The sequence below is a fragment of the Luteococcus japonicus genome (assembly GCF_003752415.1).
Lineage (GTDB): Bacteria > Actinomycetota > Actinomycetes > Propionibacteriales > Propionibacteriaceae > Luteococcus > Luteococcus japonicus.
The window spans coordinates 2,939,797-3,054,085 of the sequence record NZ_RKHG01000001.1; the positions used below are offsets into that span (position 1 = coordinate 2,939,797).

Sequence of the window (114,289 nt, forward strand, 5' to 3'; positions counted from 1 at the left end):
CGGGGTTGGTGAGGGGGCCGAGCAGGTTGAAGGGCGTGCGGATCCCGAGCTCCTTGCGGGGCGCGGCCGCGTGCCTCAGCGACGGGTGGTACAGCGGTGCGAACAGGAAGACCATGCCGGCCTGCTCCAGGACTGATGCCTGACGCGCCGGGTCCACCTCAAGGCGCACCCCGAGGGCCTCCAGGCAGTCCGCGGTGCCACACATGGAGGAGGCGGCGCGGTTGCCGTGCTTGACCACGCGCGCGCCGGCGGCCGCAGCCGTCACGGCCGCCATGGTGGAGACATTGACGGTGTTCGCGCGGTCTCCGCCAGAGCCGACGATGTCGACGGCGTCCGTGCCGAGCTCTACGGGTGTGGCGTGCGAGGTCATCGCGTCGGCCATCCCGCGCAGCTCCTCCACGGTCTCACCCTTCGCGCGCAGGGCGACGGCGAATCCGGCGATCTGGACGGGCGTGGCATTGCCGGACAGGACCTCGTCCATCGCCCAGGCAGTCTCGATGGCGCCCAGGTCTCGTCCCTCGACGAGACCGGTCAGCAGGTCGGGCCAGGTGGGGGAGACCATCAGGCGCGGGCACCGGCCAGGTGCTTGCGGGCGACCTCGGCCACGGTGCGCGGCAGACGGATCGGGTCCACCGGCAGCGGCTCGACGACATCGGCATTGGACCAGGTGGCGAGCCACGCATCGGCGGCGCGCGCCACCAGCAGCACGATCGGCGGGCAGTCGGTCATCTCGTCCTTGAGCTGACGGCTGATGCCCATGCCGCCCAGCGGAACGGCTTCGCCGTCGAGAATGAGCAGGTCGTAGCCGCCCGAGGTGGCCGCCTTGACGACCGCCGGAGCGGTCGCCGTGTCGAAGATCTCGATCTCCGGCAGGTCGCTGGCAATGCGTCGTCCCAGCGCCAGGCGGACATTGTCGCGCGTGCTGCGATCGTCGGAGTAGAGGAGCACCTTCAGCGTGCGCCCGCTGGTGTTCTCGTCGCTCATCAGGTCTTCCTGTTCCTCGGTGGTGCGCGTGATACGGCAGATTGCCTTGGCCTGCATGCTACCGCCCCGCATCGGGGCGATGGGAACCCGCCCGTCGGCGCCCCCTCCGGCACCCGCGCCCGCCTTGCGTGCCACGCATCGGGACCAATTTGTCCGTGCCTCGCCCCAGACGTGCCAAATGGTTGATTTGAGGCAATAATGCTCCCGTGGCTACTTCACCGCATGCGACCAGCGCCGTTTCCGGCAAGCCCGTGGGGGCAGTTCACCCCATCGCTCCTTCGCGCCTGCACGCGCCGAAGGGGAGGCCAGACATGGTTCCCCTGGGGACCTGGATCTGGCTCGCGAGCGAGCTGATGTTCTTCGCGGCCCTCTTCGCCGCGTACTTCATGATTCGTGAGTTCACCACCGGTCAGGCGCTGCCCGGCCAGGAGAACCTCTTCGCGGCCAACTCCGAGCACCTCGGCAAGACCTTCGCGTGGATCAACACCTCGATCCTGGTGCTGTCCTCCTTTGCCTGCCAGCTGGGCGTCCTGAAGGCCGAGCACGGTCAGGTGAAGCGCTCGAGCGGGCTGCTGAACATCGCCAAGTGGGGCATGCGTGAGTGGTACATCCTGACCTTCATCATGGGCTCGGTCTTCGTCGCCGGCCAGATCTGGGAGTACGCGACGCTGTTCAGTGAGGGCTTCTTCATCAGCACCAATGCGTACTGGTCCGCCTTCTTCCTGGCCACCGGCTTCCACGGCCTGCACGTCTTCGGAGGCCTCCTCGCCTTCCTCTTCGTCCTGGGCCGCACCTACATGGCGCGCACCTTCACGCATGAGCAGGCCGTCAGCGCGATGGTCATCTCCTACTACTGGCACTTCGTCGACGTGATCTGGATCATCCTGTTCGCCGTCATCTACGTGCTTCCCAACTGAACCCCACCCAGTCCATAGAGAGGCGATCGAAGTGCGATTCCTGTCCTCGCGACGCAGGCACCCGGCGGCCAAGCCACTGACCCTGCTGCTCGCCCTGTTCCTGATGGGCGCCGTGTACTCGGTGGTCACCCCGGCCCAGCAGTCCGTGGCCGACAGCAACACCAATCCGCAGGTCGTGCAGGGCAAGGGCCTCTACGACGTCACCTGTTCCTCCTGCCACGGTCTCAATGGTGAGGGCACCAGCCAGGCCCCGTCGCTGATCGGCGTCGGCGCCGCCGCTGTGGACTTCCAGATGGGCACCCGTCGCATGCCGATGGCCAAGCCCGCTGCCCAGGCCCCGCGCAACAGCGCACCGGAGTACTCCGAGTCCGAGATCGCCGCGATCGGTGCCTACGTCGCCTCGCTGGGCGCCGGCCCCGCCGTCCCGGACCAGAGCAAGTACTCCACCGCCGGCCTGACGGATGAGGAGATCGCTCGCGGTGGGGAGCTCTTCCGCACCAACTGTTCCGCCTGCCACGCCATTGAGGCCCGTGGTGGCGCCCTCTCCAACGGCGCCTATGCGCCGTCGCTGCAGGGCGTCAGCTCCAAGCACATCTACGAGGCCCTGCGCACCGGCCCGCAGCAGATGCCGCTGTTCAGCGAGGGCGCTTTTCCTGACAAGGACGTCCAGCAGGTCATCGGCTACCTGACGGCGCTCGAGGAGCAGCCGCAGCACGGCGGTCTGGACCTCGGCGGTCTCGGGCCGGTGGCCGAGGGCCTGTTCGGTTGGATCATCGGCATCGGCGGTCTCGTCCTGGTTGCCATGTGGCTCGCAAAGAAGGGGGCTCGCGCCCGATGAAGTCGACAGATCTCGAGACCACGGACCAGATGGACCAGGTCGAATACCACCCCATCCCAGACCCGGGGGTCGAGGAGCACGTGGAGCGGTGGACCGACGTCAACCAGCACGCCGCCAACCGCGCCGCACGCCAGGTCATCATGATGCTCGGCCTGTCGATGCTGTGCTCGCTCGCCTTCGTCGTCATCTACTTCGCGGTGGACAAGCGTGAGGTGCTGAACTTTGGCCCCTTGCACTCCAATGCGCAGACCACGCTGCTCGGCCTGACCGGCGGTCTCGCCGTGCTGCTGATCGGCTTCTCCTGCATCCACTGGGCCAAGCAGCTGATGAACGACGAAGAGGTCGTCGACGTCCGTCACCCGATCGCCTCCACTCCCGAGGACCAGGCCGAAATGGCCGAGTCCTGGCAGGCGGGTGTCAGTGACTCCGGCATCGGCCGCCGCAAGGTGATCGGTGGCATGCTCGCCGGTGCCGCCGGCCTGGTGGCCATCCCCGCCGTCGTGACGCTGGCCGACATGGGCCCGCACCCGGGCAAGGGCACCCGCGCCGCCACCATCGAGAAGACGGTGTGGGCCGAGGGCGTCAAGCTGGTCAACGACATCACCTACAAGCCGATCAAGGCCTCCGACATGGAGACCGGTCAGCTGGTCAACGCTGAGCCCGAGGTGCTGGAGCACCTGATGCACGAGGACCCGGTGGCCTACCAGCGCGCCAAGGCCAAGGCGGCCCTGATCATCGTCCGGATGGACCCCAGCTCCATCAAGGTTCCCGAGAGCCGCAAGGACTGGCAGGTCAACGGAATCCTGGCCTACTCGAAGATCTGCACCCACGTCGGTTGCCCGATCTCCCTGTGGGAGCAGAAGTCGCACCACCTGCTGTGCCCCTGCCACCAGTCGACCTTTGACCTCGGCGACTCCGGTCTGGTCGTCTTCGGTCCGGCCGCCCGCGCCCTGCCGCAGCTGCCCATCACGACCGACGCCGAGGGCTACCTCATCGCGAAGAGTGACTTCACGGTGCCGGTCGGTCCCAGCTACTTCGAGCGGGATTCCCGCAATGACTTCAAGAAGGGTGACAACTGATGGCCCGCCCCGCCGACGTTGCCGGCAACTCCGAGAACCTCGAGCCGAAGCCCGCATCGGCTAGCGCCGTCGCCGCTCCCAAGGGTGGCGCCTACACCTGGTTCGACGACCGCGTGGGCTTCGCCCGCCTGGGCAAGCACAACCTGCGCAAGGTCTTCCCGGACCACTGGAGCTTCCTGCTGGGCGAGATCGTCCTGTACTCCTTCATCGTCCTGCTGCTGACCGGCATCTTCCTCACCATCTGGTTCAAGCCGTCGATGGCCGAGGTCGAGTACCACGGGTCCTACCCGCTGATGCGCGGCATCCCGATGTCCGAGGCCTTCGCGTCCACGCTGGCGCTGAGCTTCGACATCCGGGGCGGCCTGCTGGTCCGCCAGGTGCACCACTGGGCGGCAATCCTGTTCATCGCCGGTGGCGTCGCGCACATGCTGCGCGTCTTCTTCACCGGTGCCTTCCGCAAGCCGCGTGAGATCAACTGGCTGATCGGCGTCGGCCTGATGGCCCTCAGCCTGATCGAGGGCTTCGCCGGTTACTCGCTGCCCGACGACCTGCTGTCCGGCACCGGCCTGCGCTTCGCCGACGGCCTGATCCGCTCGATCCCACTGATCGGCACCTGGGCCGAGTTCTTCATCTTCGACGGTGAGTTCCCCGGCACGGCCATCATTCCCCGCCTGTACATGGCCCACATCCTGCTGATCCCCGCGATCCTGCTGGGCCTGGTGGCCGCGCACATGAGCCTGATCGTCTACCACAAGCACACCCAGTACCCCGGACCGGGCCGCACCGAGACCAATGTCGTCGGCTTCCCGCTCTTCCCGGTGTACATGGCCAAGGCCGGCGGCTTCTTCTTCGTGGTCTTCGGTGTCTCGGTGCTGATGGGCGCCCTGATGCAGATCAACCCGGTGTGGAAGTACGGCCCCTACAACCCCGCTCAGGTCACCGCCGGCTCGCAGCCTGACTGGTACATGGGCTGGGTCGAGGGCGCCATCCGCATCATCCCGAACTGGGAGAGCCACATCGGCAGCACCACCTGGAGCTGGCAGATCTTCCTTCCCGGTGTCGGCCTGATGGGCATTCTGTTCACCGGTCTGGCGCTGTGGCCCTTCATCGAGCAGTGGATCACCGGTGACAAGTCGGAGCACCACCTGCTGGACCGCCCGCGCAATGCCCCCACCCGCACCGCCCTGGGTGTGGCCGGAATGACCTGGTACGCCATGTTCTGGCTCGGTGGCGCCAACGACATCATCGCCACGCACTTCAGCGTCAGCCTGAACGCGATCAGCTGGTTCCTGCGCTTCGCGGTCATCTTCGCCCCGGTGGTGGCATTCCTGATCACCAAGCGCATCTGCCTGTCGCTGCAGCGTCGTGACGCCGAGCGTGTGCTGCACGGCTCGGAGAGCGGCATCATCGAGCGCAGCCCCGAGGGCGCCTACTCCGAGGCGCATGTCCCGGTCGACGTCGACGAGGCCTACACCCTCACCCAGCACAAGCAGTACGACATGGTCGAGGCTGGCGACGAGGGCGTCGGCAAGTGGCGGGCACGTGGCAGCAAGTTCCTGGTGGGCGACGAGATTGCCAAGCCCACCGCGGAGGAGATCGAGGAATCGCACCACCATGGCGACGACGAGGTTCCCTCGCTGCCGGCCCACTGAGCGGTTGGCGAAGCAAGAACATGAAACATGGCGAGAGCCCCGGGAGACCGGGGCTCTCGCCATGTTCGAGTGCGGAGGATCAGGTGAGCAGCAGCCCCAACCAGAGGCCGAGCCACAGGCTGGGGCCGTAGGCGAAGGTGCTGCCCAGCGGATGCGGGTGTTGGCGTCGCCACAGGGTGGTGCCCAGCCCGACGACCGCGCCCAGTGCGGTGCCGAGGAGGAGGGCAGCCCACCAGCACGGCCATCCGGCACTGGCGGCACCGGCACCGAGCAGCGGCGCCAGACGCACGTCCCCGAAGCCGAGGCCGGCACCGGCACGCCAGACCAGCCAGAAGAAGCACGCCGCAGCCAGGGCACCCGCTAGCAGTTGCAGGCCGAAGGCTGTCGGGTCGTCGCACAGGAGGGACGTGGCTGCGCCACCCAGGAGGGTCAGTGCGCCGCAGAAGCGGGTGAGCCACAGCGGCAGGTAGGTGGTCTCGTGGTCTGTTACGACGAGGGCTGCTGTGGGTCCGGCCAGCACCAGCAGCAGGGGCAGCTGGGTGCTGGGTTGGGTGGTGCAGACCAGGCCGGCGCCGAATCCGGCGGCCCCGGTCAGGGCCAGGGTGCGTCGGCAGGCCAACCGTGCATAGGGCGGCTTGCTCCAGCCGGGTGTCGGGTCGTCCTGGGACGGGACAGGTTCGGGCAGGAGGGGGACCAGCAGGCGCAGGCTCCCCAGGGCGAGTGTGGCGGCCGCGGCGGGCGGCGCAAGAATGGCCAGCAGGTCCATGCTGCTCAGGCGGGGGTCCGGGTGGGCGCCATGCCGGGCACATGGTCCAGCTCGTCCTCCAGCGCCTGGAGGCGCAGGGAGACCAGGCGAGAGGTGTGCAGCGGGCAGTCTCGTTCGAGCGTCGCGAGGTGGGTCCGGGTGATGCCGGAGCGTCGGGCGATCTCGGCGCTGTCCAGGCCGCGGGCGCGCACCCGACGGATGCGACGGCGCACGGGTTGTGCGGCGGTCTGCTCATTCGCGAGGGACTTGAGGGCGGCCGCGCTGGTCTCCATCAGGCGCTGGGCGTCCTGCACCCGGATCCTGTCCCGGCCTGGCTGTCCATGTGTCAGGCGTCGGGCCAGGGGAGCGGGCAGGTCGAGCGCCAGTGCCAGGACTCGCCAGGGCAGCCCGGCATCGGCGAGGAGTTCGTTGAAGCGTGCGTGGAAGGGGGCTGCGGGTACCCAGCCCTGATCGATCCGTGGGTCCATGGCTACAGCCTCCACCAGAGTGGGGGCGGCCCGGAAGCGATTCGACGAACGGACAACACCCGGACAACAACCGGACAACACCCTGTGCCCGGACAGCGGAAGGGCCCGCCTGGGGCGGGCCCTTCCGGTGCGGTGCTGCGGATGTGCGGTCAGCGCTGGGCGCGGGTGAAGCCGGCCTTCTCGGCGGCCTCAACCGAGTTGAACCACACATCGGCGATGGTCCGCTCATAGCCGGCGGAGTCATCGGTGTGGAACTTCATCGAGCGCTCATTGCCCTTGATGGTGTAGTCCGACGGGGGCTCCTCGCCCACATAGGAACCCTCCCCGTAGGTGTTGAGCACCGCGAGGTCCTCGGCCACCGTCTCGGCCTGCCCCACGGGGCCACCCTCGGCGCTCATCTGCTCCTGCGGGTCGGGGTCGGAGACGACGTCGGACTGGACAGCCACATCCTGGCCCTGCTCGGTCTCGGCGCGGTCCAGCACCTCGTCGGAGCCCTGCTCCTCGACATTGACCCAGGAGCCGGCGGCCGCGTCGTCGGAGGGCTCTTCATTGCGGTAGGCGGCGCTGGGCTGGTGGGCGGTCCAGGCATCGTCCTTGCTGGCCAGGAACTGGCGCACCGCGACGGCAGCGGCGGCCATCAGGGTGCCGGCAGCCGCAACCTTTGCGACGGTGCCGCCGACGCTGCGCTTCTTCTTCTCCGGCAGGGCCAGGTCACCACGCAGGGCCGCGGCGGCGGCCTGGCTGCGCTTGCTGGCCTCACTGACCGCGGGGTGGTTCTCGGCCTGGTGGAGCAGGTCGACCAGCTGCGGCACCAGGTCCTCCTGGACCTTCTGGCGGGCCTGCTCCGCGGCGGGCTGCACCTTCTCCGCCACCGTGTCGAAGTGGGGCTGCAGCTGCTCCTTGGTCTTGTGGGCGCCGACGGCGGCCGTCGCGGCCAGCGGGGCCACCTTGGGCGCCACCTTCGTGGCCGCGGTCTGCTTGGCCTGCTCGGTCAGCCTCTCGCGGGCGACAGCAGCCTGCTCGGCGAGCGGGGCCATCTGCTTGCGAGTGCTCTCGGCCTTCTCGGACGCAGTGGCGATCAGCGGGTTCAGCGCCTCGAGCACCTGCTCCAGGATGGCGGCTCCGCGTTCGGCGGCCGTGTGAGTGGTCTCTGCGGCGGCGTCACGCACGTCATTCCTGCGGGTCACGTTTCCTCCGATGTTCGATGGTGAGCTCGTGATCGAGCACCTCTCCACGCTATCCAACCGATGTCCGTCACAACAGGCATGGGGCCATGGCTCCACCAACAGCGAACAGCATCCTGCCGTGAACGCGCTGGGAGACCGGATAGTCTCGTGGACGACGGCCCGCACGGGCCCGGCAACGAGAGGACACCCAGTGGCATCCACTGCAACGCTGCACACCAACCACGGCGACATCGTCATCGAGCTGTTCGCCGACCAGGCACCCAAGACCGTGGAGAACTTCGTCGGTCTGGCCGACGGTTCCAAGGAGTACATCGATCCGAAGACCGGCGAGAAGACCACCGGCAAGTTCTACGACGGACTGGGCTTCCACCGCGTCATCGACGGCTTCATGATCCAGGGCGGCTGCCCCCTGGGCACCGGCACCGGCGGCCCGGGCTACCAGTTCGCCGACGAGTTCCACCCGGAGCTGGTCTTCAACAAGCCCTACCTGCTGGCCATGGCCAATGCCGGACCCGGCACCAATGGCTCGCAGTTCTTCATCACCGTCGCGCCGACCCCGCACCTGAACCGTCGCCACACCATCTTCGGAGAGGTCAAGGACGCGGCCAGCCAGAAGGTCGTCGACGAGATTGCCCAGGCTCCCACCGGACGGATGGACCGCCCGGTCGAGCCCGTCGTGATCGAGTCCGTCGAGATTGCCTGATCCTCGGCCTGCACCGTGACGACGCCGCCATCCCCTCCGGGGTGGCGGCATCGTCGCGCCAGGGGCCGTCGCACTAGGATTCAGGGCATGATCACCGCCATTGTCTTCGTCAAGGCCGATGTCGCCCGCATTCCCGAGGTTGCCCAGCAGATCGCCGCACTCGACGGGGTCAGCGAGGTCTACTCCGTCACCGGAACCATCGACCTGATCGTCATGGTCCGGGTGCGCGACACCGATGCCGTTGCAGAGGTGATCGCGGACCACCTCAACAAGGTTCCCGGCGTGACCGAGACCGAGACGCACATCGCCTTCCGCACCTTCAGCTCACACGACCTGGACGCCGCCTTCTCCCTGGGTCTGTGACAGGCTGATCCCGACGTGGATCGGCCAGCTCCACTCGCCATCCACCTCCATCAGCCGCACGCCGGGCGTCTCCAGCCAGGAAGCGAGGAGTTCGCACTCCTCGATGGTGGCCGCCGGCATCCCGGGCCGCGTGGGCACCACCGTCTCGGCCAGGGCGACCGTCTCGCGGGCGATGCGCTGCGGCACCTCGCCGGGGGCGCTGTGCGCCGCCGCGGCCAGCCGACCGTACCGGATCACGTGGATCATCCACCCTCCGTCGTCTGCACGCAGGGCCGCCACGATCTGCGGGCAACGGGCCACCGAACCCAACCGCTGGCCCCGCACGGTGGCGCGGGTGTAGCCCTCCAGACGAGTGGACAGGACCGCCGCCTCCTCGAAACGCTCCTGCGTGACCAGGCGACCCATCCGCCGACCCACCCGGCCCAGCACGGGCCGCACGTCATGGGTGAGGGCCTGGCGGACCTGCTCCACCAGCTCCGGATATGCCTGGGCCGCCTCGCCCAGTTGGCAGGGTGCCGTGCACCGTGACATCTCCGCCAGGGCACAGGCCTGGGAGGGCTTGCGAGCCGAGAGGCGCTTGGTGCACTGACGGATCGGGAAGGCGTCGTAGAGCGCCAGCATGGCCTCGTCAGCGGCCTGCCGATTGCGGAAGGGACCCCAGTACTGGCAGCCGTCGTCGGCCACGGCACGCACCACCGACAGCCGAGGGAAGGCCTCCTGGGTGAGCTTGACCCACAGCAGGCGGTCCTGATTGCGGGAACGACGGTTGTAGCGCGGTGCGTGGGAGCGGATCAGCCGCAGCTCGCGGACCTCCGCCTCCAGCGGCGTGGCGCAGACGTGGGCCTCGACCCCGGTGGCCACCCGCACCATCTCCTCCATCCGGCCTCGCTTCTCGCTGGCGGTGAAGTAGGTGCGCACCCGGGTGCGGATGTTCTTGCTCTTGCCCACGTAGAGCACCTCGCGACGGGTGGTGCCGTCGTCGTGCATGTGGTCCGCGTAGAAGCAGTAGACGCCGGGTGAGGTGGGCAGGTCCTGGGCCCAGACCCGCTTGGCTCGCCGCTGTGGCGAGACACGACGGGTGAACTCCAGCAGGTCCTCCAGGCTGTCGACGCCCAGGTTGCCGATCCGCTCCAGCAGGCCATGCAGCACGTCGACCGTGGCGCGGGCATCGGACAGGGCGCGGTGGTCCGGGGTCGTGGCCGCGCGGAAGTGGGCCGCGAGCGTCCCCAGCTTGCAGTTGGGGACCTCGTCGCGCAGCAGCACCTGCCGGGCCAGGGCGACGGTGTCGACCACGGCGTTGCCCGGCCAGTCGACGTCGTGGTCCACGCACGCGCGCTTGAGGAAGCCGATGTCGAAGCCGGCATTGTGTGCCACCAGCACACTGCCGCGGCTGAACTCCAGGAAGCTCGGCAGGACCTGACCGATCCGGGGCTGGTGCAGCACCATGGAGTCCGTGATGCCGGTCAGCACTGCCACCATGGCGGGGATGTGACCGCCCGGATTCACCAGCGTCTGGAACTCGCCGAGGATCCGCCCGCCCCGGACCTTCACGGCGCCGATCTCCGTGATGGCACTGTCCGCTCCGCTGCCGGTGGTCTCCAGGTCCACGACGACGAAGGTCACCTCGGGCAGGGGAGTCCCCAGGTCCTCGAAGCTCGGCTGGCTGGCTCGATAGGCGGCGTCGGTCATGGCACCAGACGCTAGACACCTCCTCTGACAGTTTTCGCGCGAGGACCGTGGCGGGTGTGCTGAAGACTTCGCCGCCCGTTTGGTGGGGCCCTGTGCCGCGAATAGAATTCGACTGGCTGTCCCGGTGTGGGGCGGCGGCGATGGGAGACAGATGGTGGGCACCTTCAGGCGAGCAGTCGGCGCGATGGCTGTGGCGGGAGTCCTGGCCACCTCGCAGTTGACCGTTGCGCCGCGAGCCCAGGCGGATCCGGACGCCGTGGCCAAGGCCCAGGAGGCCCTGCAGAAGATCGAGGCCGAGAGTTCGGCCATCGACGCCCGCTACATCCAGCTGCAGTCCCAGCTCGACGATGCCTCCACGGCGCTGGGCGAGGCAACCAAGGACCTCGACGGCCAGCGCGCCAAGGTGGGGGAGCTGAGCAAGCACCTGGGCCAGTTCGCCATGCTGCGCTACCAGACCAGCGGTGTCGACATGACGACCACGCTGCTGACCAGCGACGACGAGGCCGACTTCCTCAACCAGCTGTCCACCATCCAGACCGTCACCGATCGCGCCAACGACCGGGTGCAGACACTCCAGCTCGCCCAGGCGGACCTGGCCGTCACCCAGCAGGAGGCCGCGCAGGCCCGCCAGCGCATTGCCAAGGACAAGGCGGAACAGGCCAAGGTCGCCGCCGAGTACCGAAAGAAGGAGGCCGAGGCGCAACAGGTCCTCGACCGCCTCACCGCGGAGGAGAAGGAGCGGCTGGCCGAACTCGAGCGCAAGCAGGAGCAGGAGCGACAGGCGAAGGCTCGGGAGGCCATCGAAGCGGCCCGCCAGGCGGAGGCCGCCAGTGCCAGTGCGAGTGCCTCAGCGCCCCCCAGCGCCTCACCGACGCCCGGTGCCTCGCCCAGCTCGTCCGAGACCCCCACGTCGGAAGCCGATGACACGGCCGCTGCGGCGGCCGGCAGCGGACGCGCCTCCGATGCGGTCTCCTTCGCCCTCGCACAGGTGGGCAAATCCTATGTGATGGGGGCCACGGGGCCGGGAGCCTATGACTGTTCCGGCCTCATGCTGCGTGCCTGGGGCAATGCGGGCGTCTCGCTGCCGCGCACCTCGCAGGCCCAGTTCGGCGCCGGGAGCTCCGTGGCCACCAGTGGCCTGCAGCCCGGTGACCTGGTCTTCTACTACTCCGGAATCAGCCACGTCGGCATGTACATCGGCAAGGGCATGATCGTGCACGCCTCGAACCCGCGCACCGGGGTGAAGGTCTCCCCGGTGGACTCGATGCCCGTGGCGGGCGCCCGGCGGGTGGGCTGATGCTCAGCATCGGGATCGACATCGGCGGCACGAAGGTGGCCGCCGGTGTGGTCGACGACGAGGGCAATGTCCTGCGGCGGCTGCAACGCCCGACGCCCTCACGCAGCCCGGAGGCCGTCGAGGACGCCATCGTCGAGGTGGTCGAGGAGCTGGCCGCCAGCCATGACGTCGGTGCCGTCGGCATCGGTGCCGCGGGCTGGGTGGACACCGACCAGGCGATAGTGCGCTTCTCGCCCCACCTGGCCTGGCGCAATGAGCCGCTCAAGGCGCGGCTGAACCAGCGCATCGACCTGCCCGTGATCGTCGACAATGACGCCAATGCCGCCGCCTGGGCCGAGTACCGCTACGGTGCCGGCCGCAATGCCAGCGTGATGGTCTGCCTCACCCTGGGCACGGGCATCGGCGGTGCCGTGGTGATCAATGGCCGGCTCTTCCGTGGCCGTTACGGCATGGCCGGGGAGTTCGGCCACATGGGCGTCGTCCCGGAAGGACATTGGTGCCCCTGCGGAAACCGCGGGTGCTGGGAGCAGTACGCGTCGGGCAATTCGCTGGTGCGCGACGCCAAGGCCCTGCTGCGGGAGAACTCGCCCCAGGTCAGGGGACTGCTGGACCGGATCGGCGGGGACATCGACGCCCTCGTGGGGCCCGACGTGACCGCCGCCGCCATGGAGGGAGACCAGATCGCCATCGAGCTGATCAGCGACGTGGGCTTCTGGCTCGGCAAGGGCATCGCCAACCTGGCCGCGGCACTGGACCCGGACCTCTTCGTGATCGGTGGCGGTGTCTCGGCCGCCGGTGACCTGTTGTTGACGCCGGCACAGCAGGCCTTCGACCGGACCCTGACCGGCCGCGGTTTCCGTCCGCCGGCCCAACTGGTGCTGGCCGAATTCCGCAATGATGCCGGGCTGGTGGGAGCGGCTGACCTGGCGCGGCATTCCATGGTCGAGCCGCCCGGTGTGGCCCGCGGATTCTGGCCTCGTCGTCGCCGCAAGGGACGCCTGCGCCGGCTCCGCGAGCTGATGGTCGAGGTCCCGCCGCGCGTCTGAGCCCGGCTCAGACCCGGGCTCCGTCGCCGTCCTCGTCGCGGTGCCTGGGAAGGTTGGCGAGCAGCAGGACCAGCCCCGCCACAAAGGCGGTCACCGCCCAAGGGCCCAGTCCCAATCGACGTACCGGCGCGCCGAAGAGCGCGGCCAGGCCGGTCACCACCCCGAAGCCGAGCAGGATGCTGCATGCCAGCCACACCCCGGTGGGGACCGGCACGGGTGGCCGGGGCGGCACGAAGGGCTCGTCCGGTTCGTCGGGCTCGGCCCGGTCCATGGCCTCGGTGAGGTTGAAGGGCTCCGGCTCACCGAACTCGGCATCCATGATGGATTTGAAGCGGGCCCTGGTGTCATCGGAGTCCTCATCGCGCGTCACGCACCCCAGCCTATGCCGAGCGTCCTGCGGGGTGTCCGGCGATGACTGGCCTAGCCTGTAGGGGTGGAAACCAGGACCCAGGACGCAGACGTGTTCCAGCCCGACGAGAATGCCCCGGCCCGGGCCGTGCTGGACCGGACCCGGCAGGCATGGGGGCGGGCCGCGCAGGCCGTGAGCGTGCTGGTCGACGGCGAGGAGCACGTGCCGGCCGACGGCGGGGTCATCGTCGCCTTCAACCATGTCGCTCCGCTGGACCGGCTCCGTTTCACACTTGCGGGGCGGCGGGTGCGTTTCCTGACCAGCTCTCCGGTGGATGCCGTGCGACGCGTCTGGGGCAGGAGCGAGGCCCGGACGGATGATCCCGAGGCGGCCCTGATCAGGCGGGCCGCGGAGCTGCTGGCGCGCGGCGAGATGGTGGGGATCTTCCTGGAAGGACGTCGATCCCCGGACGGACGGCTCTACCGGGGCCAGCCGTTGCTGGCTCGCATCGTCGCCGAGACCGGCGCCCCGGTCCTCCCGGTGGCGAGCGTCGACGAGGGTGGGGTCCTGGGACGCACCGTCGGCCCTCGGCTGGCCGTGGGGCCCGCGGTGGACCTGGGGCGTTTTCTTCCCGCCGATGACGAGTTCGCCCGCCAGTGCATCACCGACGCGGTGACCAGCGCCCTGCTGGAGCTGTCCGGACAGGTCTACATGGACGTCGACAGCTCGCAGCGACGGGCACAGCTCGGTGAGCAGCGGCGCAGCAGCCGGGAGGCGGTGCGCGCCCAGGTGCGGGCCCGCAAGGCCGAGGAACTGGCACGCACACAGCAGCGCATCGCGGACCGCCAGGCGGAGACCGCCGAACTGGCTCGGATCCAGGCCCAGGCCGCGCTGGCCGCCCACGAGCACGCACGTCGAGCCGCCGAGGCCGATGCGGTCCAGCGCCGGGTGCGGGCCACGCGGCTTCCCGCCGACGGCAGCCAGGGGCACCGGGGTCCGAAGGACCCCCTGCTGCACGACCAGCTGTGAGCCGCCCATGACCGTCTCCCACCGCGACGACACCGACCTGCTGCACCCGGTGTACTCCATCACCAACCGCTTGCGCTGGCTGCTGCTGGCGCACGCCCTGGTGGTCAACGCCCTGCGCCTCGACGAGGTGGCACATCCGCGGGCGTTGGTGGTGGTGTGTGCCATGATGCTCGCCTGGACGCCGGTGGTGGGTCACCTGCAGGCTCGGCAGGCCTCGCGCACCACTGTGGTGATGTTGGCGGACTTCTTGATCACGATGGTCCTGGTGGGTACCTCGCGCTGGGTGCTGGGGCGGCCGGCACTGGTGGACTCCTATCTGCCCGCACCGGTCTTCTGGTTGGCGGCCTCCCCGATGGTTGTGGCGGTCTGGCGTGGCAAGTGGTGGGGACTGACCTGCGCCGCCCTGATCTCGGCGGTGAAGTTCGTGCAGGAGCCGCGGCCCGACGAGCGCGTCTGGTCGGCGGTGCTCACGCTGGGTGTGTGCGCCTGGGGCCTGGGCTGCATCGTCGACACGATGCGGGACTCGATGGCGGACCGGGACGCGCACCATGCCCGTCTGGCGGCGCTGGCCGAGCGGGACCGGCTCAACCGGATCGTCCACGACGGTGCCCTGCAGGTGCTGGCGATGGTGGAGCGCGAAGGGCCAGAACTGGGCCCCAAGGGGCGGCACCTCGCGCAGGTGGCCCGCCAGCAGGAGGGCATGCTGCGGCGGCTGCTGCAGGACCGTGCGGTGGACCTGCCGGGCAAGATGCCACAGGTGAGCACCACGGACGTCGCCTCCATGCTGGAGGCCCATGCGGGGGACCGGGTGACGGTGTCGGTGATGGCCGGTGAGGCGCCGATGGAGGCCGCCCGGGCGGCGGAGCTGGATGCCGCGGTCAGTGAGGTGCTGCTCAATGTCACCAAGCATGCCGGGCCGGAAGCACAGGCGTGGATCCTGCTGGAGGATGACGGGGATGAACTGATCGTCTCCGTACGGGACAATGGCGTCGGGATGTCCCGGGACCAGGTGGAGCTGGCCTCCACCATGGGCCGGATGGGCATCCACGACTCGATCATGGGGCGGATCGGGGACATCGGTGGTGTGGCCGTGGCCCGGTCCCAGCCCGGACGGGGCGTCGAGTGGGAGTTCAGGATCCCGATGGAGGAGCGAGGATGACGTGCAGGCGTCGAGTGATGCTGGTTGACGACCACCCGATGTGGATCGACGCGCTGAGCGAGGACCTGGTGGCGGACAGCTTCGAGATCGTCGCCGTCGCCCACAATGGCGACGAGTGCCTCCGTCGCGCCCGCGCCACCCGTCCCGAGGTGATCGTGATGGACCTGCGGATTCCCGAGCCCGACGGCGCCACCTGCATCCAGGTGCTGCTGCGCGAGTTCCCGGACACCCAGGTCCTGGTGGTCTCCGCCTCCGGTGAGCGCGACGACGTGCTGCGTGCCGTCAAGGCCGGGGCCAAGGGATACCTGGTCAAGTCGGCCTCCCGCGCCGAGCTGGTGGAGGGTGTGCGCCGCACCGCGCAGGGCGATGCCGTCTTCACCCCCGGGCTGGCCGGGCTGGTGCTGGGGGAGTTCCGACGGATGGCGACCGTGGCCCAGCAACACAACGAGGCCAGCCCCCAGCTGACCTCCCGGGAGATCGACGTGCTGCGTCGCGTCGCCAAGGGGATGGCCTACCGGGAGATCGCCGACGAACTGTTCGTCAGTCACCGCACCGTGCAGAACCACGTGCAGAACGTGCTGCGCAAGCTCCAGCTGCACAACCGCGTCGAGCTGACCCTGTATGCCATCGAGCAGGGCTTCGGAGAAGACCCCGACGCGTGAACCGGCAGCCGTGGACGTCGCACGGCACCGTCGCCGGCCATGGCTAAGGTGGTGCCCATGGCCGATTCCGTCCCCACGCTGGAAGAACTGCACGCCCTCCCGAAGGTGCAGCAGCCCACCTATGACGATCCCGCCGAGGTGGAGCGCGTCACGGACCAGCTGCGTCACCTCCCTCCGCTGGTCTTCGCCGGGGAGTGTGACGAACTGCGCGAGAAACTGGCCGAGGTGGCCCAGGGACGCGCCTTCCTGCTCCAGGGCGGCGACTGCGCCGAGACCTTCGACACCGTGACGGGCGACAACGTCAAGGGCAAGCTGCGCGTGCTGCTCAGCATGGCCGTGGTGATGACCTACGCGGGGCAGGTGCCGGTGGTGAAGGTGGGCCGCATCGCCGGCCAGTACGCCAAGCCGCGCAGCAAGGACCTCGAGACCCGTGGCGGCGTCAGTCTGCCCGCCTACCGCGGCGACGCCGTCAATGGTTTCGACTTCACTCCCGAGGCCCGCCGGCACGACCCCGAGCGACTGCTGCGGATCTACAACGCCTCGTCGGCCACGCTGAACCTGGTGCGCGCCTTCGTCAAGGGCGGCTTCGCGGACCTGCGCAGCATCCACAGCTGGAATGCCGACTTCGTGCGCAATTCCAATGTGGAGAACCGCTACGAGGCGCTGGCTGACGAGATCGAGCGGGCACTGGCCTTCATGGTGACCTGCGGCGTCAGCGACCAGACCCTGTCCGAGGTGGACTTCTACGCCAGCCACGAGGCCCTGCTGCTGGACTACGAGCACGCCATGACCCGGATCGACTCGCGCTCCCAGCTGCCCTACGACACCTCGGGCCACATGGTGTGGATCGGGGAGCGCACCCGCCAGCTGGACGGTGCGCACGTGAAGCTGCTGGCCAGCGTGCAGAACCCGATCGGCATCAAGCTGGGCCCCACCAGCACTCCCGAGGACGCGATCGCGCTCGCCGACGCCCTGGACCCGGACCGGATTCCCGGCCGGATCACTTTCATCACCCGGATGGGTGCGGCCAATGTGCGGGAGAAGCTGCCGCCGCTGGTCAAGGGCATCGAAGCCTCGGGCCGCAAGGTGGTCTGGGTCTGTGATCCGATGCACGGCAACACCTTCGAGGCCGCCAACGGCTACAAGACCCGCTCCTACTCCGACGTGGTGGAGGAGCTCAACGGCTTCTTCGACGTGCACGACGAGCTGGGCACCTGGCCCGGTGGCGTGCACATCGAGCTGACCGGTGATGACGTCACCGAATGCGTCGGCGGCGCCTTCCAGCTGGGCGAGGCGGACTTGGCCAATCGCTACGAGACCACCTGCGACCCGCGGCTGAACCGCAACCAGTCCCTGGAACTGGCCTTCATGGTGGCCGAGCGCCTGAGCGATGGCCGGATCAAGCGTCCCACCCTGATCGACGAGTTCCGTCACCTCGACTTCTGAGGAAGGCTCTTCCTGTGATCGACCTGCGTTCGGACACCGTCACGAAGCCCACCGAGGCGATGCGGCGCGCCATGATGGAGGCGCCGGTGGGCGACGACGTCTACGGCGAGGACCCGACGATCGCCGAGCTGGAGGCGCGGGTCGCCAGCCTGCTGGGGCACGAGGCAGGGCTGTTCACGCCCACTGGCTCCATGGCGAACCTGCTGGGCATCTGGCTGCACGTGCCCGCCGGTGCCGAGGTCCTGTGCGATGCGCAGGCACACATCGTGCGGGCGGAGATGGGCGCGCACGCCCAACTGCACGGCATCACGACGCGCACCTGGACCACCTCCGACGGGATCGTGGACGCGGCGACGGTGGCTGAGGCCATCGCGCCGGACAACGGTCCCTTCCTGGTGCGCACCGCCGCGATCGAGATCGAGAACACCCACAACTTCGGTGGCGGGACCATCCATTCCGCCAAGACCCTGCGCGAGATCCGCTCACTGGCCCTCGACGCCGGCCTGAAGACCCACCTCGACGGGGCACGGCTGTGGAATGCCCACGTCGCCACCGGAACATCACTTGCCGACTACGGCGCCTGCTTCGATTCGGTGAGCGTCTGCCTGTCCAAGGGGCTGGGCGCCCCGGTCGGTTCCGTGCTGGTGGGATCCGCCGAGGACATGGCGCGCGCCCGGGTGCAGCGCAAGCGCCTGGGTGGCGGTTGGCGTCAGGCCGGGTTGCTGGCGGCGGCAGGACTGCATGCCCTGGACCACCACGTGGAGCGGCTGGCCGAGGACCACGCCGCGGCAAGGGCCTTCGCCGAGGCCGTGGGGCTGGCCGCGCCGGGATCGGTGGGGCCGGAGAAGGTTCCCACCAACATCGTCGTCGTGAAGACTGGGGAGCGGCCCGCGGGTGAGGTCGTGGCCGCGGCCGCCGGCCAGGGTGTCGCCCTGTCGGCCGTCGGTGCCCATCTGGTCCGGGCGGTCACCCACCTGGACGTGAGCCTCGACGACTGCCGTCGCGCCGGCCAGATGCTGGGTTCCCTGCTGGCCGACGGCTGACAAGCGCTGCGCCACCTGCGAGGCTGTGCTCCATGGATGAAAACGTGTTGCACGGCGTGGACCCCTGGCCTGGCAACCTGGCCGACGCCAGCGCCCCCACGGTCCTGGTGCTGCCGGGGGCGCGTTATCCGGCACAGCTTCCCGGGCTGGCACTGCCACTCAGGGCACTGACCCTCGACGGGTGGAATGCCCATGTGGCCCGCTGGACGGTGGGCCCCGGCATCGCCACCGAACAGGCCCAGGAACTGGTGGACGAGGCAATCGCCGCCTTCGTGGACCGGCACGGGCTGCCCGACCTGGTTCTGGCCAAGTCCGTGGGCACTCGCGCCGCCGGCTGGGCCGCCACCAATCGGATTCCAGCGGTCTGGACCACGCCCTTGCTCGATGAGCACACGTGCGTCGAGGCACTGCGAGCCGCCAGTGCTCCGGCATTGCTCGTGGCAGGCACCGAAGACCGTGCCTGGGACGCCCACACTGCAGCACACACCAAGCTCCCGGTGCACCTGATTGCCGGACCGGGCCACGGCTGGCAGTGCGACGACTGGCGTCGCGAGCTGGAGGTGCTGGCCGAACTCACGCGGGTAGTGGCCGATTTCGCCGCCCGCGTGGCTGCCCCCAGCTGACCTCGACAGCTCGGGCATGGCGAGCAAGACTGGGGCACATGCAGATCACCCAGCTTGGACACTCCGCCCTGCTCGCCGAGACCGCGCAACAGCGGGTTCTGATCGACCCCGGCGCCTTCTCCGACGCCTGGCACGGCCTGACGGACCTGGATGCAATCCTGGTCACCCACCTGCACCCGGACCACGCGGATCCCGAGCACCTGCCTGCCCTGGTGGCGGCCAATCCGCAGGCCAGAGTCCTCGTAGAGCCCGGCGTCATTGATGCCGTCGACCTCAAGGGCCGCGGCGAGGGCCTCAACGCGGACAGCTCCGTCTCCCTGGGCGGGCTGAAGGTCTCCGCCGTCGGCGGCACCCACGCCGTGATCCACCGCGACATTCCGCTGATCGGCAATGTGGGGCTGGTGCTGGAGAGCGAGGGGGAGCCGACGCTCTTCCATCCCGGCGACTCGCTGGCCACCGCCCCCGCGGGGATCGACCTCGTCGCCGTTCCCGTCATGGGGCCGTGGGCCGCGATGAAGGAGACCGTCGACTTCGTGCGCGATGTGGAGGCACCGCGAGCTTTCATGATCCACGACGGACTGGTCAATGAGCGTGGTTGGGCCCTGCTGCACGAGCAGATCAGCAACCTGGGCCCCGCGGTCATCGAGGACCACCGCGACCAGCAGCCCTGGACGGTGTGATCCTCAGATCACCCAGATGGTGACCGTCGAACCCTGCTTGGCCTTCTGGCCCTCGAGGGGAGCGGCGGCCTTCACCCTGTCCTCACGCAGCCAGTCGGGCGTGGCATGCATCACCTGGGTCTTGAAGCCGGCCGCGCTCAGTGCGGCGGTCGCCTCCGCCTCGTGCTTGCCGCCCACCTGGGGGACCGTCACCATGACCGGTCCCTTGGAGACGGTCAGCGTGATGCTGTCGCCGCGCTTGCCGTCGCCACCATTCGGCGTCTGGGAGATGACCTCGCCCTTGTCGACGTCGTCGGAGTTCTGCTCGACGACCTTGACCGTGAAGCCGGCCTCCTGCAGCTTGCTGCGTGCCCGGTCCGCCTTCTTGCCGGTCTGGTCGCCGATGGCAATCGGCTGTGGACCCTTGCTGACCACCAGGTTGATGCTGGCGCCACGACGCAACTGGGCGCCCTTGGCCTGGCTGACCGTGGCGATGATGCCCTGCGGCACGCTCTCCGAATGGTCCTCGGAGACCTGGCCGACGGCCAGTGCGGCTCCCTCGATGGCAGTGCGCGCCTGGTCCAGGTTCATCCCCACCACCGACGGCATCGCGTGGCGTTCGGGCCCGCGGGAGACCCAGGCGGTCATTGACGTGTCTTTCAGTACACGCCCACCCGCATCCGGTTCGGTGCGGATCACGACACCCTTGGGCACGGTCTCGGAGTAGCTCTGCTCCACCTCCAGTGCCAGTCCCTGCGCCTTGGCCAGCGCGACGGCCTGGGTCTGCGTCTGGTTGGCCAGCGACGGCGCGGCCTCGTAGCGGCCGCTGGTGAACCACCAGGAACCCACCCCGGCCGCGATGGTGAGCGCCAGGACGAGCAACAGCGCCAACAGCCCACGTCGACGCCGGGCCGCGCGACGACGGCGTTCGACGGCGGGGTCCACCGAGGAACCGCGCGGGACGTGCACGAGGGGGGTCCGGTCCTGCGCCGGAGCCGGAGCTGGCGGAGGCGGGGGCGTCATCGGGCTGTACGGATTGGAGCCCAGCGGTTCCGGGGGCGAGACCGGGGCCGGCGACACCGGTGCCGGCGGCAGGGTAACGGTGGGCGGGTCGTCGACGGCATTCATCGAGGCGCCCATTTGCGCGGTCAGTGCCGGATCATCGAGGATCCCGTGCCCCAGCGCCTTGCGGGCGGTGCGCACCAGCTGCAGCAGCTCACGCCCGTCGTGCGGGCGCTCGTCGGGTTCGCGCCTGGTACAGGCCAGCACCAGGGCGTCGAGATAGGGCGGGATGATCCGCCGTGAGTCCATCGAGCGCGGGTCATTGCCGGACAGCAGCGTCGACGGGGCGGGGATGTCGTTGTGCACATGGCTGTAGGCCACCTGGATGGGCGTCTCGCCCTGGTGTGGCTTCTTGCCCGTCAGCATCTCGAAGAGCACCACGCCGGCGGAGTACACGTCGGAACGGGTGTCGGCACGGCCGGTCGTGACCAGTTCCGGCGGCAGGTAGCTGACGGTGCCGATCAGCAGGCCCTGCGTCGCGGTCGCGGTCTGGGAGCTGACCGCGCGGGCGAGCCCGAAGTCACCCACCTTGATCTGGCCGCGGTCGCTGAGCAGCACGTTCTCCGGCTTCACGTCGCGGTGGACCAACCCGGCCTCGTGAGCACTGGCCAGGGCGCTGGCCATGTCCTCCATCACGTCGAGGGCACGTAGTGGCGGCAGCGGGGACTCGCGGGTGATCACGTGGCGCAGGGTGCATCCGGTGACGAATTCCATCACGATGTAGGGCCGGCCGTGGTCCGCGCCCTGGTCGAAGACGCTGACCACATGGGGATTGCTGAGGGTTGCGGCGGAGCGGGCCTCGCGGTCGAACTTGCGGGCGAACTCGGCGTCGTCGCCCAGCCCGTCGTGCATCACCTTGACCGCGACGGTGCGCGTGAGCCGGCGATCCTGGGCACGGTAGACCGTGGCCATGCCGCCACGAGCCAACTTTGACAAGATCTCGTAGCGACCATCCAGCACGCGGCCGACCAAGGGGTCGCTCATGCTCGTCGTGGTCACAACAGCTCCAAACACGGTCGGGGAAGGAAGGCCGTGTCAGCCCTTCGGGGCCGAAGGCCCGTCAGGATGAAGTGTAGGCGCCCCACAGACCAAAGCGGAGACGCGCCGCGCGCCCTATTCTGGTGGGGTGACTGCACTCATGGGACTGACCAGCCGGCTCAAGACAGCCAAGCTGCACCTGATCACCGACGTCCGCGCCAGTCAGGGCGACTTCCGGGACTTCGTCGTCGAGGTCATGCGCGGTGGCGTCGACATGCTGCAGGTGCGTGACGCCGACGCCACGCCCGAGCAGCTCAAGCACGCCCTGGAGATTGCCCAGAGCGCCGCCCTCCAGGTCAATGCCACCGTCGTGGTGGGGCATGACCTGGCCGTCGCCAAGGACTTCGAGGCCGACGTGCTGCACCTGGGCGCCGCGGACGAGCCGATCCTGGAGGCGCGTTCGGCCCTGCCCGAGCACTCCCTGGTGGGCCGTTCGGTGCACTCGGCCAGTCAACTGGCCAGTGCCCAGGCCGACTACCTCTTCGTGGGTCCCGTCTTCGGCGCCTCCCGCGACGGCATCGACTTCCCCGGGCTGGACCTGGTGCGGGAGGCCGCCCGCCAGGAGGTCGTCAGCGACCGCGATGCCACCCCATGGTTCGCCGTCGGGGGCATCACCCTGGCCAATCTGGAGCAGGTCATCGGCGCGGGTGCCGTGCGGGTGGCCGTCTCCGGTGCCGTCACGGGCTCCGATGACCCCCAGGCCATCGTCGCGCAGTTCAAGCAGGTGCTGCAGCAGACCTGGGACGACCGCCCGGAGATGGAGTCCTACACGATCGGCGCCTTCGGCAGCGGCACGGCGCATTTCAAGAACGACGGCGCGCTCTGATGAGCCACCCCTTCACCCCCGTCGACGTCCCGGAGAAGCGGGTCGTCGCGGAACTTTCGGAGGACTTGGTCGAGAGCCTCGCGCGGGTCGGCGGGGCCGTCGGGTTCGAGGGATCCGCGGGGCTCGACGAGCTGACCGATCACCTGGCCGCGCTCACGGAGCCGACGACGCTGGTGCTGGTGGGCTGGCAGCGGATGGCCTTCGCGGAGCCCGGTGCCTGGGCGGCGCTTCGTGCCGTGCTGGAACGGGCCGCGGATGCCGACGAGAACTTCGTCGTCCTGCACGGCCCGATCAGTCGCGACGGGAATGCAGCGCTCTAGTAGGCCCGACGCACGCAGGCCTCGGCCAGTGCGGCCAGGGCAGTGCGGCCCTCGTCGGTGACCCGAGCCTTCGCGAGTGCAGCCATGGCCGTCTCGAAGGCCTCGTCGATGGTCTGCTCGACGGCCTCCTTCGCGCCGCTGGCGGTGATGATCTGGCGGCCACGTTCCACCTGCTCGAGTCCCAGGCCGGCATCGCCCAGCATGGCGTCGAGCTCCGCGGCCTGGTCCGCGGGTGCTTGGGCCAGGGCGTGCGCCACCAGGACGGTGCGCTTGCCCTCTCGCAGGTCATCCCCGGCGGGCTTGCCGGTCAGCTGTTCGTCGCCGAAGATGCCCAGCAGGTCGTCACGGAACTGGAAGGCGCGCCCGATGGGGGAGGCGAAGACCGCCAGCTGGTCCATCAAATCTTGGTCCGCGCCGCCCAGCGCGGCCCCGAACTGCAGCGGGCGCTGCACCGTGTAGCGGTTGGTCTTGTACTCCACGACGCGGTTGGCCGTGACCAGCGCCTCGTCCAGGTCTGCCGTGGCGGGGGCGGACTGGGCGATCACGTCGAGGAACTGACCGCAGGTGACCTCCGTGCGCATGGCCTCGATCAGGGGTCGGCTGGGGGTCAGGCGGTCCGCGGGGATGCCGGCATTGGCGAGCATCTGCTCGCTCCACACCAGCAGCAGATCTCCCAGCAGGATGGCGCCGGCCCGGCCGAAGGCCTCGGCATTGCCGCGGCCGCCGCGCTGCCGGTGCAGTTCTTCGAACTGCATGTGGGCGGCCGGAACTCCTCGCCGGGTGTCGGAGGCGTCCATCACGTCGTCGTGCATCAGGGCGCTGACGTGCAGCAGGTCGAGGCTGGCCGCGGCCCGCACCAGGGACTCGACGTCGTCCGGTGCACCGCCGGCCGCCACGCGTCCCCAGTAGCAGAAGGCGGGGCGAATGCGCTTGCCGCCGCCGGTGAAGACGTTCGCCAAGTCCAGCGGGAGGTCGAGTTCCGGGCCGATGGCCGAGACCTCGGCGCGGCGGGCATCGAGGAAGTCCGTGATGGCCGTCTGGACGGCGTCACGGAAGTTCGTGCCGAGCGGATCGGCGGGGGCGAAGGCAGGCGTGCTGTTGACCACGATGCGAGCCTACTTGTCCGGTCGTCGGTGCACGAATGGCTAGGGTGGGAAGCATGCCCCAGGACGCCCCCACCATCGCTGACCTGCTTGCCATCGCACAGCGTCCGCTGTTCGGATTCGAGTTCCTGCCCCCTCGCGAGGAGGCGGAATACGCCCGCACCCTGTCGGCCGTGGAGCGGCTGGAACCCTTGAAGCCGGACTTCGTCTCGGTCACCTATGGGGCGGCCGGCACGAATCGTGAGCGCACTGTCGAGACGACCCGCCAGATCGCCGCGACGTCGACCATTCCCGTGATTGGCCACCTGACCTGCTCCTCACAGAGCCGGCAGCAGCTGGAGGGCGTGATCGACGCCTATGCCGAGGTGGGGGTGCGGCACGTGCTGGCGATCCGCGGAGACATGCCAGGTGGGCCCACCGTGCCGTGGGAGAAGCACCCCGAGGGACTGGCGAATGCCACGGAGCTGGTGCGGCTGGTCAAGGGGCGGGGGGACTTCTGCGTCGGCGTGGCCGCCTTCCCCGACGTGCACCCGGAGCGGCGCGATGCGGACCTGGACGCCCGGATCCTGGTGGACAAGTACGAGGCCGGCGCCGAGTTCGCCATCACGCAGTTGTTCTTCAACCCGGACGCCTATTTCGACCTGGTGCAGCGCGTGCGGATGCTGGGCTGCCCGATCCCGATCATTCCCGGCCTGCAGCCCGTCACCAGCCTGAAGCAGGTGAAGTTCTTCGAGGAACTGTCCGGCGCTCCCGTGCCGGAGCAGGTCAAGTTGCGCCTCGGTGAGGCCGACGGGGACCCGGCCCGGGTGCGGGAGATCGGCTCCCGGATTGCCAGCGAGATTGCCGTCACCCTGTTGCGCGGTGGCGCTCCCGGCCTGCAGTTCTTCACCCAGAACCGATCGCTGGCGACGCGGGAGATCTTCGCGATGCTGCTCGAACGTCGCTGGTGAGGTCAGGCTGGCTCGGTCAGTTCCTGGCGCGCGAAACGCACAGTCCGGTGGGAAGTCCGGGCGACGCCGACAGGTGTCCGTCGCTCCCGTGAGTGGAGAATCCGGTGTCATCAGGTCCGCTTCGGCGGCTGGCCGTGGCGGCCCCGGTGCTCGCGGGGAGTGTGGACCCGGTGCGACGCATGAACCCCAAACGGGCGATCCGCGCGGCAGCGCGAGTGGCCCGCGAGCCACGGGCGAGCACTGCGGCCCAAGCGGCCCTGAAGGCAGACCAGGAGGCTCGTGGTCGTGCCGCTGCCGTTGAGCGCAAGCAGGACCGGATCGATGCTGCAGCCCAACGTCGGGCCAAGCGGGTGGAACGGTCGAAAGCAAAGCACCGTGGGGATTGAATCACCGAGAAGAGTTTCGAAAATCCCTTTGAATTCATGTCGCTTCAGAGTAGAAGTGAGGTAGTCCGGGAGGCTATTTCCGAGGAGGGTGGCCTGGAGGACACGTTTCGCGCGGCGTGATGGGAAGCAGTCCCGGCCGGTAGGCCACGCACCGCCGACCAACGCATCGCACCACGGGGAGTAGTTGCTGAGCAGCACCAGCTGGCGAGGGGCGGTGAAGGTGACCGTGGCAAAACCCCGCGCCAGATCCTCCTCTCCGAGCAGACCACATGCGTCGCCCAAGCTCACCGGCCCGGCCCACGCCCACACAGGCGGCCTTCCAGCACAGGAGATCCCGCGTCGCGCCATCTCGTTCACCATGGCGCAGTAGCCGGATTCCCACCCACGTGGGACATGGGCCCAACTGCCCACCAAGGCGTCACCGGCCCCAGCTCCCGCACCCGCTCCAGCGACTGGAAGGTCTTCAACCGGATCCGGCGGCTCACAGCGCCCGGCGCCAGGCTCCCGGCTTCCCGTCGACGTCCAGGATGGTCAGGCGCTGCGTCGGGCGGGTGAGGGCGACGTAGAGCACGCGCTCGCGGCCCGGCGTCTGCTCGACGATGTCGTCGGGGCTGACCACCAGGACGCCGTCATACTCCAGGCCCTTGCTCTCCAGCGGTGTCACCACCACGCACCGTTCCAGGTTCGCGACGATCTGCTGCTGCTGCGACGCATTGCGGCGCACCTGGCGCATCAGGTTCGGCGGCACGATGATGCCGATCGTCCCGTCCACCTGCTCGGCCAATGTGGCCACCTGCTCGCCGAGCGCATCCATCAATCCGTCGCGGTCCGTCACCGCCAGCACCGGCTGGTTTCCGGTGGAGCGCACTGCCTCCGGCAGGTCGGCCTCGGGGAAGACGGGGGTGATCACCTTCGCCGCCAAGTCGAAGACCTCGGCGGGGGAGCGGTAGTTCTTCGTCAGCCGGAAGGTGCGGTGTGGCGCGGAACCGATCAGTTCCTTCATCACCTGCTCCGTCTCGGCCGGCACCGGCCACGACGACTGTGCCGGGTCACCCACCAGCGTCCACGACGCCTGCGGACCCCGTCGGCGCAGCATCCGCCACTGCATCGGCGTGATGTCCTGCGCCTCGTCCACCAGCACGTGCGCGAAGGTGTTGTGCGGCTCGTCGTCCAGGCTCTCGTCGCGCTCGTCGCGCAGGATGTCCGCCGTGGTCACCAGCTCCTGCACGGCCTCGCCGCCCTCGATGAACAGCGATTCCTCCCGCTCCTCGGAGCGTGGGGAGGGCCCGATGATGCTCACCAGCTCGTCGAGCAGGGCAATGTCGGCGACGGACCACCCAGCGGAGCGCTCGTCGTCCTCGTCGCCGCCGACGGTGGTCGCGAAGCTGTCGGCGAGCACCCGGCGCTCGCGCTCGTCGAGCAGGTCACCGGCCACCCGGCCCAGCAGCTCGGCATCCGCGCAGCGCGCCAGCACCCGCGGTGCCGACAGTTTTGGCCACCACGCGTTCATCGCCATCTGGAAGGAGGCCTGGCTGGTCACCAGCTCCTCGAACTGGTCCCGGTCGATGTCGTGCTCGTCGGCGGGGAAGCGGCTCCACAGGGAGTTCACGACGGCCTGCTCGGCCACCTCGCGGGACTTGTTGTTGCGGTGCGTGGCCAGCAGCTCGGAGCGCATCCGGCGCAGCTTGTCCGCCTTCAGCGTAAGCACCTCGCCCTTGACGCTCACCCTCACCTGCAGCGCCTCGTCGTACTCCACCATCGGGGAGGCCACCAGCCGCTTGAGCAAGGGCAGCATCCGCAGGGAGCCCTTCAGGGTCGCCGCTTCGGCACCGTCCACCCGGTCGACGGCGGTGCGCAGCACGTCGCTGGCCACCGACCCGATCGACTTCAGCGTCACGGAGTCCTCGCCCAGACTGGGCAGCACCCGCTCGATGTAGTTCATGAAGACCGTCGAGGGGCCCACCACCAGCACCCCGCCCTTCTCCAGCCGCTTGCGGTTGGAGTACAGCAGATAGGCGGCGCGGTGCAGGGCGACGACGGTCTTGCCGGTGCCCGGCCCGCCGGCAATCACGGTCATGCCCTGGTAAGGGGCGCGGATCGCCTCGTCCTGCTGCGCCTGGATCGTCGCGACGATGTCCTTCATCTGGTGCCCGCGGGCACGGCTCAGCGCCGCCATCAGCGCACCCTCGCCGATCACGGGCAGGTCGGTGTGCACCGAGTCGTCCAGCAGGTCGTCCTCGATGCCGATCACCTTGTCATTGCGGCAACGCAGCACCCGGCGACGGATCACGTCCATCGGATTGTTCGCCGTGGCCCGGTAAAAGGGCTCCGCGGCCGGTGCACGCCAGTCGATCACCAGCGGTTCGTAGTCGTCGTCACGCACGCCGATCCGGCCGATGTAGCGGTGCTCCTCCTCGCGCAGGTCGAGGCGGCCGAAGACCAGGCCCTCGTGCTCCGCGTCGAGGACTGCCAGCCGCTTGGCGGCCTGGAAGGCGAAGGCGTCACGCTCGAACAGGGCGGTGCCGTCCTCCTCGCGCATCCAGTTGCCGCGGTCGGTGACGAACTTGCTCTGCCCCTCCGCCTGCACCTGTTTGGCCGACGCGGTGGCCACCTCCAACTGGGCATGGACACGGTCGACATGGAGCTGCTCAAGGGCGATCTCGCGTTCCAGCAGGGCCTGCTGGTCGGTGGTCTCGTCGGGGTGCTGCGGCTCGGTCAAAGGGATTCCTCACTGAAGACTTGCCTCACCACTTTACGCCAGTTGCCGCGACGCGTCAGCCGCCGCTCGGGCGCGCCTGCCGGGGCAGCCGCGGCTGCTCCTTGTTCGTGGGCCGGATGTCATCGCCCGTCAGGTGTTCATGGATCTCGTAGACGGCCAGTGCGGCGCTCAACAGCTCCCCCCACGGGTCCGGGCCCGCATGGCTGGTGGACGCCGCGGCCCACGTTCCGTCTCCGCCGAGCAGGGGCCGTTGCTGCCAGGCCCGGAAGGAGTTGGGCGCGAGGCCCCAGGCCAGGTCGGGGCGTGGCTGGTTGTGGTCGTGGATGGTCTGCAGGACCCGTCCGTCAGGCAGCGGGCGGTGCCAGGTGACCACGGGCGCGCCGGCGGAGTGGTCCACCACCTCGACGATCCCGTGGGAGACCTCCGTCTCCTCGGGGGACAGGGAGAGGCCTTCCAATTCCTCGGGCATCCGGTCGGCCAGCACCTGGCGCACCGTCGGCGCCATGGCGGGGCGCCCCACGGGACGCCCCAGGAAACTCATGGCACGACGGGGCAGTGCGTCCAGGTGCACATCGGCCGGTGCCGTGCTGCCCGGCTGGATGGGGGACAGGTCCGGCAGGCCGGATCCCAGCAGGGGTTCGGGTTCGCCCGTCCGCTCGACGCCGCGCAGCCGCAGCCGGTCCGTGAGCAGGTCCACCATCCGGGAGGCGCGCACTGCGACGCCGTCGGCATCGACGAGTTGCCAGAAGCCGAAGCGGCGGTGCAGCACCAGCCGCACGGCCAGCAGGGCGGGCAGGCGGCCGGGGGCGGCTCCCGCCAGCGGTCCCTGACTACGCACGATCCGGGCCAGCCGGGGATCGCCGGACTGCTCGGCCAGTTCGTCGAGGCTGCTGTTGGCCAGCAGTGCGGCACGGGTGGCGCGGTTGAAGGTATCGGGGCCCACCGGCCTCTCCAGCCCTACTATCCGCAGCTGTTGCCACAGTTCGTCGAGACTGTCGAGCAGGGCCGTCCACCGCTGTGCGGCGGGCGTACCGAAGGCCTCGGAGATGGCATGGAACTGGGCCCCCCGCTCGGCCGGGAGGTGCAGCTCGCGCCCGTCGGCGAAGCGGTGCACCTGCGGAGGTCCTGGCACCAGCCGCAGCTGGTTGCGGGCCAGTTCCGCGTCGAGGGCGCGGCCGGACTTCTTGAACAGGTCCCGCCAGGTGGCCGGCAGGCGGAAGAGCTGCGGCAGCTCATCGGCCTCCACGCCCAGGTGGGAGTGGGCAGCCCAGTGGCCACCGTCGGGCAGGCCGTCGGAGTCCAGGACGACGTGGTGCCCGGCCTTCGCCAGCCGGGCCGCCGCTGCCATTCCGGACAGGGTGGCGCCGGTCACGAGCACGGTGGCCGGGGAGTTCGAGGACGCGGCCGTCACAGGCCCGCCCCGCCGGAGCGCAGCCGGGCCAGGTTGCGGCGCACCACACCCACTCCTCGTCGGATCTGGGCGAAGACCAGCGCGAACAGCACCAGCCCCACCAGCAGGATCACGCCGGCGGCGACGGCGGCCGGGACGGGGTGCTCCGCGGCCAGCGCCAACACGGCCACCAGCGAGACGTCATTGGCCACCGAGGCGGTCACATTGCTGACCGGTTCCGGGGAGGTGTTGATGGCCAGCCGCAGCCCGGACTTGGTGATGTGGCTGAGCAGGGCACTCACGCCGCCGACGCCGGCCAGGGTGATGGTGGTCAGCGAACCGGTGTTGCCGGCGATCAGTGCGGCGATCACGGCACCCGCGACGGGTCGCACCACGGTGGAGGCGGCATCCCAGGTGGAGTCCACCAGGGGGATCTTGTCCGCCAGCAGCTCGATGGTGGCCAGTACGGCCATCACGGCGAGCACATCGGTGCGCTGGAAGCCGAGCGGAACCTCACCGACATTCGCGAAACGGCCGAGCAGTCCCAGGACGAGCACGGTGGCCCAGGCGTTGAGGCCGGAGGCCCACCCGGTGGCGAAGGTCATGGGGAGAAGTTCCATGCCCAGAAGACTAGGACAGGTCGACGAGTGCCTCGTGTCAGAACTCCCAGCCAAGCTGGTGCACGCCGGGGATGGGGTCGGCGAGGGAGAGCTGGACGAGGCGGGTGGGCTCGAGCTGCTGTGACGCGGGGTGCTGGTCCTCGTTCTCGGCTCCCGGCCGCACGGTGTAGGTCGCGAGGCGGGGACGCCGGTCAAGGAAGTGCACGTCTATGGCCAGGTGGTCGATCGGCCTGGGCAGGACGCGGGCAAAACCGAAGTCCTCATCGTCGGCGATGTCCCAGACCACGCGGTACTCCATCTGGGCCGTCTCGCCCTGGGACACGGGGCGTGACAGCTTCAGTTCGGCGATCACCAGGCCGTTGTCCACCGTGGTCACATCGCCCAAGGAGCAGCCGGCGACTGGCTCGACGACAGGCAGGCATCGGGAGGACGCCTCCTGGCGAAGGACCAGGGGAATGCGGTGCAGGCAGGCCGTCTCGGCGCGCAACAGCTGGCGGGTCGTCTCGCTCTGGGTGGTACGCGCCAGGCTGAACTCGATGCTGTCCTGCAGGGTCTGGTTGGCGAAGTCCGGGTCCGGGTTGAAGCCAATCCGGATCAGGGCGCCGCTGATCCGCGGATTGCGGTTGGCGCCCTGCGGCAGGGCTCCGGTCAGGCCTCCGTCGGGGACGCGCAGCACCTTCTCCAGTTCCCGCAGCGCCATCAGGGAGCGGGTGCGGGTGGGCAGGGAACGGCCGGTCTGCCAGTAGCTCAGGGTGGCGATGGAGATGGGGGTTCCGCTCTCGCGCAGGTGCTGGGCGATGCGGTCCAGGGTGAGGTTTCGCTGGGCGATGGCGGCGGACAGCACGGCCGCGAAGTCCGTCGGCAGACCCGGTCCGGAGGAGTTGGGGCTGGCGGACGGCATGGATCCATCATGACTCACTCACTGGTCCTTCTGCGAGCTTGACCTTTTGTCGGAGGAGGCATCTATAGTTCTCCGTGTTCGAACGATTGTTCGATTCAAGGTCGGAGGTGTGGGATGCGCAGGTTCGACGAGCGGATCGAGGTGCGGCTGGGTCGCGTCGGTGAGCAGGAGGGGCCCAGCCAGTTCCTGTGGCGCAACCGGTTGTGGCGGGTGCTGGCGCTGCAGGAGCGCTGGATCGAGTCCGGCGCCTGGTGGGACTCCCCCCGGGCACGGGCCGTGCGCGGGGACTGGACCGCCGGATCCCCGGACGAGGGGGCCGACGCGGACCTGCTGTGCGAGCGGGAGGTCTGGCGGGTGGAGGCCGCCAATGGCCGCTCCTTCAGCCGCGGCATCTACGAACTGGTAAACAAGCCCTCCGACGGCAGCTGGCAGCTGCGCGCCGTCATGGACTGAGGGTGTGATGGATCCCTTCGTGCACCTGAGGGTGGCCTCCGGCCATTCCCTGCAGTACGGCGCCAGCCACCCCGCAGAACTCGTCGCCGCGGCCGCGGCCCAGGACATGGACACCCTTGCCCTGACCGACCGCGACGGCCTCTACGGCGCCATCCGCTTCGCCAAGGCCTGCCTGCGCACCGGCGTGGCGCCCGTCATCGGCGTGGACCTGGCCGTGCCCTTCGACGACCAGCGTCGCAGCGCCCAGGTGACGAGGATGCGCGACCCGCGGCTGCCCCGGGTCGTCGCCACCGCCACCTCCCGCGCCGGCTGGGCCCAGCTGTGCGGGCTGGTCACCGACACCCATCTGGGTGGGGACAGGGGGCGGCCCGTCGCCAGCCGGGAACTGCTCGCCTCCCATGCCTCAGGTGGGGATCTGGTGGTCACCCTCGGTGCGGACAGCCAGTACGGGCTGCACATTGCCTCCGGTCAGCCGGACCTGGCCCGCGCCGAACTGCGTCGCTGGCTGGATGTGGTGGACCCGGCCCAGCTGGTCGTCGCCGTCACCAACCACCAGGCCGGCGGTCACGGGATCGGCAGCGCCCACCAGGCCGCCGGGATGCTCGCCATCGCCGACGAGCACGGCCTGACCGGTGTGCTCACCAACCAGGTCCGGATGGTCGAACGTCGCCAGGCAGTCACCCTCGACGTGCTGGACGCCGCCCGGCGGCTCGTCCCGCTGGACGCCCGCACTGTGGACCGGCGCAATGCCGAGGCACACCTCAAGAGTGGCAAGCAGATGCTGCAGCTGGCCGAACACGTGGCCAGGCTCTCCGGGCGTGGGGAGCGAGGTGCCGAGCGACTGTTGGCCGACACCCGGATGCTGGCGCTGCGCTGCCGGCTGGACCCCCGAGGCGACCTGGGTCTGGGTGAGGTCCACCTGCCGGAATTCGAGACCCTGGGCACCACCACCGAGCAGGCCATGGCGGAACTGCGCCGCCGCTGTGAGGCCGGTGTCGCCGACCGCTATGGCGCCATGACCGAGGCCGTGCGCTCCCGGCTCGATGACGAACTCGACGTGATCGCCCGGCTGGGCTACGTCTCCTACTTCCTGACCGTCGCAGAGGTGGTGCAGCTGGTGCGCGACATGGGCATCCGCTGCGCCGCCCGCGGTTCGGGGGCCGGCAGCTTGGTCAACCACCTGCTGGGCATCTCCGGGGTGGACCCGATCCGGTACGGGCTGGTGATGGAACGCTTCCTGTCCCCGCTGCGCCAGGCGCTGCCGGACATCGACCTCGACGTCGAGTCCGCCCGTCGCACGGAGATCTACGAGAAGATCCTCGCCACCTTCGGCAGCAACCGGGTGGCCTGCGTCGCGATGCTGGAGACCTACCGGGTGCGCCACGCCGTGCGCGATGTCGCCGCCGCGCTCAGCATGCCGCCCAACGAAGCCGACGCCATCGCCAAGGCCTTCCCACACATCCGTGCCCGCGACGCCCGCAAGGCCCTGCGGGACCTGCCCGAACTGCGCGCCGCCGGCCTGGCCGAACGCCGTCTGGACCTCTTCTTCGAGCTGGTCGAGTCCCTCGACGGACTGCCCCGACACGTCGCCCTGCACCCCTGCGGGGTGATCCTGAGCGACTCGACGCTGCGCGAACGCACTCCACTGGAAACCAGCTTCAGCGGATTCCCGATGAGCCAGTTCGACAAGGACGACGTGGAGGACATCGGCCTGCTCAAGCTCGACGTGCTGGGCATCCGGATGCAGTCGTCGATGTCCCATGCCCTGACCGAGCTGGGGCGCACCACCGGCAGCGCCCCGGACATCGACGCACTGGCCCCCTTCGACGATCCGGAGGTCTACGACATGATCGGCCACGCCCAGACCCTGGGCTGCTTCCAGATCGAGTCACCCGGTCAGCGCGAACTGGTCGGCAAGTTCGGCCCCTCCACCTTCAACGACATCATCATCGACATCTCCCTCTTCCGTCCCGGGCCGGTGAAGTCGGACATGGTGATCCCCTTCCTCAATGCCCGTCAGGGATGGTCACCGCCCCGCTACCTGCATCCTGATCTTGAACCGGTGCTGGCCGAGACCGGCGGGGTGGTGGTCTTCCACGAACAGATCATCAAGATCATCTCCGTGATGACCGGCTGCAGCCTGGCCCAGGGTGACGAGGCCCGACGGGCCCTGGGCGACCCCGCGGGGCAGCTCGACGTGAAGGACTGGTTCGTGCCCCTGGCTCGTGGGCGTGGCTACTCGTCGCGGGTGGTGGAACGGGTCTGGCACGTGCTGGAGTCCTTCGCCAGTTTCGGTTTCTGCAAGGCCCACGCCGCGGCCTTCGCGCTGCCCACCTACCAGTCGGCCTGGCTGAAGCGGCACCATCCGGCCCACTTCCTGGCCGGGGTGCTGACCCATGACCCAGGGATGTACCCCAAGCGCCTGGTGCTGGAGGAGGCCCGTCGCTGCGGCATCGAGGTGCTGGGCGCGGACGTGAACCTCTCGGGTGCCACCTATCGGGTGGAGTCCCTCACGATGGCCGAGATCCCCGAGCCTGTCGAGGGGCTCCCCGACGGGCGGGGATGGGGGATCCGGATCAGCCTGGCGGACGTGAAGGGGATCAGCGAACTGGACGTGGCCCGGATCGTCGCCGCCCAGCCCTTCACCAGCCTCAGCGACTTCTGGGCCCGTGCCCAGGTCAGTGCACCCCTGGCCGAGAACCTGGTGCTGGCGGGCGCCTTCGACGGGATGTACGGCGTCGGCAGGCCCTCGTCGGTGCTGCGTCACGGCCGGTTGACCCGCCGTGACCTGTTGCTGGCCCTGGCTGACCTGGTGCGCCAGTCCCGGGTGGATGCCCGCACCGCCAGCCGCGCCCGTGGCTTGCGGCGCAGCGGCACGACGCCCGGCCATGCCGCCGACCGGATGGCCGGAGTGCAGCTGGCGCTGGACTTCACCGAGCCCGTCTCGCCGGCCGAGCTGCCCGTCTCGTCGGCCGAGCTCGTCGAGGTCCCCACCGACGTCGCGGCCACCGGCCTGCCGGAGATGGACCACGACGAGCGGCTCGCGGCCGAGCTGGAGATCCTTGGCCTGGACGTCAGCCGGCACGTGGTCGACGGCTACCGGGACCTGCTCGACGAGCTGGCCACCGTCAGCTCCACGGACCTGCTGAAGCACCGGCAGAAGGCGGACCTGCTGGTGGCGGGGGTCAAGGTGGCCACCCAGACCCCGCCGGTGCGTTCGGGCCGACGGGTGGTCTTCCTCACCCTCGACGACGCCACCGGACCAGTGGACTGCACCTTCTTCGAGGACGCCCAGGGGCCCTATGCCAGCACCGTCTTCTCCTCCTGGCTGCTGGTGGTGCGCGGCGAGCTGCGTCGCACCGGCCCGCGCGGGGTCTCGCTGCGCGCCACCGGCGCCTGGGACCTGACCGAACTGCACCAGGTCTGGCGGGAGAGGCTGGAGACCGGCGCCTCCCGACGCCAGGCTCTGGCCGCGGTGCTGGAGCTTGTGGAGCGGGTGCCTGCCCGTCCCTCCGTCCCCGAGCCAGCCACCTCCTCGTCCCCCGAGCCTGCCGAAGGGCCTGGGGAGGGGCGGACTCGCGCCGGGGGGATGGGACAGCGCCGAGTGCTGGTGCATGCCAGCGGCTTCAAGCAGTCGCCCTATGCCGACGTGAAACCCGCAGGGGTGCCCGCCAGCCAGGCGCCACGCAAGCTGTGGCACTCCTCACCAGGAAGCTCCGGACGATGAACCGGGTGATCCTGCACGTGGACATGGACGCCTTCTACGCATCGGTGGAGATGGCCCGGCGCCCGGAGCTCAGGGGTCGTCCGATGTACGTCGGGGGAGCGCATCGTGGCGTGGTGCTGAGCGCCAACTACGAGGCCCGGCGGTATGGCATCGAGGGCGGGATGAGTTCCACGCGTGCCCGGCGGCTGTGCCCACAGGCGGTGGCGGTGCCTCCGGACTTCGACGCCTACCAGGTGGTCTCGCACGGCGTCTTCGCGATCTTCGAGACCGTCACCGCGCAGGTGGAGGCGGCCAGCATCGACGAGGCCTTCCTGGACATCACCGGCGCGCTTCGCCGGCTGGGGGACCCGGTGATGATCGGGGAGCGGCTGCGCGCCCAGGTGGCCGACGAACAGCAGGTGCCCTGCTCGGTGGGGATCGGGCCCAGCAAGTTCGTCGCCAAGCTGGCCAGCAAGCAGGCCAAGCCCGACGGGCTGGTGCTGGTGCGCCCGCAGGAGGTGCTGGACTTCCTGCACCCGTTGCCGGTGGAGGCGATGTGGGGGGTGGGCCCCTCGACGGCCGGGAGGCTGCACAAGCTGGGCTTGCTGACCGTGGCGGACCTGGCGCACACCCCGCGGGCGACGCTGCAGCGCGCCTTCGGGGCCAACCAGGGCGGCCAGTTGCATGACCTGGCGTGGGGCAGGGATGCCCGACGGGTGGTGCCGGAGCAGACCGAACGCTCCATCGGGGCGCAGGAGACCTTCGCCCGGGACACCGATGACGCGGCCATGGTCCGCACCGAGATCCTGCGGCTGAGCGGCCGCGTGGCCTCCCGGATGCGTCGGGCACGGATGTTGGGCCGGGTGGTGTGCGTGGAGGTGCGTTTCGCGGACTTCTCCACCACCAGCCGCACCATCACGCTGGACAGTCTCACCGATGTCACCGACGAGGTCTTCGACGGCGCCTGGCGGGCCTTCGGCAGGTTGAAGCTGCAGCGGGCCCGGATCCGACGGGTGGGGGTCAGGGTGGAGGGCCTGGTGGAGGCGGACCAGGCCTTCCAGCAGCTGCCACTGGATGCCCCGGAGCGGGGGATGCGGGAGGTGGAACTGGTGGCCGACGAGGTGGTCAACCGCTTCGGACCGGCCGCGGTGCAGCGGGCGTCGCTGACCCGTCGCTGAACCGGGCCCCCCCGCGCCTTCCGCCGGGCCGTCGGCCGACCTACACTGGAGGGTAACCGACGGACCCGGCCGGCGGTGACGGACCAAGGAGGCAGCGATGGCTCTTTCGGAGCAGGAACAGCGCTTGCTCGAACAGTTGGAGGCCTCTCTGGCCGCCGATGACCCCACCTTGGCCCGAGCACTGCGTGGTGACGGGCCCGCCCCGCGCCTTCAGCGGCGCCATGCGGGAGTGATGCTGCTGGGGCTCGCCGTCGGGCTGGTCGGCCTGATCGGCGGCATGCAGCTGCACCCCGTGGTCAGTGTGCTGGGCTTCGTCGTGATGCTGATCTCCGCGGTCTCCCTGTCCGAACAGCTGCGCGCCGTGGGCGAGGGGAAACCCCGCGCACCGCGCGCCATGCCTCGGTCATCACGCATGCCCGGCAGCCCCTTGGACGACGAGCACCTGGACCGTGCGCGTGAGCGCTGGCGTCAGGAGGGCGGCCGCTGAGCCACCCTCAGGAGATCAGGGCCAGGGCGAGCAGGGCCACCTGGGGATCCGGGTCGCCTGTGAGCTGACGAGGCGTGCGCGGGCACGAGGGGTTGCGATCTCGACGAGCGCCTGGGCCAGCCGAGCACGTGCCGGCGCCGGAGTCGAGGGAGCGGCCAGGGCGGCGTCGACGGCATCCATGACGTCGTCGACGAGGTCGGCGGAGCCGCTCAGCCGGGCGAGGCTCTCGGCGGCCTCGACGTCGTGGTCACCATCCACCACCAGACCCAACAGCACCGGGATGGCGGCAGCGATGCCCTGCCCGGACAGGGTCATGGCCGCATGCCGCCGCACCCCCGGGTCGCTGTCGGGCAGGGCGGTGGTGAGCACCGAGCGTGGCATCCGCGGGGAACTTGCTGATGGTGAGGACGGCCCGCCGCCGCACGGTGGGATCAGCCTCTCGCGCGGCCTCGGACAGCGGCTCGATCGCGGCCGGGCCGAGGCGCGCCAGCGCCCAACCCAGGGCGCCGGCCACATGGGCGTCGGACTCTCCCACGAGCGCCCGGACCAGGGTGGCGGGGGGCAGGGCCGGTGCGGTCTGGCCCTGCCCCAGCGCGACCTGCTGGCGCTGGGCGGGTTCGCCACGGTGCAGGGTGCGTACCGAGGGGGTCACGCAGCATGTCCTGGGTGGTCCAGGGCCAGGTGCTCGGTTCGGCGATCTTGGACAGGCTGTGCAGGGCCTGGCTGCGTGCCTGCGGATTGCGTGACTCCAGCTCGGGCTTCAGGCGGGGCAGGGTCAGCTCGGCGGGCAGCTGGACCAGCGCCCAGGTGAGCATGTCGCGCACGAAGAAGTCCGGCTCGATGCCGCACCGCATGATCACGACCTTCACGAGGCTGGCCTCGGGCGGGGAACCGGCCGCCATCGCTGCCGATAGCCGGGCGGACGAGTCGCCGGCGCCCAATGCGTCGGCAAGGCTCTGGGCTCGCGGGGAGAACTGTCGTGGGCTCATGTGGCCACCTCCTGGGAAACAGGAGACACCTTGACACTGTGTCAAGGTCAAACGATCAGGACACGTAGTGCTGGTGGTCGGTCTCCTGACGCACCGCGACGTGACCGTCGGCGGTGCCGGTGAGTCGCTTCCACAGCGAGCGGGGCAGCAGCAGCGCCAGCATCCGGCCACCGGTGGTGGCGCCGGCCAGCAGCTGGTTGCGCAGCTCCCGCACGTCGTCGCCCACATTGCCCAGCTCGCCCAGCGTGCGGGCATAGCGGGAACGTTCGACCCCCATGGCGAGCCGGTCCAGCGCCTCGCCTCCCCGCTCGTCGAAGTGGGGGGACAGCGCGGCGGCATTCTCCCGCGGCGTGCCCTGCGGCCAGGGCTGCCCGAGGTCGTGCAGGGTGTCGCGCAGCTCCAGCCAGCCGCGGGTGACCCGGTCGTACGGATCGGCGGATGCGTCGAGACGACGTGAGCGGCTGAGCAGGCGGATCATCGAGGGCAGCGAGAGTAGTCCGAGCAGACCCAGGATGCCGGCACCCCACTTGATGATCTTCGTCCAGGCGGTGGGCTCGCCGGCTGGGGTGGGGTCGATGCTGCTGGCCGAGGAGCTCGGGCTGGCCGAGGCGGAGCTGGGGGACTTGCTGGGGGCCTTGGAGCTGGCACCACCCGATGCGGTGGCGGAGGGCAGCGGCTTGACGTCCTTGTTGACCAGGGACCACTCCGGGGCGGAGGCGACGCGGCTGGTGGGCTCGAAGCGGACCCAGCCGTAGTCCTTGAAGTACAGCTCCGGCCAGGCGTGCATGTTGCTGGCCTTGACCTCGTAGTGGTCGCCCTTCTTCTCGCCGGGAAGGAAACCGACCGAGACGCGTGAGGGGATGCCCTCGATGCGTGCCATCAGGGCCATCGCGGAAGCGAAGTGCACGCAGTAGCCGGTCTTGTCCTTGGTGAGGAAGTTGGTCAGCACCTCGAAGCCGTCGCCGGGCGGGGCGGTGGTGGAGTACCCGAAGTTGCGAGGGCTGGACAGGTAGGCCTGGATGGCGGCCGCCTTCAGCACCGGCGTCGACGCGCCCTTCGTGACGTCATGGGCAATGTCCATGATCGGCTTGGGGACGTCATTGGGCACTGCCGCGGTCGTCTTGGCATCGGAGGGGGTGCCGCTCTCGGCCAGGGTGAAGTTCTCGGCCTGAGGATCGTTCAGCGCCGAGGTCACCTGGTAGGTCTTGTTGCGGATCGAATCGGTGCGGTTCTCGTCCTCGGTGGACAGGATCGTCAGCGTCTGCGGGTCATAGCGCCAGCGGCCCTCGGCGGTGTGGCTCTGGGGGGCATAGGGCGCGGGCAGGTACTCGCCGGACAGGTCCTGCACGGAGATCTCCGCAGTGACCTGCTTGCCCGGGGTGGTCAGTCCGGGGGGTGCGGGCAGCGCGCCGTCCTTGAGCTGGACCGGGGACATGTGCCAGCCCTTGGCATCCATCACGGTCAGTGAGGCGGTGCGCAGGTAGAGCGGTTCGTCGGCCTTGTAGGTCAGCACGACGCGGTCCACCGGAAGGTTCAGGTTCTTCGAGAGGTCGATGGTGGGGTCCGCCATCTCCAGCGGGCCGCTGCCCCGGGGACGGGCGGACTCGATGTCCAGGTTGCCCAGCCGGGGGACGATGGCGCCCAGTCCGAGCGCCAGGACCAGGGCCGGGACACCCACCAGGGCACCCAGGCGCAGCGCGCCGGCCTTGGAGTGCGGGTTGTGGGCGGAGTCGCTGGCCAGGTTCCTGGTCCAGGCGGAGTTCTCGTTGATGCCGTCGGCCACCAGGACGACGAGGTAGCCCACGCCGAGCAGTGCGAAGACCCACCAGGAGACGTCACGGCCGATGGCCAGTGCCGGGATCAGGTAGAGCGTGAGCAGCGGGGCCAGCATCCAGGCGGTGGCCTGCAGGGTGACCACCAGGATGTCGGCGACGATGGTGACCAGTCCGATCAGCAGCACCATCAGCCAGGTGACCGCGGCGGTCGGTGTCATCGGGGCCAGCTCGACGCGGATCTGCATCACGGCTCGCGAGAGCAGTGCGGGCAGGTGGGTGATGCCGCGGTCCGCGGCGGGCTGGGCCAGCAGCCCCAGGCCAAGACCGACGGCTGTCAGGCTCACCAGCTGTGCCAGGTGCACCACCATGGCGGGCAGGCCGAAGCGTCGCAGGAGCAGGGAGAGCACCTGCAGCAGCAGGATGACCCCGGCGCCCTGGGCCAGGAAGAGCCGGTCCTGGGTCAGCGGAACCAGGCTGAACTGCCCCAGCAGCATGGCAAGGGCGACGGCCAGCGTCAGACGATCGGACGGGCGCATCATGCGCCACCTCCTCGGCGTTCGAGTTCGGCCCAGGCCTCGGCGACGGAGCTGCCACGCTTGACCTGCACGACGCGCCACTGGGCCTCGGACAGCTGGCGGACACATTCTTCGTGCTGGGCAATGACCTCGGGTTCGGCCCGCAGGCCGCGGATGGTGAAGGAGTCGACGTCCAGCACGATGGCCAGGCCGACGGTGCGGCCGCGCCGGGCGGTGGCCAGCGCCGTCACGTCATCGGGGGACAGGCGGCCCAGGACGGCCACCAGCATCTCTCCCTGGCGCTGCAGGTTGGTCTCGAGCGCGGTCTCCAGGCTGTCGATGGCGCAGGTGTCCTCGTCGGTCATCGCGAGCAGGACGGCCTCCCGGGCGGCATAGGGGTCCTCGGCGCTGGAGGTGGGCACCAGTCCTTCGGAGTCCACCATCGCCAGCCGGTATCCATTGGTGATCAGGTGGTGGGCGATGCTGGTGGCGGCCGAGACGGCCCATTCGAAGCTGGAGGTGCGGCCGGTGCCGGCGTGCGAGCTCTCGCGGGAGTCGAGCAGGATGGTCACGCTCGGGTCCCACGCCTGCTCCTCGCGGCGCACCATGATCTCGCCCTTGCGGGCCGTGGAGCGCCAGTGGATGCGACGCACGTCGTCGCCGTCGCGGTATTCGCGCACCAGCACGTCGTCCTGGCCCACCAGGCCGATCTTCTGCGGGGTGGACTCGCCCGAGGCATTGTTGCCGGCGGCGGCGCCCATCTGAGTCAGCGGCACGACCTCCGGGGTGACCAGCACCTCGTTGGAGGCGCGGAACTGGCGGTCGATCTGTGCCAGGCCGAAGGGGTCCACGGCGCGCACCAGCAGTGGGCCGACGCGGTAACGACCGCGGGCCAGACCCATCAGTGGGTAGGTGAGCTGGCGCTTCCAGTCACCGGCGAAGGTGTGGATGGTGAAGCGCGGGCGGCGTCCCAGCTCACGGGGAACGGTGTCCTCGAAGCGCAGCAGGCCAACAGGAAGGGCGCCGGCCTTGCGCAGGTCCAGCGTCGCGTCCATCCGTTCGCCCAGCGTGACGCGGGGCGGGTCGATGGTGCGTTCGCTGACCAGGTGGAGGCGGGAACGGCCGACGACGCCGATGGCGGCCACGGGCAGCAGGATGAGCAGGATGCTCACCCGTGCCAGATCGCGCTGGCCGAAGGCCATGCAGGCGATCAGCAGCACCACCCCGAGGACAAGGAATGCCTTGCCTCGGGGTGTGAGCGCTCGCCAGGACTTGGCGATCAAGAATTCACCTTCGGTCGGGGATGGCCACGGTCTCCACCGCGGCATCGATGATCTCGGCAACCGTCCGTCCGGCCAGCTGTGCCTGCACCGAGGGCAGCACGCGGTGGCCCAGTACGACGCGGGCCAGGGCCTGGACATCGTCCGGGATGGAGTAGTCGCGGCCCTGCAGGGCCGCCTGGGCGCGCACGGCCCGCAGCAGGTGCAGGCTGGCGCGCGGGGAGGCACCCAGACGCAGGTCCTTGCTGGCGCGGGTGGCGGCGACGACGCCGACGATGTAGTCCTTCACGGCCGGCGCGACGTAAACGTCCTTGACGGCGCGGATCAGGGCGACGATGGTCTCGGCGTCAGTGACGGGCTGCAGGCTCTCCAGAGGGTTGGAGCCGCCGTGCGAATCCAGCATGTCCAGCTCGGAGGCGCGCGTCGGGTAACCCATCTCGATCCGGGCCATGAAGCGGTCACGCTGGGCCTCGGGCAGGGGGTAGGTGCCCTCCATCTCGATCGGGTTCTGGGTGGCCACCACCATGAAGGGCGCGGACAGCTCGTGGGTGATGCCGTCACTGGAGACCTGGCGCTCGGCCATCGCCTCGAGCAGTGCGGACTGCGTCTTGGGGGAGGCGCGGTTGATCTCGTCGCCCACCACGATGTTGGCGAAGATGCCGCCGGGCTTGAACTCGAAGTCGTGCGTGTCCTGGTTGTAGATGCTGACGCCGGTGATGTCGCTGGGCAACAGGTCGGGCGTGAACTGCAGGCGGCGCACGCTGCAGTCGATCGAGCGGCCCAGGGCCTTGGCCAGCATCGTCTTGCCGACGCCTGGGACATCCTCGACGAGCAGGTGGCCCTCGGCCAGCAGCACCGCCAGGGCGATGTCGATCTGTTCGGTCTTGCCCTCGATGACGCTCTCGATGGCGGTGCGGACCTGGCCCATCACCTCTACCACGTCGGACAGGTTGCGGCTCTCGGCCCCATTCTGCTCCACCGGGTTCTCCTTCATGTCGGGCACTCGAGGGCGCCTTGGCGTTGCTGGCATAGGACGGCCGGTCTGATGACCAACTGCTTGGTGAATCGTACCGTGCACACCCCTTCATCCCAACGTCACCGGACGGGGGTCGGCGGACCTGAAGATGCCCCAAATGGAGCGAAAGGGGAGTGGAAGGTGTTTGAAGTGGAGGGTTGTGGAGTATTGTGGAGTCAAGTGGAGGAAATCGGCGTGATCGTGGAGTGAGCGGAGGTGGCCAGGTGTTCCTGGGTACCCATACTCCGAAGATCGACGAGAAGGGTCGTTTCTTCCTGCCGGCGAAGTTTCGCGACGAGTTGGCCGAGGGCCTGGTGATCACCAGGAGTCAGGATCGCTGTCTGGCGATCTACCCGACGGCCACCTTCGTCGAGATGACCAAGCAGGTGAGCACCGCTCCGACGACCCTGAAGCAGGTCCGTGACTTCCAGCGCATGCTGGCGGCCGGGGCCTCGGACGAGACGCCGGACAAGCAGGGGCGAGTCACCATCCCGCCCCAGCTGCGCAGCTACGCGGGTCTGGAGTCCCAGATCGTCGTGGTGGGTGCCATCAACCGGGTCGAGGTCTGGGACGTCGCCGCGTGGGAGGAATACTCCGCGCAGCAGGAATCGGTCTTCGCCGAGATGAACGAGGAGGTCTTCCCCGGCCTGTGAGGTCGGGTTGGACCAACGATGGGAAACGGATTGCGCCCTGAGGCTTCAATCCGGGGTTCCGACCCCCTGGCTCACCTTCCCCGGTGCCAGGTGGTCCTTCCCGCGGGGTGCATACCCCAGGAATCCCGGGTTGAAACCCCTGGGCGCAAACGAATGGATGGGTGGCGAGAATGGTCGGGACCGAGCTGACGGAGGAGTCCGTCGAGGCTGTGGTCGATCCTGCCCGCATCCACATCCCTGTGATGCGTGACCGGATCCTCGAACTCCTGGCTCCCGCGCTGGAGGCCCCGGGCAGCATCCACGTCGACGGCACCCTGGGCATGGGCGGCCACGCGGAATCGGTACTGCAGGCCTGCCCCACCGCCCGCGTCATCGGCATAGACCGGGACCCCAATGCCCTGGCCATCGCCACGAAGCGACTCGAGGGATTCGGAGACCGCTTCACCCCCGTCGAGGCCGTCTACGACGAGCTGCCGGAGGTCCTGGAGGAACTCGGCGTGCGACACATCGACTCCATGCTGCTGGACCTCGGCCTGTCCAGCATGCAGATCGACCGCCGCGAACGAGGCTTCGCCTATTCCGTCGACGCCCCGCTGGACATGAGGATGGACGGAAAGCAGGAGCTCACTGCGGCCGGGGTGCTCAACACCTACGAGCCGCGCGACCTGGTGCGCATCCTGCGCGTCTACGGCGAGGAGCGTTTCGCGGACCGGATCGTGCGGCGAGTCGTCGCGGCCCGCGAGGTCGAGCCCTTCACGGACTCCGCCCGGCTGGTGCAGGTGATCTGCGACGCCATCCCGATGGCCGCCCGCAAGACTGGGGGACACCCCGCCAAGCGGACCTTCCAGGCCCTTCGGATCGAGGTGAACGCGGAGCTGGAGGCGCTCGAGGGGGTGCTGCCGGCGGCGCTCGACGCGCTGACCGTCGGTGGTCGGCTGGCCGTGCTGGCCTACCACTCGTTGGAGGACCGGATGGTCAAGAACCTCTTCCGGACCGGCTCCACCGACTCCGCACCGCGCAACCTGCCCGTGGTGCCCGAGTCCATGCAGCCCGAACTGCGGCTGCTGACCCGCGGCGCGGAGAAGGCCAGCGAGGACGAGACCATTGCCAACCCACGCGCAGCCTCCGCCCGGCTGCGCGTCGCCGAACGCATCAGGAGGGCACGATGAGCGCACTGCTGGCACCGCTGGAGCAGACCAGGACGTCCGGTCCGCGCGCCGAGAGGCCGGTGCTGCGCCCCGTCGCATCCAGTCCGCTGAAGCTCTCCCGCGTCGGCTTCATCATCTTCCTCACCACCCTGCTCGGTGCCGGCATGGTGGGCATCCTGCTGCTCAACACCCACATCCAGCAGCGCGCCCAGACCGTGGCCGTCGCCCAGCGCGAGGCCGACGACCTGGGCCACCAGCAGGCGTCGCTGACCGCGAAGGTGGAACAGCTGCGTTCCTCCTCGGACCTCGCCACCCGCGCATGGGAACTGGGGCTTCGCCCCAATCCGCACCCCGTCTTCGTGAAGCTGGGCGCCGACGGCAAGCCCGGGCAGGTGATCGGTGAGCCGATGGCCGTCAACGGCTCCGAGATGCCGGACCAGAAGTACGTCGGCGCGGACACCGTGACCGCCCGGATCGCCCAGGCCAAGGCTCAGTACAGGGCCAAGGAGGCCGCAGAGAAGGCGCGCCGGATCGCGGCCGCGAAGAAGGCGGAACAGGACAGGATCGCCCGGATCAAGGCCGCCGAGGCCAAGCAGAAGGCGGATGCCGCGGCGAAGAAGAAGGCGGATGCCGCGGCGAAGCAGAAGGCCGCTGCGGCCGCCAAGGCGAAGAGCAGCACCGGAGGCCGCTGATGGCGGGCAAGCAGCCCACCCGTCGGCCCGCACCCCGAGGGTCATGGCTGGACACCTCCCGGATCCAGCTCGCAGAACCGGACAAGCGGCTGCGCTGGATGCTCCTGGCGATCCTGGTGGCCGTGACCCTGTTCATGGGACGAGCGCTGCAGCTGCAGGCCTTCGACTCCAAGGCCTATGCCGCCAAGGCGGCCCAGCAGATGACCCACACCGTTCCGCTGGTTCCCCAGCGTGGCACCATCAGCGACCGCTTCGGAACCGTGATGGCAACCACCGTCCCCGCCGTGCGGATCGTCGCCGATCCGAGCATGATCGCCCGCAATGGCGTGGACAAGCGCGTCGACCTGACCGAGAAGCAGCAGAAGACCGCCAACGCCAATGCTCCGGCGATGTCCAAGATCCTCGCCAAGCACCTGGGTGGCAAGGAGGCGGACTACCTGAAGTCGCTCACCGCCAAGGGCAAGGACGGTGAGCTGCTCAGCTGGAAGGTTGTCGCGCCGCAGGTGGAGGCCAGCGTCTGGAACGGGATCAACAAGGAACTGCGGGCCGGCGGACCCGTAGAGGGCGTCGCCAAGGGCTCGCCCTACTGGTACGGCCTGTACAAGCAGGACAATCCCAAGCGCATCTACCCGTCGGGCTCCGTGGGCGGCAACCTGATCGGCGTGGTCCGCAGCGAGGTTGATCCGGAGCCGCACGTGAAGGCCCTGACCGGGGTCGAGAAGTTCCTGGACCCCGAGCTGACCGGCACGGCCGGCCGCGAGGTCTACGAGAGCTCCGCCTATGGGCGCATCCCGCTGGGCACCGACGTGCTCACCCCGGCCGTCGACGGCAATGACTACACGCTGACCATCGATGCCACCCTCCAGCAGGCCACGGAGGCCGCCCTGGCCAAGTACACCGCCCAGGCCGCGGCCACCACCGGCACCGCCATCGTGATGAATGTCAAGACCGGGGAGGTGCTGGCCAATGCCAATGTGCCCAGCTACGACCCGAACAAGATCAGTGAGGCCGCCGCGAAGAGCGGCCTGGTCAACCGCTCCGTCGAGGCCATCTACGACCCGGGGTCGGTGCAGAAGGTGCTGACCATGGCCGCCCTGGCGGACAAGGGCCTGGTCAAGGCCGACACCCGGGTGCTGGTGCCGAGCAAGCTCGAGTCCGGCGGAGGCTACATCCGTGACTCCTATGCCCACAGTGATGTCCCGATGACGGCCCGCGGCGTGATCGCGAAGTCCTCCAACATCGGCACCGCAATGCTCTCCCGCCAGCTGGACAAGCCCAGCCTGGTGCAGTACCTCAAGGACTTCGGTCTGGGCAGCAAGACCGGGGTGGAGCTGCCCGGGGAGTCCGCCGGCATCATCCCCAAGCCGGACATGGCCGACTACTCACGGGACCAGATCGCCTTCGGCCAGGGCCTGTCCACCACCCCGATCCAGGAGGCCGCCGCCGTCGCGGGCGTCGTCAACGACGGCGTCTACAACCCGCCGACGATGGTGAAGGCCGCCACCGGCAGCGACGGCAAGCCCGCCAAGCTCCCGGCGAAGGAGCCGCGTCGCGTCATCTCCAAGGAGGCCTCGGCCGAGGTGCGGGACATGATGGAGGCCGTGATCACCCTGGATCCCAAGAAGCGCGCCATCCCCGGCTACCGTGCCATCGGCAAGTCCGGCACCGCCGAGCGCGCCGACGGCAAGGGCGGATACGACGGATACACCGCCTCTTTCGTGATGGCAGCCCCCGCCGAGAACCCGCAGATCCTGGTCTACGTGCTGCTCGACGAGCCGCTGGACGGCCACCAGGGATCCGAGGTGGCGCTGCCAGTGACCCAGGAGGTCATGAAGCTCGCCCTGCCGCGCTACGGCGTCCTGCCCTCCACCACACCCGCACCCGAGAAGCCGCTGGAGTATGAACCGTGACGAGCCAGAACCTCCTGCGTCCCGCCGCACGCCCGGTCCGGCAGCTCAATGAGCTGTTCGAGGACTCGGGCGACGATGCCGTCGAACTGCCCGAGCAGTCCGTCGAGGTCAGCGGCATCACGCTGGACTCCCGCACCGTGGCCCATGGTGACCTCTACGTCGCCCTGAGCGGAACCCGCGCGCACGGTGCGCAGTTCGCCCCAGGGGCGGTCGGGCGGGGAGCCGTCGCGATCCTCACCGACGAGGCGGGCCGTCAGCAGGCCGGGGCCACCGGGGTCCCGGTGGTCGTCGCCGTCGATGCACGCGACGCCATGGCCGATGCCGCCGCGACGCTCTTCGGTTCGCCCACGCACCAGCTGATGATGTTCGGCCTGACCGGTACCAATGGCAAGACCACCACCACCTTCCTGCTGGAGGCGGCTCTCGTGGCCGCAGGCCGCCGGGTGGGGACCATCGGGACCAATGGCTTCCGGCTGGACGGCGTCGAGCTGCCCAGCAATCGCACCACCGTCACCACGCCGGAGTCGCCGGACCTGCAGGCGCTGCTCGCCGTGATGCTGGAGCGCGGGGCGGACAGCGTGGCCATGGAGGTCAGCTCCCACGCCCTGGCGCTGCAGCGGGTGGACCACATCGGTTTCGACGTCGCGGGCTTCACCAACCTGGGCCGTGACCACCTAGACTTCCACCCCACCATCGAGGACTACTTCGAGGCCAAGGCACGGCTCTTCGAGGCCGAGCACTGCCGGGTGGCCGTCATCAACACCGATGACGAGCATGGCCGCATCCTGGCCGAGCGGATCACCACCGCCGGGGCGCCGCGCCTGGTCACCACCGGTTTCGGGGACTCGGACCACCAGTTGCTGGAGGTCACGCCCGAGGGGCCGGGCAGCCGGGTGCGCTACCGCGGCCCCGTCGGCGAGCGTGAGTTCACCATCGACCTGCCCGGTGACTACAACGCCCGCAATGCCGTGATGGCGCTGGCGATGGCCGTCGAGGCCGGGTTGGACGCCGACGCCGCGCTGGAGGGCATCAAGCACGCCCAGGTCCCGGGCCGGATGCAACTGGTACGCCTTGCGACGGCCGAGCGTGTCGAGGCCCCCACGGTCTACGTCGACTTCGCGCACACCCCGCAGGCGATCGAGCAGGCGGTTCGCTCCGCCCGTCCCGGTCCGGGCGGGAGGACCATCGTCGTCGTGGGAGCCGGGGGAGACCGCGACGCCGCCAAGCGGGGCCCGATGGGGCAGGCCGCGGCCGCCGGCACCGGCATGGTGGTGGTGACCGATGACAATCCCCGCACGGAGGACCCGGCGCTCATCCGTGCCGCGGTGGTCGAGGGAGCACGCGCCGCGGGCGGCGCAGAAGTGGTGGAGCAGGCCGGCCGACGCGCCGGGATCGGCGCGGCGCTTGCCGCCGCCGGTCCGGCGGACGTGGTGCTGGTGCTCGGCAAGGGACACGAGAAGGGCCAGACCGTCGGAGAGACGGTCCACGACTTCGACGACGTCGAGGTGGTCCTGGAAGAGTGGGAGAAGATCCATGAGGAGAACTGACGCGGCCCGGGTGGCCGCCTTCGCCGGTGGCGAGCTGGTGGGGCCGGACATGGGTCTGGGCCCCGACGTCGTGATCGACGCCCGGCAGGCGACGCCGGGCAGCATCTTCGTCGCCATCCCCGGTGAGCGGGTCGACGGGCACGACTTCACGGCCCAGGCCGCCGAGAACGGCGCCGCGGCGGTGATCGCCACCCGACAGACCGACGCGGAGCTCCCGCACGTCCTCGTCGAGGACTCGGTGCAGGGCCTGTCCCTGCTGGCCCGTGGGCTGGTCGGCGTCGAGCGGGAGCGCGGTCTGGTCACCCTGGCCGTCACGGGCAGCTCCGGCAAGACCTCCACCAAGGACCTGCTGGCCCAGCTGCTGGAGGCAGCCGGCCCCACCGTCAGCCCGGTGGGCTCCTTCAACAACGAGATCGGCGTCCCCCTGACCGCTTGTGGCGTCGACGAGCAGACCCGCTTCCTGGTCAGTGAGATGGGTGCCCGCGGTCTGGGGCACGTCGCGTGGCTGTGCTCGCTGACGGCCCCCACCATCTCCCTGGTGCTGAACATCGGTACCGCCCATCTGGGCGAGTTCGGCAGCCGTGAGGTGATTGCGCAGGCCAAGGGCGAGATCGTCGAGTGCCTGCCCGCCGAGGGCTGGGCCGTGCTGAATGCCGACGACGACCTGGTGGCCGCCATGGCCTCGCGCACCCGGGCCCGTCTGGCCTGGTGGAGCCGCACCGGGTGGACTGCCCAGGACGGCACCGCTCCTGAGGGTCAGCTGTACGTCAGCGCCCGCGACATCGCGGCCAATTCCCTCGAACAATATGGCTTCACGATGGTGGTCTCCCGTGACGGGCAGACCAGCGAGCACCCGGTGCAACTGCAGCTGCTCGGCAGCCACCAGGTCTCCAATGCACTGGCGGCCGCGGCAGCCGCGATCGCCGCCGGGTGCAAGCCGGCCCAGGTCGCGGCCAGCCTGGCCGCGGCGACCACCCGCAGTCACTGGCGGATGCAGATGGACGTGCGCGCGGACGGCGCCGCGGTGCTGAACGACGCCTACAACGCCAATCCCTCCTCCATGGCCGAGGCGATCGGCACCATCGGGCGGATCGGTGAGGCCCGCCGTGCGGCCGTGCCGTCCGCGAAGGTATACGCCGTGCTGGGCGACATGCTGGAGCTCGGCGACGATGCGGCCGACCTGCACCGGCAGGCCGGTGCGCTGGCCGCCCGCAGCGGCGTGGACGAGGTGATCGCCATTGGCGAGCACGCGGCGGACATCGCCGCCGGGGTCCGTGCTGCCGGCGGCGTGGCGCGCGAGTGCGAGGCAGCCCAGGTGTCCAGATCGCTAGTCTTGATGCCGGCCGACGTGGTGCTGGTGAAGGCATCGCGCGGCCTTGCCCTGGAGAAGGTGGCCGAAGCGCTGCTGGCCGGTGGCGCCACGACGGGTACGAGCGGAGTGCAACGGTGAAGAACATCCTGTTGGCCGGGGGACTGGCCATGGTCGGGACCCTGCTGGGTACCCGGATCCTGATCGGTTTCCTGGTACGCAAGGGATACGGCCAGTTCATCCGTGATGACGGCCCCACGGCGCACCACACCAAGCGCGGCACGCCCACCATGGGCGGCCTGGTGATCATCATCTCGGTGGTCCTGGCCTACTTCCTGGCCCACCTGCTCACCTGGACGCCCATCACCATCTCGGCGCTGCTGGTGCTCTACCTCTTCGTGGGGCACGGCGTGCTGGGCTTCCTGGATGACTGGGCCAAGATCTCCAAGCAGCGTTCGCTGGGCCTGCAGGGGCGCGCGAAGCTCGTCGGGCAGGCCCTGCTGGCCGGTTCCTTCGGCTGGCTGGCGCTGCAGTTCCCCAATGACCGGGGCTACCGTCCGGCGTCCACCGCGATCAGCTTCCTGCGCGACATCAGCTGGTTGGCGCTGCCCGCGGCCATCGCGATCATCTGGATGATCGTGCTGATCGCCGGTGCCTCCAATGCCGTGAACCTGACCGACGGCCTCGACGGCCTCGCCTCGGGTGCCGCGACGATGGTCTTCAGCGCCTACGCCCTGATCAACATCTGGCAGTTCAACCAGTGGTGCGGCAACCAGTCGACCATGGGCCCGCGCTGCTACGAGGTGCGCAATCCCCATGACCTGGCCGTGGTGGCGATGGCGCTGGCCGGCGCCTGCTTCGGCTTCCTGTGGTGGAATGCCAAGCCCGCGAAGATCTTCCTGGGCGACACGGGTTCCCTCTCGCTGGGCGCGGCACTGGCCGGTCTGGCCATCATGACCCGCACCGAATTCCTGCTGGTCATCCTGGGTGCCCTGTTCGTCATGGAGACCGTCTCGGTGATGATGCAGGTGGGCTACTTCAAGGCAACCGGTGGCAAGCGCATCTTCAAGATGACGCCGATCCACCATCACTTCGAACTGCTCGGCTGGAATGAGGTGACGGTCGTGATCCGCTTCTGGATCATCTGTGGCCTCGCCGTCGCCACCGGGCTGGGAATCTTCTACGCGGAATGGGTGGTGGGGCAGCAGTGAGCGCTCTGGACTGGATGGCCGACGCTGACAGGCTCTCGCCCTGGCCACAGGCCAAGGTCGTCGTGGCAGGCCTCGGGACCTCCGGCTTCGCCGCTGCCGACGGCCTGCTCGAGGTCGGTGCGCAGGTGCGCGTGCTGGACGAGAACGACAACCAGGTCAACACGGAGAAGGGCACCGTGCTGGAGATGCTCGACGCCACCGTCGAGCTCGGCCAGGGCACCACCACCACGCTTCCCGACGACGTCGACCTCGTCGTGACCTCGCCCGGTTGGCGCCCGTCGGCGCCGCTGCTGGCGCAGGCCGCCGCCCGTGGCATCCCGATCTGGGGCGAGGTGGAGCTGGCCTGGCGGATGCAGCACCCTGACCGCACCGTGCCCTGGCTGGCGGTCACCGGCACCAATGGCAAGACCACCACCACCCAGATGTTGGAGTCCATCCTGCTGGCGGCGGGCCTGAAGACCTCCGCCGTCGGCAACATCGGCCGGCCCGTGATGGAGGCCGTCCTCGACGAGACCCCCTACGACGTCTTCGCCGTGGAGCTGTCCAGCTTCCAGCTGCACTGGATGAACAGCGTGCAGATGCATTCGGCGGCCGTGCTGAACCTGCAGCCCGACCACCTCCAGTGGTACGAGGGCGACGGTTTCGACGATGAGTTGTCCCCGATGCAGCGCTACCGTGCGGACAAGTCGCGCATCTTCCACCACGTGCGCCACTCCTGCGTCTACAACGTGGCGGACCAGGCCACCGAGCAGATGGTGGAGCAGGCCGATGTGATCGAGGGCGCCCGCGCCATCGGCTTCACCCTGGGGGTTCCCGGGATGAGCATGCTGGGCGTGGTCGACGACCTGCTGGTGGACCGCGCCTTCGTCGAGCAGCGCAAGGACTCCGCGATGGAGCTGGCGCGGGTCGATGACGTGCACCCCAATGCCCCGCACAACATCGAGAACGCGCTGGCCGCGGCCGCCTTGGCCCGCTCCTTCGGCGTCACTCCGCGCGCCGTGGCGGATGGCCTGCGCAACCTCCAGCTCGGCGGTCACCGGATCCAGACCGTGCACGAGCACGACGGGGTTCGCTGGATCGACGACTCCAAGGCGACCAACCCGCACGCCGCGAACTCCTCGATGCGGGCCTTCGGCTCGATCGTGTGGATCGCGGGCGGCCAGGCCAAGGGCACCAGCTTCGACGAGCTGGTCCAGACCCACGCCAGCCGGCTGCGCGGAGCGGTCCTGCTGGGCGTCGACCGGCATGTCGTGGCCGAGGCCCTGGCGAAGCATGCGCCCGAGGTCCCTGTCGTCGTGCTCGACTCCACCGAGACCTCCGTCATGGAGGAGGCTGTGCGCGCGGCCTCCGGCATGGCCAAGCCTGGTGACGTCGTGCTGATGGCACCCGGCTGCGCCAGCCAGGACATGTGGAGCGGCTACGACGCCCGTGGGAATGACTTCGCCGAGGCCGCACGCCGCCTGGGGGCCTGATGGCCAGCCGCAGCACCGTACGCCCCGGCCCCACCCGGTTGACCATGATCGGCGACGCTCTGGCTCGGCCGATGGCCTCCTGGTACCTGGTGCTGGTCTCCGCGGTGCTGCTGGTGGGGCTCGGAGCCCTGATGGTGCTGTCCAGTTCCTCGGTCTACTCGCAGGCCGTCAACAAGGGCGACCCCTACTACATCGCTGAACGCCAGCTGATCTTCCTGGTCATGGGCCTGCCGATCGCCTGGTGGCTGAGCCGCCAGAAGGAGCGGATGCTCAAGGTACTGGGTTGGGTGGCCTTCATCGGATCCCTGCTGCTCCTGCTGGCCATCTTCGTACCCGGCCTGGGCAGCGACGCCGGCAAGGGCAACCTGGCCTGGTTGGACCTCGGCCCGGTGCGCCTCCAGCCTTCGGAGTTCGCCAAGCTGGGGCTGGTGATGTGGTCGGCCGCCGTCGTGGGCACCAAGCAGAAGGTGCTCGACCGTCCGAGGGAACTGCTGCCCCTGCTGGTCGGCTTCTTGACGGTCGAGATCCTGGTGCTGGCCCAGAAGGACCTGGGCACCGGACTGGTGGTCGGCGCGATCATCTTCTCCATCCTTTTCGTGATCGGCATCCCGGTGCGAATGCTGGGCGCGCTGCTGGGGCTCGCGATGACGGGTGTGCTGGCCCTGGTGGTCACCAGCCCCAACCGCATGACCCGCATCGCGGCCTTCATCACCGGCAATGCCGCCGATGACCCCAATGCCTCGCAGCAGCCGATGAGCGCCATCTACGCCCTGGCCTCCGGTGGCTGGTGGGGACGTGGCCTGGGAGGGTCGCGGCAGAAGTGGGGTGGCCTGAACGACGGAGCCCAGAACGACTTCGTCTTCGCCGTCATAGGCGAGGAGCTGGGACTGTTGGGAACCCTGACGGTGCTCTTCCTGTTCGCGGTCCTCGGCTACGCGGGCTTCCGGATCGCGATGCGCGCGGACAGCCTGCACATCCGGGTGCTGGCGGCGGGCACCACAAGCTGGATCATGTTCCAGGCCCTGGTCAACATCGGCGTCGCGATGAAGATGCTGCCCGTGGTGGGCGTCCCGCTGCCCTTCATCTCCGCCGGCGGTTCCGCCCTGATGGCCAACCTGTTCGCCGTCGCGGTGCTGCTGGCCTGTGCCCGTCAGGAGCCGGCGGCGCGCAAGGCACTGGCCCGCAAGGCTGGCGAGCCACGGCCCAAGGTCACTACGGTGGTGGACGGAGGCCGTTGATGTCTTCTTCCCCAGTCCGTCGACGGCAGGAGCAGTGCGCATGAGTGAACACACCACCACCGGTCAGGCGGCCCCTCTCATCGTGCTCGCGGGCGGCGGCACGACGGGCCACATCGCCCCGATGATCGCGACCGCCGAGGCCCTGGAGAGGATGGTTCCCGGCGTCGAACTGACCTGCATCGGCACCTCCAAGGGCCTGGAGACGCGCCTGGTGCCGGCTGCCGGTCTGCGGCTGGAACTCATCCCGCCGGTACCGATGCCGCGCAAGCCCACCGTCGACCTCGCCAAGGTGCCGCTGCGGCTGGCCGGTTCCGTGCGCCGTGCCGGTGAGGTACTTGACCAGGCGCGCGCACAGGCCGTCGTGGGCTTCGGCGGCTATGTCTCGATGCCCGCCTACCTTGCCGCCCGTCGTCGCGGCATCCCCGTCGTGATCCACGAGGGCAATGCCGTGCCGGGCCTGGCCAACAAGGTGGCAGCCCGCTTTGCCCGTCGGGTGCTGACCAGTTTCCCGGGCACCACGTTGCCGCGCCGTGAGCAGGTGGGGCTGCCGGTGCGCCGTGAGCTCACCGAGCTGGCCACCCAGGGCCGGGCCGGGCGCCGCGCCCAGGCGCGTGCCCACTTCGGCCTGGATCCCGAGCGCCCCACGCTGCTGGTGACCGGCGGCTCCCAGGGCGCCCGCAGCATCAACAATGCAACACTCGCCGCGCGCCAGGAAGTGCTGGCCGCCGGGGTCCAGGTGCTGCACATCTGGGGTCCCAAGAACTACACCGATGACCTCGTCGTGCTGCGCGACGAGCAGACCGGTGCCGCCTACCATCCGGTGGCCTATGTGGACGGGATGGAGAATGCGTACGCTGCGGCAGACATGATGGTGGCCCGCTCCGGCGCCGGCACCGTCTTCGAGGCCGGCATGTGCGGGCTGCCGGCCGTCTTCGTCCCGCTGCCCCACGGGAATGGTGAACAGGCCCGAAATGCCACGGACCTGGTGGCCGCCGGTGGCGGCGTCCTGGTTCCCGATGCGGAGCTGGACGGACCTCGGCTGGTGCGCGAGGTGCTTGAGCGGATCACGGATCCGGAGCGACTGGCCACCATGGCCGCCGCCGGCCCGGGACTGTTCGACGCGGCCGCCGCCGATGCGGTGGCGCGGATCGTGCTGGACTGCGCACGTGACGCGGCCCGCAAGTAGAGGATGAGGGAGAACCAGATGTTGCGCGAACCCGTCGAGCTGCTGCCCGCCGACCAGATCGGCCCGGTGCACTTCATTGCGATCGGTGGCGCCGGGATGAGCGGCATCGCGGAGCTGTACCACGACCTGGGCCTCGAGGTCTCGGGCTCCGACCAGTCCGATTCGCCCGCGCTGCGCCAGCTGGGGCACCTGGGCATTCGCACGCACATCGGGCATGACCCTGCTCAGCTGGGCGATGCAAGGACCGTGGTCGTCTCCTCGGCCATCCGGGAGAGCAATCCCGAGCTGTCCGCCGCTCGCGAGCGCGGCTTGAGGATCTGGCACCGCAGCACCGCCCTGGCCGCGCTGATGCTCGGCCGTGAGGCCGTCTCCATCGCCGGAACGCACGGCAAGACCACCACCACCGGCATGACCTCGGTGATGCTCACCGAGGTGGGCGCAGACCCGTCCTACGTGATCGGTTCGCCCTTGGCCAGCACCGGCAAGAGTGCCCATCTGGGCAGCGGCGAGGCCTTCGTCGTCGAGGCCGACGAGTCCGACGGCACCTTCCTGCAGTACCCGACCACCATCGCGGTGGTCACCAATGTGGAGGCCGACCACCTGGACAACTGGGGCACGGCAGAGGCCTACCATGCCGGCTTCACCCGCTTCGCGACCGGTGAGCACGTCCGGGCCGTGGTCCTCGACGGCGATGACCCGGTGGCCGCGACGCTGGCGCACCAGTTGCGCGCCGAGGGCCGCACCGTGCTCGCCTACGGCGAGGGTCCCGAGTGCGAGGTGCGGCTGACCGAGCTGGACTTCGAGGGGACCACGGCCAGCGCCACCCTCACCCACGACGGGTGGAGCGGCCGGCTCCAGCTGCAGGTTCCCGGACGCTACAACCTGGGCAATGCGGCGGCGGCCTTCGCCGTCGGGCGGCTGCTGGGACACGACCCCGAGGCCCTGGTGCGGGCGGCAGGCAGCTTCACCGGCACCCTGCGCCGCTTCCAGCTGGTCGGCGAGGTGGACGGCGTGCGTGTCTTCGACGACTACGCCCACCACCCGACCGAGATCCGTGCCGCCCTCACGGCGGCCCGCAAGGCGGCGGGGGAGGGACGGCTGGTCGCGTGCTTCCAGCCCCACCTGTTCAGCAGGACCCGTGACTTCGCCGCCGAGTTCGGCCAGGCCCTGGCACTGGCCGACCTCGTCGTGGTCACCGATGTCTACGCCGCCCGCGAGGACCCGATGGAGGGTGTCGACGGCACGCTGGTGCTCGACGCCGCGCTGGCCGCCGGCGCCGATGCCCTCTACGTGCCTAACAAGGCACACCTGCCCTCCGCGCTGGCCGAACTCGCCCAGCCGGGGGACCTGGTGATGACATTGGGCGCCGGCGACGTGACCCTGGTGGGTCCGCTGCTGGTGGACCAGCTGCACGGCCGCCCCGGTGAGCCCGGGGCCGAGGACCGATGACCCCGGCGAGCGTCGATCCTGCCGCCTCGCGCCCGCGTCCCGCCACGCCGACGGATGTCTCGGCGGCCATCGCCGAGAGGCGCCGCCGGGAGAACCGTCGTCGACGGTTGCTGGTGTCCGGCGTGGCGGTGCTGCTGGCGCTGGCCCTGGGGCTGGTGTGGCTGGTGCGTTTCAGCCCGCTGCTCTCGGCTCGGCAGGTGGAGGTCCGTGGTGCCTCGATGGTCAGTCAGGACCAGGTCGTCGAGGCGGCCCAGGTGCCGTTGGGAACTCCGCTGGCCACGCTGGACACCCAACCGGTCGCCGAGCGGGTGGCGGGGGCGCTGGCCCCCGTCGAGAAGGTCAGGGTGACCACCTCCTTGCCCCGAACGGTCCGCATCGAGGTCACCGAGCGCACAGCCGTCTTCCTGCGCCAGTCGGGTTCCCAGTACCAGTCCGTCGACCATGCGGGCGTGGTCTTCGCCTCCAGCGCCCGGCCCACCAAGGGCGCGGTGCTGGTGCGCACCGACACGGTGGACAACAGGCTGCTCTCCGACATCGCGACCGTCGTCCAGTCCCTGCCTCCGCAGTTGCGCGGCCAGGTGCAGGTGGTGCAGGCCACCGGCCCGGACCACATCACCCTGGCGCTCAGCAAGGGGCGCACCGTGGTCTGGGGAAGTGCCGCCGCCTCGAACGAGAAGGTGCCGGTGTTGATGACCCTGCTCGGCCAGAAGGCCACCGTCTTCGACGTCAGTTCGCCGGGCAGCCCCAGCACCCGTTGAGCGTGCTGAGGGACCGGCAGGTGAGGGCTCAAGGCTTGGTTGAGACTCTCACCCAGCACTCGACGCACTGTTGGACAGGGCTTTTGCCCACCTCATAGCCTGTGGAGGTCAAACGATCCGTCGCTCCCGGACACCCAGTTGTTCCCGGGCGCCCGCAGGGTCGCCAGAACCGTACGTGTACAAGAATTGAGGCGGGATCCCCGTGGCGAGTGCTTCGCAGAACTATCTGGCAGTGATCAAGGTCGTCGGCGTGGGTGGCGGCGGTGTCAACGCCGTGAACCGCATGATCGAGGCCGGGCTCAAGGGTGTGGAGTTCATCGCGATCAACACCGACGCGCAGGCGCTGCTGATGAGCGATGCGGACGTCAAGCTCGACGTCGGCCGCGAGCTGACCCGCGGTCTCGGCGCCGGCGCCGACCCGGACAAGGGTCGTCAGGCCGCCGAGGACCACGCCGACGAGATCGAGGAGACCCTCAAGGGTGCCGACATGGTCTTCGTCACCGCGGGCGAGGGCGGCGGCACCGGTACCGGTGGTGCCCCCGTCGTCGCGAAGATCGCGCGCTCGCTGGGCGCCCTGACCATCGGCGTCGTGACCCGCCCCTTCTCCTTCGAGGGCAAGCGTCGCTCGACCCAGGCGGAGGAGGGCATCGCACGTCTGCGTGAGGAGGTCGACACCCTCATCGTCATCCCGAACGACAAGCTGCTGCAGATGACCGACCACCAGGTCGCCATCCTGGACGCCTTCAAGCAGGCCGACCAGGTGCTGATGCAGGGCGTCTCGGGCATCACCGACCTGATCACCACCCCCGGCGTGATCAACCTTGACTTCGCCGACGTGAAGTCCGTGATGAGCAATGCCGGCTCCGCCCTGATGGGCATCGGCTCGGCCCGCGGCGAGGACCGCGCCCGCGCCGCCGCAGAGCTGGCCATCAACTCGCCGCTGCTGGAGACCTCCATCGACGGCGCGCACGGAGTGCTGCTCTCGATCGCGGGTGGCTCGGACCTGGGTCTGTTCGAGGTCTCGGCCGCCGCCAACCTGATCGAGGCCGCCGCGCACGACGAGGCCAACATCATCTTCGGCACCATCATCGACGACGGTCTGGGCGACGAGGTGCGCGTCACCGTGATCGCCGCCGGCTTCGACGGTGGCGCCCCGCCCCGTCGCCAGCCCGGCGTGCAGCGCTCGCCCGGCCTGAACGTCAACGGCACTCGCAACACCGCGCTCACCCCGCCGCAGGCGCAGAACACGCCCACCGCGACGCAGGTGGCCCGCGGCCCGCAGGTGATGGGCTCGTCCAGCTCGCCGTCCTCGCCGGCGCAGCCGACCTTCCAGAACACGCAGCAGAACAACCCTTACAGCCACCAGGCGCAGCCTCCGGTTCCGCAGCAGACGGGTTTCGAGACGGCGCGCACCCCGCGCCCGGCCGAGTCCGACGATGACCTGGACATCCCGGACTTCCTGAAGTAAGACCTCCCGTCAAGGCCCCCCGACCAAGCGTCGGGGGGCCTTTACGATGTCTGCATGTTCAGCTTCCTCGCCCGCCCTGCCCCCGACGTCCCGGTCGGGGTCTGCTTCACCGACCGCCACGACGGCTCCAGCACCGGTAGCCTCGGCTCACTCAACCTGGGCCGAACCGACGTGGACGAGGTCACGCACCTGCGGGCCAATGGGCACGCCGTCCGCGACGCGCTGGGCATCAGCCGGCTCGTGGCGCTGCACCAGGTCCATGGCCACGAGGTGCTGACCGTCGACGAGGACTTCCTCTCCACCTGGACCGAGGACTCATGGCTGGGGGAGCCGCATGCGCAGGCGCTGCCGGTGGCGGACGCGGCCGTGACCACCCAGCCAGGTATCGGCCTGGTGATCCGGGTGGCGGACTGCGTCCCGGTGCTGCTGGCCGACCCGGTGGCCGGCGTCATCGGGGGAGCGCATGCCGGGCGGGTCGGCTTCGACCGTGGGGTGCTGGGGGCCACTGTCGAGGCAATGGGTGCCCTGGGGGCCACCGACATCCGGGCCTGGATCGGACCGCATGTGTGCGGTTCCTGCTACGAGGTTCCCGAGCGGATGGCGCAGGAGGTGGACGCTCGGCATCCCGGGGTCGCATCCACCACCTCCTGGGGCACCCCGTCCCTGGACCTGGGACTCGGCTGCCAGCGGCAGCTGGGGGCACTCGGCATTGCCGTCGAACGTGACGACATGTGTACGCTCACGGAGGAATCGCTGCACTCGTACCGGCGCGACGGTGCTGGCGCCGGGCGCCAGGCGGGCATCATTTGGCGCGTGTCGTGAGGCTGCGCGCGGCGCGCGCGGCGTGCACCGGGTAACCTGTCGAAGACGTCATTCCAGGAGGGCATATGTCGGACAGCAGCATGAAGAAGGTGGGCAAGTGGCTGGGCCTCATCGAGGACTCGCGCTACGACTACGAGGCGGACGGTGAGCTGACCGAAGAGGTCTTCAGCGACAACGAGTACGAGCCCTCGCAGATCACCTCGCTGCCCGAGCGTCGCCCGGCGGCACAGCAGCCTGCCAGCCAGCCGGCGCCGCAGGCCGTCACGGTCAACCAGGCCACGGCGCGCCCCAGTGGTGCCAGTGGCTCCAGTGGTGCCAGCGCGGCCCCCGGCCCGCGCACCGCTGACCTGACCCGGATCATCACCGTGCACCCGCGCACCTACAACGAGGCGCGCACCATCGGCGAGCACTTCCGTGACAATGTGCCGGTGATCATGAACCTGTCCGAGATGGAGGACACCGACGCCAAGCGGCTGGTGGACTTCGCCGCTGGCCTGATCTTCGGCCTGCGCGGCACGATCGAGCGGGTGACCAGCAAGGTCTTCCTGCTCTCCCCGCAGAATGTCACCGTCACGGCGGAGGACAAGGAACGCATTGCCCAGGGTGGATTCTTCAACCAGAGCTGAGGGTTGAGGCCCGGACCACCTGAACCCTCGAGTGCTTGGTGGTGCGGGTTGGTACCGCTGGAGTAGCCTGAGGGGCAGTCCCCGCGGGGGGCTGCCACAAGTCATCGAGCTGGGAGTTTCACATGACGCTGACCCTTGAGGACGTGAAGAACGTTCGCTTCCCTATCGCCAAGCGAGTGGGCGAGGGCTACCGTGCCACCGAGGTGGACGACTTCGTCGACAAGGTCGATGTCACCTTCGCGACCATGCTGGAGGAGAACGAGCGCCTGCAGGCCCAGCTCGAGGCGCTGGACGGGTCCTCCGCTGAGTCCGACGGTGACCCGGACCTGCGCACCGAGAATGAGCGTCTGCGCGCCGAGCTGGAAGAGGCTCGCAAGCAGCAGTCCGAGACCGTGGCCGCAGCGGCCCCGGCCGAGGACAAGGACCAGGCGGCCGAGCTGGCCCGTCTGCGGGACGAGAATGCAGACCTGCGTCAGCAGCTCGAGCAGGCCCGCCAGTCCACCGGTCTCACCGTGATGGATGGTCAGGGCGGTGGCAAGGTGGAGAAGATCGTCGTCGCCACGGCCGCGCAGGCCAGCCCGGCGGTGACCCGTCTGGTGCAGCTGGCCACCGAGCAGGCAGAGTCCGTGGTGTCCGAGGCGGAGAGCGAGGCCCAGCGCAAGCTGGACGAGGCCAACCGCAAGGCCCAGGAGCTGACCCTCGACGCCCAGACCCGCGCCGAGCGCACCCAGTCCGAGTCCCGCGTCAATGCGGACCAGATGACCGCGGCCGCGCGTGCCGAGGCCGAGCGTCTGGCCACCGAGGCGCGCACGAATTCCGAGCGGGTCAACCTCGACGCGGAGAATCGCCGCCGCGAGCTCTTTGCCCAGCTGGAGGCCGAGCGCGACGAACTGGTCGGCAAGGTGGACCGCCTGCGCAGCTTCGAGGACGACTACCGCAGCTCGATGGTGCAGCACTTCACCGCCCAGCTCGAGGCGGTCAAGTCCGGCAAGCTCGAGCCCTCGGGCAAGCCTGCCCTGTTGGGCGAGGCGCGAGCCACGGACAAGGACCACGGCGGTTCGCAGACTCCGCGTCTGGACGCCCTGCTGGCCGAGGGCAACTGATCCCAGCGCTCTTGCATTCGCCGGGCCCCGACACCGTTGGTGTCGGGGCCCGGCGCCATGTTGGGCCGAAACGCCTGGCGGGGTGGGTGCGCACTCTTGACAGCTGGTGTATCTTCGCCTCTCAGGCGGCATGGATGCCGTGACCCAACAGGGCGTCGTCCCACGCGACGTCACGCCAGCCCGAGGAGCAGCGCAGATGGCCACCAGCAAGACGAAGGTCGAACAGACGGTTCTGCCGGTCCGTGAGGGCGAGGAGCCCTGGACCGTCGAGGAGGTCGCGGAGGTCCGTGAGGAGCTCGTCAGTGAGATCGAGCGCATGGAGAAGGCCATCGAGGTCACCGAGGCTGAGCTCGCCGGCCTGATGCGCGAGGGTTCCGATGGCGCCGGGCGGGATCCGGCCGACGTGGGTTCCTCCAACTTCGAGCGTGACCAGGAGATGTCCCTGGCCCAGAATGCGCGCGAGATGCTGGACCAGTCGCGCCTCGCCCTGGGCCTCTTCGACAAGGGCCAGTACGGCCTGTGCGAGAACTGCGGCAAACCGATCGGCAAGGCGCGTCTCCAGGCCTTCCCCCGCGCCACCATGTGCGTCTCCTGCAAGCAGCGACAGGAACGACGATAAGCACCTCCGTGGAGCAGACCGATCTCCGACGCCGCGCGCGCTGGACGATGCTGGTCGTCGTCCTGATGGGACTGGTCTTGGACCAGCTCACCAAGTACCTGGCGGTGGAGCACCTCGATCCGCAGCGTCCCGTGCGGGTGCTGGGGCAGTGGCTCCAACTGCACCTGATCCGCAATCCCGGAGCGGCCTTCAGCCTGGGTGACCAGGCGACCGCCGTGATCAGCGTGCTGGCGGTCGTCGCCAGCTTGGTGATGTTCCTGGTGGTGCTGCCACGGGTGCGCACGGTGGCCTCGGGCATCCTGGCCGGCATGGCGACGGCCGGTATCGTCGGCAACCTCGTGGACCGCTTGTTCCGCCCCCCGTCGCCGATGCGCGGCCATGTGGTGGACTTCCTCCAGGTGCCGCACTTCGCCATCTTCAATGTCGCGGACATCTTCATCACCATGACCGCCGCCATCCTCCTCCTGGAGGCCTTTCGCGGTGGTGCGGACCAGGAGGACCAATGAGCGTCTTGCTCGTTCCCGATGGGCTCGACGGGGATCGTGTCGATGCCGCCGCCGCCCGGATGACCGGGCTCTCGCGGTCCCGGATCGCGGATCTCGTCGAGGCCAGTGCCGTGCGTCTTGACGGCTCGACGGTGGACAAGCCGTCGGTGCGCGTGCGAGGTGGCCAGATGCTCGAGGTCGACCTCGAGGCCGTGCCGTCGGGTGTGCAGGTGACGCCACGCGAGGTCGAGGGCGTGGGCATCGTCCATGACGATCGCGACATTGTCGTGGTGGACAAGCCCGTCGGGGTGGCTGCGCACCCGTCCCTCGGATGGGAGGGGCCCAGCGTCGTGGAGCACCTGGCCGGTGCGGGCTTCCGGATCTCCACCAGCGGTGCCCAGGAACGGCAGGGGATCGTGCAGCGGCTCGACGTCGGGACCTCGGGGCTGATGGTGGTGGCGAAGAGCGAGCGCGCCTACACCGTGCTGAAGCAGGCCTTCCGGGACCGAACCGTCGACAAGACCTACCACGCCCTGGTCCAGGGGCACCCGGATCCCTTCGAGGGGACCATTGACGCGCCCATCGCGCGCCATCCCGGCTCGGAGTGGAAGATGGCGGTCGTCGAAGGTGGTCGCCACTCGGTCACGCACTACGAGACGTTGGAGGCCCACCGCGCCGCCACATTGCTCAAGATCCACCTCGAGACCGGGCGTACCCACCAGATCCGGGTGCACATGGCGGCCATGAAGCACCCCTGCTTAGGGGACCCCACCTATGGCGCGGACCCGGTGCTGGCAGCCAAGCTCGGTCTGGAGCGGCAGTGGCTGCACGCCGTCGAGTTGTCCTTCACGCATCCGGGGACGGGGGAGTGGGTCACCTACACCTCGGAGTATCCGGCGGACCTGCAACATGCCCTCGATCTCGTGCGCTCATGGTGAGACTCTCCGTCCCGCATGGTGGGCGCTGAGCGCGCGCTGTGTGACGACCGTATGAACAACCCTCGGCATCGACCCCCGGAGGAGGGCTTGGTGGCCGGTCATGGGTAAGCTGGGGTGCGTGCGTAGAGCTAAGATTGTTTGCACGCTCGGGTCGGCAGTGTCGACCCCGGAGCGTATGGAAGAACTCGTCAATGCGGGAATGGATGTTGCCCGCCTCAACATGAGTCACGGTGACCACTCAGAACATGAGAAGCGGCTCACTCTGACGCGTGAGGCTGCCGTCAAGGCCGGCCGCACCGTGGGTGTGCTGGCTGACCTGCAGGGCCCCAAGATCCGCCTCGGGCGCTTCGCGGAGGACAGGGTCACCCTGACCTACGGCCAGACCTTCACCATCACCATCGATGACATCCAGGGCGACGCCACCCGGTGCTCGACCACTTTCAAGGGCCTGCCGGGGGATGTGAACCCCGGGGACGCCATCCTGATCGACGACGGCCGCATCGGCCTGGAGGCGGTGGAGGTCACCGCCACCGACGTCGTGTGCAAGGTCACCGTGGCCGGGCCCGTCTCGAACAACAAGGGCATCAACCTCCCCGGCGTCTCCGTGAGCGTCCCCGCCCTGAGCGAGAAGGACGAGGCCGACCTGCGCTGGGCGCTGAGCCACGATGTCGACCTGATCGCCCTGTCCTTCGTGCGCAATGCCGAGGACATCCGGCGCGTCCACGAGATCATGGACGAGGAGGGCAAGCGCCTTCCCGTGATCGCCAAGCTCGAGAAGCCGCAGGCCATCGAGAACCTCGATGCGATCATCGACGCCTTCGACGCCTTCATGGTGGCCCGTGGTGACCTGGGTGTGGAGCTCCCGCTGGAGGAGGTCCCGCTGGTCCAGAAGCGGATCGTGCGCGCTGCCCGCAAGTGGGCCAAGCCGGTCATCGTTGCCACCCAGATGCTGGAGTCGATGATCTCGGCTCCTCGTCCGACGCGCGCCGAGGCCTCCGACGTCGCCAACGCCATCCTCGATGGTGCCGACGCGGTCATGCTCTCCGGTGAGACCTCGGTGGGTGCCTACCCGATCGAGACCGTGCGCACGATGGCCAACATCGTGACGAACACCGAAGAGCACGGCATGGCCAAGATCAACGAGATCGACTGGGATCCGCACACCACCGGTGGCGTGATCGCCAAGGCGGCCGCAGAGGTGGCCGGGCGGGTCGACGCGAAGTACCTGGTGGCCTTCACCAAGTCCGGTGACACCGCCAAGCGCCTGTCGCGCCTGCGCTCCGAGATCCCGATGCTGGTCTTCACCCCCGACGAGTCCACTCGTCAGCAGATGACCCTCACCTGGGGCGCCACGGCACAGATCACCCCCGAGTTCACGGACCCGGAGGAGATGGTGCGCGCCGTCGAGAAGAGCCTTCTCGAGGCCGGCACCGTGCAGGTTGGCGAGTACATCGTGATCGTCTCCGGCTCGCCCATGGGTGTGCCCGGCAAGACCAACTCGCTGCGGGTGCACAAGATCAAGCCGCAGGCGATGGACCACCACTGAGTCACACGCAATTCTGACAGCTCGACGGCTGGCGGGGATCCCCTGAGGATGCCCGCCGGCCGTGGGTGTGGCAGAATTGGTGCGCCCCCGGCCCGGGTGGCGGAATGGCATACGCGGACGGCTCAAACCCGTCTGGTCTCACGACCGTAGGGGTTCGACTCCCCTCCCGGGCACGAATCATCGCGATCCTTGGACAATTCACCACTCTCGTCATCGATTTTTGAAAGACTGGGCACGGTTCCTTCTCGTGGACGGCGTAGTCTTGACGGAGAGCCAAGGTCAGACCACAGGTGAACAACGCAGGACCAGTAGGCAAGGACGCAACGTGACCAACGAAGAGAACAGCAACCGCCCTCGACCCCGCGTCCTGGTTGCGGAGGATGAAGCGCTCATCCGGATGGACCTCGTCGAACTCCTCGGAGACGAGGGATATGACGTGGTGGGGCAGGCCGGCGACGGCGAGGCAGCGGTAGAACTGGCCCGTGAACTGAAGCCCGACCTCGTCGTGATGGACGTCAAGATGCCCAAGATGGATGGCATCACCGCCGCCGAGATCATCGCGGAGGAACGCATCGCCCCCGTCGTGATGCTCACCGCCTTCAGCCAGCGTGACCTCGTCGAGCGCGCTCGCGAGGCCGGTGCCATGGCCTATGTCGTCAAGCCCTTCGACGCCTCCGACGTCGTCCCGGCCATCGAGATCGCCATGGGCCGCTTCGCCGAGATCCGCGCCGTGGAGGACGAGGTCCAGGACCTCGAGGAACGACTGGCCTCCCGCAAGGCCGTCGACCAGGCCAAGGGGATGCTGCAGGAGGGGCTGGGGCTGAGCGAGCCCGAGGCCTTCCGCTGGATCCAGAAGACCGCGATGGACCTGCGGATCAGCATGCGTGAGGTGGCCGACAAGGTCATCGCCCAGGGCAAGGGCAACAAGAAGTAGTTCAGGCGGGGCGCAGCAGGCAGGTGAGGCGGCCCGTAGCCGTGGTCCGGCCGTCCTCGTCGGTGATCTCCACCTGGTAGGAGGCCACCGTGCCGCCCAGCCGGACGGCCACTGCGACTCCCGTCACCCATCCGGACCGAGCAGCCCCCAGATGGGTGATGTTCAGCTCGAGCCCGACGGCGACCATGCCGCGGCTGCGGGCGTGGGCCGTGGCGCCGATCGAGCCCAGGGTCTCCACCAGCACCGCATTGGCGCCCCCGTGGAGCAGCCCGAGGGGCTGGGTGTTGCCGACCACCGGCATGCGTCCCACGACGCGGTCCGCGCCGACCTCCACGAGCTCGATGCCCAGCTTCTGGTCGAGTGCGCTGTCCAGGTCCCCGGTCCAGCCGGGCAGTGCGTCTCCATGCATGGGGCCACTGTAGGGGCAGGCTAGAGTCGCCTGCGTGACTGATGCCGCGACCGCACGCCCCAAGCTCCTGCTGATCGATGGCCACTCGGTGGCCTACCGGGCCTTCTTCGCCCTGCCCGTCGAGAATTTCTCCACCAGCACCGGGCAGCACACCAATGCCGTCTACGGCTTCACGTCGATGCTGATCAACCTGTTGCGCGACGAGGCACCCACCCACCTGGCCGTCGCCTTCGACCTGTCGCGGGTCACCTTCCGTACCGAGAGCTATGCCGACTACAAGGCCACTCGCTCGGCCAGCCCCGACGAGTTCAAGGGTCAGGTGGCGCTCATCCAGGAGGTCCTGGGGGCGCTGGAAGTCCCCTTCGTGAGCAAGGAGAACTACGAGGCCGATGACATCATCGCCACGCTGTCCACCCAGGCCACCGCGGCCGGCTTCGAGACCCTTGTGGTCTCCGGTGACCGCGACGCCATGCAATTGGTCAACGAACACGTCACCGTGCTCTACCCGAAGAAGGGCGTCAGTGACCTGGCCCGGATGACCCCTGCCGCGGTGGAGGAGAAGTACCTCGTGCCGCCGGCCACCTATCCCGAGCTCGCGGCCCTGGTCGGGGAGACCAGCGACAACCTGCCCGGCGTGCCCGGGGTTGGTCCGAAGACGGCCGCCAAGTGGCTGGCCCAGTACGAGGGCCTCGAGAACCTCATCCGGCGCGCCGACGAGGTCAAGGGCAAGGCCGGCGAGAGCTTCCGGGCCCACCTGTCCGACGTCATCCGCAACCGTCAACTCAATGCGCTGGTCAGGGACCTCGACCTTCCCGTGGCCCCCGCAGATCTGGAGCGGCGCGACTGGAACCGTGAAGCCGTGCACAGCCTGTTCGACCAGCTGGAGTTCCGGGTCCTGCGCGACCGACTGATCGAGTACTTCGGCGAGGCCGAGACCCCCGTCGAGGGCGGTTTCGAGGTCTCCGGTGAGATGCTGGGCGAGGCCCAGGTGGCGCCATGGCTCGAGGCCCACGGGCATGGCGAGGTCACCGGGCTGGATGTGACCGGCCACTGGGCCTCCGGCACGGGCGACATCACGGCGATGGCTCTCGCCGCGGGGGACGGTGCGGCCTGCTGGTTCTCCACTGAGGCCCTCACCCCCGCCGACGACGCCGCGCTGGCCGGCTGGTTGGCCGACGAGGGCGTCGGCAAGGCCGTGCACGAGGCCAAGGGACCGATGCTGGCCGCCTGGGCCCGCGGCTGGGAGCTGCGCGGCGTCACCTGCGACACCGTGCTGGCCGCCTACCTGCTCAAGCCGGACCAGCGCACCTTCGACCTGGCCGACCTGACCCTGCGCCACCTCAAGCGGGAACTTCGGGTGGAGGGCGGCGGCGCCTCCGAGCCCGTCGAACAGGACTCCCTGTTCAGCCTGGGTGACGACGACTCCGGATCCGAGGAGGCTGCCCAGGCCTCGATGGTGCGCGCCCGCGCCGTGATCGACCTGGCCCTGGCCCTGACCGCCGAGTTGGAGGCCCAGGGTGGCTCAAGCCTGCTGGCCGAGGTGGAGCTGCCCTTGCTCGCCACCCTCGCCCGGATGGAAGAGGTCGGCATCGCCGTCGACGTCGACCACCTGGAGCGGCTGCGCAGCGACTTCGACGCACGCGTCGTGGAGGCGGAACAGGCCGCCTACGAGACCATCGGCAAGCAGATCAACCTCGGTTCGCCCAAGCAGTTGCAGGCCGTGCTCTTCGACGACCTCCAGATGCCCAAGACCCGCAAGACCAAGAGCGGCTGGACCACCGATGCGGACGCGCTGGAGGGGCTCTACGCCAAGACCGGGCACCCCTTCCTGGAGCACCTGCTGGCCCACCGTGACCAGATCCGGCTGCGCCAGACCGTCGACGGGCTGCTCAAGAGCGTCCAGGACGGCTCGCGGATCCACACCACCTATGTGCAGACCATCGCCGCCACCGGCCGGCTCAGCTCCACCGATCCGAACCTGCAGAACATCCCGATCCGCACCGAGGCCGGCCGTCGGATCCGCGATGCCTTCGTCGTGGGCGACGGCTACGAGTGCCTGATGACCGCCGACTACTCGCAGATCGAGATGCGGATCATGGCCCATGTCTCCGGCGACGAGCAGCTCGTCGAGGCCTTCCGCAGCGGGATGGACTTCCACAGCGTGACGGCCGCCAAGGTCTTCGACGTCCCGGCCGACGAGGTCACCGGTGAGCAGCGGGCCAAGATCAAGGCGATGAACTACGGGCTGGCCTATGGGCTGAGCGCCTTCGGTCTGGCCAACCAGCTGGGGATCACCAACAGCGACGCGAAGGCGCTGATGGACGACTACTTCGAGAGCTTCGGCGGGGTGCGGGACTACCTGCAGGGCGTCGTCGCCCAGGCCCGGCGCACCGGACACACGGAGACCCTGCTGGGACGCCGCCGCCACCTGCCGGACCTCAACTCGTCCAACCGCCAGCGGCGTGAGATGGCCGAGCGCGCGGCGCTCAACGCACCGATCCAGGGCTCCGCCGCCGACATGATCAAGATCGCCATGCTGGATGTGGAGGCCGCGCTGGTGCAGCAGGGGCTGGCCAGCCGGATCCTGCTGCAGGTGCACGACGAACTGGTGCTCGAGGTGGCACCCGGCGAGCGCGAGCAGGTGGAGGCGCTGGTGCGGGACAAGATGGGTCACGCGATGGACCTGCAGGTGCCGCTGGACGTCAGCGTCGGCACCGGGCGCAGCTGGCACGACGCCGCCCACTGAGCTGCCAACCAGGGGCGCCGTCAGGAAGCGGCCAGCGGTTCGGCGTAGAAGATGATCCTCGACGCCCAGAACTTGGTGGACCTCTCGTAGTCCCAGCAGATAACGATGGCCAGCATCGGCGCGCCGTGGTCGTCGTAGAGCACTGTGGACTTCGGGTCGTAGTCCTTGACCATCACCTTGGCGGTGCGGGTGTGGCGGTAGCACAGCGTGCGGCCGGAGGCGTCGGTGAGGCGGATCACGTCGCCGAGGCGCAGTCCCTGCTCGGAGTTGAGGGCATTGCCCAGGGCGCCGCCCCGGTGGTAGGTGTGCGCCGTCAGCACGACCTTGCCCTTGTCCGATCCGGGGCGTGGACCGAGGTTGTACCAGCCGACGGTCTTCGGCTGGTCCTTCGGTGGGGCCGCCGCGGTGCCGTCCGCGGCCAGGCCCAGGGACATCACGGGGGCGTCGGAGGCCACGTCGCCCAGGGTGATCCGGGTGGGCACCAGGGGGGAGGCCGACGTGGAGCAGCCCTCGGGAAGCGAGCTCGCGGATGGACCGGGCGGCCGGCCAGATGGCGAGCTGCCCGATGATGATGCACCGGCAGACGGGGTCCTCGACGCCGTGGACGCCCTCGTCGTTGCCGTGGATGCGCTGGAGGTGGATGCGCTGGAGGTGGATCCGGGGGAGGAGGGGCGGGATGACGGGTGGCCTGCCGCAGACGGTGTGCCCTGGACGGGAGCCTCGGTGCCCTGGTGGTCCCGGGTGGAGTCCCTTCCGAGCCACCAAGCGACGAACAGTCCCACGGCCAGCAGGCCGGAGACGATTGCCAGGATGCTGCGGCCCCGCCCGCGTCGTCGATCCATGTCACCGACCCTACCCGTCAAGGGCGGCAGCTCCCTGAGACCCGGATTGACCCTTCAGCAGGGCGAAAGATAGGCTGTTGGGGCGCTGTGGTCTGCGCATCCTCGGACGGAGCAGGCTGTGCTCGTCGTGTCATGTCAACCGTCGGAACTCGTTCCGGCCCGATCCTGGCTCGTCGGAGGGCCACGGAGCATCACCGACACACACATCCACTACGGAGTCCTACTACATGACCTCCACTTCTGAGGCCGCACCTCAGGTTGCCATCGACGATTTCGGTTCCGCCGAGGCCTTCATGGCCGCCATCGATGCCACCATCAAGTACTTCAACGACGGCGACATCGTCACCGGCACCGTCGTCAAGGTTGACCGCGACGAGGTTCTCCTCGACATCGGCTACAAGACCGAAGGCGTCATCCCCTCCAAGGAACTCTCCATCAAGCACGACGTCGACCCCTTCGAGGTCGTCAGCGTGGGCGATGAGATCGAGGCCCTGGTCCAGACCAAGGAGGACAAGGAAGGTCGCCTGATCCTGTCCAAGAAGCGCGCACAGTACGAGCGCGCCTGGGGCACCATCGAGAAGATCAAGGAAGAGGACGGCGTCGTCACCGGCTCCGTCATCGAGGTCGTCAAGGGTGGCCTCATCGTCGACATCGGTCTGCGTGGCTTCCTGCCCGCCTCCCTGGTCGAGATGCGTCGCGTCCGCGACCTCCAGCCCTACGTGGGCCAGGAGCTCGAGGCCAAGATCATCGAGCTGGACAAGAACCGCAACAACGTCGTCCTGTCGCGTCGTGCATGGCTTGAGCAGACCCAGAGCGAGGTTCGCCAGAACTTCCTCACCCAGCTGCAGAAGGGCCAGGTCCGCAAGGGCGTCGTGTCCTCCATCGTCAACTTCGGTGCCTTCGTGGACCTGGGTGGCGTCGACGGCCTGGTGCACGTCTCCGAGCTGTCCTGGAAGCACATCGACCACCCGTCCGAGGTTGTCGAGGTCGGCATGCCCGTCACCGTCGAGGTGCTGGACGTCGACATGGACCGCGAGCGCGTCTCGCTGTCGCTGAAGGCCACCCAGGAAGACCCGTGGCAGACCTTCGCCCGCATGCACCAGATCGGGCAGATCGTTCCCGGCAAGGTCACCAAGCTCGTCCCCTTCGGCGCCTTCGTGCGTGTCGAGGAGGGCATCGAGGGCCTGGTGCACGTCTCCGAGCTGGCCGAGCGCCACGTGGAGATCCCGGAGCAGGTCGTCACCGTCAACGACGAGGTCATGGTCAAGATCATCGACATCGACCTCGAGCGTCGTCGCATCAGCCTCTCGCTGAAGCAGGCCAATGAGGGCGTCGACCTGGGTGCCGACGACTTCGACCCATCGCTGTACGGCATGACCGCCAGCTACGACGAGAACGGCAACTACATCTACCCCGAGGGCTTCGATCCGGAGACCAACGAGTGGAAGCCGGGCTTCGAGGACCAGCAGCGCGCGTGGGAGGCCCAGTACGCCGAGGCCCAGGCCCGCTGGATGGCGCTCAAGAAGCAGGCGGAGGAGGCCGAGCAGGCCGACAAGACCGCCGCTGTCGAGTCCGTCACCGCGGCCACCTACTCGTCGACCGCTCAGGCCGACGTGGAGCCCGAGGGCTCGCTGGCCTCCGACGAGGCCCTGCAGGCCCTGCGCGACAAACTGTCGGGCGGCGCCAGCTGATCAGCTGAATATTGAACCGGGGTCCCGACCATGTCGGGGCCCCGGTTCTTGCGTACGGGGGGTTAGTCTTCTGCGTGTGTATCCCCCGATATCCCCCCACGATCACGGGATGCTGACGGTTGGCGACGGTCACCAGGTCTACTGGGAGTCCTCCGGCAATCCCGACGGCATCCCTGCCCTGTACCTCCATGGCGGCCCCGGTGGCAGTCTGAAGCCCGGCTATCGACGCCACTTCGACCCGGCCGCCTACCGCATCATCGGCCTGCAGCAGCGAGGCGCAGGCCGCAGCACTCCCAGCGCCGCGTCCCCCGCGCACCGCCCGGAGCACAACACCACCGAGCATCTCGTGCGGGACATCGAGGCCCTGCGCGCCCATCTGGGGATCGAGTCCTGGCTGCTCGCCGGCGTCTCCTGGGGTTCGACCCTCGCCCTGCAGTACGCCCTGGCGCACCCGGGCCGGGTGCGCGGCATCGTCCTGGTCTCCGTCACCACCACCAGCCCTGCCGAGGTGGACTGGATCACCGAGGGTGTCGGTGCCCTCTACCCCGAGGCCTTCCAGTCCCTCTGTGACGTGGTGATCACCCACAGCGGCTGGCGGCCGGGGCAGGGACGCCTCATCGATGCCGTGGCCGGCGTGATGACCGGCGATGACGCCGAGGCGCGGCTGGACTTGGCCCTGGCCTGGATGGCCTGGGAGGAGACCCACATCCAGATCGGGCTGCCGGTCGCCCAGTTGCGTCCCGTCGGTCTGTGCGAAGCGCCCATCGAGGAGCAGATCGCCTTCACCACCCTGGTCAGCCACTACTGGTCCCACCACGCGGGGCAGGCCTCCGGGTGGGTTCCAGACGGGGGGTTGGCGGCGCACCTCCAGGAGCTCCGGGGCCTGCCGATCTGCATGATCCACGGCCGGAGAGACGTTTCGGATCCGGTCAGTACCCCCTGGGCCGTCAAGCGAGAGCTCCCCGCGGCCCAACTGCACGTCGTCGAGTCCGAGGGGCATGGTGGGCCGCACATGATGGAACTGTGGTGCCGTGCGGCCGACAGCTTTGCCGTCACCGGGACCTTCGCCGCAGTCGGGGGCGGGGCATGATCCGCGTCGGCCTGACCGGCGGGATCGCGTCCGGGAAGTCCGCCGTCGGTGAGCTGCTGCGGCAGCACGGGGCGCTGGTCATCGACTCGGACCAACTGGCCCGTGACGTCGTCGCCCCGGGAAGCGCGGGTCTGGCCGCCGTCATCGAGCGGTTCGGCGAGGGAATCCTGCTGCCCGACGGAGGCCTGGACCGAGCAGCCCTGGGGCGGCTCGTCTTCTCCGACGACGCGGCTCGGGCGGAGCTCAACGCGATCATCCACCCCCGGGTCCGGGCGGCCGCCACGACCCTCGAGGCCCAGGTGAGCGACCCCTACGCGATCGTGGTGCACATGATCCCGCTGCTGGTGGAGACGGGGCAGCAGGACTCCTTCGACGCGCTGGTGGTGGTGGACGTCGACGAGGACACCCAGCGGGCCCGGTTGATGGCGCGCAACGACCTCACCGAGGACGAGGCCCAGGCACGTATCGACTCCCAGGCCTCGCGCACGGACCGGCTGCGCGTCGCGGACTTCGTGATCCGCAACGACGCCGGAATGGAGGAGCTGGCCGATCGCACCCATGCCGTCTGGCACGAACTCCTCAAGCGCCGCGGGCAGCAGGGCGACGGCTGCGGCTGCTGAGAGCACTGCTCAGCGAGTTCGGAGGAGAATCTCAGGCAGCCTGCTGACCGCCACGACACCGGCCGAGGCCGCCACCATGTACTACGGCCAGGTGACCTCCAACACCGTGACGGTTCGAACCGCCCCCAGCGCTCGCGTCGCGAAGGACAGCCACTTCGGCAAGGAGAAGATCATGCTGGTCTGCAAGGTGCGCGGTGAGTCCGTGCGCGGCAATGACATCTGGTACAAGGTCCCCATCCAGGGGGTGGGCTTCGTCTCCGCCCGCTATGTGCGCAATGTCGGCAACGCGCCGCGGTGGTGCACCGGTAACCGGGTGCCCGTGAAGGCCCTCGTCAACATCCCCATCCGCAAGGCCCCGCTGACGGCCGCCGCCCAGGTGCGCACCGTTCGCAAGGGCAGCACGATCACCGCGGTCTGCGCCGTGCCCTCCCAACAGAAGAATGGTCCGCAGTGGTACTACCTGACAGACGGCCGCTGGATCTCCTCCAAGCACCTCCGCCAGAACATGCCCACCTCGCCCTGCAGCTGATCGGCCGGCGGTTTTGTCGGAGCCTCCTTGTAGCCTTCAAGGCATGCGAGCAGTCGACGAGATCCAGCGCGTGGTGGCCCCCTTCACAATGCAGGCGGGCTTCGAGCCATCAGGGGACCAGCCCAAGGCCATCGACGAGTTGGAGCGGCGCATCCGCGCCGGTGAGCAGGACGTCGTGCTGCTGGGTGCCACCGGCACCGGCAAGACCGCCACCATCGGGTGGCTCACGGAGAGGCTGCAGCGGCCCGTGCTGGTGATGCAGCCGAACAAGACCCTGGCGGCGCAGTATGCCAACGAGCTGCGGCAGTTCTTCCCGGACAATGCGGTGGAGTACTTCGTCAGCTACTACGACTACTACCAGCCAGAGGCCTATGTGCCGCAGACAGACACCTACATCGAGAAGGACTCCAGCCTGAACGAGGAGGTGGAGCGTCTGCGGCACTCCACCACGGCCTCCCTGCTGACCCGCCGCGACGTGATCGTGGTGGCCACCGTGAGCGCCATCTACGGTCTTGGTACGCCCGAGGAGTACGTGGACCGGATGGTCCGGCTCAAGGTCGGCGAGGAGTACGAGCGGGAGGCCCTGCTGCGGCGGCTGGTGGAGATCCAGTACGCCCGCAATGACCTGGCGGGAACTCGCGGCACCTTCCGGGTGCGTGGCGACACGCTCGAGGTCTTCCCGATGTACGAGGAGAATGCGGTCCGCATCGAGTTCTTCGGCGACGAGGTGGAGGCACTGTCCACCATGCACCCGCTGACCGGTGAGGTGCTGACCACCGACGAGGAGATGTACATCTTCCCGGCCACGCACTACGTCGCCGGCCCCGAACGGATGGAGCGGGCCATCGTCGGGATCGAGAAGGAACTCGAGGAGAGGCTCGACGAGCTGCACAAGCAGAACAAGTTGCTGGAGGAGCAGCGGCTTCGGATGCGCACCAACTACGACATCGAGATGATGCGCCAGATCGGCACCTGCTCGGGCATCGAGAACTACTCACGGCACATGGACGGCCGACAGGCGGGGGACCCCGCGCACACCCTGCTGGACTTCTTCCCCTCGGACTTCCTGCTGGTGATCGACGAGTCACACGTCACAGTCCCGCAGATCGGCGGCATGTACGAAGGAGACGCCAGCCGCAAGCGGACCCTGGTGGAGCACGGCTTCCGGCTGCCCAGTGCCATGGACAACCGCCCGCTGCGCTTCGAGGAGTTCGTCGAGCGGATCGGGCAGACCGTCTACCTGTCCGCCACCCCCGGAAACTACGAGATGGCCCGTGCCGACGGCTTCGTCGAGCAGATCATCCGCCCCACCGGCCTGGTTGACCCGGAGATCGTCGTGAAGCCCACCAAGGGGCAGATCGACGACCTGCTGGGCGAGATCCGCACCCGGGCGGACAAGAACGAGCGCATCCTGGTCACCACCCTGACCAAGAAGATGGCCGAGGACCTGACCGACTACCTGATGGAGAACGGGGTGCGTACCCGCTACCTGCACTCCGAGGTGGACACCCTGCGACGGGTGGAGCTGCTGCGGGAGCTGCGGATGGGTGAGTACGACGTGCTGGTGGGCATCAACCTGCTGCGTGAGGGCCTCGACCTGCCCGAGGTGAGCCTGGTGGCCATCCTGGACGCCGACAAGGAGGGCTTCCTGCGCTCGGACCGCTCCCTGATCCAGACCATCGGCCGTGCCGCCCGCAATGTGGACGGTCAGGTGCACATGTATGCGGACAGGATCACGCCCAGCATGGAGCGTGCCATCGACGAGACGAATCGTCGCCGCGCCATCCAGGTCGCCTACAACACCGAGCACGGCATCGACCCGCAGCCGCTGCGCAAGAAGATCGCCGACATCACCGACATGTTGAACCGGGAGGATGCGGACACCGCCGCGTTGGTGGAGAAGGCCCAGCCGAGGGGGCGCAAGCCCTCGCAGCCGGTGCCGCAGCTGGGGGAGAAGCGGGCCCTCGACACGTCGAACATGGCCGTCAGTGAGCTGGCGGACCTGGTGCAGGAGCTCACCGAACAGATGCACACGGCGGCCAAGGAGCTGCAGTTCGAGCTCGCGGCCCGGCTGCGCGACGAGGTGGGTGACCTCAAGAAGGAGCTCCGCAGCATGATCGAGGCGAACAAGTAGCAGCCGAGCGCCCCACCACCCGGAGGGGTGATGGGGCGCTCGGGGGTCCTGACCGGCGGGGCTCAGTGCATCTCGGCGAGTTCCTCGTCGGACATGTTGCGGGTCTTCATGAGGCTGGCGACGGTCGTGACGACGAGGGTGACGACGATCACGCCGAGGCTCATCTCGATGCCGATCTCCGCCCAGTCGCCCACCAGGTGGTAGTGGTGCGCCGCGTGCAGCACGAGCTTCACACCGATGAAGCCCAGGATGATGGACAGGCCGATCGGCAGGTAGACCAGCTTGTTCAGCAGGCCGCCGATCAGGAAGTAGAGCTGGCGCAGGCCCATCAGCGCGAAGGCATTCGCGGTGAAGACCAGGTAGGGCTCCTGGGTGAGGCCGTAGATGGCGGGGATGGAGTCCAGGGCGAAGAGCACGTCGGTGGAACCCAGGGCGACGATCACCAGGAACATCGGGGTGAAGAAGCGCTTGCCGTTGATCTTGACGGCGCTCTTGGTGCCCTGCCAGTCCTCGGTGAAGGGCAGCGTGCGCTTCACCCAACGGATCATCAGGTTCTCGGTTGCCTCGTCGTCGTGGTCCTTCTCGAAGTAGTCCTTGACCAGGTCGATCGCGGTGTACAGGAGGTACGCGCCGAAGATGAAGAAGACCCAGGCCGCGGCCTCGATCATGCTCTTGCCCAGCGCAATGAAGATCCCGCGGAAGACCAGGGCCAGGATGATGCCCACCAGCAGCGCGTACTGCTGCAGCTGACGGGGGACCTTCATCTTCGCCATGATGATGATGAAGATGAACAGGTTGTCCAGGCTGAGGCTGTACTCGGTGAGCCAGCCGGCGAAGAACTCCTTGCCGTACTGGGGCCCGGAGAAATAGGTCACGCCGATGCCGAAGAGGATGGCCAGGCCGACGAAGGCACCGACGAAGATGCCGCACTCCTTCATCGAGGGCTCGTGCGGCTTGCGGCCGATCACGAAGACATCGAAGAGCAGGACGGCTGCCATCACGCCGATCGTGATGAGCCAGGTGTAGAGATGGATGTTCATCCAGGACCTTTCGAGAGGGTCAGGGGAGTGCTGGAGGTCTCGTCCGCCACCCGTCCATGGGACAGGATGACCGCGGGCCGGACGCCGTGCTGGTGGCATCGTGATGACGACCCTGCTGCGTGGGATTACTCCCCTCCGGGGGAAATCCTCCCACGGATCACGGCTCGGCCCAATTCAGCATCCAGAACCGATGCGGTCACCAGCCGCGTTGGCGCCATACGTCGAGGTGGGGGCGCTCGGCCCCCAGGGTGGTGGGCTCGCCGTGTCCCGGCCACACCACCGTGTCGTCGTCGAAGACCTCGAAGAGCTGGGTGATGACCCCGTCGAGCAGGCTGGAGAAGTCCTCCGGCGTGCCGGTCTTGCCGACGCCGCCGGGAAAGAGCGAATCTCCCGTGAAGAGCTGCACCGGGGCATTCTGCGGGCGCAGCACCAGGGTGATGGAACCCGCGGTGTGCCCCACCAGACCGATGACGCCGATCCGGTGCTTGCCCAGCTGCACCCCGTCCCCGGTCCACAGTGGCTCGCTGGCAATGCCGGTCCGGCGCTCGATGTCGTCGCAGTCCGGGCGGCCGGCCAGGGTGCGAGCACCCGTGAGCCGGGCCGTCGCGAGGAGTGCGCCGACGTGGTCATGGTGCCGGTGTGTGGTGACGATCGTCTCGACGGTGAAACCGTCGACCAATCGGGCCAGGGTCTCTGGTTCTGCGGCGGCATCGACCAACAGGGCTCGGCCGGCGCCGTCGTCGAGCAGATAGGCATTGTTGCCCATGCCGCCCACCACCACGCGGGTCAGGGTGAGTCCGTCGTCGAAGGTCGTCGTCTGCATCACAACTCCTGTATGCCGAGTCTCTCCGCGCCGCCCACCAGCTCGGGGCCGCCGCGGCCGGTCAACCAGCCCAACAGGCCGGCATCTGTTCCATGGACGTCCACCGGTACCTCGTGCTCGGGGGCAGGGCGGCCCACGGTGGCCTGCAGACCGGAGCTGCTGAGGATTCGCAGGGGTGGCAGATCTGTCCGTTGTCCGAGCCGGGAACAGTTCCACTCCAGCAGCCACCGGGCAATGTCCGCCTCCACGTCCGTGGCGCTGAATCCGTGGTCGAGGTCGATGCGGTGCAGCACCACCTCGTTGAGCCGGGCCACCATCAGGTGGTGCACCGGCATGGCGAGCCCCGGCAGTACCTGGACCTCCTCCGTGCTGCCGGACTCCTGCAGGTAGCTGAAGGTGTCGTTCAATTGCCCGGCCGAGGTGTCCAGGTCTATCTGGAGGTCCAGTGCGCCCCGCCGCGAGCCGGCCTCCAGGTCTCGTCGTCGTTGCCGGGAGTCCGGGTACATCAGGCTGGGGGTGTGGGTCAGCAGGCCATGCACCACGCGGCGGATGCCGTCGGCATTGCGCGCAATGTGGGTGGCGACGTGGGCTCGCGTCCAGCCCGGCAACCGGCTGGGCTGCTGCCAGTCCTCGTCGCTGATGGAGATCGTGTCGCCCAGCAGTCCCTGGGTGGCCTCCAGCTTGCGGCGGCGAAGATGAGCCACCGACGCGCTGACCGGCAGGGAAACCGGCTCCTGCTCTTCTGGGCTCATGGCTCCAACCTAACCAAGACGGAGTGCCTTGACCACCGGTGCGGACTGCTCGTGCGACGCAACGTTGAACTTCTGTCAGTGGGGCCATCTACTCTTGACGACGTGAATGATCGTCTTGTCGTCCGAGGTGCCCGCGAGCACAACCTGCGCAATGTCTCGTTGGACCTGCCGCGCGATGCGCTGATCGTGTTCACCGGCCTGTCCGGTTCCGGCAAGTCCTCGCTGGCCTTCGACACGATCTTTGCCGAGGGGCAGCGTCGGTATGTGGAGTCCCTCAGTGCCTATGCCCGGATGTTCCTCGGGCAGATGGACAAGCCGGACGTCGACTTCATCGAGGGCCTCTCACCAGCAGTCTCCATCGACCAGAAGTCCACCAGTCGCAATCCGCGCTCGACAGTGGGCACCATCACGGAGGTCTATGACTACCTCCGCCTGATGTATGCCCGGATCGGCCATCCGCACTGCCCCGAGTGCGGTGAGCCGATCAGCCGGCAGAGTCCGCAGCAGATCGTGGACCGTCTCCTCTCCTTGGAGGAGGGCACCCGTTTCCAGGTGCTCGCGCCGGTGGTCCGGGGACGCAAGGGCGAGCATGCCGACCTCTTCCGCCAGCTGGCCACCGATGGCTTCAGCCGCGTCCGGGTGGACGGGACGGTGCACCAACTGACCGATCCGCCGACGCTGGACAAGAAGTTCAAGCACGACATCGACGTCGTGGTGGACCGGCTGGCCGTCAAGCCCACCGCGAAGCAGCGCCTCACGGACTCGGTGGAGACGGCGTTGCGGCTTGCCCAAGGCGTGGTCGGCATCGACTTCGTCGACCTGGATGCCAAGGACCCGGGCCGCGAGCGCCGTTACTCGGAGAAGATGGCCTGCCCCAACCAGCACGACATCTCCATCGAGGAGCTGGAGCCTCGCCAGTTCTCCTTCAACGGTCCGTGGGGCGCCTGCCCCGCCTGCACCGGCCTGGGCACCACGCATGAGGTGGATCCGGACCTCGTCGTCCCGGACCGCGGCAAGTCGCTGGCCGACGGGGCGATTGCGCCATGGGCCAATGCCCACGTCGCCGCCCACTACGAGCACGTCTTCGAGTCGCTGGCCGCCAAGCACGGCTTCAAGGTCACGACGCCCTGGGAGCAGCTCCCGGAGCAGGCGCGGGCCATCCTGCTGCAGGGCGCGGGTGACCCGGTCTATGTGAGCTACCGCAACCGCTTCGGCCGTACCCGGACCTTCACCCAGAACTACGAGGGGGTGCTGCGCTATGTGCGTCGCCGCTTCGACGAGGCGGAGACCGACTCCGCACGGGACCGCTGGGGTGGCTACCTGCGCGAGGTGCCCTGCCCCACATGTCAGGGGGCTCGCCTCAAGCCGACCTCGCTGGCCGTCACCGTCGGCGGCCGCAACATCGCCGAGCTGGCGGGCATGTCCATCCGCGAGGTGGCCGACTTCCTGGCCGGACTGGAGATGACTGCACGGGAGGCACAGATCGCCGAACGCCTGGTCAAGGAGATCAATGAGCGGCTGCGCTTCCTGCTGGACGTGGGCCTGGAGTACCTGACCCTCTCCCGGTCCGCGGGGACCCTGTCGGGCGGCGAGGCGCAGCGGATCCGGCTCGCGACCCAGATCGGCTCCGGCCTGGTGGGCGTGCTCTACGTCCTCGACGAGCCGTCCATCGGCCTGCACCAGCGGGACAACCACCGCCTGATCCAGACGTTGAAGCGGCTGCGGGACCTGGGCAACACCCTGATCGTCGTCGAACATGACGAGGACACCATCCGGGTGGCGGACTGGACCGTCGACGTCGGTCCCGGCGCCGGCGAGCATGGCGGCAATGTGGTGGTCAGCGGACCTGTCTCCGAGCTGTTGGCCAGCGAGAGCTCCATCACCGGTGCCTACCTGTCCGGCCGCCGCTCCATCCCGCTGCCTGCGGTGCGCCGTCCTGCGACGGGACGCGCCATCACGGTGCACGGTGCCACCCAGAACAACCTGCGCGACGTGGACGTGAGCTTCCCGCTCGGCCAGTTCGTCGCGGTCACCGGCGTCTCCGGGTCCGGCAAGTCCTCGCTGGTCAATGGCATCCTCTACACGGCCATGGCGCAACGCCTCTACAAGGCCAAGGCCGTGCCCGGGCGGCACCGTTCCATCACCGGGACGGAGCACATCGACAAGGTCATCCACGTGGACCAGTCGCCCATCGGCCGCACGCCGCGTTCAAATCCGGCCACCTACACCGGCGTCTTCGACAAGATCCGGACCCTCTTCGCCGCCACTCCGGAGGCCAAGATGCGCGGCTACCAGGCCGGCCGGTTCAGCTTCAACATCAAGGGCGGCCGGTGCGAGAACTGCTCCGGCGACGGCACCATCAAGATCGAGATGAACTTCCTGCCCGACGTGTACGTCCCCTGCGAGGTCTGCCATGGGGCGCGCTACAACCGGGAGACGCTGGAGGTGCACTTCAAGGGAAAGACCATCGCCGAGGTGCTGGACATGCCGATCGAGGAGGCCGCCGACTTCTTCGAGGCGCACAATGCGATCTCGCGTCACCTGCAGACCCTGGTGGAGGTGGGTCTGGGCTACGTGCGGCTGGGCCAGCCGGCCACCACGCTGTCCGGCGGTGAGGCGCAGCGCGTGAAGCTGGCCACGGAACTGCAACGACGGTCCACCGGGCGCACCATGTACGTGCTCGACGAGCCCACCACGGGCCTGCACTTCGAGGACATCCGCAAACTGCTGGGTGTGCTGCAGCAGTTGGTGGACCAGGGCAACTCGGTGGTGGTGATCGAGCACAACCTCGACGTGATCAAGACCGCAGACCACCTGATCGACATGGGCCCTGAGGGCGGTTCCGGCGGCGGCCTGGTGGTGGCCGAGGGCACCCCGGAACAGGTGGCGGCCTGTGAGGAGAGCTACACCGGCCACTTCCTCAAGCCGATGCTGGCAGGCAAGGAGGTCCTGGTGGGGGAGCCCGTCGCGGCCCTCGTGGAGGCGCCGGCCGCGAAGAAGGCGGCGAAGAGGACAATGAAGAAGGCCGCCGCCAAGAAGGCGACGGCCCGCAAGGTGGCCACCAAGAAGTAGCCGTGGGTGCGCTCAGGCGCTGACGTTGACGGTGTCGCCGTCGAGCTTGGCGGTGGCCGGTCCGAGGCCTGCCGTCGCGGGGCCACTCAGCCGGGCACCGTCGGCGGCGCTGAACCGGGAGTTGTGGCAGGTGCAGACGATCTCCGCCTTCTCCACCTTGCTGACCTTGCAGCCGGCGTGCGGGCACAGCCGGGTGTAGGCCTTGTACTCGCCGGCCTTCGGCTGGGCCACCACGAAGTTGCTCTCCTCGATGATGGCTGCGCCGCCCACGGGCACGTCGGCGGCCTTGATGGAGGCGGGGCCGGTCTTGACCTCCTCCGGCTTCGAGCATCCGGTCACCGCACCGGTGGTGGCTGCGGCTCCGGCGGCCAGGCCGGCGGTCTTGAGGACGTCACGACGGGTGGGACTCATGGGGCACTCCTGGGAGATCGACTTGTTCTGCCCCAAGCTACCCCGTCAGGCGTCGGCGACGGTGATGGTGTCCCCGGCCAGCGTGGCCTTCGCTGCGGTCAGGCCGGTCTCGGCCGGGCCGCTCAGCCGAGCCCCGTCGGCCGCGGAGAAGCGGGCATCGTGGCAGGTGCAGACGATCTCGGCCTTCTCCACCTTGTCCACCTTGCATCCGGCGTGTGGGCACATCCGGCTGAAGGCCTTGTACTGGCCCGGCTCTGGCTGCGCGACGACGTAGTTCGAGTCCTGCAGCACAGTGGCACTGCCCACGGGGACATCGGCGGCCTTGATCGAGGCCGGGCCGGCCTTGATCTCCTCGGGGGAGGAACAGCCGGTCACGGCGCCGGTGGTGGCTGCGGCTCCGGCGGCCAGACCAGCGGTCTTGAGGACATCTCGGCGGGAAGGGCTCATGGGGTGCTCCAGTGCTCGACGGATCTGGTCCCGCCAACCTAGCCGAGCGGTTCCCCGCGTGATCCAGCAGGTCCTGTCGGTGGCGGCTCCTACACTTGCCCGCATGGCCGATCCGTCCAGCTACCGCCCCGCGCCCGGCACCATCCCCACCGACCCGGGGGTCTACCGGTTCAGCGACGCCCACGGCCAGGTGATCTACGTCGGCAAGGCCAAGAACCTTCGCCAGCGCCTCAACTCCTACTTCGCGGACCCGGCCAACCTGCACTTCCGTACCCAGACCATGGTGCGCACCGCGGCCAAGGTGGAGTGGACGGTGGTGCAGAACGAGCTGGAGAGCCTGCAACTGGAATACACCTGGATCCAGCAGTATGACCCGCGCTTCAACGTGAAGTACCGCGATGACAAGTCCTACCCCTGGCTCTGCCTGACCTGGTCCGACGAGTACCCGCGGGTCTTCGTCGGGCGGGGCAGCAAGCGCAAGGGATACCGCTACTTCGGCCCCTTCGGGCAGGCCTGGGCCATTCGGGAGACCGTCGACGCCCTGCTGCACGTCTTCCCGATGCGCTCCTGCAGCACTGGGGTCTTCAACAATGCGAAGTCTGCCGGCCGCCCGTGCCTGCTGGGCTACATCGGCAAGTGCTCGGCCCCCTGCGTGGGACGGATCAGCCCGGAGGACCATCGCGAGATCGTCGAGGACTTCGCCAGCTTCATGGCGGGCCGTACCGGCCAGCTCACCCGCAAGCTCGAGCGCCAGATGACGCAGGCCAGCGAGAACCTGGAGTTCGAGAAGGCCGCCGTCCTCCGGGACTCCTTGACCGCCCTGAATCAGGCCACCGAGAAGAATGCCATCGTGCTGGCTGACGGCACCGATGCCGACGTCATTGCCCTGGCGGAGGACCCGCTGGAGGTTGCAGTGCAGATCTTCAACGTGCGCTCCGGCCGGGTGCGTGGGCAGCGCGGCTGGGTGGCGGACCGCGCCGACGACGGGGACACCGCAGAACTCGTCGAACAGTTCCTCTTGCAGATCTATGCCGATGCCCGGACCGCGGACACGGAGGTGGCCAGCGCCATCCCGCGGGAGGTGCTGGTGCCGGTCATGCCCGCCTCGGGGGAGGCGATGGTGCAGCTGCTGCGGGAGGAGCGTGGAGCCCACGTCAACCTGCACGTGCCCCAGCGGGGGGACAAGCGAGTCCTCCTGGACACCGTCGCGAAGAATGCCGCCGAATCCCTGCAGCAGCACAAGATGAAGCGGGCCAGTGACCTGTCCACCCGCAACCGTGCCCTGGAGCAGCTGCAGGCCACGCTGGAGCTGCCCACCGCTCCGTTGCGCATCGAGTGCTATGACATCTCGCACCTGCAGGGCACCGAGGTGGTGGCCTCCATGGTGGTCTTCGAGGACGGCCTGCCGCGCAAGAGCGAGTACCGGCGCTTCGTGATCAAGTCCTTCGAGGGCTCCGACGACCTGCGCGCCATGAAGGAGGTCCTGACCCGTCGCTTCCGTCGCCTGCTCGACGACCGCGCGTCGATGAGCGACGAGGCCGAGGGCGGCCCGGTGCTGGTCGATGCCACGACGGGGGCTCCCCGCAAGTTCGCCTACGCCCCGCACCTGGTGGTGGTCGACGGCGGCGAACCGCAGGTGGCGGCGGCCGCCGAGGTGCTGGAGGAGCTCGGGCTGGCCGACGAGGTGGCGCTGTGCGGCCTGGCCAAGCGCCTGGAGGAGGTGTGGATCCCCGACGAGGAGTATCCCCTGATCCTGCCCCGCTCCTCCGAGGGGCTCTACCTGCTGCAGAGGCTGCGCGACGAGGCACATCGCTTCGCCATCACCCACCACCGCGGCCGCCGCAGCAAGGCGATGGTGGAGTCCGTGCTGGACGACGTGCGAGGGCTGGGGGAGACCCGTCGCAAGGCACTGCTCAAGCACTTCGGCAGCCTGCGCAAGCTGCGCGCAGCGTCGGTCGAGGAGATTGCGCTCGTGCCGGGCTTCGGACCGCGGCTGGCCGCCAACGTGGTGGAAGCGCTCGGCGCCCAGCAACCAGGGGAGGCGATCAACATGACCACGGGCGAGGTGCTGCCCGGTCGGCCATAATGGGCCTCGTGAGCACACCTACCACTACCCCAGCCGCAGCCGTGAACCCGCGCCTGGTGATCATCACCGGCCTGTCCGGGGCCGGGCGTCGCACGGCCGCGCACGCCATGGAGGACCTGGGTTGGTATGTGGTGGACAACCTTCCCCCGTCGCTGCTGCCCAATCTCGTGGACCTGGCCCGGGGCAAGGGGATCGGCAAGCTCGGGGTGGTGCTGGACGTGCGCAGCCGCACCCTCTTCGAGCAGCTGGGCTCCGTCTTCGCCGAGCTCACCGAGCAGGGCCTGGACATCGAGGTGCTCTACCTCGAGGCCGACGATGCCGCCATCGTGAAGCGGCAGGAGTCCACCCGTCGCCCGCTGCCCCTGCAGGGGGATGGCAGGCTGATGGACGGCATCGAGAAGGAACGGGCGATGCTGTCCACGCTCCGTGCCTCGGCGGACCTGGTGGTGGACACCACCAACATCAACGTGCACCAGCTGGCCGCCCGGGTGGCCCACGCCTACGGAGGCGACGAGGGCAACCGGATCCGGGTGGCGGTGATGAGCTTCGGCTTCAAGAACGGCCTGCCGCTGGATGCGGACCTGGTGCTGGATGTCCGCTTCCTGCCCAACCCGCACTGGATCCCGGAGCTGCGCCCCCAGACCGGCCTGTCGGAGGCCGTCAGCAGCTATGTGCTGGCCCAGCCCGGTGCCGAGGACTTCCTGACCCGGTTGGAGGGGCTCTTCGAGACGATGGCTCCCGGATACATCCGGGAGGGCAAGCGTCAGGTGACCGTCGCCATCGGATGCACCGGAGGAAAACACCGCTCCACGGCGATGAGCGAGGAGTTCGGCCGCCGCCTGCGGGCCAAGGACGTCCCCGTGACCGTGATGCACAGAGACCTGGGCAAGGAGTGAACGCCGCACGGCGCCCCGCCCGGGGCGAACGGACCAGCCGTCCTGCCGTCACGGCCCTGGGAGGTGGACACGGACTGTCGGCCAGCCTCAGCGCCCTGCGACGCGTCACGGACCGCCTCACCGCCATCGTCACGGTGGCCGACGACGGCGGCTCATCTGGCCGTCTGCGCAGCGAGTTCGACTGCCTGCCGCCGGGGGACCTGCGGATGGCGCTGGCCGCCCTGTGTGAGGACGACCACGCCGGACGACAGTGGGCCGACGTGCTGCAGTCACGCTTCACCGGCAGCGGTCCGCTGGGCGGGCATGCCGTCGGCAACCTGCTGATCGCAGGCCTGTGGCAGCACCTGGACGACCCGGTGGCCGGCCTTGACCAGGTGGGGGAGCTGCTGCGCACCCGCGGCCGGGTGCTGCCGATGTCGCTGACCCCCCTGACGATTGCGGCGGAGGTGATCGGCCTGGATCCGCTGCGGCCCGACGAGGTGTGCACCCTGTCCGGCCAGGCCACCGTCGCCAAGACCCGGGCCGAGGTGCAGAAGATCCGGCTGGAACCCGAGGATGCGTCAGCCTGCCCCGACTCGCTGGAGGCCATCGCGGACAGCGACTTCGTGGTGCTGGGGCCCGGTTCCTGGTTCACCTCGGTGCTCCCTCACCTGTTGGTTCCGGAGCTGGCCGACGCCATCGTGGACTCTTCGGCCCGCAAGGTCGTCGCGCTCAACATGTCGTCCGCCGGGGAGACCGACGGTTTCACACCCTCGCGGCACATTGAGCTGCTCGCCGAGCACGCCCCCCGGTTGCGGCTGGACACGGTGATTGCGGACCAGAGCTTTGCCGACGAGCACCTGGACAGCTATGTCCGTTCCCTGGGCGCCGAGCTGGTGGTGGCCGATGTCGCCATGAGGGACGGTTCGGCGCGGCATGACCCGCTGCGCCTCGCGTCGGTCTTCGCCGACGTGATGGGATGCTGACAACGGCGGGATGCCTCGTCGGCTCGTGGCGTGGTTCAATTTCATGTCTTCGGGGCACAGCCCCGGCCTCGGGGCGCAGCAGGACAGGAAGGAACCAGACCTCATGGCCATGACACAGCAGGTGAAGACGGAGCTCGCCACCATCAGGGTGACGAAGCCGTGCTGCCGCAGGGCGGAAGTGGCCAGCATGCTGCGTTTCGCCGGAGGCATCCACATCGTGAGCGGACGCATCGTGATCGAGGCGGAGTTCGACACCGGAGCCGCGGCGCGCAGGTTGCGCACCGCCATCCAGGACCTCTACGGCTTCACCGCCGAGATGATCATGGTCAATGGCTCGGGGATCCGCCGCGGTACGCGCTACACCCTGCGCCTGGTCTCCGAGGGGGAGTCACTCGCTCGCCAGACAGGACTGACCGATGCCCATGGCCGCCCCGTGCGGGGTCTGCCCGCCATTGTGGTCGGCGGCGGCACCTGTTGCCAGGTGGCGGCCTGGCGGGGAGCCTTCCTTGCCCACGGCTCGCTCACCGAACCCGGCCGATCGATGGCCCTCGAGGTGACCTGCCCCGGCTCGGAGGCCGCGCTGGCGCTGGTCGGCGCCGCTCGTCGCCTGCAGATCGGTTCCAAGGCGCGCGAGGTGCGCAATGTGGACCGGGTGGTGATCCGTGATGGTGACGCGATTGCCGCCATGCTGACCCGGCTGGGCGCCCACGAGTCCCTGCTGGCCTGGGAAGAGCGGCGGATGCGTCGCGAGGTCCGCGCCTCCGCCAACCGGCTGGCCAATTTCGACGACGCCAACCTGCGCCGTTCTGCGAGGGCCGCCGTCGCTGCAGGGGCACGCGTGGAGCGCGCTCTGGAGATCCTCGGGGACGAGGTCCCGGACCACCTCAAGGCCGCGGGACTTCTTCGCCTGGAGCACAAGAATGCGAGCCTGGAAGAACTGGGTCAGTTGCACAATCCTCCGTTGACCAAGGATGCCGTGGCGGGACGGATCCGTCGCCTGCTGGCCACCGCGGACAAGATTGCAGCCGAACGCGGAATTGCCTCCACGGAGGCCAACCTCAGTGCGGAGATGCTCGACGAGCGGTGAATTTTCTGTGACAAGGACTTTCATCCCCTGAAGCCGGGTCTCATCCGGTGTGTTTCGCCGAATGCTAGACCTTTGTGCCGTGATACCACCACGTTGTGCGGTCTGCTGGCGCGCGGGCGCGATCGATTCGTTAGACTCGGAAGCGTCCGAACACGCCTCTTCACCTGGTGCAGAGGCACTGAATATCTCGAAGGAGATAACGCATGACCGTCAAGGTTGGAATCAACGGCTTCGGCCGCATCGGCCGCAACTACTTCCGCGCCCTCATCGACCAGGGTGCCGACATCGAGGTCGTTGCCGTCAACGACCTGACCGACAACAAGACTCTCGCCCACCTGCTGAAGTACGACAGCCTGATGGGCCGCTTCGCCGGTGAGGTCAGCTTCGACGACGAGTACATCACCGTTGACGGCAAGAAGATCCGCGCCCTCGCCGAGCGCGACCCGAAGAACCTGCCCTGGGGCGACCTGGGTGTCGACATCGTCATCGAGTCGACCGGCTTCTTCACCGACGCCGAGAAGGCCAAGGCCCACATCGAGGCCGGCGCCAAGAAGGTCATCATCTCGGCCCCCGGCAAGAACGTCGACGGCACCTTCGTCATGGGCGTCAACGACAAGGACTACACCAACGAGATGAACATCATCTCGAACGCGTCCTGCACCACCAACTGCCTGGCCCCCCTGGCCAAGGTGCTGAACGACAAGTTCGGCATCGAGCGCGGCATCATGACCACCATCCACAGCTACACCGGTGACCAGCGCCTGCTCGACGCCCCGCACAGCGACCTGCGTCGCGCCCGCGCCGCCGCGCTGAACATGATCCCGACCAAGACCGGCGCCGCCCAGGCCGTCGCCCTGGTCATCCCCGAGCTCAAGGGCAAGTTCGACGGCCTCGCGGTCCGCGTTCCCACCCCCACCGGCTCGCTGACCGACCTGACCTTCGAGGCTTCGAAGGAGGTCACCGTCGACGAGATCAAGGCTGCCGTCAAGGAGGCCGCCGAGGGTGAACTCAAGGGTGTCCTGAAGTACACCGAGGACCCGATCGTCTCCTCCGACATTGTCGGCGACCCGCACACCAGCATCTTCGACGCCAATGAGACCAAGGTCATCGGCAAGCTGGTCAAGGTCCTGTCCTGGTACGACAACGAGTGGGGCTACTCCAACTCGCTGGTCCGCCTGACCGCCCTGGTCGGCTCCAAGCTGGCCTGATCTCCCGATCAAACCGTGTGACGGGGTGGGACGCTCCGGCGTCCCACCCCGTTTCCACACCCGCAACACCTGCTGCGTAATTCCGGGGCGAAGCCGCCCCACCATTCCCAACGGAAGGATTGACGTGAAGTCGATCAAGGATCTTGGCGATCTGAAGGGCAAGCGGGTAGTCATCCGCTGCGATTTCAACGTGCCGCTGGATGGCGACACCATCACCGACGACGGCCGCATCAAGGCCGCCCTGCCCACCCTGGGCGAGCTGCGCGAGGCCGGCGCCCGCGTGGTCGTGCTGGCCCACCTGGGACGCCCGAAGGGTGAGGTCAACCCCAAGTACTCCCTGGCTCCCGTCGCCAAGCGACTGGGCGAGCTGCTGGGTACCGAGGTCAAGCTGGCCGGCGACGTCGTCGGTCCCTCCGCGCAGGAGACCGCTGCCGCCCTCGCCGATGGCGAGGTCGCACTGATGGAGAACGTCCGCTACGAGAAGGGCGAGGAGAGCAAGGACGAGGCCGAGCGCATCGAGCTTGCCAAGAAGTACGCCGAGCTGGGCGACGTGTACGTCTCCGAGGGCTTCGGCGTCGTGCATCGCAAGCAGGCCAGTGTCTACGACATCGCCAAGCTGCTCCCGAGCGCTGCCGGTCTTCTGGTGAAGAAGGAGGGCGACGTCTTCTCCAAGGTCCTCTCCGACCCCGAGCGTCCCTTCGTCGTGGTGCTGGGTGGCGCCAAGGTGGCCGACAAGCTGGCCGTCATCGACAACCTGCTCAAGCTGGCCGACACCGTCATCATCGGCGGTGGCATGGCCTACACCTTCCTCAAGGCCCAGGGCCATGAGGTTGGCAGCTCCCTGCTCGACGAGGCCAATGTGGAGACCTGCAAGGGCTACCTCGAGCAGGCCAAGGCCGCCGGCAAGCAGCTGCTGCTGCCCGTCGACGTCCGCATCGCCAAGGGCATGGACTTCGATGCCAAGACCGTCGACGGTGCCGTCACCGTCGTGAAGTCCGACGCGATCCCCGCCGACCAGGGTGGCCTGGACATCGGCCCGGAGACCGAGAAGCTGTTCGCGGACACCATCAAGGCCGCCAAGACCGTCGTCTGGAACGGCCCGATGGGCGTCTTCGAGATCGAGGAGCTGTCCAATGGCACCAAGGCCGTGGCGAAGGCTCTGACCGAGGTCGACGGCCTGTCCGTCGTCGGTGGTGGCGATTCCGCCGCCGCCGTGCGCGAGTTCGGCCACGCCGACAGCGACTTCGGTCACGTGTCCACCGGTGGTGGAGCCTCGCTCGAATACCTGGAGGGCAAGGAGCTCCCGGGTCTCACCGTTCTGGAAGGAAAGAACTGATGGCACGCAAGCCACTCATGGCCGGCAACTGGAAGATGAACCTCGACCACGTCGAGGCCACCGGCCTGGTGCAGAAGCTCGCCTGGACCCTGAAGGACAAGGGTTACGACGAGAGCAAGTCCGAGGCTGCCGTCCTGGTGCCCTTCACCGACATTCGCACGGTGCAGACCCTGATCGAGGCCGATCGCCTGCCGATCGCCTTCGGTGCCCAGGACGTCTCCACCCAGGAGTCCGGTGCCTACACCGGCGAGATCTCCGCCCCGATGCTGGCCAAGCTGAACTGCTCCTACGTGGCCGTCGGCCACTCCGAGCGTCGCCAGTACCACGGTGAGGACGACGCCACCGTCAACGCGAAGGCCAAGAAGGTCATCGAGCACGGCATGACCCCCATCATCTGCGTGGGTGAGGGTCTGGACATCCGCAAGGCCGGCAACCAGGTGCAGTACACGCTGGACCAGGTCAAGGGTGCCCTCGACGGCATCAGCGCCGCCCAGGTCGCCAACCTGGTCATCGCCTACGAGCCCGTCTGGGCCATCGGCACCGGCGAGGTTGCCACTCCCGAGGATGCGCAGGAAGTCTGCGGCGCCATCCGCGAGGAGATCGGCAAGATCTACGACGCCCCCACCGCTGAGGCCGTGCGCATCCAGTACGGCGGCTCGGTGAAGGCCAAGAATGTCGGCGAGCTAATGGCCAAGCCCGACGTCGACGGCGCACTGGTCGGCGGCGCCAGCCTCGACCCGGAGGAGTTCGCCGGGATCGTGCGCTTCTACGAGCTGCCCGCCGTCTCTGCCTGAGGCATCGAAGCACTGACCCGAACGGGGCGTCACCGCTGGTGGCGCCCCGTTCGTTCTTTCGGGTGACGGTGGGTTACGCTTGCCCACGTGAATCTGGTACTGCTGATGACCTGGCCCATCATGACGCTGTCGATCATCCTGGTCGTCCTGAGCGTGATCCTCGGCCTGTTCATCCTGCTCCACAAGGGGCGCGGTGGCGGCATGTCCGATCTCTTCGGTGGCGGCATGTCGACGTCGATGGGCGGAACGTCCGTGGCCGAGCGCAATCTGGATCGGCTGACGGTCATCGTCGGCCTGTTGTGGTTCGGCACCATCATCGGCCTGCTGGCCCTCTACCGCTTCGGCGGCTGAGCGGCCCACGTCGTCGTACCTACCCACCGTCGGCGCACCACTGGCGTCGTCGTATCAAGTACTTGTGAAAATAGGAGAACAACTGTGGCAGGTGGCAGCGCCATCCGGGGGAGCCGCGTAGGGGCAGGGCCCATGGGCGAAGCGGAGCGCGGAGACGCGGCTCCTCGTCTGTACGTCTCGTACTTCTGCTCCAACGGACACGAGACCCGTCCGGCCTTCGCGGCCGAGGCAACCATTCCCGAGAGCTGGGACTGCCCGCGCTGCGGACTGCCGGCGAACACGGACGCGGAGAATCCGCCGCCTCCGCCGAAGATCCAGCCCTACAAGACGCACCTGGCCTATGTGAAGGAGCGTCGCTCCGATGCCGAGGCCAAGGCCATCCTGGCCGAGGCGCTGAAGATGCTGCGCACCCGCCGCAAGAACGGAGAGGTCATCTACTGACCGCCCAACTGGCTGAGACGGCCCCCGACCTGCTGGTCGGGGGCCGTCGTCGTCTTCCGGGGCTGTCGTGCCTCAGAGTTCACACCGGTACTGGGGCAGCTGGGAGGCTGCCTCGGCGTCCAGGAACCACAGCGTCTCCAACTGGCCGCGAACATGGGCGGCGGGCAGATCGGGGTCACCCGCCAGGGCCCGCGCCACGACGGAGGCCTTCTGTTCGCCACCAACCCACAGCCACACCCGGCGCGAGCGGTTGATGGCGTTCAGGGTGAGGCTGATCCGTTCCGAGGGGGCCTGCGGCGCGTCGTTCACGCCCACGGCCAGGGAGCTGGAGGTGTCGTCCAGCCGTCCCGGGAAGAGGGAGGCGACGTGACCGTCGACACCCAGCCCCAGCAGGCAGACGTCGAAGATGGTGTTGCCCAGCTCGTGCGCATAGGCGTAGGCGGCCTCACCCGGATCCGCCTTGCCGCCGCTGGCGGGCATCGGATGGGTCTGGGCGCTGGACAGTTGGAGCGTGCGGGCCAGGATCGACAGCGTGCGCAGGGCATGGCGCTCGGGGTCGGTGGTGGGCACGAAGCGCTCGTCCCCCCACCACAGGTGCAGCGCCTGGGTGTTGAGCCCGGAGTCGGGGACCAGTTCCGCGAAACGTTCATAGATCTGGTTCGCCATCCGGCCGCCGGTGAGGCACAGGTGCACGGTCTCCTGGGTGGCCTGCAGCCCCAGCAGCGTGTCCATCAGTGACTGGGCGGCGTCCTGCACCAGCTCGTCGAGGTCATCGTGCCGCAGCACGCGCGGTGCGCTCATTTCTCGTCAGCCTTTCCCTCCGGCTGCGCCGCGCGCGCCGTCTCGCGCTCCAGGAGCACCTGTGTTGCCTGGTGGAAGATCAGGTCCGGGTCCATGCGGCGCAGCTCCTCGGTGATGAGTTCGTTGATCTCGCGACGCTTGAGTGCCACCTCGCGCTGCGGCTGCCCGGGCACCAGGTAGGTGGCCGTGCTGGCCTTGCCGGGGCGGAGCAGGGCGATGTCACCGGCCGCGGTGGTCAACCGGATGCCGGTCATGCCAGGTCCCTTGGTGAACTTGCGTTCCACCTCGACGCCGAGCCGTGCCTGCAGCCAGGCGGCCATCAACTCGGCGGGGGCATTGTCCTTGGCCGCCTCGACGGTGGCGTGCCGTACGCGGCCCGGGTACTGGTCCACGGCTGCGGCCAACAGGGCTCGCCAGGGCGTGAGACGGGTCCAGGTGAGGTCCGTGTCGCCGGGGGAGTGGTAGCGGGCCCGCACCACGACGGCGGAGACGGGGTCGCTGGCCCCCGCGGCATCGGTGATCCGACGGGTCGCCAGGGCACCGATCTGGTCGTCGGAGGGTGATTCCGGGGAGGCATTGGGCCACCAGACGACCACCTTGGAATCGGGCAGCAGCAATGGCAGCACCACCGAGGCACTGTGCTGGGCCAGTTCCCCGGACATCCGGAGGGTCACCAGGTCACCGGGGATTCCCTCACCCATCCGGATCTGGGCGTCCAGCCGTGACTCCTGGCCGATGGCGTGCACCACCACCAGGATCCGCGACGGGTGTTCACCTCCCGCCTGCAGGCAGGCGTGGATCACCTTGTCGTAGTGCTTCTCCTGGGTGACCACCACCAGGGTGAAGGCCATCGCGGAGGTGCCGGTGCTGCGGTGGCCGTGGCGGATCTCCCGCGCGACCTGGGCGGTGGAGGTGTTCTCGAGTTCGATGATCATGTCCGCGCCTTTCAGGGACGTCGCCAGGTGAAACCGTCACGGGCCAGCATCTCGTCGGCGCTGGCTGGGCCCCAGGTGCCGGCCGCATATCCTTCCGGCTGCTCACCCGTCGATGCCCAGAAGTCCAGCACCGGGTCCAGGATCTTCCATCCCAGTTCCACCTCCTCGTGCTGCGGGAAGAGCGGCGGGTCGCCCAGCAGGACGTCCAGGATGAGGCGCTCGTAGGCCTCCGGTGAGCTTTCGGTGAAGGAGCCGCCGTAGCCGAAGTCCATGCTCACCTCGCGGATCTCCATCGCGGTGCCGGGCACCTTGGCCCCGAAACGCATGGTGACGCCCTCGTCGGGCTGGATCCGCATCACCAGGGCATTGGTCCCCATCTCCTGGGTGTCGGTGTCCGCGAAGGGCAGGTGCGGGGCCCGCTTGAAGTTCAGCGCGATCTCCGTCACCCGTCGGGGCATCCGCTTGGCGGTGCGCAGGTAGAAGGGAACGCCCGCCCAACGTCGGTTGTCTACGTCGACTCGGATCGCGGCATAGGTCTCGGTCATCGAGCCCGGCTCGATGCCCTCCTCCTCCAGATAGCCCCTGACCTTCTCTCCGCCCTGCCAGCCGCCCAGGTACTGCCCACGGGCAGTGTGGGCCGCAAGGTCGGCCGGGGTGGAGGCAGCCGCCAGCACCTTGCGCTTCTCCGCCCGCAGCTCGTCGGCCTCGAAGTTGTTGGGCTCCTCCATCGCGGTCAATGCCATCAACTGCAGCAGGTGGTTCTGGATGACGTCGCGGGCAGCGCCGATGCCGTCGTAGTAGCCCGCGCGGCCGCCGATACCGATGTCCTCGGCCATGGTGATCTGCACGTGGCTGACGTAGTTGTTGTTCCAGATCGGCTCGAACATCTGGTTGGCGAAACGCACCGCCAGCATGTTCTGCACCGTCTCCTTGCCCAGGTAGTGGTCGATCCGGAAGACCGACTCGGGTGGGAAGACGCTGCCCACGACCCGGTTCAGCTCCTGCGCGCTCTCCAGGTCATGGCCGAAGGGCTTCTCGATGATCACCCTGCTCCACCGGGCACCGCCCTGGTCGGCCAGACCGAGCCGACGCAGCTTGCCCACGACACCGTCGAAGTGGCCCGGCGGGATGGACAGGTAGAAGGCATTGTTGCCCGCCGTGCCCTGGCTCTCCTCCAGGTCACGCAGGGTCTCGCGCAAGGCCTGGAAGCCCTCGTCGTCGCTGAAGTTGCCACTGACGAACCGGATGCCGCGGCGAAGCTGCGTCCACACCTCCTCCTTGAAGGGGGTGCGGGCATTCTTCTTGACGCTCTCCAGCACCACCGACGCGAAGGCCTCGTCGTCCCAGTCGCGACGGGCATAGCCCACCAGCGCGAAGCCGGGCGGCAGAAGCCCACGATTGGCCAGGTCATAGACGGCGGGCAGCAGCTTCTTGCCGGCCAGGTCACCGGTCACGCCGAAGATCACCAGGGCGCAGGGGCCCGCGATGCGGGGGAGCCTGCGATCCCGGGGATCCCTCAGCGGATTGCTGCGGTGGTCGTCGTTCACGAACGCTCCTTGGGTGGGGGACGGTCAGGGCTGCGGTTCCTGCAGCACCGAACCTACGCTACTGACCAGTTCCTCCCAGGAGGCATTGAACTTCGAGACGCCCTCGTCCTCCAGTTGGGCCACGACGTCGTCGAGGTCGATGCCCACCTCCTGCAGCTGCCCCATCACGCCGATCGCGTCGTCGATGTTGTCGGTGATCGTGTCGCCGGTGACCTGGCCGTGGTCCGCGACGGCATCCATCGTCTTCTCGGGCATGGTGTTGACGCATCCGTCGGCCACCAGCTGCGTGACGTACATCGTGTCGTCGTAGTCGGGGTTCTTCACGCCCGTCGACGCCCACAACGGACGCTGCGGGTGGGCACCGCGGTTCCTGAGGGTGGCCCAGCGCTCGCCGGTCATCACCTCCAGCCAGGCCGCGTAGGCGATCCGGGCATTGGCCACTGCCGCGCGCCCGCGCAGGACCAAGGCCTCGTCCGTGCCGATGGCCTCCAGTTGCTTGTCCACCTCGGCATCCACCCGGGAGACGAAGAAGCTGGCCACGGAGTGGATCTCGTCGATCTCCCGCCCGGCGGCCAGGGCATCCTCCAGGCCGCCCAGCCAGGCGTCGAGCACCTCGCGGTAGCGCTCGATGGAGAAGATCAGGGTGACATTGACGCTGATCCCCTCGGCGATGGTGCGCCGGATGGCCTCCAGCCCCGGCTTCGTGGCGGGGATCTTGACCAGGACATTGGGCCTGTCCACCGTGGTGAAGAGCTCCTTGGCCTGCGCGACGGTGCCCTCGGCGTCCATGGCCAATCCTGGCTCCACCTCGATGGAGACACGGCCGTCGACCCCGTCGGTCTCCGCGTTGATGCCCGCGAACAGGTCACAGGCGTCACGGACGTCGGTGCTGGTCAGGTGCCTGATCACCTCGTCGACGGCGGTCACGCCGGCGGCCTCGAGCTCGGCGACCTGCCCGGCATAGGACTCGCCGTGGGACAGGGCGGCGGCGAAGATCGTGGGATTGGTGGTGACGCCGGTGACGGACTTCTGCTCGATGAGTTCGGCGAGGTCCCCACTGGTCAGGCGCTCCCGGGACAGGTCGTCCAGCCAGATGGACACGCCCTGGTCTGCAAGGGCCTTGAGACGGTCGTTCACTGCTACCTCCTGGGCTGGATGCGTTTCCAGCACCAACGCTAGCCAGTGGTGGACGCCGCGCCCAGCGCTTGGCGGGTGTTGCCCGGAACCGGGCCCCGGCACACGGAATCGGTTTTGTTGGTCCGAGTGCGTAGAATCGCTCCAGTTACCCCGGCAGACCGGGGTCGAGGGCAGCATGGCGACGGCCGCGCCCAGGGGAGGGAATAGCCACGTGACCACGCACAGCACTGTCAGGAATGCCGCGACCGCCGTTCGTGACGGCGCCGCCGGCCGGGCAGTCGATGCCGTTGCGGATCCCGAGCTCCACCTCGGCCGGGCCAACACCGCCGACGTCGTGAAGGCCTATGTCGCCCTCACCAAGCCCCGCATCATCGAACTGCTGCTGACCACCACGCTTCCGGTGATGTTCCTCGCCGCGAAGGGCCTGCCGCCACTGGGCGTCGCCACCTGGACGATGCTCGGCGGCATGCTGAGCGCCGGCAGCGCCAATGCCTTCAACTGCATCCTCGATGCGGACATCGACGAGAAGATGCGCCGCACCCGGCGCCGTCCGATGCCGCGCCACCAGGTGCCCGCCCGCAATGCCTGGATCTTCGCCGTGGCCCTGGCCGTCGTCTCCACCCTGATGCTGGGCCTGGGTGCCAACTGGCTGTCCGCCGGCCTGGCGCTGGCGGCGAACGCCTTCTACGTCTTCGTCTACACGATGTGGCTGAAGCGCTCCACCAGCCAGAACATCGTCTGGGGTGGCATCGCCGGCTGCTTCCCGCCCCTGATCGGCTGGACCGCCATCACCGGACGGGTGGACTGGACGCCGCTGATCCTCTTCCTGGTGGTCTTCTTCTGGACCCCGCCGCACACCTGGGCGCTGGCCTTCCGCTACCGCGAGGACTATGCCGCCGCCGAGGTGCCCATGCTTCCCGTCGTGATGGACGCCGTGGGTGTCTGCCGTCGGATCCTGGCCTACTCGGTGGCCACCGTCGCCACCACCCTGGCCCTGTGGCCCGTGGCGCACACCGGCTGGCTCTACCCGCTGGTTGCCATCGTCTCCGGCGCCGTCTTCCTCTGGGAGGCCGTGCAGCTGCTGCTGCGCGCCAAGGCCGGCAAGCGTGACGCCGAGCTGAAGGCGATGCGCCTGTTCCACTGGTCCAACAGCTACCTGGCCATCCTCTTCCTCGCCATCGCCATTGATCCGCTCGTCTTCTGATCCCTGCCGCTAGATTGGGGCGCATGAGTGCTGTCCTGATCACCGGAGTGGGCCGTCGACGCGGGATCGGGGCGGCGATTGCTCGACGTCTCGCCGATGACGGCTGGAGCCTGGCCCTGGGCTACCACGCCGACTATGACCAGCGCGTCATGCACGAGCCCTCCGACGTGGAGCTGCTGGCCGACGAACTGCGTGCCACCGGCAGCACCGTCACGCTGGTGCCGGGGGACCTGTCAGACCCTGCGGTCCCCGCCACTGTCGTGGAGCAGGCACACAGACAGCTGGGAGTCTTGGACGCGCTGGTGATGAGCCACTGCGAGAGCGTCGACTCCGACTACTTCAGCACCACCGTGGACAGCTTCGACCGGCACTATGCGGTGAACGTGCGCGCCCCGTGGCTGCTCACCCGCGCCTTCGCGGAGAAGGCGGGGCCGGACGGGGGAGTGGTGCTGGCGCTGACCAGCGACCACGTCGCCTTCAACCTGCCCTATGGCGTCACCAAGGGCGCGCTGGACCGGCTGGTGATCGCCGGGGCCACCGAACTGGCCGATCGCCAGATCCGGTGCAATGTGATCAACCCGGGCCCGATCGACACCGGCTGGATGGACGACGAGACCCGCGCGACGCTGGGCGGCATGACCCCGGGCGGGAAGCTGGGCGGCCCGGAGACCACCGCCAACCTGGTGGCCTGGCTGCTCTCGGAGCAGGGGAGCTGGATCAATGGCCAGCGCCTGTTCAGCGACGGGGGCTTCAACCCCACCCGGGTCTGACCGGACGGAGGGCCTCAGGCGGGCAGGCCGCGACGGGTGCCGTAGTACAGCCAGCTGACGGCGGTGGTCACCAGGCCGATGCCGATCATGTGGCAGATCACCAGGCCCATCGGCAGTCCGTTGAAGTACTGGGCGTAGCCGATGGCACCCTGCAGCAGTTCGGCGGCCAGCAGCCAGAGCACCATCGAGCGCAGTCGCAGGTTGCCAGTGCGGATCGCGATGACGAGCAGGGCGATGGTGAGGGCAACGACCGCCCAGATGGTCCAGGCGTGGGCCTTGGCGACGGTCTCGATCTCCAGGTTGTTGCGAGCCGCGCCATGGTCACCGGAGTTGGGGCCGGCGCCGGTGACGACGGTTCCCAGCCACAGGCCGAACATCAGCAGCCAGAAGAGCACGGTCACCAGCGTGCGGTGCAGGGGAGCCACCGTCACGGGCTCGCCGTCGCCGCTCCACTGAACGAGGCGCACACACCAGGCGATCAGCATCACCGAGAGCAACAGGTGCAGCGCCACCACCCACGGGTTCAGGTGGGTGAGTACCGTGATGCCGCCGATCACACCTTGCAAGGGGATGCCGGCGAAGATCAACCACGCCATCATCCGCTCCCGCTGCGGGGCACCCGAACGGATGGCGGTGACCACGGTGGCGATGGCGATGGCCAGCAGCACGAAGGTGAGCGTGCGGTTGCCGAACTCTACATAGGAGTGCCAGCCCAGCGCGGGGTGGGCGGTGTAGGACTCGTCGCTGCACTTGGGCCAGGTGTCGCAGCCCAGGCCGGAGCCGGTTAGCCGCACCACGGCGCCGGTGACGATGATTCCGCAGTTGGCCACCAGGTTGGCGATGGTCCAGCCGCGCAGGGCGCGTCGGGTGCCGAACAGGCCGCCCATCTCAGCGGCAGGAGAGCTTGTCACGACGTCCATCGGAAGGCCTTTCGGGCAATGAGGTGGGCCACGACGGCCCACACGATCAGGACCAGCAGTGAGGTCCAGGTGACGCCACCGGAGGTCCAGTGGCGCAGGATCTCGCCCAGTGCACCCGTCGGGGTGCCGGCGATGAGGGGCTGCAGGCGAGTGGGGAAGGAGCTGACCGGCCACATGATGCCCCCGGCCATCAGCCCCACCAGGTAGATGATGTTGGCGAAGGCCAGCGTGGCCTCGGCGCGCAGAAGGCCGGCCATTGCCAGCGCCAGGTTGGCGAAGACGAACATGGCCAGGGGTACGCCCAGCAGCATCACGGGCCACTGCAGCGCAGACGGCTCGATCCGCCAGCCCAGCAGCTGCCCGACGGCACCGAGCAGCAGGAACTGCCCGGTGGCGATGATGGTGATGCCCACCGCCTTGCCGGCCAGCAGGCCGCCGTGGCCCAGCGGCGTGGCGGACAGTCGTTCCAGGACGCCGTATCGCCGTTCGAAGGCCGTCGCGATGGCCAGTGACGTGAAGCAGGAGCTCCACACGGCCAACGCCAGCACATTGGGGGCGACGTGGTTCTCCGTGATGCCGTAGCGGCCGTCGGCGAAGTGCCCGAAGAAGAGCAGTCCCAGCGGGATCAGCAGGGCGATCATCAGCTGTTCGCCATTGCGCAGGATCAGCTTCGCCTCGGTCAGGGCGTGGTTGCGGATCATCGCCCCGCGATTGGCCGGCGCGGCATCCGGGGCGAAGTCCAGCGGCGTGTCCAGTGGCTTGTCGACGATCATCGACGTCCTCCTCGTCGGGAGTGGCCGCCGACGCGGGCGGTGGTGTTGAGCAGGAAGACGTCCTCCAGGGGCGCCTCACGGGTCAGTTCTTGTACGGTGCCGCTGACCACGACGCGGCCCTGGTCCACCATCCAGACGTGGTCCGCCAGCCGTTCCGCCTCGTCCATCGCGTGGGTGGTGAGGAGCACGGCGACGCCGTCGTCGCGCAGCTTGCGGATCACCTGCCAGGTGTGACGGCGCACGTGCGGGTCCATGCCGGCCGTCGGCTCGTCGAGGAAGACCAACTCCGGGCGTCCGACCAGGGCTCCGGCAAGATTGACGCTCTGCTGCTGGCCGCCGGACAGCCGACGGTAGGGGGTCCGGGCGAAGTCGGTGATGCCCAGCAGGTCCATCAGCTCGTCGACGTCCTGCGGATTGGCGTACAGACCGGCCAGGTAGTGCAGCAGCTCCTCGGCGCGGATGCCGCTCCAGGCGCCGGTGGACTGCGGCATCAGCCCGATCCGGTTGGATGCTTCGGGGCTTCCCGCGGCGTGCCCGAGCACCCGGATGCTGCCGGCGTCCGGGGCCACCAGACCGGTGCAGCAGCGGATCATGGTGGTCTTGCCGGCACCGTTGGGGCCGAGGACAGCGGTGATCTCGCCTCGTGCGGCGCTCAGACTGAGGCCGGCAAGGGCGGTCTTGCGACCGAAGCTCACCGCCACGTCGCGCAGGTCCAGTGCTGCGCTGGGCTCGCTGGCGTGGGGGGTAGAAGTCACCGCGACAGTCTAGACCGGGCTCGTGGAGACCTTGGACACGATCAGTGCCTTGAGCGCCTCGACGTCCTTGGGCAGGTCGACGACGTGGCGGGGCAGGGCATCGAGGTGTGCGAAGGCCGCGGGGACCTCCGGTTCACGGTCCAGCGCTTCCCTGATGGTGGCGGCGAACTTCACCGGCAGCGCCGTCTCCAGCACGACCATGGGGACCTCGACAGGCTCGGTCGACGTGGCGACCTTGACCCCGTCGGCGGTGTGTGGGTCGATCATCACCCCGCACTCGTCCCAGACCTGCTGGATCGTGGCGACGCGGTCGGCATGGGTGGAGGACCCCGAGGCGAAACCAAAGTCCTCTTGCAGGCTGCGGAACTCGTCGGTCTCCGACAGGTCGAAGAATCCCTGCTGGGCAAGCTGGACCCCGAAGAGGTCCGCGACGCGTTCGCCGTCGCGGCCCAGCAGGTCGAAGACGAATCGCTCGAAATTGCTGGCCTTGGAGATGTCCATGCTCGGGCTGGAGGTCTCCAGCGTCTCGGCGGAGCTGCGCACCCGGTAGACGCCGGTGCGGAAGAACTCGTCGAGGACATTGTTCTCATTGGTGGCCAGGAGCAGGGTCCTGATCGGCAGTCCCATCTGGCGTGCGACGTGGCCGGCGCAGATGTTGCCGAAGTTGCCGCTGGGCACGCAGAAGGAGACCTCCTGCTCGTCGCTGCCGGTCACCTGGACCCAGGCCGCGACGTAGTAGACCACCTGTGCCACCAGGCGGGCCCAGTTGATGGAGTTCACGGCCCCGATGGAGTGCTCGGCCTTGAAGGCCAGGTCATTGCTGACGGCTTTCACCAGGTCCTGGCAGTCGTCGAAGACGCCGTCGACGGCGATGTTGGTGATGGCCGGGTCGTCGATGGAGAACATCTGGGCCTGCTGGAAGGGAGTCATCCGGCCCTTGGGGGTGAGCATGAAGACCCGGATGTGCTGCCGGCCGCGCATCGCGTACTCGGCGGCCGATCCGGTGTCGCCGCTGGTGGCGCCGACGATGTTCATCTCCCGTCCGCGGCGGCCCAGCTCGTACTCGAAGAGCTGGCCCAGCAGTTGCATCGCCATGTCCTTGAAGGCGGCGGTAGGGCCGTTGGACAGGTGGCAGAGCCACAGCCCGTCGCGCAATTCCTCGACGGGTGCCACCTCCGGGCTGCCGAAGACGTCGGCATTCCAGGCCCGCTGGCAGATGCCGCGCAGGTCCTCGGCCGGGATGTCGTCGATGAACTCGCTGAGGATGGTGAAGCCGAGCCCGGCATAGCCCTCCGTCTCCCAGATGCGGCGTAGTTCGGGCAGCCGCTCGCCGATCTGCGGGTAGCTCACCGGCAGGTAGAGGCCACCATCGGGGGCCAGGCCCTCCAGGACGATGTCGCAGAAGGGAGCTCCGGGGTCGCCGGGCAGGGATCGCGTCGAGATGTAGCGCACGCGCCAACCCTAGCCGTGGGGGCCACGGGAGGGTCTCTGTTCCAGTGCGCGGCTCAAGCATGTCAACCTATGGTTGACAGCCACGCGATGCTGTCCAATGCTGGAGCCATGAACCCGATGCAGACCTCAGTCTTCGTGACAGCCGTCCTGACCGTCCTGTTCTGCCGTCCCTTCCAAGGGCAGCTGTCCCTCACCGTCGTGCTGGTGGCCCTCGTCGCCGCCCTGGCCCTCGTCGTGGGTGCTTGGTGCGCCCCCGCGGCGGGCAAGCTCTTCGCCCGAACCAGCGATGCCATATGGCGTCGCGCCAAGAATGCGCAGCTCGTCGGGGGTGGGGCAGCGGGCTACCTCGCCCTCCTGCTGCTCACCGACAAGCCCGGTGTGGCTGCGATCTGGGGGATCGTCGCCGCACTGGGGATCGGATTCCTGATGCCCGGCCGCACAGGCGGTGCCACACTGGAGTGATGCACAGTCTGGATGCCATCGCCACGGCTCGCGACGACCTGTCGCGGGCCGAGCAGGCGCTGCACGACAGCGTCCGGCGAGCTCGCGTCGAGGGCTGCACTTGGCAGGAGGTTGCCGACGTGCTCGGCGTCACCCGTCAGGCCGCCTTCAAACGCTTCGGGCACCCCACCGACCCCGAGACCGGTTCAGTGATGGAGACAGTGCCGCAGCTCGACCTGGCCAGCCTCGTTCGCGACGTGGTGGCCGACCTCGGTGCCGGCGACTTCGGCCGCCTGCGCTCCCGGATGACCCAGGCCTTTTCGCGCCAGCTCACGGCCGGTCTGGTGGCGCAGGTCTGGAGCGACGTGCTGGGCAGTTACGGCGATCCGGTCAGCGCCCTTGCCGTGACCTGCCACGCACCGACCGGTGGGCGGCTCGGGGACGGTCCCGTTGTCGGTCCCGCCGTCGGCCGCGTCGAGCTGCGGCACGAGCACGGCGAGCTCCTGCTCAAGGTGCAGGTGAACCGCAACGGGCGAATCACCGGTCTGGTGATCCGCCCGTCGTCGGCGCAGGAGGCCTGGCCGCTGTGAGCCGAGGTCCCGATTCCCGTCCTACTTCACCGAGCCAGCCGTCAGGCCGCTGACGATGTACTTCTGCAGCCACAGGAAGAGGATCATCACGGGGATGGCGGCCAGCACGGCACCGGCGGAGAAGATCGGCCAGTAGGTGTTGTTCTCCGTCGAGACGTACTGGTACAACCCGATGGCCAGCGTCGACTTCGAGGAGTCATTGCCCAGCACCACCGAGGCGATCACGAATTCGGTGAAGGTGCCGTTGAAGCTGAGCAGGCCGACCACCGCGAGGATGGGGGCCACCAGGCGCAGAATGATCGTGAAGAAGATCCGGGCATGGCCGGCCCCGTCCACCCGCGCCGCCTCGTCCAGTGAGGCGGGAACGGTGTTGAAGAAGCCGTACATCAGGTAGGTGTTGGTGCCCAGCGCGCCGCCCAGGTAGACTAGGATCAGTGCCAGCCGGGATCCGACTCCCAAGGACGGGAAGACGTCGCCCAGATTGGTGAGCAGGAGGAAGATGGCCACCACCGTCAGTAGGGCGGGGAACATCTGCACCAGCAGCAGGCCCATCAGGCCCGGCCGGCGGCCCTTGAAGCGCATCCGGCTGAAGGCATAGGCCGCCGCGGCACCGATCAGCACCGAGCCGATGGCCGAGACGGCGGCGATCACGATGGTGTTGACGTACCACTTGAGGTAGGGGCGGCTCTCGTCGGCCAGCAGCTTGGAGTAGTTCTCCAGGCTGACCGCGTCGAAGAGCTTGTTGGAGCCGGTCAGGGTGCCGGCCGGGTTCAACGAGGCGGACAACACGTAGACCAGCGGGAAGGCGGAGAAGATGACGGCGACCAGGCCGACGAGATGGCGCCAGCCGATGGTCCTCATCCACTTGCCGAAACCCATCCTCGGCTGGGGCGGCAGCTCGATGGCAGAACCATCGTGTGCCGTCACGACACGTTCGACCTCTACCAGGTCGCTGGCCAGGTCATGGCGTTCCACGGGAGTAGACATCAGTTCAGGTTCTCCAGGGTCTTGGTCTGGCGGAAGCCCAGGTAGGAGATGCCGCCGATGATGAAGAAGATGATGATGGCGAAGGCGCTGGCCAGACCGTAGTCATGGTTGCCGCCGCCGAAACCGGCCACCTTGAAGACCATGGAGATCAACAGGTCCGTGTGGCCCGCGGTCAGCGAGGTGCCCTGGAACTGCGGGCCGCCATTGGTGAGCAGGTAGATCAACACGAAGTTGTTGAAGTTGAAGGCAAAGGAGCTGATCAGCAGCGGCGCCAGGGGCACCATCAGCAGAGGCAGCTTGATCTGGCGGAAGGTCTGCCAGGTGCTGGCGCCGTCCATCCGGGCGGCCTCCAGCACGTCGTCGGGTATCGACTGCAGCGCACCGGTGGCCACCAGGAACATGTAGGGGAAGCCGAGCCACAGGTTCACCAGCAGGACCGCGACCTTGGCCCAGACCGGGTCCGTCAGCCACGGGATCCGCGCACCACCCAGCAGCACCTCGTTGATGAAGCCGAACTCCTGGTTCAACAGGCCCGCCCAGACCAATGCCGACAGGAAGCCGGGGAAGGCATAGGGCAGGATCATCAGCACGCGGTAGATCTTCTGCCCCCGCATCCGCGGTTCGTTGAACATGATGGCCAGGAAGAGGCCCAGCGCGAAGGTGCTCGCGACGCTGAGGAAGGCGAAGGCGAATGTCCAGGCCGTCACCTTGAGGAAGGGGCCGCGGATGTCCGGGTTGGTGAAGGCCCGCTTGAAGTTCTCGAAGCCCACGCCCACCTTCCAGCCGGGCTCGATCCGCTTGCCGTCGTCGGTGACGAAGGAGCCCTTGCCGGAGTCGTGGTAGACGGCACCCTTCGCGTCGGTGAAGGTGTCCTTGGCTGGGTCGTAGGTCAGTGTCGACTTGTACTCGTAGGACGCCGAGCCGGTGGTGGTGCGGATGAAGGCGGAGTTGGGGTCCTCGTCCAGCTTCACCTTGAGGGCGGCAATCTCCTTGGTGCGCTTGGTGACGTCGGAGAAGGAGAGCACCTCGTAACCGGGAACCGCCTTGATGCCGCCGATGCTGCTCAGCTCGGCGCCCTCGACATCGGTGAGCACCTCTTGGTCCGCGGCGGCGCGCACCTTCTTGGTGGCCGGGTCCACGATGACCAGCTGCAGCTTGCCGTCCTTCAGGGCCACCGTGGACTTGTAGGCCTTGGACCCGGGCACGCGGGTGGTGTTGTTGGCCTGGATCGAGGTGATCGCATCGTCCTTCGACGAGTTGTGCCCGTCGCCGTAGTTGGTGAAGGCGATGTAGACCGTGTAGCCGATCACGCCGATCGAGAAGATGGACAGGAAGACCAGGCCCGGGAAGAGGTACTTCGCCGGCAGGAAGCGGTTGGGCGGCAGGTAGATGCCGTTCAGCAGAACCAGCAGCGTGATGATGGCGGCCAGGATCCACCAGGCGCCCGAGGCGACAGCGGTGATGGCGCCCATCACGAGGAAGGCGTCGAGCAGGCCCAGCACGACGATCTTGATGATCCACGGCAGTGGACCGGCGGAATAGGTGGACTGGGCGCGGGTGACTGCCTGCTCGCGCTCTGCCCCGGACAGGGTGGTCTGTGGAGTGCTCATGGCCCTTCGTCTGTTCGTGACGGCTACTGGTCTGCAGGGAGAGTTCACTGGCCCCGGGGACGCGCGCGGCGTCCCCGGGGCCAGTGCCCTGGGATCAGGACTTCTTGATCTTGGCGTCCAGGGTGTCCACCATGGCCTGCCAGGTCTTCGCCGGATCCTTGGCCTTCTGGCCGATGATCTGGGCCTGGGCGGTGCCCCAGTCCGTCCACACGCCGCTCATGGCGGGGATGTTCGGCATCGGGACGCCCTTCGCGCTGACCTCACCGAAGGAGGCGACATCGGCATCGGCCTTGGCGGCCTCGTAGGCGGCCTTGTTGGCGGGGGCCCGCAGGCCGGCCTTGTAGAGCTCGGTCTGCACCTCCACGGAACCGATGTACTCGACGAGGAACTTGTTGACGGCCACCGAGTTCTGGGTCTTGGCGGACATCACGAAGCCCTGCACGGTGACGAAGGCCTGGGCCTCCTGGTCCCCGGCCTTGGGCAGCGCGTCGACGGCGTACTTGATGCCGGCCTTCTTGGCATCGGCCAGGTTCCACGGGCCGGTGATGAAGTAGGGGGCCTTGCCGGCGAAGAACTGCGCCTTGGCGATGTCCTGGGTCATGTTGAGGTTGAGGATCCCGGCCTTGCCCTGGTCGGCGAGCCAGGTGGCGAACTTGGCGCCCTTGTCCCCGCCCATGGCCAGCTTCGACGCGTCGAAGCCCTTGTCGCCCAGCTCGAAGATCGGGGCGCCGAAGGAGGTCTGGAAGGGGTACAGGTGGAAGGGGTCGGAGGTCTTGGCGTCCAGGCCCAGCAGGAAGGGGTACTTGGCCTTGCCACCGGCGACGACCTTCTTGCCGGCCTCGATCATGGCGTCGAAGGTGTCCGGTGTCTTGTCCGGAGCCAGGGCGGTGTTGCGCAGGATGGCGATCGACTCGGTGGAGTAGGGCAGGCCGTAGACCTGACCGTCATAGGTGAAGGCCTGGACGGCAACGTCCTCGAAGAGGCTCGCGTCGCCCAGCTCGATGGGGGAGACGACACCGTTCTGCACCAGGCGGCCGGTGGCGTCGTGCGGCATGATCGACGCGTCGGGACCCTTGCCGGTGGGGACCTGGGTGACGAAGTCATCGGCCAGCTTGCCGAAATCCTTGACGACCAGCTTCACCGTGACGCCGGTGTCGGTCTTGAACTTGGCGGCCACGGGCTTCAGGACGGGCTCGCGGTTGGAGTCGGTCCAGACCGTGATGGTACCGGCGTCAGCGGCGGCGGAACCGCCGGCCGAGGCGGTGGCGGCGGGAGTGCTGCTGCTGGTGGACTCGCCGCCGCAGGCGGTGAGGGCGGTGGCGCCGACGGCCAGCCCGGCCAGGCCGATGAATCCGCGGCGGCCAATGGTGGAACTCATGGTGGGTGTGCCTTTCTCGTGTCCCTTCGCGCCGGGCAACCGTTGTCCGGCCGGGTGGGAACACCGACATGGTGAGGCATCGGACGCTGCGACGCGTGCGATGTTTCACCATGTTCCCACTAGTTGTTGAAGGAGCAAGTGGTCGGGGTGGGAATGGACCTGTGGATCAGCTGAATCCACGTCGATCGTCCGAGGGGTGGTCCAAGCACGGTCACTCCGCGGGATTCGGGCAACTTAGGCAAGGCTTTCTTGAAAGACCCCAGTCAATTAGGTAAGCATGGCGTTGTGAAATCGGACGAGACGACAGCGAAGGTGGCACAGCCGGGCCTCGTCGAGCCCGACGAGGACGCTTCCACCCGGGAACGCGTGGCCCGCTCCATCCTCGAGCACGGTGCCAGCACGGCTGCCGAGCTGGGGGAGCGGCTCAACCTGACGCCGGCGGCCATCCGCCGCCACCTCGGCGTGCTGGTGGAGCAAGGGCACATCGAGGGCCGGGAACAGCGGGTCTACGGATCGCGCGGCCGGGGGCGTCCGGCCAAGGTCTTCACCCTGACCGACTCCGGCCGGGCGACCTTCTACCAGGCCTATGACGAACTGGCCATCGCCGCGCTCAAGCAGCTGGTGCTGGCCGCCGGCCCCACTGCCGTCAGCGCCCTGGCTGAGCAGCGGGTCGCCGACGTCGAGGATGCCTTCCACCGGATCCGGGCCGAACAGCCCGAGGCAGCCGCCTCCGAGGTCCTGACCCAGGCACTCAACACCGACGGCTACGTCGCGAGCGTCAAGCCCACCCAGCTCCCCGGCGGCGCGAACGCCGGCGAGCAACTGTGCCAGCACCACTGTCCGGTGGCCCACGTCGCCGAGCAGTTCCCGCAACTGTGCGAGGCCGAGACCCAGCTCTTCAGCCGGCTGCTCGGAAGCCACGTCCAGCGGCTGGCCACCATCGCCCACGGCGACGGCGTCTGCACCACCCACATTCCCACGCTGGCACCCACTGTCGGCGATTCCTCCGAAGCACCCGATCGAAAGGCCACATCCCATGACTGACCTGCAGAACAAGCCGGTCGTCCCCGGCACCGGCGCGAGCCAGGACGAACACCTCGATGCGCTGGGCAACTACCGCTTCGGCTGGCATGACAAGGACGACGCCGGTCAGGCCGCCAAGCGCGGCCTGAACGAGGACGTCGTGCGCAACATCTCCGAGCTCAAGAACGAGCCGCAGTGGATGCTGGACCTGCGCATGAAGGGGCTCAAGCTCTTCGGTCGCAAGCCCATGCCCACCTGGGGTGCAGACCTCGGCGGCATCGACTTCGACAACATCAAGTACTTCGTGCGCTCCACGGAGAAGCAGGCCCAGACCTGGGAGGACCTGCCGGAGGACATCAAGAACACCTACGACAAGCTGGGAATCCCGGAGGCCGAGAAGGCCCGCCTGGTGGCCGGCGTCGCGGCCCAGTACGAGTCCGAGGTGGTCTACCACAAGATCAACGAGGAGCTGGAGCGCCAGGGCGTCGTCTTCCTGGACACCGACACCGCGCTCAAGGAGTACCCCGAGCTCTTCCAGGAGTACTTCGCCACCGTCATCCCCGTCGGTGACAACAAGTTCAGCGCCCTGAACTCGGCCGTCTGGTCCGGTGGCTCCTTCATCTACGTGCCCAAGGGCGTCCACGTCGAGATCCCGTTGCAGGCCTACTTCCGCATCAACACGGAGAACATGGGCCAGTTCGAGCGGACGTTGATCATTGCCGACGAGGGCTCCTACGTGCACTACGTCGAGGGCTGCACCGCCCCGATCTACTCCTCCGACTCGCTGCACTCGGCCGTTGTGGAGATCGTGGTGAAGAAGAACGCCCGCGTCCGCTACACCACCATCCAGAACTGGTCGAACAATGTCTTCAACCTGGTGACCAAGCGCGCCACCTGTGAAGAGGGGGCCACCATGGAGTGGATCGACGGCAACATCGGTTCCAAGGTCACCATGAAGTACCCCGCCGTCTACCTGATGGGCGAGCACGCCAAGGGTGAGACGCTGTCCATCGCCTTCGCCGGCGAGGGCCAGCACCAGGACGCCGGCTCGAAGATGGTGCACTGCGCCCCCCACACCTCGAGCTCGATCATCTCCAAGTCCGTCGCCCGTGGTGGCGGCCGCAGCTCCTACCGTGGCCTGGTGGAGGTGCAGGAGAATGCCCATCACTCCGCCTCCAGCGTGAAGTGCGACGCCCTGCTGGTGGACCAGATCAGCCGCTCGGACACCTACCCCTATGTCGATGTGCGTACGGACAATGTCTCGATGGCGCACGAGGCCACGGTCTCCAAGGTCTCCGACGACCAGCTCTTCTACCTGATGCAGCGTGGTCTGGAGGAGGACGAGGCGATGGCGATGATCGTGCGCGGCTTCGTCGAGCCGATCGCCCGCGAGCTGCCGATGGAATACGCCCTGGAACTCAACCGTCTCATCGAGCTGCAGATGGAGGGTGCGGTCGGCTGACCCGCACACCGGTTTCCATCCCTGCACTGACCCACAGAAAGAAGCACACAGTTGTCCACCGACACCACACCGGCTGTCGCGGGCGCAATCGAGACGGTTGCCTCGCACCTGCACCCCAATCCCTCGTGGGACCTGTCCGACCACCCCGAGCCGACCGGCCGCGAGGAGATCTGGCGCTTCACGCCGATGAAGCGCATCGCCCCGCTGCTGCGGGCGAAGCTGACCAGCGACAACCTCGACTGGCAGACCAGCATCCCCGAGGGCGTCACCCTGAGCTCCATCTCCAAGGAAGAGGCGCGCGAGCTGGCCGTCGAGGCCCCCCTCGACCGCGTCAGCGCGTTGGCCGCCGAGAATGCCGCCTACGGGGTGCGGCTGGACATCCCCGCCGAGCTCGAGGTGGCCGAGCCGATCCAGCTGACCGGCACGGGCGTCGGCGGCGTGGTCAGTGAGCACACCGTGATCACCGTCGGCGCCTTCGCCAAGGCGACCATCATCCTGCACTATCTGGGCGAGGGGACCTTCGCGGAGAAGACCGACATCCGCGTCGGCGACGGTGCCCAGGTCAGCATCGTCACCCTCCAGGACTGGGCTGACAAGGCCGTCCACGGTGGCCAGCGCTCGGTGCTGGTGGGCCGCGATGCCAGCGTCAAGATGGTCACCGCCAGCCTCGGCGGCGACGTGATCCGCCTGCAGGAGGACGTGCGCTATGCCGGCCCCGGTGGCGAACTCAACCAGTACGGCGTCTACTTCGTCGACGCGGGCCAGCACATCCAGCACCGCATCTTCGTGGACCACAACGCACCCCGGACCAAGTCCAATGTGGACTACCGCGGCGCGCTGCAGGGCCAGGGTGCCCACTCGGTGTGGATCGGCGACGTGCTGATCCGCAAGGTCGCGGAGGAGATCGAGACCTACGAGGCCAACAAGAACCTGGTGCTCACCGAGGGCGCAAAGGCCGACAGCGTGCCGAACCTGGAGATCGAGACCGGCGAGATCGCCGGCGCCGGGCACAGCTCCACCACGGGCCGCTTCGACGACAACCAGCTCTTCTACCTGATGAGCCGCGGCATCCCGGAGGCGGAGGCCCGCCGCCTGGTGGTGCACGGCTTCTTCGTCGACATCGTGCGCCGGATCGGCGTCGAGGCCGTCGAGGAGCGCCTGATGCAGGCCGTCGAGAAGGAGCTCGCCGTCGTCACCCAGACGCTCGAGGCCGAGAAGTGAGCCTCGTCGACGCCTGCGCGCTCGACGAGCTGGGCGAGACGCCGCTGGCGGTCACCGTCGGCGACGTGGACCTGGCCCTCGTGCGCAGCGGTGAGGAGGTCTTTGCGATCTTCGACGAGTGCAGCCACGCCAAGATCAAGTTGAGCGAGGGCGACGTGGAGGACAGCACCCTGGAGTGCTGGCGCCACGGTGCACGCTTCGACCTGCGCACCGGCGAGCCTCTGGACCTGCCGGCCACCGAGCCCGTGCCCGTCTACCCGACCACCATCGAGGACGGCCGCGTGCTCGTCGACCTCGACAACCCCATCAAGACCACCCAAACCCTGGAGAACTGAGAATGTCGAAGCTGGAAATCATCGACCTGCACGTTGACGTCGAGACCGAGACCGGTCCCAAGCAGATCCTCAAGGGTGTGAACCTGGTCATCAATGACGGCGAGGTGCACGCCATCATGGGTCCGAACGGCTCCGGCAAGTCCACCCTGGCCTACTCCATCGCCGGCCACCCCAAGTACACGATCACCTCGGGCAAGGTGCTGCTGGACGGCCAGGACCTCACCGAGATGACCGTCGACGAGCGCGCCCGCGCCGGCCTCTTCCTGGCCATGCAGTACCCCGTCGAGGTCCCCGGCGTCAGCGTCGCGAACTTCCTGCGCTCCGCCAAGACGGCCCTGGACGGTGAGGCCCCCAAGGTCCGCACCTGGGTCAAGGACGTCAACGCCGCGCTGGAGAAGATGCAGCTGGACAAGGAGTTCAGCGCCCGTTCCGTGAACGAGGGCTTCTCCGGTGGCGAGAAGAAGCGCCACGAGATCGCCCAGCTGGAGCTGCTGAACCCGAAGGTGGCCGTGCTGGACGAGACCGACTCGGGCCTGGACATCGACGCCCTGCGCGTCGTCTCCGAGGGCATCACCCGCTTCAGCGAGCAGGGTGACCGTGGCGTGCTGCTGATCACCCACTACACCCGCATCCTGCGCTACGTGCACCCCACCCACGTGCACGTCTTCGTCGATGGCCGGATGGTGGCCGAGGGCGGCAAGGAGCTGGCCGAGAACCTCGAGGCCGAGGGCTACGAGAAGTACATCAAGGCCGCCCAGGCCCAGGCCTGAGCAGTCCTCACCGCGTGGGTCCCGCACTCCGGGGCCCACGCCCCCGCAAGGCAAGGAGCACATCATGGGAACAATTCCCACAACCGTCGAGACACTCGACGTTGACCGCATCCGCGCCGACTTCCCGATCCTGCAGCGCACCGTCGGTGACCATCCGCTGGTCTACCTGGACAGCGCCAACACCTCGCAGAAGCCGCGCCAGATGGTCGACGTCATCAGCGAGCACTACCTGCAGCACAATGCGAATGTCGCCCGCGCCATGCATCTGCTGGGCGGGGAGGCCACCGAGGCCTTCGAGGGCGCCCGCGCCCGGATCGCCCGCTTCCTCGGGGCGAAGAGCCCGGACGAGGTGGTCTTCACCAAGAACGCGTCGGAGGCCCTCAACCTGGCCGCAAACACCCTGGGCGCCTCGCTCAAGCCCGGCGACGAGGTGGTGGTCTCCGTGATGGAGCACCACTCCAACATCGTGCCGTGGCAGCTGGTCTGCGAGCGCACCGGCGCCACCCTGCGCTGGTTCGACATCACCGACGAGGGGCGTCTCGATCTTGAGGCGGCCGAGCGTGACGGGTTGATCAACGAGAAGACCAAGATCGTCTCGGTAACCTGGATCAGCAATGTGCTGGGCACCGTGAACCCCGTGGCGAGGATCGCCGAGATGGCACACGCCGTCGGCGCGACGATGGTGGTCGACGGATCCCAGGGCGTCCCGCAGCGCCCCACCTCGGTGGCCGAACTTGGCTGTGACCTGCTGGCCTTCACCGGCCACAAGATCTGCGGTCCCACCGGCATCGGCGTCCTGTGGGGACGCCACGAGGTGCTGGCCGAGCTGCCGCCCTTCCTGGGGGGTGGCGAGATGATCGAGGTGGTCCGGATGACCGGATCCACCTTCGCCCCGCCGCCCTACCGCTTCGAGGCGGGCACCCCGCCGGTCGTCCAGGCCGTCGGTCTGGCCGCGGCGCTGGACTACGTCGACGGCCTCGGGATGGACCGGATCGCGGACCACGAGACCATGATCACCGGGCTCATGCTGGAGCGGCTGCAGCAGATCGAGGGCCTGCGGATCCTCGGCCCCACGCAGAACGTGGAGCGCGGGGGAGCGGTGGCCTTCACCCTGGAGGGAGTGCATCCGCACGACATCATGCAGATGCTGGATGCCCGCGGTGTCGCCGTGCGCGGTGGTCACCACTGTGCGCGTCCGCTGCACGACCGGCTGGGGATCCAGTCGTCGGTGCGGGCCAGCGGCTACCTGTACACCACGCCTGCCGAGGTGGATGCGCTGGCGGAGGCACTTGTCCACACCCGCGACTTCTTCGCGGGGAAGTTCGCCACGGGTGGCGCCGGCCGGATCCGCCGCAGGGCAAGGAAGGAGACGCGATGAGCGTTGAACAGATGTACCAGGAGATCATCCTGGACCACTACCGGGAGAAGTTGAACTCCGGTCTCCGCGAGCCCTTCCAGGCCGAGGTGCACCACGTCAATCCCTCCTGCGGTGACGAGATCACCCTGCGGATCGATCTTGAGGGAAACAAGATCAAGGACGTCAGCTACCACTCCGAGGGCTGCTCCATCTCCCAGGCCTCCACGAGCGTGATGAGCGAACTGCTCATCGAACGCGAGGTGGCCGACGCCATGGCCCTGCACGACGAATTCCTGGAGATGATGCAGAGCCAGGGCAAGGCCGAACCGGACGAGGACCGCCTGGAGGACGGGATCGCCTTCGTCGGCGTCAGCCAGTTCCCCGCGCGCGTCAAGTGCGCCATGCTTGGCTGGTCGGCCGTGCGTGACGCCATCCTGCGCGCCCAGGGCGCCCAGGACCCCCAACCAACCCACGACACCACTGAGGAGCACTGAGGTGTACGAACCCCATGAGGGCCACAATGCAGACGCGACAGAGGCCAGCCGTCCCAGTGACCTCGTCAAGGACGAGCTGCCCACCGGCGAGGCGAAGAAGATCGCGCTGATCGAGGACGTCGAGGAGGCCATGCGCGACGTGGTCGACCCCGAGCTGATGGTCAACGTCGTCGACCTCGGCCTGGTCTACGGCGTGCACGTCGACGAGCAGAACCACGCCACCATCGACATGACGCTGACCAGCCCCACCTGCCCGTTGACCGACCGGATCGAGTACGACACGCAGGCCGCTCTCGAGGGCCTGGTTGAAAGCGCGACGATCAACTGGGTCTGGCTGCCGCCGTGGTCGCTGGAGATGATCACCGACGACGGCCGCGAGCAGCTGCGCTCCATCGGCTTCAACGTCTAGACACACCGGCTCGCTGCGGCTTCGCCTCCGCTCGCCATCGGTGCAAGGAGCTTGCGCGTCCTTCCGTGTGTTGACCAGCGGCGGCCGGGACCTCCCCCCACAGGGGTCACCGGCCGCCGCTGGCGTGTTGTGCCGCGATTAGGGGCTCGCGGCACGCGGTGGGACGCTCGCGAACGGTGCTCAATCGCCCGCAATGTCAACCACCAAAGGAACTCTCTCGCACTTCCCGGGGGAATGCACGTTGGTCTTGCCAAACGGTCACCGACGGGGTGGCAGGTGGGTGGCCCCGGTGATGGCCGCCAGCACCGCCTCATAGCTGGCCTCGTCGGCCAGGAAGCTGCCATTGTTGCGGCCATGGCGCAG

At 68.5% G+C, this 114,289-nt stretch carries 109 protein-coding genes, 1 tRNA gene and 1 pseudogene (2 of these 111 running past the window's edge); 73 read left to right on the forward strand and 38 right to left on the reverse strand.

Annotated elements, in window-relative coordinates; translation table 11 throughout:
* Together trpD and EDD41_RS13975 are read right to left on the reverse strand one after the other, a co-directional pair.
* Positions 1-562: the 5' portion of an anthranilate phosphoribosyltransferase gene (gene trpD / locus EDD41_RS13970; RefSeq protein WP_094766159.1), read on the reverse strand. The gene continues 479 nt to the left of window position 1, outside the view; the window shows 562 of its 1,041 coding nt (coding positions 1-562); it begins with the start codon at positions 560-562; its stop codon lies off the left edge, out of view.
* Positions 562-984 carry a response regulator transcription factor gene (locus EDD41_RS13975; RefSeq protein ID WP_123577127.1) on the reverse strand — a complete coding sequence of 141 codons (423 nt, stop codon included), beginning with the start codon at positions 982-984 and terminating at the stop codon, positions 562-564. Before EDD41_RS13975 ends, trpD begins: the two co-directional genes overlap by 1 nt.
* A 251-nt stretch (positions 985-1,235) precedes the next feature.
* Between EDD41_RS13975 and ctaE the strand changes: the two genes are divergently transcribed.
* Genes ctaE through qcrB form a run of 4 tightly spaced genes read left to right on the forward strand, consistent with a single transcriptional unit; the run spans position 1,236 to position 5,470 of the window.
* A complete protein-coding gene (gene ctaE, locus EDD41_RS13980; protein WP_484177317.1) occupies positions 1,236-1,901 on the forward strand; it encodes a cytochrome c oxidase subunit 3 in 666 nt (221 codons plus the stop codon).
* 31 nt (positions 1,902-1,932) lie between these two features.
* Positions 1,933-2,739 carry a cytochrome bc1 complex diheme cytochrome c subunit gene (qcrC, locus tag EDD41_RS13985; RefSeq protein ID WP_094766158.1) on the forward strand — a complete coding sequence of 269 codons (807 nt, stop codon included), beginning with the start codon at positions 1,933-1,935 and terminating at the stop codon, positions 2,737-2,739.
* Positions 2,706-3,818: a cytochrome bc1 complex Rieske iron-sulfur subunit gene (gene qcrA, locus EDD41_RS13990; protein WP_425454337.1), complete on the forward strand. Its 1,113-nt coding sequence runs from the start codon at positions 2,706-2,708 to the stop codon at positions 3,816-3,818. Before qcrC ends, qcrA begins: the two co-directional genes overlap by 34 nt.
* On the forward strand, positions 3,818-5,470 hold the full coding sequence (gene qcrB / locus EDD41_RS13995; RefSeq protein WP_123576322.1) for a cytochrome bc1 complex cytochrome b subunit: 1,653 nt from the start codon (positions 3,818-3,820) through the stop codon (positions 5,468-5,470). Before qcrA ends, qcrB begins: the two co-directional genes overlap by 1 nt.
* Before the next feature lie 79 nt (positions 5,471-5,549).
* Here the strand turns inward: qcrB and EDD41_RS14000 are convergent, their stop codons facing one another.
* From EDD41_RS14000 to EDD41_RS14010, 3 genes are all read right to left on the reverse strand, one after another.
* A complete protein-coding gene (locus EDD41_RS14000) occupies positions 5,550-6,236 on the reverse strand; it encodes an A24 family peptidase (RefSeq protein ID WP_123576323.1) in 687 nt (228 codons plus the stop codon).
* A 5-nt stretch (positions 6,237-6,241) separates the two neighbouring features.
* Complete coding sequence (locus EDD41_RS14005; protein ID WP_123576324.1) at positions 6,242-6,703, reverse strand: hypothetical protein; 462 nt, start codon at positions 6,701-6,703, stop codon at positions 6,242-6,244.
* A gap of 149 nt (positions 6,704-6,852) precedes the next feature.
* Entirely contained in the window at positions 6,853-7,890 is a 1,038-nt protein-coding gene (locus EDD41_RS14010; RefSeq protein ID WP_123576325.1) for a sunset domain-containing protein, read from the reverse strand.
* A gap of 190 nt (positions 7,891-8,080) precedes the next feature.
* On the opposite strand from EDD41_RS14010, the gene EDD41_RS14015 reads away from it, so the two are divergent.
* Entirely contained in the window at positions 8,081-8,593 is a 513-nt protein-coding gene (locus EDD41_RS14015) for a peptidylprolyl isomerase (protein ID WP_094766152.1), read from the forward strand.
* A gap of 87 nt (positions 8,594-8,680) precedes the next feature.
* Positions 8,681-8,956: an Lrp/AsnC family transcriptional regulator gene (locus tag EDD41_RS14020; protein WP_123576326.1), complete on the forward strand. Its 276-nt coding sequence runs from the start codon at positions 8,681-8,683 to the stop codon at positions 8,954-8,956.
* Here the strand turns inward: EDD41_RS14020 and EDD41_RS14025 are convergent.
* Positions 8,918-10,645 (reverse strand): DEDD exonuclease domain-containing protein, encoded by a 1,728-nt coding sequence (locus EDD41_RS14025; protein WP_123576327.1) that lies wholly within the window; start codon positions 10,643-10,645, stop codon positions 8,918-8,920. The genes EDD41_RS14020 and EDD41_RS14025 overlap by 39 nt on opposite strands.
* Before the next feature lie 151 nt (positions 10,646-10,796).
* Here EDD41_RS14025 and EDD41_RS14030 point away from each other — a divergent pair, with 151 nt between their 5' ends.
* Together EDD41_RS14030 and EDD41_RS14035 are read left to right on the forward strand one after the other, a co-directional pair.
* Positions 10,797-11,942 (forward strand): C40 family peptidase, encoded by a 1,146-nt coding sequence (locus EDD41_RS14030; RefSeq protein WP_123576328.1) that lies wholly within the window; start codon positions 10,797-10,799, stop codon positions 11,940-11,942.
* On the forward strand, positions 11,942-12,988 hold the full coding sequence (locus tag EDD41_RS14035) for an ROK family glucokinase (protein WP_094766148.1): 1,047 nt from the start codon (positions 11,942-11,944) through the stop codon (positions 12,986-12,988). Before EDD41_RS14030 ends, EDD41_RS14035 begins: the two co-directional genes overlap by 1 nt.
* A 7-nt stretch (positions 12,989-12,995) precedes the next feature.
* Here EDD41_RS14035 and EDD41_RS14040 read toward each other — a convergent pair whose 3' ends face one another.
* On the reverse strand, positions 12,996-13,358 hold the full coding sequence (locus tag EDD41_RS14040) for a hypothetical protein (RefSeq protein WP_123576329.1): 363 nt from the start codon (positions 13,356-13,358) through the stop codon (positions 12,996-12,998).
* A 63-nt stretch (positions 13,359-13,421) separates the two neighbouring features.
* On the opposite strand from EDD41_RS14040, the gene EDD41_RS14045 reads away from it, so the two are divergent.
* Genes EDD41_RS14045 through EDD41_RS14075 form a run of 7 tightly spaced genes read left to right on the forward strand, consistent with a single transcriptional unit; the run spans position 13,422 to position 19,979 of the window.
* Positions 13,422-14,366 carry a lysophospholipid acyltransferase family protein gene (locus EDD41_RS14045; RefSeq protein WP_123576330.1) on the forward strand — a complete coding sequence of 315 codons (945 nt, stop codon included), beginning with the start codon at positions 13,422-13,424 and terminating at the stop codon, positions 14,364-14,366.
* Between the two features lie 7 nt (positions 14,367-14,373).
* On the forward strand, positions 14,374-15,525 hold the full coding sequence (macS, locus tag EDD41_RS14050; protein WP_123576331.1) for a MacS family sensor histidine kinase: 1,152 nt from the start codon (positions 14,374-14,376) through the stop codon (positions 15,523-15,525).
* Positions 15,526-15,542: 17 nt separating this feature from the next.
* On the forward strand, positions 15,543-16,187 hold the full coding sequence (locus tag EDD41_RS14055; RefSeq protein ID WP_123576332.1) for a response regulator: 645 nt from the start codon (positions 15,543-15,545) through the stop codon (positions 16,185-16,187).
* Between the two features lie 57 nt (positions 16,188-16,244).
* Positions 16,245-17,633, forward strand: coding sequence for a class II 3-deoxy-7-phosphoheptulonate synthase (locus EDD41_RS14060; RefSeq protein WP_123576333.1), 1,389 nt, complete (start codon positions 16,245-16,247; stop codon positions 17,631-17,633).
* A gap of 14 nt (positions 17,634-17,647) precedes the next feature.
* Entirely contained in the window at positions 17,648-18,676 is a 1,029-nt protein-coding gene (locus tag EDD41_RS14065; protein ID WP_123576334.1) for a threonine aldolase family protein, read from the forward strand.
* A gap of 32 nt (positions 18,677-18,708) precedes the next feature.
* Positions 18,709-19,299, forward strand: a complete 591-nt coding sequence (locus EDD41_RS14070) for a hypothetical protein (protein WP_148060579.1) — start codon at positions 18,709-18,711, stop codon at positions 19,297-19,299.
* A 38-nt stretch (positions 19,300-19,337) separates the two neighbouring features.
* The gene (locus EDD41_RS14075; protein ID WP_123576336.1) at positions 19,338-19,979 is read left to right on the forward strand and encodes an MBL fold metallo-hydrolase; all 642 of its coding nucleotides are present in this window, start codon (positions 19,338-19,340) and stop codon (positions 19,977-19,979) included.
* 3 nt (positions 19,980-19,982) lie between these two features.
* Here EDD41_RS14075 and EDD41_RS18230 read toward each other — a convergent pair whose 3' ends face one another.
* Positions 19,983-20,174, reverse strand: a complete 192-nt coding sequence (locus EDD41_RS18230; RefSeq protein WP_425454359.1) for a PASTA domain-containing protein — start codon at positions 20,172-20,174, stop codon at positions 19,983-19,985.
* 21 nt (positions 20,175-20,195) lie between these two features.
* A pseudogene (gene pknB, locus EDD41_RS14080) lies at positions 20,196-22,004 on the reverse strand (Stk1 family PASTA domain-containing Ser/Thr kinase); the annotation flags it as partial.
* Between the two features lie 142 nt (positions 22,005-22,146).
* On the opposite strand from pknB, the gene EDD41_RS14085 reads away from it, so the two are divergent.
* Both EDD41_RS14085 and EDD41_RS14090 read left to right on the forward strand, forming a co-directional pair.
* Entirely contained in the window at positions 22,147-22,884 is a 738-nt protein-coding gene (locus tag EDD41_RS14085; RefSeq protein ID WP_148060581.1) for a thiamine phosphate synthase, read from the forward strand.
* Positions 22,884-23,204 carry a barstar family protein gene (locus EDD41_RS14090; protein WP_123576339.1) on the forward strand — a complete coding sequence of 107 codons (321 nt, stop codon included), beginning with the start codon at positions 22,884-22,886 and terminating at the stop codon, positions 23,202-23,204. Before EDD41_RS14085 ends, EDD41_RS14090 begins: the two co-directional genes overlap by 1 nt.
* Here the strand turns inward: EDD41_RS14090 and EDD41_RS14095 are convergent.
* Positions 23,201-24,310 carry a polyprenyl synthetase family protein gene (locus EDD41_RS14095; protein ID WP_094766136.1) on the reverse strand — a complete coding sequence of 370 codons (1,110 nt, stop codon included), beginning with the start codon at positions 24,308-24,310 and terminating at the stop codon, positions 23,201-23,203. The genes EDD41_RS14090 and EDD41_RS14095 overlap by 4 nt on opposite strands.
* 53 nt (positions 24,311-24,363) lie before the next feature.
* On the opposite strand from EDD41_RS14095, the gene EDD41_RS14100 reads away from it, so the two are divergent.
* The gene (locus tag EDD41_RS14100; RefSeq protein WP_094766135.1) at positions 24,364-25,257 is read left to right on the forward strand and encodes a methylenetetrahydrofolate reductase; all 894 of its coding nucleotides are present in this window, start codon (positions 24,364-24,366) and stop codon (positions 25,255-25,257) included.
* A gap of 179 nt (positions 25,258-25,436) precedes the next feature.
* Positions 25,437-25,643, forward strand: a complete 207-nt coding sequence (locus EDD41_RS14105) for a DUF2992 family protein (RefSeq protein ID WP_123577129.1) — start codon at positions 25,437-25,439, stop codon at positions 25,641-25,643.
* Positions 25,644-26,124: 481 nt separating this feature from the next.
* Here the strand turns inward: EDD41_RS14105 and EDD41_RS14110 are convergent, their stop codons facing one another.
* The 4 genes from EDD41_RS14110 to EDD41_RS14125 form a co-directional block, all read right to left on the reverse strand.
* Entirely contained in the window at positions 26,125-28,314 is a 2,190-nt protein-coding gene (locus EDD41_RS14110; protein WP_123577131.1) for a HelD family protein, read from the reverse strand.
* A gap of 103 nt (positions 28,315-28,417) precedes the next feature.
* Positions 28,418-29,773, reverse strand: a complete 1,356-nt coding sequence (locus tag EDD41_RS14115; protein WP_123576340.1) for a phytoene desaturase family protein — start codon at positions 29,771-29,773, stop codon at positions 28,418-28,420.
* Positions 29,770-30,372 (reverse strand): DUF4126 domain-containing protein, encoded by a 603-nt coding sequence (locus tag EDD41_RS14120; protein WP_123576341.1) that lies wholly within the window; start codon positions 30,370-30,372, stop codon positions 29,770-29,772. Before EDD41_RS14120 ends, EDD41_RS14115 begins: the two co-directional genes overlap by 4 nt.
* 37 nt (positions 30,373-30,409) lie before the next feature.
* Complete coding sequence (locus EDD41_RS14125; protein ID WP_123576342.1) at positions 30,410-31,273, reverse strand: hypothetical protein; 864 nt, start codon at positions 31,271-31,273, stop codon at positions 30,410-30,412.
* Between the two features lie 114 nt (positions 31,274-31,387).
* On the opposite strand from EDD41_RS14125, the gene EDD41_RS14130 reads away from it, so the two are divergent.
* The 4 genes from EDD41_RS14130 (at position 31,388) to EDD41_RS14145 (ending at position 37,097) form a co-directional block, all read left to right on the forward strand.
* The gene (locus EDD41_RS14130; protein WP_123576343.1) at positions 31,388-31,726 is read left to right on the forward strand and encodes a DUF6504 family protein; all 339 of its coding nucleotides are present in this window, start codon (positions 31,388-31,390) and stop codon (positions 31,724-31,726) included.
* Between the two features lie 7 nt (positions 31,727-31,733).
* A complete protein-coding gene (locus EDD41_RS14135) occupies positions 31,734-35,453 on the forward strand; it encodes a DNA polymerase III subunit alpha (RefSeq protein ID WP_123577133.1) in 3,720 nt (1,239 codons plus the stop codon).
* The gene (gene dinB, locus EDD41_RS14140) at positions 35,450-36,610 is read left to right on the forward strand and encodes a DNA polymerase IV (protein ID WP_123576344.1); all 1,161 of its coding nucleotides are present in this window, start codon (positions 35,450-35,452) and stop codon (positions 36,608-36,610) included. The genes EDD41_RS14135 and dinB overlap by 4 nt, the downstream gene beginning before the upstream one ends.
* A 97-nt stretch (positions 36,611-36,707) precedes the next feature.
* A complete protein-coding gene (locus tag EDD41_RS14145) occupies positions 36,708-37,097 on the forward strand; it encodes a DUF3040 domain-containing protein (protein WP_123576345.1) in 390 nt (129 codons plus the stop codon).
* A 15-nt stretch (positions 37,098-37,112) separates the two neighbouring features.
* Here EDD41_RS14145 and EDD41_RS14150 read toward each other — a convergent pair whose 3' ends face one another.
* From EDD41_RS14150 to EDD41_RS14170, 5 genes are read right to left on the reverse strand one after another with little or no spacing between them, the layout of a single operon-like run.
* A complete protein-coding gene (locus EDD41_RS14150) occupies positions 37,113-37,478 on the reverse strand; it encodes a HEAT repeat domain-containing protein (RefSeq protein WP_123576346.1) in 366 nt (121 codons plus the stop codon).
* Between the two features lie 50 nt (positions 37,479-37,528).
* Positions 37,529-38,086: a HEAT repeat domain-containing protein gene (locus tag EDD41_RS16635; protein WP_143814038.1), complete on the reverse strand. Its 558-nt coding sequence runs from the start codon at positions 38,084-38,086 to the stop codon at positions 37,529-37,531.
* Between the two features lie 55 nt (positions 38,087-38,141).
* On the reverse strand, positions 38,142-40,400 hold the full coding sequence (locus EDD41_RS14160; protein ID WP_123576347.1) for a transglutaminase TgpA family protein: 2,259 nt from the start codon (positions 40,398-40,400) through the stop codon (positions 38,142-38,144).
* Complete coding sequence (locus tag EDD41_RS14165) at positions 40,397-41,659, reverse strand: DUF58 domain-containing protein (RefSeq protein WP_170165396.1); 1,263 nt, start codon at positions 41,657-41,659, stop codon at positions 40,397-40,399. The genes EDD41_RS14160 and EDD41_RS14165 overlap by 4 nt, the downstream gene beginning before the upstream one ends.
* A 4-nt stretch (positions 41,660-41,663) precedes the next feature.
* Positions 41,664-42,650 carry an AAA family ATPase gene (locus EDD41_RS14170; protein ID WP_123576348.1) on the reverse strand — a complete coding sequence of 329 codons (987 nt, stop codon included), beginning with the start codon at positions 42,648-42,650 and terminating at the stop codon, positions 41,664-41,666.
* A 245-nt stretch (positions 42,651-42,895) separates the two neighbouring features.
* Here EDD41_RS14170 and mraZ point away from each other — a divergent pair, with 245 nt between their 5' ends.
* From mraZ to EDD41_RS14280, 22 genes are all read left to right on the forward strand, one after another.
* On the forward strand, positions 42,896-43,324 hold the full coding sequence (gene mraZ / locus EDD41_RS14175) for a division/cell wall cluster transcriptional repressor MraZ (RefSeq protein ID WP_123577135.1): 429 nt from the start codon (positions 42,896-42,898) through the stop codon (positions 43,322-43,324).
* Positions 43,325-43,494: 170 nt separating this feature from the next.
* Positions 43,495-44,493, forward strand: coding sequence for a 16S rRNA (cytosine(1402)-N(4))-methyltransferase RsmH (gene rsmH / locus EDD41_RS14180; RefSeq protein ID WP_123576349.1), 999 nt, complete (start codon positions 43,495-43,497; stop codon positions 44,491-44,493).
* Positions 44,490-45,164 carry a cell division protein FtsL gene (gene ftsL, locus EDD41_RS14185; protein ID WP_123576350.1) on the forward strand — a complete coding sequence of 225 codons (675 nt, stop codon included), beginning with the start codon at positions 44,490-44,492 and terminating at the stop codon, positions 45,162-45,164. The genes rsmH and ftsL overlap by 4 nt, the downstream gene beginning before the upstream one ends.
* The gene (locus EDD41_RS14190) at positions 45,164-47,074 is read left to right on the forward strand and encodes a peptidoglycan D,D-transpeptidase FtsI family protein (protein ID WP_123576351.1); all 1,911 of its coding nucleotides are present in this window, start codon (positions 45,164-45,166) and stop codon (positions 47,072-47,074) included. The genes ftsL and EDD41_RS14190 overlap by 1 nt, the downstream gene beginning before the upstream one ends.
* On the forward strand, positions 47,071-48,621 hold the full coding sequence (locus EDD41_RS14195; RefSeq protein WP_245995659.1) for a UDP-N-acetylmuramoyl-L-alanyl-D-glutamate--2,6-diaminopimelate ligase: 1,551 nt from the start codon (positions 47,071-47,073) through the stop codon (positions 48,619-48,621). The genes EDD41_RS14190 and EDD41_RS14195 overlap by 4 nt, the downstream gene beginning before the upstream one ends.
* Positions 48,608-50,071, forward strand: a complete 1,464-nt coding sequence (locus EDD41_RS14200; protein WP_123576352.1) for a UDP-N-acetylmuramoyl-tripeptide--D-alanyl-D-alanine ligase — start codon at positions 48,608-48,610, stop codon at positions 50,069-50,071. Before EDD41_RS14195 ends, EDD41_RS14200 begins: the two co-directional genes overlap by 14 nt.
* Positions 50,068-51,141 carry a phospho-N-acetylmuramoyl-pentapeptide-transferase gene (gene mraY, locus EDD41_RS14205; protein ID WP_123576353.1) on the forward strand — a complete coding sequence of 358 codons (1,074 nt, stop codon included), beginning with the start codon at positions 50,068-50,070 and terminating at the stop codon, positions 51,139-51,141. Before EDD41_RS14200 ends, mraY begins: the two co-directional genes overlap by 4 nt.
* Entirely contained in the window at positions 51,120-52,613 is a 1,494-nt protein-coding gene (gene murD / locus EDD41_RS14210) for a UDP-N-acetylmuramoyl-L-alanine--D-glutamate ligase (RefSeq protein ID WP_094766116.1), read from the forward strand. Before mraY ends, murD begins: the two co-directional genes overlap by 22 nt.
* Positions 52,613-53,851, forward strand: a complete 1,239-nt coding sequence (gene ftsW / locus EDD41_RS14215) for a putative lipid II flippase FtsW (protein ID WP_245995660.1) — start codon at positions 52,613-52,615, stop codon at positions 53,849-53,851. The genes murD and ftsW overlap by 1 nt, the downstream gene beginning before the upstream one ends.
* 40 nt (positions 53,852-53,891) lie before the next feature.
* Complete coding sequence (gene murG / locus EDD41_RS14220; protein WP_123576354.1) at positions 53,892-55,037, forward strand: undecaprenyldiphospho-muramoylpentapeptide beta-N-acetylglucosaminyltransferase; 1,146 nt, start codon at positions 53,892-53,894, stop codon at positions 55,035-55,037.
* An 18-nt stretch (positions 55,038-55,055) separates the two neighbouring features.
* Positions 55,056-56,486 (forward strand): UDP-N-acetylmuramate--L-alanine ligase, encoded by a 1,431-nt coding sequence (murC, locus tag EDD41_RS14225; RefSeq protein WP_094766180.1) that lies wholly within the window; start codon positions 55,056-55,058, stop codon positions 56,484-56,486.
* Entirely contained in the window at positions 56,483-57,244 is a 762-nt protein-coding gene (locus EDD41_RS14230; protein ID WP_094766114.1) for a cell division protein FtsQ/DivIB, read from the forward strand. Before murC ends, EDD41_RS14230 begins: the two co-directional genes overlap by 4 nt.
* A gap of 202 nt (positions 57,245-57,446) precedes the next feature.
* Entirely contained in the window at positions 57,447-58,712 is a 1,266-nt protein-coding gene (gene ftsZ, locus EDD41_RS14235) for a cell division protein FtsZ (protein WP_094766113.1), read from the forward strand.
* 54 nt (positions 58,713-58,766) lie between these two features.
* Positions 58,767-59,534, forward strand: coding sequence for a purine nucleoside phosphorylase YfiH/LACC1 family protein (locus tag EDD41_RS14240; protein WP_123576355.1), 768 nt, complete (start codon positions 58,767-58,769; stop codon positions 59,532-59,534).
* A 65-nt stretch (positions 59,535-59,599) separates the two neighbouring features.
* Positions 59,600-60,160 (forward strand): cell division protein SepF, encoded by a 561-nt coding sequence (locus tag EDD41_RS14245; protein ID WP_123576356.1) that lies wholly within the window; start codon positions 59,600-59,602, stop codon positions 60,158-60,160.
* Positions 60,161-60,282: 122 nt separating this feature from the next.
* Positions 60,283-61,263 carry a DivIVA domain-containing protein gene (locus EDD41_RS14250; protein ID WP_123576357.1) on the forward strand — a complete coding sequence of 327 codons (981 nt, stop codon included), beginning with the start codon at positions 60,283-60,285 and terminating at the stop codon, positions 61,261-61,263.
* A 196-nt stretch (positions 61,264-61,459) separates the two neighbouring features.
* Complete coding sequence (locus EDD41_RS14255; protein WP_179110755.1) at positions 61,460-61,882, forward strand: TraR/DksA family transcriptional regulator; 423 nt, start codon at positions 61,460-61,462, stop codon at positions 61,880-61,882.
* A gap of 8 nt (positions 61,883-61,890) precedes the next feature.
* Entirely contained in the window at positions 61,891-62,388 is a 498-nt protein-coding gene (gene lspA, locus EDD41_RS14260) for a signal peptidase II (protein ID WP_245995661.1), read from the forward strand.
* Positions 62,385-63,305: an RluA family pseudouridine synthase gene (locus EDD41_RS14265; protein ID WP_123576358.1), complete on the forward strand. Its 921-nt coding sequence runs from the start codon at positions 62,385-62,387 to the stop codon at positions 63,303-63,305. Before lspA ends, EDD41_RS14265 begins: the two co-directional genes overlap by 4 nt.
* A gap of 118 nt (positions 63,306-63,423) precedes the next feature.
* Positions 63,424-64,851, forward strand: a complete 1,428-nt coding sequence (gene pyk, locus EDD41_RS14270; protein ID WP_123577140.1) for a pyruvate kinase — start codon at positions 63,424-63,426, stop codon at positions 64,849-64,851.
* Between the two features lie 90 nt (positions 64,852-64,941).
* Positions 64,942-65,024 (forward strand) — tRNA-Leu (locus EDD41_RS14275).
* A gap of 152 nt (positions 65,025-65,176) precedes the next feature.
* Complete coding sequence (locus EDD41_RS14280) at positions 65,177-65,785, forward strand: ANTAR domain-containing response regulator (RefSeq protein WP_123576359.1); 609 nt, start codon at positions 65,177-65,179, stop codon at positions 65,783-65,785.
* Between the two features lies 1 nt (position 65,786).
* Here the strand turns inward: EDD41_RS14280 and EDD41_RS14285 are convergent, their stop codons facing one another.
* Complete coding sequence (locus EDD41_RS14285; protein WP_094766104.1) at positions 65,787-66,194, reverse strand: PaaI family thioesterase; 408 nt, start codon at positions 66,192-66,194, stop codon at positions 65,787-65,789.
* A gap of 34 nt (positions 66,195-66,228) precedes the next feature.
* Between EDD41_RS14285 and polA the strand changes: the two genes are divergently transcribed.
* Positions 66,229-68,940, forward strand: coding sequence for a DNA polymerase I (polA, locus tag EDD41_RS14290; RefSeq protein ID WP_123576360.1), 2,712 nt, complete (start codon positions 66,229-66,231; stop codon positions 68,938-68,940).
* Between the two features lie 20 nt (positions 68,941-68,960).
* Here polA and EDD41_RS16640 read toward each other — a convergent pair whose 3' ends face one another.
* Complete coding sequence (locus EDD41_RS16640) at positions 68,961-69,782, reverse strand: class F sortase (protein WP_148060582.1); 822 nt, start codon at positions 69,780-69,782, stop codon at positions 68,961-68,963.
* A 227-nt stretch (positions 69,783-70,009) separates the two neighbouring features.
* Here EDD41_RS16640 and rpsA point away from each other — a divergent pair, with 227 nt between their 5' ends.
* The 5 genes from rpsA to uvrB all read left to right on the forward strand — a co-directional run bounded on the left by rpsA (position 70,010) and on the right by uvrB (position 75,846).
* Complete coding sequence (rpsA, locus tag EDD41_RS14305; RefSeq protein WP_094766101.1) at positions 70,010-71,473, forward strand: 30S ribosomal protein S1; 1,464 nt, start codon at positions 70,010-70,012, stop codon at positions 71,471-71,473.
* A gap of 109 nt (positions 71,474-71,582) precedes the next feature.
* Positions 71,583-72,563, forward strand: coding sequence for an alpha/beta fold hydrolase (locus EDD41_RS14310; RefSeq protein WP_123576363.1), 981 nt, complete (start codon positions 71,583-71,585; stop codon positions 72,561-72,563).
* Positions 72,560-73,183, forward strand: coding sequence for a dephospho-CoA kinase (coaE, locus tag EDD41_RS14315; RefSeq protein ID WP_123576364.1), 624 nt, complete (start codon positions 72,560-72,562; stop codon positions 73,181-73,183). Before EDD41_RS14310 ends, coaE begins: the two co-directional genes overlap by 4 nt.
* A gap of 91 nt (positions 73,184-73,274) precedes the next feature.
* On the forward strand, positions 73,275-73,712 hold the full coding sequence (locus EDD41_RS14320) for a hypothetical protein (RefSeq protein ID WP_148060583.1): 438 nt from the start codon (positions 73,275-73,277) through the stop codon (positions 73,710-73,712).
* A gap of 43 nt (positions 73,713-73,755) precedes the next feature.
* A complete protein-coding gene (gene uvrB / locus EDD41_RS14325) occupies positions 73,756-75,846 on the forward strand; it encodes an excinuclease ABC subunit UvrB (RefSeq protein ID WP_094766097.1) in 2,091 nt (696 codons plus the stop codon).
* A 62-nt stretch (positions 75,847-75,908) separates the two neighbouring features.
* On the opposite strand, the gene EDD41_RS14330 is transcribed toward uvrB, so the two are convergent.
* The 3 genes from EDD41_RS14330 to EDD41_RS14340 form a co-directional block, all read right to left on the reverse strand.
* The gene (locus EDD41_RS14330; protein ID WP_123576366.1) at positions 75,909-76,886 is read right to left on the reverse strand and encodes a TerC family protein; all 978 of its coding nucleotides are present in this window, start codon (positions 76,884-76,886) and stop codon (positions 75,909-75,911) included.
* A gap of 196 nt (positions 76,887-77,082) precedes the next feature.
* A complete protein-coding gene (locus EDD41_RS14335; protein ID WP_123576367.1) occupies positions 77,083-77,709 on the reverse strand; it encodes an MBL fold metallo-hydrolase in 627 nt (208 codons plus the stop codon).
* Positions 77,709-78,461, reverse strand: a complete 753-nt coding sequence (locus EDD41_RS14340; protein ID WP_123576368.1) for a maleylpyruvate isomerase family mycothiol-dependent enzyme — start codon at positions 78,459-78,461, stop codon at positions 77,709-77,711. Before EDD41_RS14340 ends, EDD41_RS14335 begins: the two co-directional genes overlap by 1 nt.
* Positions 78,462-78,563: 102 nt before the next feature.
* Here EDD41_RS14340 and uvrA point away from each other — a divergent pair, with 102 nt between their 5' ends.
* Positions 78,564-81,533: an excinuclease ABC subunit UvrA gene (uvrA, locus tag EDD41_RS14345; RefSeq protein WP_245995662.1), complete on the forward strand. Its 2,970-nt coding sequence runs from the start codon at positions 78,564-78,566 to the stop codon at positions 81,531-81,533.
* 12 nt (positions 81,534-81,545) lie between these two features.
* Here the strand turns inward: uvrA and EDD41_RS14350 are convergent, their stop codons facing one another.
* Together EDD41_RS14350 and EDD41_RS14355 are read right to left on the reverse strand one after the other, a co-directional pair.
* Positions 81,546-81,944, reverse strand: a complete 399-nt coding sequence (locus EDD41_RS14350; RefSeq protein WP_094766092.1) for a Rieske (2Fe-2S) protein — start codon at positions 81,942-81,944, stop codon at positions 81,546-81,548.
* A 45-nt stretch (positions 81,945-81,989) separates the two neighbouring features.
* A complete protein-coding gene (locus EDD41_RS14355; protein ID WP_094766091.1) occupies positions 81,990-82,391 on the reverse strand; it encodes a Rieske (2Fe-2S) protein in 402 nt (133 codons plus the stop codon).
* 103 nt (positions 82,392-82,494) lie between these two features.
* On the opposite strand from EDD41_RS14355, the gene uvrC reads away from it, so the two are divergent.
* The 9 genes from uvrC to EDD41_RS14400 all read left to right on the forward strand — a co-directional run bounded on the left by uvrC (position 82,495) and on the right by EDD41_RS14400 (position 91,555).
* Positions 82,495-84,477: an excinuclease ABC subunit UvrC gene (gene uvrC, locus EDD41_RS14360; RefSeq protein WP_123576370.1), complete on the forward strand. Its 1,983-nt coding sequence runs from the start codon at positions 82,495-82,497 to the stop codon at positions 84,475-84,477.
* Positions 84,478-84,485: 8 nt separating this feature from the next.
* A complete protein-coding gene (gene rapZ, locus EDD41_RS14365; RefSeq protein WP_281273164.1) occupies positions 84,486-85,373 on the forward strand; it encodes an RNase adapter RapZ in 888 nt (295 codons plus the stop codon).
* Positions 85,370-86,338 carry a gluconeogenesis factor YvcK family protein gene (locus EDD41_RS14370; protein ID WP_245995663.1) on the forward strand — a complete coding sequence of 323 codons (969 nt, stop codon included), beginning with the start codon at positions 85,370-85,372 and terminating at the stop codon, positions 86,336-86,338. Before rapZ ends, EDD41_RS14370 begins: the two co-directional genes overlap by 4 nt.
* Before the next feature lie 103 nt (positions 86,339-86,441).
* Positions 86,442-87,425, forward strand: a complete 984-nt coding sequence (gene whiA / locus EDD41_RS14375; protein ID WP_123576373.1) for a DNA-binding protein WhiA — start codon at positions 86,442-86,444, stop codon at positions 87,423-87,425.
* Positions 87,426-87,628: 203 nt separating this feature from the next.
* Positions 87,629-88,633: a type I glyceraldehyde-3-phosphate dehydrogenase gene (gene gap, locus EDD41_RS14380; protein WP_123576374.1), complete on the forward strand. Its 1,005-nt coding sequence runs from the start codon at positions 87,629-87,631 to the stop codon at positions 88,631-88,633.
* A 124-nt stretch (positions 88,634-88,757) separates the two neighbouring features.
* Positions 88,758-89,969: a phosphoglycerate kinase gene (locus EDD41_RS14385; protein WP_123576375.1), complete on the forward strand. Its 1,212-nt coding sequence runs from the start codon at positions 88,758-88,760 to the stop codon at positions 89,967-89,969.
* Positions 89,969-90,763: a triose-phosphate isomerase gene (gene tpiA, locus EDD41_RS14390; protein WP_123576376.1), complete on the forward strand. Its 795-nt coding sequence runs from the start codon at positions 89,969-89,971 to the stop codon at positions 90,761-90,763. The genes EDD41_RS14385 and tpiA overlap by 1 nt, the downstream gene beginning before the upstream one ends.
* Before the next feature lie 105 nt (positions 90,764-90,868).
* Positions 90,869-91,114, forward strand: coding sequence for a preprotein translocase subunit SecG (gene secG, locus EDD41_RS14395; protein WP_123577142.1), 246 nt, complete (start codon positions 90,869-90,871; stop codon positions 91,112-91,114).
* A gap of 84 nt (positions 91,115-91,198) precedes the next feature.
* Complete coding sequence (locus EDD41_RS14400) at positions 91,199-91,555, forward strand: RNA polymerase-binding protein RbpA (RefSeq protein WP_094766082.1); 357 nt, start codon at positions 91,199-91,201, stop codon at positions 91,553-91,555.
* Positions 91,556-91,627: 72 nt separating this feature from the next.
* Here the strand turns inward: EDD41_RS14400 and pgl are convergent, their stop codons facing one another.
* From pgl to tal, 4 genes are read right to left on the reverse strand one after another with little or no spacing between them, the layout of a single operon-like run.
* Positions 91,628-92,356: a 6-phosphogluconolactonase gene (gene pgl / locus EDD41_RS14405; protein ID WP_123576377.1), complete on the reverse strand. Its 729-nt coding sequence runs from the start codon at positions 92,354-92,356 to the stop codon at positions 91,628-91,630.
* The gene (locus EDD41_RS14410) at positions 92,353-93,291 is read right to left on the reverse strand and encodes a glucose-6-phosphate dehydrogenase assembly protein OpcA (RefSeq protein WP_123576378.1); all 939 of its coding nucleotides are present in this window, start codon (positions 93,289-93,291) and stop codon (positions 92,353-92,355) included. Before EDD41_RS14410 ends, pgl begins: the two co-directional genes overlap by 4 nt.
* An 11-nt stretch (positions 93,292-93,302) precedes the next feature.
* Complete coding sequence (zwf, locus tag EDD41_RS14415; protein WP_123576379.1) at positions 93,303-94,838, reverse strand: glucose-6-phosphate dehydrogenase; 1,536 nt, start codon at positions 94,836-94,838, stop codon at positions 93,303-93,305.
* 24 nt (positions 94,839-94,862) lie between these two features.
* Complete coding sequence (gene tal / locus EDD41_RS14420; RefSeq protein WP_211336667.1) at positions 94,863-95,975, reverse strand: transaldolase; 1,113 nt, start codon at positions 95,973-95,975, stop codon at positions 94,863-94,865.
* 211 nt (positions 95,976-96,186) lie between these two features.
* Here tal and EDD41_RS14425 point away from each other — a divergent pair, with 211 nt between their 5' ends.
* Together EDD41_RS14425 and EDD41_RS14430 are read left to right on the forward strand one after the other, a co-directional pair.
* Positions 96,187-97,179: a heme o synthase gene (locus EDD41_RS14425; protein ID WP_342769275.1), complete on the forward strand. Its 993-nt coding sequence runs from the start codon at positions 96,187-96,189 to the stop codon at positions 97,177-97,179.
* Positions 97,180-97,202: 23 nt separating this feature from the next.
* Positions 97,203-97,949, forward strand: a complete 747-nt coding sequence (locus tag EDD41_RS14430) for an SDR family oxidoreductase (protein WP_123576382.1) — start codon at positions 97,203-97,205, stop codon at positions 97,947-97,949.
* Between the two features lie 14 nt (positions 97,950-97,963).
* On the opposite strand, the gene EDD41_RS14435 is transcribed toward EDD41_RS14430, so the two are convergent.
* The 4 genes from EDD41_RS14435 to thrC are packed head-to-tail and all read right to left on the reverse strand — an operon-like array spanning position 97,964 to position 101,849.
* Positions 97,964-98,869, reverse strand: a complete 906-nt coding sequence (locus tag EDD41_RS14435; RefSeq protein WP_245995664.1) for a COX15/CtaA family protein — start codon at positions 98,867-98,869, stop codon at positions 97,964-97,966.
* Positions 98,857-99,642 carry an ABC transporter permease gene (locus tag EDD41_RS14440; protein WP_123576384.1) on the reverse strand — a complete coding sequence of 262 codons (786 nt, stop codon included), beginning with the start codon at positions 99,640-99,642 and terminating at the stop codon, positions 98,857-98,859. Before EDD41_RS14440 ends, EDD41_RS14435 begins: the two co-directional genes overlap by 13 nt.
* Positions 99,639-100,397 carry an ABC transporter ATP-binding protein gene (locus EDD41_RS14445; RefSeq protein WP_179110754.1) on the reverse strand — a complete coding sequence of 253 codons (759 nt, stop codon included), beginning with the start codon at positions 100,395-100,397 and terminating at the stop codon, positions 99,639-99,641. Before EDD41_RS14445 ends, EDD41_RS14440 begins: the two co-directional genes overlap by 4 nt.
* A gap of 9 nt (positions 100,398-100,406) precedes the next feature.
* A complete protein-coding gene (gene thrC, locus EDD41_RS14450) occupies positions 100,407-101,849 on the reverse strand; it encodes a threonine synthase (protein WP_123576385.1) in 1,443 nt (480 codons plus the stop codon).
* A gap of 69 nt (positions 101,850-101,918) precedes the next feature.
* Between thrC and EDD41_RS14455 the strand changes: the two genes are divergently transcribed.
* Both EDD41_RS14455 and EDD41_RS14460 read left to right on the forward strand, forming a co-directional pair.
* Positions 101,919-102,311 carry a hypothetical protein gene (locus EDD41_RS14455; protein WP_094766072.1) on the forward strand — a complete coding sequence of 131 codons (393 nt, stop codon included), beginning with the start codon at positions 101,919-101,921 and terminating at the stop codon, positions 102,309-102,311.
* Positions 102,311-102,880, forward strand: a complete 570-nt coding sequence (locus tag EDD41_RS14460) for a hypothetical protein (RefSeq protein ID WP_123576386.1) — start codon at positions 102,311-102,313, stop codon at positions 102,878-102,880. Before EDD41_RS14455 ends, EDD41_RS14460 begins: the two co-directional genes overlap by 1 nt.
* A 21-nt stretch (positions 102,881-102,901) precedes the next feature.
* On the opposite strand, the gene EDD41_RS14465 is transcribed toward EDD41_RS14460, so the two are convergent.
* The 3 genes from EDD41_RS14465 to EDD41_RS14475 all read right to left on the reverse strand — a co-directional run bounded on the left by EDD41_RS14465 (position 102,902) and on the right by EDD41_RS14475 (position 106,855).
* Positions 102,902-103,759: an ABC transporter permease subunit gene (locus tag EDD41_RS14465; protein WP_123577144.1), complete on the reverse strand. Its 858-nt coding sequence runs from the start codon at positions 103,757-103,759 to the stop codon at positions 102,902-102,904.
* A 107-nt stretch (positions 103,760-103,866) separates the two neighbouring features.
* A complete protein-coding gene (locus EDD41_RS14470; RefSeq protein ID WP_123576387.1) occupies positions 103,867-105,477 on the reverse strand; it encodes an ABC transporter permease subunit in 1,611 nt (536 codons plus the stop codon).
* Between the two features lie 94 nt (positions 105,478-105,571).
* The gene (locus EDD41_RS14475; protein WP_123576388.1) at positions 105,572-106,855 is read right to left on the reverse strand and encodes a sugar ABC transporter substrate-binding protein; all 1,284 of its coding nucleotides are present in this window, start codon (positions 106,853-106,855) and stop codon (positions 105,572-105,574) included.
* Between the two features lie 312 nt (positions 106,856-107,167).
* On the opposite strand from EDD41_RS14475, the gene EDD41_RS14480 reads away from it, so the two are divergent.
* From EDD41_RS14480 to EDD41_RS14515, 8 genes are all read left to right on the forward strand, one after another.
* Positions 107,168-107,899 (forward strand): helix-turn-helix transcriptional regulator, encoded by a 732-nt coding sequence (locus EDD41_RS14480; RefSeq protein ID WP_211336668.1) that lies wholly within the window; start codon positions 107,168-107,170, stop codon positions 107,897-107,899.
* On the forward strand, positions 107,892-109,340 hold the full coding sequence (gene sufB, locus EDD41_RS14485; RefSeq protein ID WP_094766067.1) for a Fe-S cluster assembly protein SufB: 1,449 nt from the start codon (positions 107,892-107,894) through the stop codon (positions 109,338-109,340). The genes EDD41_RS14480 and sufB overlap by 8 nt, the downstream gene beginning before the upstream one ends.
* A 51-nt stretch (positions 109,341-109,391) precedes the next feature.
* The gene (gene sufD / locus EDD41_RS14490) at positions 109,392-110,561 is read left to right on the forward strand and encodes a Fe-S cluster assembly protein SufD (protein ID WP_123576390.1); all 1,170 of its coding nucleotides are present in this window, start codon (positions 109,392-109,394) and stop codon (positions 110,559-110,561) included.
* Entirely contained in the window at positions 110,558-110,896 is a 339-nt protein-coding gene (locus tag EDD41_RS14495; RefSeq protein ID WP_094766065.1) for a non-heme iron oxygenase ferredoxin subunit, read from the forward strand. The genes sufD and EDD41_RS14495 overlap by 4 nt, the downstream gene beginning before the upstream one ends.
* Positions 110,897-110,898: 2 nt before the next feature.
* The gene (sufC, locus tag EDD41_RS14500) at positions 110,899-111,666 is read left to right on the forward strand and encodes a Fe-S cluster assembly ATPase SufC (RefSeq protein WP_094766064.1); all 768 of its coding nucleotides are present in this window, start codon (positions 110,899-110,901) and stop codon (positions 111,664-111,666) included.
* Between the two features lie 64 nt (positions 111,667-111,730).
* Positions 111,731-113,044, forward strand: a complete 1,314-nt coding sequence (locus tag EDD41_RS14505; RefSeq protein WP_123576391.1) for a cysteine desulfurase — start codon at positions 111,731-111,733, stop codon at positions 113,042-113,044.
* Positions 113,041-113,517, forward strand: a complete 477-nt coding sequence (sufU, locus tag EDD41_RS14510) for a Fe-S cluster assembly sulfur transfer protein SufU (RefSeq protein WP_094766062.1) — start codon at positions 113,041-113,043, stop codon at positions 113,515-113,517. Before EDD41_RS14505 ends, sufU begins: the two co-directional genes overlap by 4 nt.
* A gap of 76 nt (positions 113,518-113,593) precedes the next feature.
* A complete protein-coding gene (locus tag EDD41_RS14515; protein WP_256764323.1) occupies positions 113,594-113,926 on the forward strand; it encodes a metal-sulfur cluster assembly factor in 333 nt (110 codons plus the stop codon).
* Between the two features lie 258 nt (positions 113,927-114,184).
* Here EDD41_RS14515 and EDD41_RS14520 read toward each other — a convergent pair whose 3' ends face one another.
* Positions 114,185-114,289, reverse strand: partial view of an ATP-binding cassette domain-containing protein gene (locus EDD41_RS14520; protein WP_123576392.1) — the end only. 645 nt of this gene lie beyond the right edge of the window; only the last 105 of its 750 coding nucleotides appear in the window; its start codon lies beyond the right edge, outside the window; it ends in the stop codon at positions 114,185-114,187.

Coding starts and splice junctions, on each gene's coding strand:
- EDD41_RS14060 (WP_123576333.1), top strand. CDS start 16,245: ATGGCCGATTCCGTCCCCACGCTGGAAGAACTGCACGCCCTCCCGAAG.
- dinB (WP_123576344.1), top strand. CDS start 35,450: ATGAACCGGGTGATCCTGCACGTGGACATGGACGCCTTCTACGCATCG.
- EDD41_RS14055 (WP_123576332.1), top strand. CDS start 15,543: ATGCTGGTTGACGACCACCCGATGTGGATCGACGCGCTGAGCGAGGAC.
- EDD41_RS14125 (WP_123576342.1), bottom strand. CDS start 31,273: ATGCCGTCCGCCAGCCCCAACTCCTCCGGACCGGGTCTGCCGACGGAC.
- sufB (WP_094766067.1), top strand. CDS start 107,892: ATGACTGACCTGCAGAACAAGCCGGTCGTCCCCGGCACCGGCGCGAGC.
- uvrB (WP_094766097.1), top strand. CDS start 73,756: ATGCGAGCAGTCGACGAGATCCAGCGCGTGGTGGCCCCCTTCACAATG.
- EDD41_RS14340 (WP_123576368.1), bottom strand. CDS start 78,461: ATGAGCCCAGAAGAGCAGGAGCCGGTTTCCCTGCCGGTCAGCGCGTCG.
- ftsW (WP_245995660.1), top strand. CDS start 52,613: ATGGCCAGCCGCAGCACCGTACGCCCCGGCCCCACCCGGTTGACCATG.
- EDD41_RS14465 (WP_123577144.1), bottom strand. CDS start 103,759: ATGGGTTTCGGCAAGTGGATGAGGACCATCGGCTGGCGCCATCTCGTC.
- EDD41_RS14435 (WP_245995664.1), bottom strand. CDS start 98,869: ATGGACGTCGTGACAAGCTCTCCTGCCGCTGAGATGGGCGGCCTGTTC.
- sufU (WP_094766062.1), top strand. CDS start 113,041: ATGAGCGTTGAACAGATGTACCAGGAGATCATCCTGGACCACTACCGG.
- EDD41_RS16635 (WP_143814038.1), bottom strand. CDS start 38,086: ATGAGCCCACGACAGTTCTCCCCGCGAGCCCAGAGCCTTGCCGACGCA.
- EDD41_RS14330 (WP_123576366.1), bottom strand. CDS start 76,886: ATGAACATCCATCTCTACACCTGGCTCATCACGATCGGCGTGATGGCA.
- EDD41_RS14035 (WP_094766148.1), top strand. CDS start 11,942: ATGCTCAGCATCGGGATCGACATCGGCGGCACGAAGGTGGCCGCCGGT.
- EDD41_RS14000 (WP_123576323.1), bottom strand. CDS start 6,236: ATGGACCTGCTGGCCATTCTTGCGCCGCCCGCCGCGGCCGCCACACTC.
- murD (WP_094766116.1), top strand. CDS start 51,120: ATGGGTGGTGGGGCAGCAGTGAGCGCTCTGGACTGGATGGCCGACGCT.
- EDD41_RS14475 (WP_123576388.1), bottom strand. CDS start 106,855: ATGAGTTCCACCATTGGCCGCCGCGGATTCATCGGCCTGGCCGGGCTG.
- EDD41_RS14090 (WP_123576339.1), top strand. CDS start 22,884: ATGAGCCACCCCTTCACCCCCGTCGACGTCCCGGAGAAGCGGGTCGTC.
- EDD41_RS14240 (WP_123576355.1), top strand. CDS start 58,767: ATGTTCAGCTTCCTCGCCCGCCCTGCCCCCGACGTCCCGGTCGGGGTC.
- EDD41_RS14100 (WP_094766135.1), top strand. CDS start 24,364: ATGCCCCAGGACGCCCCCACCATCGCTGACCTGCTTGCCATCGCACAG.
- EDD41_RS14020 (WP_123576326.1), top strand. CDS start 8,681: ATGATCACCGCCATTGTCTTCGTCAAGGCCGATGTCGCCCGCATTCCC.
- EDD41_RS14350 (WP_094766092.1), bottom strand. CDS start 81,944: ATGAGTCCCACCCGTCGTGACGTCCTCAAGACCGCCGGCCTGGCCGCC.
- EDD41_RS14070 (WP_148060579.1), top strand. CDS start 18,709: ATGGATGAAAACGTGTTGCACGGCGTGGACCCCTGGCCTGGCAACCTG.
- EDD41_RS16640 (WP_148060582.1), bottom strand. CDS start 69,782: ATGGATCGACGACGCGGGCGGGGCCGCAGCATCCTGGCAATCGTCTCC.
- qcrB (WP_123576322.1), top strand. CDS start 3,818: ATGGCCCGCCCCGCCGACGTTGCCGGCAACTCCGAGAACCTCGAGCCG.
- EDD41_RS14130 (WP_123576343.1), top strand. CDS start 31,388: ATGCGCAGGTTCGACGAGCGGATCGAGGTGCGGCTGGGTCGCGTCGGT.
- EDD41_RS14170 (WP_123576348.1), bottom strand. CDS start 42,650: ATGAAGGAGAACCCGGTGGAGCAGAATGGGGCCGAGAGCCGCAACCTG.
- EDD41_RS13975 (WP_123577127.1), bottom strand. CDS start 984: ATGAGCGACGAGAACACCAGCGGGCGCACGCTGAAGGTGCTCCTCTAC.
- EDD41_RS14145 (WP_123576345.1), top strand. CDS start 36,708: ATGGCTCTTTCGGAGCAGGAACAGCGCTTGCTCGAACAGTTGGAGGCC.
- EDD41_RS14230 (WP_094766114.1), top strand. CDS start 56,483: ATGACCCCGGCGAGCGTCGATCCTGCCGCCTCGCGCCCGCGTCCCGCC.
- pgl (WP_123576377.1), bottom strand. CDS start 92,356: ATGAGCGCACCGCGCGTGCTGCGGCACGATGACCTCGACGAGCTGGTG.
- EDD41_RS14105 (WP_123577129.1), top strand. CDS start 25,437: ATGAACCCCAAACGGGCGATCCGCGCGGCAGCGCGAGTGGCCCGCGAG.
- EDD41_RS14355 (WP_094766091.1), bottom strand. CDS start 82,391: ATGAGCCCTTCCCGCCGAGATGTCCTCAAGACCGCTGGTCTGGCCGCC.
- sufC (WP_094766064.1), top strand. CDS start 110,899: ATGTCGAAGCTGGAAATCATCGACCTGCACGTTGACGTCGAGACCGAG.
- tpiA (WP_123576376.1), top strand. CDS start 89,969: ATGGCACGCAAGCCACTCATGGCCGGCAACTGGAAGATGAACCTCGAC.
- secG (WP_123577142.1), top strand. CDS start 90,869: ATGACCTGGCCCATCATGACGCTGTCGATCATCCTGGTCGTCCTGAGC.
- EDD41_RS18230 (WP_425454359.1), bottom strand. CDS start 20,174: ATGGTGACGGTCCCCCAGGTGGGCGGCAAGCACGAGGCGGAGGCGACC.
- EDD41_RS14410 (WP_123576378.1), bottom strand. CDS start 93,291: ATGATCATCGAACTCGAGAACACCTCCACCGCCCAGGTCGCGCGGGAG.
- murC (WP_094766180.1), top strand. CDS start 55,056: ATGTTGCGCGAACCCGTCGAGCTGCTGCCCGCCGACCAGATCGGCCCG.
- EDD41_RS14190 (WP_123576351.1), top strand. CDS start 45,164: ATGGCGGGCAAGCAGCCCACCCGTCGGCCCGCACCCCGAGGGTCATGG.
- EDD41_RS14025 (WP_123576327.1), bottom strand. CDS start 10,645: ATGACCGACGCCGCCTATCGAGCCAGCCAGCCGAGCTTCGAGGACCTG.
- EDD41_RS14430 (WP_123576382.1), top strand. CDS start 97,203: ATGAGTGCTGTCCTGATCACCGGAGTGGGCCGTCGACGCGGGATCGGG.
- EDD41_RS14470 (WP_123576387.1), bottom strand. CDS start 105,477: ATGAGCACTCCACAGACCACCCTGTCCGGGGCAGAGCGCGAGCAGGCA.
- ftsL (WP_123576350.1), top strand. CDS start 44,490: ATGAGCGCACTGCTGGCACCGCTGGAGCAGACCAGGACGTCCGGTCCG.
- EDD41_RS14135 (WP_123577133.1), top strand. CDS start 31,734: ATGGATCCCTTCGTGCACCTGAGGGTGGCCTCCGGCCATTCCCTGCAG.
- EDD41_RS14455 (WP_094766072.1), top strand. CDS start 101,919: ATGGTTGACAGCCACGCGATGCTGTCCAATGCTGGAGCCATGAACCCG.
- macS (WP_123576331.1), top strand. CDS start 14,374: ATGACCGTCTCCCACCGCGACGACACCGACCTGCTGCACCCGGTGTAC.
- murG (WP_123576354.1), top strand. CDS start 53,892: ATGAGTGAACACACCACCACCGGTCAGGCGGCCCCTCTCATCGTGCTC.
- gap (WP_123576374.1), top strand. CDS start 87,629: ATGACCGTCAAGGTTGGAATCAACGGCTTCGGCCGCATCGGCCGCAAC.
- EDD41_RS14245 (WP_123576356.1), top strand. CDS start 59,600: ATGTCGGACAGCAGCATGAAGAAGGTGGGCAAGTGGCTGGGCCTCATC.
- EDD41_RS14335 (WP_123576367.1), bottom strand. CDS start 77,709: ATGCAGACGACGACCTTCGACGACGGACTCACCCTGACCCGCGTGGTG.
- EDD41_RS14005 (WP_123576324.1), bottom strand. CDS start 6,703: ATGGACCCACGGATCGATCAGGGCTGGGTACCCGCAGCCCCCTTCCAC.
- rpsA (WP_094766101.1), top strand. CDS start 70,010: ATGACCTCCACTTCTGAGGCCGCACCTCAGGTTGCCATCGACGATTTC.
- EDD41_RS14030 (WP_123576328.1), top strand. CDS start 10,797: ATGGTGGGCACCTTCAGGCGAGCAGTCGGCGCGATGGCTGTGGCGGGA.
- EDD41_RS14440 (WP_123576384.1), bottom strand. CDS start 99,642: ATGATCGTCGACAAGCCACTGGACACGCCGCTGGACTTCGCCCCGGAT.
- EDD41_RS14285 (WP_094766104.1), bottom strand. CDS start 66,194: ATGCATGGAGACGCACTGCCCGGCTGGACCGGGGACCTGGACAGCGCA.
- EDD41_RS14150 (WP_123576346.1), bottom strand. CDS start 37,478: ATGCCACGCTCGGTGCTCACCACCGCCCTGCCCGACAGCGACCCGGGG.
- EDD41_RS14200 (WP_123576352.1), top strand. CDS start 48,608: ATGAGGAGAACTGACGCGGCCCGGGTGGCCGCCTTCGCCGGTGGCGAG.
- coaE (WP_123576364.1), top strand. CDS start 72,560: ATGATCCGCGTCGGCCTGACCGGCGGGATCGCGTCCGGGAAGTCCGCC.
- EDD41_RS14160 (WP_123576347.1), bottom strand. CDS start 40,400: ATGATGCGCCCGTCCGATCGTCTGACGCTGGCCGTCGCCCTTGCCATG.
- EDD41_RS14460 (WP_123576386.1), top strand. CDS start 102,311: ATGCACAGTCTGGATGCCATCGCCACGGCTCGCGACGACCTGTCGCGG.
- EDD41_RS14075 (WP_123576336.1), top strand. CDS start 19,338: ATGCAGATCACCCAGCTTGGACACTCCGCCCTGCTCGCCGAGACCGCG.
- EDD41_RS14250 (WP_123576357.1), top strand. CDS start 60,283: ATGACGCTGACCCTTGAGGACGTGAAGAACGTTCGCTTCCCTATCGCC.
- whiA (WP_123576373.1), top strand. CDS start 86,442: ATGGCCATGACACAGCAGGTGAAGACGGAGCTCGCCACCATCAGGGTG.
- EDD41_RS14505 (WP_123576391.1), top strand. CDS start 111,731: ATGGGAACAATTCCCACAACCGTCGAGACACTCGACGTTGACCGCATC.
- uvrC (WP_123576370.1), top strand. CDS start 82,495: ATGGCCGATCCGTCCAGCTACCGCCCCGCGCCCGGCACCATCCCCACC.
- EDD41_RS14120 (WP_123576341.1), bottom strand. CDS start 30,372: ATGGAACTTCTCCCCATGACCTTCGCCACCGGGTGGGCCTCCGGCCTC.
- EDD41_RS14255 (WP_179110755.1), top strand. CDS start 61,460: ATGGCCACCAGCAAGACGAAGGTCGAACAGACGGTTCTGCCGGTCCGT.
- EDD41_RS14310 (WP_123576363.1), top strand. CDS start 71,583: ATGCTGACGGTTGGCGACGGTCACCAGGTCTACTGGGAGTCCTCCGGC.
- EDD41_RS14265 (WP_123576358.1), top strand. CDS start 62,385: ATGAGCGTCTTGCTCGTTCCCGATGGGCTCGACGGGGATCGTGTCGAT.
- rsmH (WP_123576349.1), top strand. CDS start 43,495: ATGGTCGGGACCGAGCTGACGGAGGAGTCCGTCGAGGCTGTGGTCGAT.